Origin of the sequence: Halalkalicoccus paucihalophilus (assembly GCF_001593955.1) — an archaeon.
Lineage (GTDB): Archaea > Halobacteriota > Halobacteria > Halobacteriales > Halalkalicoccaceae > Halalkalicoccus > Halalkalicoccus paucihalophilus.
This window is the reverse complement of sequence record NZ_LTAZ01000004.1, coordinates 488,641-597,885: the sequence shown is the minus strand read 5'-3', so window position 1 is coordinate 597,885 and position 109,245 is coordinate 488,641. Positions and strand designations below refer to the sequence as shown.

The window sequence follows — 109,245 nt, the reverse complement described above, 5'->3', positions numbered from 1 at the left end:
TCCTGTTCGGCGGCGTGGGCGTCGCGTTCGCGGGTCTGAACTTGTGTGTCGTTGAAGTGTGGTGAGCCGTCGGAACTGGTCTCGTAGAGGGTCATCTCGCCGCTCGCCCGGTCGAAGCGCGCGCCGGCATCGGTACCGAGAACGACGAACCCGTTGTCGGTCGGGCGATTGGCCGCCCACGCGACTTCGAGCGAAACCGTCTGGCCGTCCGCACAACGGATGAAGGCGCTGACCGAGTCCTCCACGTCGAAGCGTTCGTGTCCGTCGTCCTCGCCCCACATCTGGAGGTAGGTGTAGTCCTCGCGGGTCCCGAACTCCGAACGGGCCACACCGGAAACCTCGCTGATCTCGGGGAAATCGAGCACGTAGAGCGCGAGGTCAAGCGCGTGGACGCCGATATCGATCAGCGCGCCTCCGCCCGCGATTTCGCGGGACGTGAACCACGAGCCGCGGCCGGGAATCCCGCGTCTGCGGACGTAGTTGGCCTCGACGTGCGAGAGATCGCCGAAACGGCCCCGATCGCGCTCGTTCGTGAGCACCTCGATCGCGGGAAGATAGCGGTTGTGAAACCCGACCATACAGAACGCATCGGAGGTCTGTGTGGCCGCCGCGATCCGCTCTGCGCTCTCGACGGAGTGAGCGAGCGGTTTTTCGAGCAGCACGTCCAGTCCCGATTCGAGCGCCGAGACCGCGTACTCCTCGTGGAACTTGTTGGGCGTGGTTACGATAATCGCGTCGGCGACCGAGTAGAGCTCCTCGTGGTCCTCGTAGGTCGGAACGCCGTAATCGCGCCCAAACCGATCGCGGGCCTCGGGGAGGACGTCCATCCCACCGGCGATCTCCGCACCGTAGCTCCGCAGACGGTCCGCGTGATAGCGACCGATATTCCCGAGGCCGACGACCCCGACTTTCACGTCTCGTGGATCATTCATTGGAGGAACTAGCGAAACTCATGGGATTACCCTTTCGTTCATACTCGTGTCGGGTGGTTCACGTATCGTTCGTCGTATGACTCTACTTCGTCAACACGAATCGTGTAGGTATTGTTATGCTGACGATAACCCCTCAGTCGGAGTCTCCGACGCCACGCTCGGGCGTACCCGATTCGGCGCTCGCGACGTCGATGAGGCCGTGACGCAGCGCGTCGCCCGTCTCGGCGTCGAACAGGTGGATCCGCGAGCGGTCGAGGATCACCGACACGTCCTCCTCGGCTTCGATCTGTGTGTCGGGATCGACGTTCATCAGCAACTGATCGTCGCTCGCCTCGCCGGCCGCGACGTCCATGCTTGTCTCGGTGTCGTTGCCGGTGACCAGATAAACGAACACCTCGTTCCCCATCGGTTCGAGGACGTCCGTCCGAGCGTTGATCAGTTCCGTCGCGTACTCGATCCCCTCGGCGGTACGTTCGAGATAGATGTCCTCGGGGCGGACACCGAGTACCACCCTGTCACCGGGGGCGATCCCATCGGTCGTCGAGGGGTCGAACTCGACGTGGAAGTTCTCGGCTTCGAGTCTGCCACCCGCCACCTCGGCCTCGACGAAGTTCATCGAGGGCGAACCGATGAAGCCCGCGACGAACTGGTTTGCCGGTTCGTTGTAACAGGTGAGCGGCGGTGCGATCTGCTGGAGTTTTCCGGCGTTGATGACCGCGATTCGGTCGCTCATGGTCATCGCTTCGGCCTGATCGTGCGTGACGTAGATGATCGTGGTGTCGAGACGCCGGTGGAGGCGCTGGAGCTCCGTGCGCATGTGGACGCGTAGCTTGGCGTCGAGGTTCGCGAGCGGCTCGTCCATCAGGAACACGTCGGGCTCCCGGACGAGCGCGCGGGCGATGGCGACGCGCTGGCGCTGACCGCCGGACATCTCCTCCGGCATCCGATCCATCATGCCGCCGAGTTGGACGATCTCGGCGGCCTCCTCGACCCGCCGGTCGATCTCGGATTTCTCGTAGTTACGGATCCGGAGACCGAAGCTGATGTTGTCATAGACGTCCATGTGGGGGAACAGCGCGATGTTCTGGAAGACCATCGCGATACCCCTGTCCTTCGGCGGGAGCTTCGTCACCTCCCGATCGCCGATGTAGATCTCGCCCTCGGTGGGGATCGTCAGCCCGGCGATCGTCTCCATCGTCGTCGACTTCCCACAACCGGAGGGACCGACGAAGGTGACGAACTCGCCGTCGCCGATGTCCAGGTTCATGTCGTCGACTGCCGTTACGTCCTCGTATCGTTTCGTGACTCCGTCGAGTGTGACTCGTGCCATGTATTACTCCTTGAGACCGCCTGCCGTAAGTCCGCTGACGATTTTCTCCTGTGCGACGACCACCAGAATCGCCATCGGTAAGACGGCGACGATCGAGGCGGCGGCCATCGCGTTGTACAGGGTCTGATACTGCCCCTGGAATCCGAGGATTCCCTGGAGAACCGGCGCCCAGTTCTGAGGCTGTCCGTCGGTCATCAGAAACGAGAAGAAGAACTCGTTGTAGACGCCGATGAACGTGAGCACGCCCGCGGTGGCCACACCGGGTGCCGAAAGCGGAATGATCACCCGGAACAGCGCGCCCAGCCGGGTGGTCCCCTCGACGCGGGCGGCGTCCTCCAACCCGTCGGGGATCTGGCTGTAGAACGTAGTGAGGATGAAGATCGCGAGCGGCATGAACAGCGCCGACATCGGGATGACCAGCGCGTAGGGCGTGTTGTAGAGGCTCCCGTTCGAGAGGACCGGTTCGAGGATATCGAAGTTCGTGTTGAACAGGTCGTTGAGCGGGATGAAAAACGCCGCCGGCGGGAAAAAGGATACCAGCAGGACGAGCAGCATGAGCGGGTTCTTCCCGGGGAACCTGAGGCGTCCGAAGACGTAGCCCGCGAGACTCGCCACCACGAGGACGAAGGCCGTCGTGACCGTCGCGATCACGAAGCTGTTGAACATATACCGGTGAAACGGCAGGATCTGGAAGATCTCGATGAACACGCCCGGATTGAACCCGTTGGGCGTGAACACGACGTTCTGAAGCTGCCCTTCCGGCGTGAGCGCGACCATAAACAGCCAGTAGAACGGGAACAGCGTCGTGACGAGGAAGAACACCGTCACGAGCCAGAACATCGGCCGGTAGGCCCGTCCGGGTTCGGAGATCGATCCCGAAACCCACCGCTGGAACGGGCCCGAATCGTCGCTCTGATCGCGTTCAGCCTGTGTCTGTGTCGTTTCGGTTTCTGTTGCCATCAGTAGACACCTCCCTCCTGACCTCTGAACTTGACGATGTAAATCGAGATGAAGACCCCGATGATCGCCGCCGTCATGAACGCCACCGCGGCCGCAGTTCCGTAGATGCGCGTCCCGCCGAACATCCCCTCGATGACCATACAGGTCATCGACGGAACGGTCGTACAGCCCGCTGTCGACTCGATCAGCCCGTAGACCCGCATCGCGTCCATCGTCCGGAACAGCATCGCGACCAACACCGCCGGCAACGCCAGCGGGAACGTGATCAGCTTGAAGCGCTGCCAAGTCGAAGCTCCCGAGACCTTCGCGACGTCGTAGAGGCTCCGGTCGACGCTCTGTAGACCGGCGAGGATGAGCAGCGCCATGAACGCCGATGTCTTCCAGACGTCGGCGATCAGGAGGATGAAAAACGAGTCCTGACTGCTCGCAAGCGGGGTGGCACTGAACAGGCCCAGAGCGTTCATCACGTCGGCGCCGAACCCGACGGTCGGCTGGAACATCAGGTAGAAGATCATCCCCTGAATGACGATCGGCACCGCCCACGGGATGATGACTGCGACCCGGACCCAGCGTCGCCCGCGGAAGTCCTTATCGAGTACGAGCGCCTGCCCGAACCCGATCAGCGTCGTGAAGATCACGTTCAGGATCGCGAACGAGAGCGTCACGAACAGCGCCTGCTGGAAGAAGCCGACGCCGAGTTCGAAGAACGGGAAACTCCCCGTGAGTTGGACGTCGAGGAACTGCCGGGCGAGCCGGGCGTCACCGGTCAGAATGCCGATGTAGTTCTCGAGGCCGACGAATCCGCCGAGCGTCTCTGCACCCCGAGTCTGATCCTCGAGGAGCGACATCCAGAACGTCGAGATCATCGGATAGAACGCGATGAGCGTGAGCAGCCCGAACGCGGGGATCAACAGCAGGTAGGCGTAGGCCGCCTCGCTCAGGTTCTCCATCCAGTCGACGACCGGTGCGAGCCGTCCGCGTTCGTGTCTTTCTGTCTCTGTCGACATCCTAGTTCCCCACGTCCTGTTCGCTTTCCTGCAGGCGGTTTTTCAGATCGGTCATCGCTTGCTCGGGGGTCTTCTCTTGAGTGTAGGCGCTTTGTACCTCGAGCGCGATCACCGCGCCCTGTTCGGCCCAGATGTCGGTCACCGGCCGTGGGATCGCGTTCTCTCCGAGCGTCTGGAACGTCTCGACGTACCGTCCGAGCGGTTCGATCTCTTGGATTTCCTGTGTTTCGAGCAGTTCGAGGTTCGGCGGGAACAGGCTCTGTTCCTCGAATAACACGACCTGTACGCTCTCTTGGGAGAACGCATCGAGTATCTGTGTCGCCTCGTCGATGCGCTCGCTTTCGGGATTGATCGCCAGGTTCCACCCGCCAAGCGCGGTGCAGGTTCCGCCTGTCCCCTCGTAATCGGCCTGCTGGGGCGTGACGCCGTAGGGAATCGGCATCACGCCGATGTCTTCCCCGAACGCGTCTTCGGTAGCCGTCTCGGCGATCGCGTACGGCCAGTTTCGGTGGGCGACGGCGTTTCCGTCCTGGAACGGGCCGAGCGAGGAGTCCTCGATCCACTGGACGATTGAGGTGGGACAGATCTGTTGGAAGCCCTCGAGGGCGTGGTCGTCCTCTTGACCGTACATGAACGTCCGCATCATGCGGATCGCGTCGAGCACCTGCTCCTCGTCGACGGTCACGGGGCGATCACCGGCCTCGAAGAGGTTGTCGATACCACCGAAATACGCCCCGCCCCAACTCGACATCGTCTCGTTGAACGTACAGCACGACAGCCCCTCGTAGGCCGCCCCCTGCGTCGTAAAACCGTACTCGACGCCGCTCTGTTCCTGGGTGTCCGCGACGATCTCGGAGAACTCCTGCCAGGACAGCGCGTTGGTGGCCCACTCGCTCGTGTCATAGCCCGCCTCCTCGACGAGATCCTTCCGATAGAGCATCACCGCGAAGTCGGGAAACAGCGGTAGGGCGTGGAGGTCCCCCGTCTGTGGGTGGCTCGCCGTCTCGACGGAGGTGTCCATGTACGTCTCCTGAATCCGACTTAGCACGTCGTTCGAGAGTCGCTCACTCAGGTTGAGCGTCTGCTCGCGGAGGATGAAAGGGATCGTCCACCCCGAGTCCATCATGAATATGTCCGGCGGGGCGCGACCCGCCTGAAGCGCCGACTGGATGTCCTGTCGCCGTTGTTCGGTGTTGTTCGATGCCGCCCGAACCACGAACTCGATGTCCTGGTCGAGCCCTGCATCCCAGAGTGCCTCCTGGATCACGTCCCGGGCGCTCTGGAATCGCGCATCAGCGTGTAGGACGACCGCGTCCTGATCGGCGCTCCCGAGACATCCCGCAAGTCCGAGCGAACCGGCCGTGACACCGGAGGCGCCGGCCGCCTTGACGAACGTTCGTCTCGATACCCCCGAACGCCGTTTCCTGTTTCGTTGCCCCATCTCTCGCGGAAAGACGGATCTTTCCTATTTAGTTGTTTGGGATACCGGTACTACGGCCGTTGTAAATCGTGTCGTCGCCGTCCCGTCACCGTATTAGCCGTCGTCGAATCGATACAACGCTTCGTTACACGTTGGACAGACGAGCACGGTCCCCGAGAGGTCCGCAGGGTCCCGGACGCCGCCACAGCATCGGTTCGGTTTCACCTCCTCGGTTCTCGTCTCACAGATCGGACACCGATCGAGGAAGCTCCGTAGCGCCCGGGCGGCCGCGATCCGGTCCCGGTGTGACATCGTGGGGACGTGTGTAGCGAGCGTCCCCTCGGCGGCGACCTCCGCTATCGTGACCGGTCGCGACACCCACGCCTCGCCGCCGTCCGGTCCCGTGAGAACGACGAGCGGACGGTCCGCATCGAGCAGTTCGACCTCCGTCTCGCGTGTCGCCGCCGCCGTCGCCTCGATGAGCCTCCCGGTCGGGAGCGTACGGAGTCGCTCCATCTCCCCGCGCCAGTCGTCGCCAAAACGCTCGTCGAGGTGGAGGCGCTCGCCCTCCGGTCGGATCACGCCCGCCTCGAGCAGCGTCGTGAGCGTTCGCTCGCCGAGGTCGTCGTCGGTGTCGTCCGGAGCGATCGACCCTGTCAGCGGGCGATCCGGTCCGCGCCCGAGTGCTCCCCTCATACGGGCGGTGAGAGCCGGGGTACGGGGAACGAGATAGCCACGGAGCCAGATCGCACCCGCGCCCGCGAGCAACAGTCCGAGTGAGAGCGGAAACGAGAGCACGGCAAGGACGAGACAACAGCCGAGTAGAACGACCGTGTTGAGAACGGTACAGGGCCAACAGCGGTTCCGTCCGGTGTACTCCGGTCGACGGAGGTCGGCGATCGAGGCCATTGACGGTCGTTGACACGGGGACGGTATCAGCGTTCCGTCGGGACGCTCAGAGATCCGACCGGGCGAATTCGGTCGACCGTGGCGCGTCCGTCGCGTAGACGTCGTCGAGTTGCTCGCTCAGCAGTCCCTTCAGTTTCGCGGGGTCGGGAACGTCCCGAAGCGTGATCTCGACCTCGCCGGTGCCCGCGCTCGTGATGATCACGTCGCCATAGGAGAGGGCCCGTTCGAGTACCGACTGGCTGAAGGAGGTGTTCTGGATCCGTTCATACCTGATCTGGGTCACGTCGCGCGAGATCAACCCCTCCTTATGGTAGACCTCCGCGGTCGTGATGACGTAGCCCGTCGAGATCCGTCGGTAGTGTGTCCACCCTATCACCGCGAGGCCGGCCGCGATCCCTGCGACGCCGACGATCGCGTACTCGCCCAACAGCACCGCCCCGGCCGCACCCGCGACGACCAGCAGCGCCCCCAGCGCGAACGCGCCGAGAGAGGGGACGAGACTCGGGTGACCGGCCCAGAGGACCTCCTCGCCGGGCCCGAGGTCGAGCCAGTCCGCACCGCCGAAGCGCGCCGGCAGCTCTCCCATACCCTCCGGTGGGACGCAGCGGCCAAGAGCGTTGTGCCCTACTCGATCGCCTCGATCGTGATCCGGGTCGCCTCGACCTCCTCGAGGGTCGCCCCCCAGCCGCCGACGCGGCGCTCGCCGTCGTCCGTATCGATCACGAGCGTCGCCTGTCCGGCGTAGGCGGCGATCGTCGAATCGACGTCGGTCCGCGTCGACTGGGTCGTATAGACACAGTCGACGATCCGGCCGGTGAACGAGCAGTCCTCGCCGGTGGCGGTCCACCGCCCCTCGACGCTCGCCAGCACGGTTCGACCGGCTGCGAGTTCGGGCTCGACCGCCCGCAGACACTCGCGGAGCCCAGCGTAGGTGATCGGCGGCTCGGTCGCTCGCCCCGAGTAGTAGACCTCCCAGACGTCCCACAGACAGAGGACGAAAAACCAGTGAAAGACGTAGGCGTGGGTCCGGTCGTCGATGATCACGCCGTACTCGTTGACCGACCCGGAGTGGGGGACGAAACACAGCTCCGAGCGATCGACGAGCACGACGAAGGGGGCCGGAAGCGGCCGATAGCGCGCCTCCGAACAGTACTCCGCGAGCGACTCCGGCGAGGGGAGGTCCTCGTGCTCGCCGTGGAGCGACAGCCGCACGTCGACGCCACGGTCGAGCGCTCCGGCGAGTGCGGGCGCGAGGTCCGCGAGCTCTCCGGTCGTCAGCGACGCCTGAATCCGGTCGGTCGCCCCCTCGATCGCCTCGCGGGCGTGGTCGAACACCGTCTCGAACCGACCGACGATCCGCGCCTCCCCGATCTCGGCGTGTGGCCGCTCGTATCGGTCCTCGACCTCCTCGCTCGCCCACGAGAACCGCTCGGCTCGCGAGGCGAGTGCCTCGGTGATTCGATCGAGGTCGCTTACGCGGGCGTGGAGCTGCTCCTGTTCGTAGGTCTCGACGTAGCCGGCGGCTTCCAGATCGCGCAACACGTCGTAGATCCGCGGATCGGGCACGTTACTGGTCTGTGCGATCGTTCGGGCCGACGCGGCACCGAGGTCCAACAGCGCGACGAACGCCGCCGCCTGATACGGCGAGAGACCGCCCTCCTCGAGGACGCTCTCGAGGTCATCGCTCGACATGGCTGAGGGTCGATGGCAGGGGGGATAAACGCACGGTTCGGCTCAGAGGTCGCCGGTCGCACGCGACCAGACCGGCGTTTTGGGTGCTTCGAGGCGCTCGATTTCCTCGTCGGTGAGCGAGACCGACACCGCCGCGGCGTTCTCCTCGAGGTGGTCGAGCGACCGGGGCCCGATGATCGGCGCGTCGACGACCTCCTTCTCTAAGAGCCACGCGAGGCTGACCTGTGCGGGCGAGGCGTCCTTCCGCTCGGCGATCTCGCGGAGTACGTCGAGCACCGCCCAGTTCTCCTCGGTGAAGCGCTCGCGGGTGTGGTCGTCGGTCGCTGCCCGCCCCTCCGCAGGCTCGGCGTCCCGGTCGTACTTCCCGGTGAGAAAGCCCCCGCCCAGCGGGCTCCACGGGATCACGCCGACCCCCTGATCCCGGCAGACGGGAAGGAGGTTCTCCTCCTCGTGGCGGTCGACGAGGCTGTATTCGGGCTGCATTGAGACGAACCGTTCGTGGCCGCCGAGGTCGCTCTCGTAGAGCGCCTTGGTGAACTGCCATCCCATCATCGTCGAGGCCCCGATATATCTCACGAGGCCTTCCTCGACGAGGTAGCTGAGCGCCGAGAGCGTCTCCTCGATGGGCGTGGAGTCGTCCCAGCGGTGGATCTGATAGAGGTCGATGTAGTCCGTGTTCAGTCGTTCTAAACTCGCTTCACACTGATCGATGATGTGTTTTCGCGAGAGCCCGCCCTGATTGGGGCCTTCGCCCATCTCGCCATATACCTTGGTAGCGATCACGAGCTCCGAGCGATCCCGGCCCTCGATCGCGCTGCCGACGATCTCCTCGCTCTCGCCACGGGAGTAGACGTTCGCGGTGTCCAGAAAGTTGATTCCCAGATCGAGCGCGCGGTCGATGACCTCCCGGCTCCGTTCCTCGTCGTCGATCATCCACGGCTGGTCGCTCCCGAAGTTCATACAGCCGAGACAGAGCTTCGAGACCTCCATGCCCGTCGAGCCGAGGGTGGTGTACTCCATCCCGTCGTCAGGGTCGTTCACGGTCCCAAATCGATACAGGCGAGCAAAAGACTGGCGACGGGCGACTAGCGCTGGGACTCCCGGAGGACGAGCGGCCCCATCGCGAGGGTCCGTTTCGCTGCGGTCGCCACCCGCGCGATGTAACTGATGAGCAACAGGAACGGGATCAGCGTGATCGTCAGCGCCGCACCGACGACGAGGGTCGTATCGCTCACGCCGAAGGTCGTATTCGGCAGCGAGAGCCCGCTGAAAAACCCGAGCATGCTCCCGGCGACCAGTAGTGCCGGCACCGCCGCATAGAGGATCATCTGTGAGAGGTCCATTAGCGCCCACTGGAAGTACAGCGTCTTGATGTGCTCGCGGGCCGGGCCGAACATCGACAGCGTCGACTTCAGGCCATCGAGGATCGCCATGTCCTCGTCGGTGAGGTCCTCTGGATGGTCGTTCGCGATGCGTTCGACCTGGAATATCTTGATGCCGTAGTTGTAGTTGAGCGCGGCGTTGAGCACCTCGAACGAGCCGAAACTCGCCCCCTCGAGCTCGTTGCGAACCTCCTCGGCGTTCTCTATCAGGCTCTCGGTGAACTCGTCGACCTCCGCCCGGAGTTCGTCGTTTCCGTTGTCGGCGATGGCGTCCCGTAGTATCTTGGCTCGTCTGTCGGTCGCGCTGATTATCTCACGGAGGAACGCCGAGGGATCCGCGGGAGCCGGCGAGTCGATCATCTCCTCGGTGTACTCGCGAAAGTCCATCGTGTTGCTCATTCGCTGTCGTTGATCGCCAAGCGGGCCGTTCTCCTGAGAGATCACGATTTGGCTGATCGTCACGACTAGCGTCGTCCCGGTGATGATCGCGCTGATCATCGTCGAGAACATGTAGCTGATCATGCTATCCGAATGGATCGTCGACTCGAAGTTCGGGATGAACAGCTCCCCGACTATGACGAAGCCGAGGAAAAAACCGACCGCCAGTAGGACCGTGATCAGCAGTCGATTGCCCCTCATCGTTGCCCAGAGCTTGATGCGGCTCTCGCTCGAGCGCGCCTGCATCGTATTGGCGGTGCCGATATCCGAATCGTGATCGGACTCGATGTCGACGTCGTCTTTCGGCTCGGCCTCGATGTCCGGTCCAGCGTCGGGGTCCGCGCTCATGTCGCTCCGTCGTCGACCGGACGCTTGAACACTAGATACTTCGTTCCGCCGCCGCCGGTGTACTCGATCGTTTCGACGAGTTCCCAGCCCTCCTCGCCGAGCGCGTTCAACTCCGCTTTCGGGTCGCTCGCCTCCCTTTTCGTCGCTTCTCGGGGCGGCCTGAGCGTCTCGTACTCCCACCGTACTCTGTCCTGACTCATCGCTCTACCGTATCGCCGTGCTCGAAAAGCAAGTATCCCTCCCTTGCGCGACGCCGGCGGACGGTCTACGAGTCCGGGACGCCGTCGCGCCCGACATGGATCTCGTGGGCCTCGATCCGTTCGAGCGCGGCGACCCGCCCGCCGACCGACACCTCCCCGTCCCCGGTGTCGATGGTCATCGTCGCGACTTCCTCGGTGTCCTCGAAGTCGACACCCGAGACCCGACCCCGAACCACGCGTGGCTCGCCGGTCTCGACGTCACGACCCTCGACGCTCGCGAAGAACTCGCCACCGAGTTCGCGGATGTCCTTGACACACCGGCGGATCGAGGCGTACTTCCGGGGGAAGGGGCGCCCGTCGCCGTTCTCTGCGAGCGTCTCGGCGGTGGTCCACAGCACGGTCCCGAAGAATCCCGAGACGAGAAAACCGAGCGCGGAGCGGTTGAAGATCACGCCGTAGCGATCGCGGTCGTCACGGATCGCGTCCTGGGTGGCATACACCGAGTAGACGCCGTCGGCCACGGCGATCACGGGTGTCGTGATCCCGCGTCGAGATCGCGCGACCGTCGAGACTTCTTTGTAGGGGAACTCCTCGGGTGCGGGCGCGGCGGCGGCGGGCGCCACGAGCAGTTCGATGCTGACGCCAGAGGAGAGCGCCTCGTGGAGTTCGTCCTCGAACCGTTCGAGGAGGTCGGGCGTCAGCGAGAGGATGAGTTCGTACTCGGCGGCCTCGATCACTTCGGCGAGGTTCCGCAGGATCGTCGAGCGGGATTTCACCAGCGAGACGGCTTCGGTCTCGCGGGCGGGGGCCGTATAGCGCGCCTCGAGTTCGTCGACCATCTCGTCGAGCGAGCCCCGGACCCGTCCGAACGCCTCGTCGGGATCGACCGCGATGATCTGCATCGGGCGGGTCTCCCGGAGTTCGACGAGCCCGCGATCCGAGAGGCTTCTGACCGTATCGTAGACGCGTGGCTGGGGGATGTCGGTTCGATCGGCGATCTCGCTGGCGGTGAGTTGACCGTGTTCGAGGACCGTGAGATAGGCGTCGATCTCGTACTCGCCGAGGTTGAACTGCTCGCCGACGGCTTCGAGCGTCGCGCGCAGATCGGGGCTGACCATAGCCCGCCTTGCCGCCGAGAGCATATTAGATATCCGGATTCGAGTAGCACGCCGTTTCGAAATCGAGTTACATGAACATCCGGTCGTCGGGCCGTTCGTGGGTCTCGGCGGCTTCGAGGCGTTCGGAGAGCTGGGCGTAGTGCTGGCGGACCTCGTCCGCGAACTCCTCGAGCGGTGCGGTGTCGAGATCGAGGTCGTAGACCAACTTCAGCGTCGAGAGCAGGCGCAGGGCCGCCTCGGCGTCGGGGACCTGCGTGTGGACGGGGGTGACGAACACGCCCACGCCGAGGTCGGTGTCCATCCCGCGCTCGACGAGGCTCGCATTCACGCCGTCGAGAAAGCCCATCCCCATCGGATCGATGTCGGTTTCCTTCAGTCGATCGCGATAGTAATCCTCGGTGGCGATGTAGAACGTGCGGTGGTCGTCCGGGCCGTGAGCCAGCGGGATCCCCGAGAGGACGGCGATCTCGTCGACCGTTCCCTCGGTCCATTCGAGGATCGCCCGACTGAACGAGTCGGCGGCCTGGACGGGAACGAACAGTTCGCCGACGAGAACGGTGATATCGAGGTCGGAGCGGGAGTACAGCCGCGTGTGGTGGCGTGGCCGGCCCTCGGTGAAGGGGGTGATCGATGGCAATGCCTCGGCGCTGATGTGGCCGGTGGGTTCGAGATCGAGCTGTGTCGTCAGGTAGTCGACGGCCGTCAGTCCCGCCAACCCGAACTGCGAGAGCCCAACGAGTAGGGTCGTACCCGTCTCGCCGGACTCGTGGGTGACGTGAAACGACGCATCGCCGGGATCCGAGGACATACTCGGGCTACGACGCTCGGTATCTTATGTGTTGGTGACCGGAGACGACAACCCTTTGGGCGGTCCTCGTGGAACTATAAACGATGCAGATCGAGCAACAGATCAGCGGGACGATCGAGGGCTTCCTCCAGTGGCTGGTGGGCTCGCTGACGGGTCGGTTGTTGCTCTCGCTTGCGGTGATCGTCGTCGGCTGGTATCTCTCGGGCGTCGCGGTCCGGATGCTCGGTCGGCCCGTCGCCCAGCGCTTCGAACGCCAGAGCCTCTCGCGGACGGTTCTGCGCGGGATCAAGATCGGGATCATCCTGTTTTCGGTCGCGATCGCCGCGGGGATCCTCGGCGTCGGCGTCGGCAACATCTTCCTCTCCGTGACGGTGATCTCGGCGGTGGTCGCCGTCATCCTCGCGCCCGTCATCGGCAACTACGTCGGCGGGCTGTTCGTCCTCGCGGATCAGCCCTACGAGATCGGCGACATGATCGAGATCGTCGATGTCCAACAGCAGGGGTTCATCGAGGACATCACCCTCCGATACACCAAAGTGCTCACCGAGGACAACTCCGTGCTCGTGATCCCGAACGCCACCATCCGCGAACGGGACGTGATCAACTACTCCGCCGAGGACGAACGCACCCGGATGACGCTCGACATGACCGTCACCTACGAGGGCGACCTCGCGGAGGCGCGTCGACTGATCGTACGCGCCGCCCGGCAGGCCGAGGGCGTCATCGCCGGCGGTCCGACCATCCGCGTGGGTAACGCCCGATATCCCGCCCGTCCGACCTGTCAGATCAGAGAGTACGCCGACCACGGGGTCGCGCTCAGGCTTCGCTACTGGGTTCGAAGCCCCTACTACGGGGCGAAGGTCCGTTCGGAGATCCAAGAACGGATCTGGAAGGAACTCGACGAGGCCGACGTCGGGATCCCCTACCCCCACACGCACGTCGTGTTCGACGAGACCAGCGGCGAGGCGCGCGTGGCGATGGAACCGATGGAAGAGGACGCGAGAACGGAGCGGTCGGATCCCGACCTCAGCCGCCAACCGTGATCACGGTACAGTCGAGGCGGTGTTTGAGGAACGACTCGATGTCCGGGTCGCGCACCAACCGGTTGACGAGGCGTTTCCACCGTGAGGCCTGTTTGTGGCCGATAACGACGATATCGGCGGCCTCGGCGGCGATTTCGTCGAGAATGGTCTCCTCGACCAAGAACCCCGAGCGGACCACGTATCGCACGTTGTTGAGCCTCCCGAACTCGGATTCGACCGCGCGTTTGAGCTCCGTCCGCGTGATCGGGTGTCCGTTCTGATAGAGGTTGACGTGTAACACGGTCAGGTTCGCGCCGTCCTCGTCTGCGACTTCGAGGGCCTTCTCGACGGTCCGTCTCGACCGGTCTGAGAGGGGATGGCGGACGGGAACGACGACGCGGGTCACACTCTACAGATCGCCCGGCAGCGGTGTCAACCTTTCCCTTTAGTTCGCCCCCGATGGAGGAATCCCCCGATGAACGAAGCGGGCGAGCGGTGTCAACAGCGTCGTTATCGACCCTGATTATCGATCGGCGTACCGCGCGATGGCCTCGCGCAGGGTCATAACGGTGATCTCGCGTTCGTCGACCCACGAGAGCGTCTCGCGGATGCGGTCCTCGGTGACCTCCTCTTTGAACGTGTGCGCGCCGAGGACGCCCAGCGCCCCGCGCTCGGCGATCTCGTCGAGGTCCCGTTTGACCGATTCGCGGTCCGTGTACTCGATGAAGTAGTCGCGTCGGGTCCGGTAGGGATCGAAACCCTCGGGATCGTTTACCCGTTTGCCGTGGCGGGCGTTGGCCACCCCCGAGTAGTACTCGCTGGCGAACTTCCGCGAGTAGTCGTCGAAGTTGTCGTAGGGCGCCAGCAGCGTCTCGACCTCGAAACCCATACCTTCGAGGGCGTGTTTCGAGTCACCCATCGCTTCACGGATCTTCTCGGCGGGATACCGGATGATCGTCTCGCCCGCCAGGCAGGCCTCCTCGATGGGCTCGTCGACCGCGATGTAGCCGCCGGTATCGTCGCTTCCATAATCGGCGACCGCCCGGGTGAACGTGTGCTCGTCGGAGGTGAGTTCGATGGTCTTGCCGCGGTGGTAGCCGTGGCGGATCTCCTCGGGGTAGATCCGCTCGGCACCCGGGGCGGCATCCTCAACGAGTTCGAACGTCCCGAGGGTGGTGTGCTCGCTGGTGTGCGAAGCGATCTCCCAGCCCGCATCCACTAGCTCCTCGAGGTGTTCGATATCCATACAGCCGCTCGATTGGTAGTCCTCGCGGCCGATCCATTCGCTGACGATCCCGACGGTCGCGGGCGCGTCGAACGTCCGATGAGCGGGCAACGCCTGGGTGTAGTCCTCCATCGGACCGTCGTCGTAGACGAACATCACTGCTCCCCCTTCAGGCAGGCCGGGAGGTTCCGTGGGTTCCTCGTGAGTCTCGTTATCGCTATCCGTTTCGTTCCCGTCGTTGGGATCGGTATCGCTGGTGTTCCCACCGGGTGTCTCGTCGGTCTCCGTCGAGAGGCTGCCGAGACAGCCCGAGAGCCCGGCGAGGGACGCTGCGCTCAGTCCGAGGAAGGCCCGTCTGGAGGGCGAGGGTTTCTCCATACGTGCTTTCGACAATACATCACCGTTATTGTCAATTTATTAATTCATGATACTAGTAGAGTGAATGTCAGATTCTACGATATTATTGTAGGAAGAAAATAAATGTAATTATCTGATAGACGAGAGTTCGGACCGTTTAGGATAACCCTCAAGCCGATCGCCACCGGAAGGAACGTATGGATCGACTGTCGGCCAGCGGAGAGACGCTGTACGTCGCGCGCGACGAGGCCGAGCGTGGCTCGGACGGCCCGTTTTATGTCGTTTACCGGACGACGAACCGCCGTGATCGATGGGGGTATCTCTGTGGGAACTGCGGGAGTCCGAACACGGCGATGGACACGATGGGCCGGATCGTCTGTAACGACTGCCCGAACCAGCGTAAACCGACCGAGTGGGATGCGGCCCACGAGTGAGGGTGAAGATTTATGAATGTGGTCGGCGTAGTGCCTCTTGGATGGGACCTGTTAACATACCCCCCGTCGAGCAGGCCCGATCGATCTTCAGCGAACTCGGCTACACGCTGTCGGGAGACGGCACCGAGTTCCGCGCCGAGCGCGAGTGGAAGGTCGTTCACGTAACCGCAACCGCCGACGAGAGTGAGGGATCGATTCCCGATCCCGACACCGATTCGCTTCGGTGTTTCGTCACGTATCGTGAGGCGGCCGAATCGCTCGTCCGTCGTCTCTCGGACCTCAAACCCGACTACGAGTGGGCCGTCATCTCCGTGACGGACGGCGCCGACTACGACGTACTCCACGCGCCGTCGATGCGCGCGTAGTGATCTATGACGGAACGTTGATATTCCTGACCCTCGTACTGCCCGTATTGTGACCGTACCGACGGGACCGATCGGCCGCCGCGCACTCCTTTCGGGCGCGGCCGGCGCGCTTACCGCGAGTGCCGGCTGTCTGAACCGGTTTCAGGCCTCCGTCGACCGAGACACGCCGGAGCAGGTCTCGGTGTCGATCATGACTCTTCCGGCCGACGAGGATCCCGTTCCCGTACGGATCTCCCATCACCTCGCCGAAACGTTCGCTGCCGCCGGTATCGACGTCGGCCTCCAGCCGGTGACGGCCGAAAAGCTCTGGCGGAACGTCCTCCTGAATCAGGATTTCGACCTCTACATCGGCCAGCACCCCGGCCACTACGACCCCGACTACCTCTACGGACTGTTGCACTCGCGCTTCAGCGAGGAGCCCGGCTGGCAGAACCCGTTCGGCTACGTGAATGTCCCCGGAATGGACGACCCGCTCGAAACCCAGCGTCGGGCAACCGACGGGACCCGAAGCGGGGCGCTCTCGGCCCTCGTGGAGGCGGTCCGTGAGGAAGCCCCGATAGCGGTCGTCGCCTACCCCGAGGAATCACGGGCCATCCGGACCGACCGGTACTTCGGGTGGGGCTATCGCTCGCTCGAATCCCCCCTCGGCTATCTCGGCCTCCAAGAACGAAACGCCGCCGGGCGCGGTTCGCGCGCGGCCGATACGCTCCGTCTCGGGACCATGAACCGGCGGGTTACTCACAACCTGAACCCGCTGGCCGTCGAATACCGCGATCGCTGGATCGTCACCGGGCTGCTCTACGACCCGATCGGCCGATACGTGGACGGGGGGATCGAACCGTGGCTCGCGGACAACTGGTCGTGGGGCGACGACCGCCTGCGGGTCCGACTGCGCGAAGGGCTCTCCTGGCACGACGGGCAGAACCTGACCACCGCCGACGTCGCCTTCACCTACCGACTGCTCCGGGATACGACCTACACCGACGAGAACCCCACCGTTCCGGCCCCGTGTTTCCGCGCCCGAAGCTTGCTCGTCGAGGCGGTGGAGGCCATTGACGATCGGACGCTCGAGTTCTCGATCGACGCCAGCCGCGAGGTCGGTCTCCGAGCGCTCACCGTCCCGGTCCTGCCGAGACACGTCTGGGAGGAGCGGACCGGCCTCACCTCGATCGCGGGCTTCGACCTCGACAACGTCACCGAGGCGCTCGTCGCCGACAACATGGACCCCGTCGGCTCGGGACCGCTCCGGTTCGAGGCGGCGACGCCGGACGCCCGCCTCGAACTCGTTCGCAACGACGAGCACTTCCTCGTCGACCTGTCGGACGGGTCGTTGCCGGCGTTCGCCGGCGGGCCACCGTACCAGCGGCTGGTCTTCGTCTACTCGCCCTCCGAGGCGAACATCGTCGAGGGGGTCCAAGCGGGCGACCTCGACGCCAGCGCGATCGCGCTGGCACCGACCGAGATCAGGCGAGCGGAGGAAGCAAGCGAGGTCGAACTCGCGACCGAACCGACGAGTGCGTACTACCACGTCGGGTTCAACGGGCGCAACGCACCGCTCTCGAACCCACGGTTCAGACGCGCGCTCTCGCGGCTGCTCGATAGGGAGTTCCTTCGGACCGAGGCGTTCGAGGGGCACGCGACCCCGGCGTTCAGTCCCATCGCGGTCGGTGGGCCGAGCGACGAGTGGCACTCGGGCCACGGGGCGGGTTTCGTCGGCGAGAACGGGACCGGAACCGTCGAACCGGAGGTGGCGCACGAACTCTTCCGCGAGGCAGGGTATATATACAACGAGGCCGGAGAACTGGTCGTGCGCTGAGGAATGGCCCTCGAACTGCTAACGGTACTGTTGTCGATCGTCGCGGTCGTGAGCGTCCTGCTCGTGCTCGGGACGATCCTCTGTATCGACCGGGGGCAATTGCGCGAACTCAGGGCCGATCTCAGAACGCGACTCCGGCTTGCAGCCCCCGCGATCGGGTTGCTGGTCGTCGTGCTGGTAATCAACAGCCTCACCCGCCGGACCGCCCAGCGCCTCTCGTGGCTGATCGGTTTCGAGATCACCGATCAGATCTACCGGCTCGAAGGGGCGTTCGTCGCGTGGGTACAGACGTTTCAGACGACGGAGTTGACCGTCTACTTCTCGGCGGTGTACGTCTACGGCTACGTCTTCTTGCTCGTTTTCCCGTTGCTCGCGTACTTCGCGCTCTCCGAGCAACGGTCGCTTCACGAGCTCACGGTCGCCTACACGGCGAACTACGCGATCGGGCTGGTCTGTTACCTGCTGTTCGTGGCCTACGGCCCGCGAAACCTCGGCATCGCAGAACAGTTCATGTACGACGTCTACCCCTCCTCACGCCTGCTCACGAGCGCGGTCAACACACCCACGAACGTCTTTCCCTCGCTACACACGTCGCTCTCGGTGACGGTATTGCTCTTCGCGTGGCGAACCCGAGAGGCCTACCCGCGTTGGCTCGCCATCGCCGCGGTACTGGCGACCAGCGTCGTGATCTCGACAATGTACCTCGGGATCCACTGGCTGACCGATGTGATCGCCGGCATCGGCCTCGCGAGCGCGAGCTACTGGATTGGCGTCCACGGGGCCGATCGCTGGCGCGAGTTAGTAACGGGAGCACTGCCGAGGATTACGACCACGTTTCGCTCGCGTCCCTGAGGTGCGACAACCCGCTCCGAGGACCGAATCTCCCCGCTTCGTCACCCATTTACCCCGTGACGAACCGACGGATATCCCGCTGTCGACCGGCTACTACGGAATTCCGTGTACTCCCCGATGAAGGAATCGGTCACGAACTCGAAGCCACCCGGTAGGCGTGCCCGAACCGCCTTCGACGCGGCCACCGGGCGCTGGTCGAGGCCGCCCTCACCGTCAACAGAGCCGACGAGGACGACACCTAGCGGGAGACGGCCCGAGAGTTAAGTGGATTCCGCGGGAAGGTACGGGTGCATATGGTATTCAAGAAGGTCACCCTGATCGGGACGAGCACCGAGAGCTTCGACGACGCCGCAGATGACGCGATCGCACGCGCCCAGAACACCCTCGAGAACGTCTACTGGGCGGAGGTCGAGGAGTTCGGCGTCGAACTCAAAAACGTCGACGAACCCGAGTATCAGGCAACCCTCGAAGTCGCCTTCGAAGTCGAGGGCTGAGCCACCGAGCCGATTTTTACGGTCGACGTTGAAGTACGCGACCCGCGAGGAGGTCACATGAGCGAACGCCAGGCCATTGAACGGGTCGGAGAGCCGAACACGAGCGCCTCGCTGACCGCCGAGTTTCGGGCGCTCGGGATTAGACCGGGCGAACCCCTGCTCGTCCACGCCTCGCTGAGTGCGCTCGGGTGGACCTGTGGCGGCCCGCAGGCGGTCTGTGACGCCCTCTACGAGGCTGTTGGCGAGGCGGGCACTGTCGTCGTGCCGACCCACACCGGCCAGTATACGAACCCGGCGGGCTGGTCCGAACCCCCGGTCCCCGAAGACTGGATCGAGACGGTCCGAGAGGAGCGACCGCCGTACCGACCCGCGGTCACGCCGACGCGTGGCGTGGGCACAGTTCCCGAGTGTCTCCGAAACTACCCGGACGCGATCCGCAGCCGACACCCGACGGTTTCCTTCGCGGCGTGCGGGAGCGAGGCACGGGCGATCATCGCCGACCACGGGTTCGATTACGGACTCGGCGAGGAATCACCGCTCGCACGGCTCTACGAACGAGACGGGAAAATCCTGCTTCTCGGCGTCGGCCACGAGAAAAACACCTCGCTTCATCTGGGTGAGTACCGGACCGCGGTCCCGAACGAAACCGTGAGAAACAGCGCGCCGGTGGTTCGAGACGGGAAACGAGTCGACGTCGAGTACGAGGACATCGAGACGAGGACGGACGATTTCGCGGACTGCGGGACCGACTTCGAACGAGAGGTCGGCCTCACGGCGGGAACGGTCGGCGCGGCGACGGCGAAGCTAATGGATCAGCGTGAGATGGTGGATTTCGCTACCGAGTGGTTCGAACAAAACAGGTAGCCCAGTAATGGGGAGCGGTGTGGTGGCCTCGCTTCGCGGCCGATAGCCGCGAAACGAACGGGAAAGGGCTGGGCTACTAAAGAGCAGCCGTCCGGTCGGACGGCTGCGTCAACTGGCGGGCCTGGAGGTCTTCGGAAATCTTCGATTTCCGGACGCCGAGAGACCGCTTCGCGGCCTCTCGTAGCGACATCAAAAGGGCGACCGAAGCCTGCCAAGGCTGAGAGAGGGCTTTCTTTAGGTGCGGAAGGACTCCCCACAGCCACACTCGGAAACGACGTTGGGGTTCTCGACGTGGAAGCCCGCACCCTGCAGGCCGGACTCGTAGTCGAGGACGCTCCCCTCGATGTAGCGCATGCTCGCGGGGTCGACGAACACGCGCAGGCCGTGGTGTTCGTAGACGGTGTCGTCCTCTTCGGGTTCGTCGTCGAATCGCATCCCATAGGAGAGGCCCGCACAGCCGCCCTGCTGGACGAACAGTCGCAGGCCCGCGATTCCGGTGTCCAATCCCTCGCCCTCGAGCAAGTCCAGTGCTTGCTCGGCGGCCGTCGGAGAGACCTGGATCTCCGGGTCCGTGCCGGTGGCGGTCTCGGTGCTCATGTTCTATCGTCTATCGCCGAGGTGGTTAACTGTGACGCCCAACCACGCTACCGCTCGAAGACCCGTTCGCGATCGTGGTTCAGTTCCTCGGGCTCGGTTTCGAGCAGTCGGTCGAGCCGCCGTTCGAACTCCTCGTCGCCGATCTCGCCGCGGGCGTAACGCTCCCGGAGGACGGAGAGTGGATCGTCGGGGATGGGTTCGGGGACCGCTCGCGACTCGGTTTCCTCGTTTCGGACCGTCTCGAGGAGAGTCGTCGATATCGGGTTCGCCCCGGTCTGCCACCAGTACCACGCCCCGAGGAGCATCACTAACGCGAGCAGCCACGGCGCTTCGAGGATCACCAAGGGTAGGACGATCACCAACAGGAGGATCGTCCCGAGGATGAGCAGTCCGTCCCTGTCCTCGCTGTCCATATTTCCCGATGTTAGTCCGGCAGTAAAAACGTTCGTTTACTCCCGGTGTCGGTCGCGTTCCTCCTCCGTTTCGGCCCGTTCGCTCACCCGGACGGCGACGCTCTCGGCGTGGCCTTCGAGTCCCTCGGCGCGCGCGAGGGTGTCGATTGTATCGGAAAGCGAGTCGAGGCCCTCGGGCGAGAGGCGTTGGACCGTACTCGCACGGAGGAACTGTTCGACCGAGAGCCCGCCGGTGACTTTCGCGAGCCCGTTGGTGGGGAGGACGTGGTTCGTGCCGCTGGCGTAATCGCCCGCGGCGACGGGCGTATGGGATCCGAGGAAGACGCTTCCCGCGCTATCGATCCGCGAGAGGATCGCTTCGTCCTCGTCGGCCTGGATCGAGAGGTGTTCTGCGGCGTACGCCTCGGCGAAGGAGATCGCCTCGCTCATCGAGCGGGCCGCGAAGACGCCGCTCGCGTCGTTGTCGAGCGCCCCGCGTATGGTTCCCTCACGGTCCCGTTCGGCGGCCCGCTCGTCGACCTCGCGGACGACCGCCTTCGCGACCTCCTCGTCGGTCACGACCGCCACGACGGAGGCGTTCTCGTCGTGCTCGGCCTGTGCGAGCAGGTCAGCGGCGACGAACTCCGAACTGGCCGTTCCGTCGGCGATCACGAGGATTTCACTTGGCCCCGCGAGGAAGTCGATCTCGCAGTCGTCCCGGATCTCGGCTTTGGCGGCCGTGACCCATTTGTTGCCGGGCCCGACGACCTTCCGGACCCGGGTGACCGACTCGGTGCCGTAGGCGAGCGCCCCGATCGCCTGTGCGCCCCCGACGCTGTAGACCTCGTCGGCGCCCGCGGCGTGGATCGCCGCCAGCGTCACCGGGTTGATCTCTTCAGCGGGCGGAGTCGCGACACAGACGGTTTCGACGCCCGCGACCTTCGCGGGGATCACGCCCATCAGCGCACTGGAGGGATAGGCCGCCGCCCCGCCGGGAACGTAGACGCCGATCCGTTCGATGGGACGGAACCGTCGCCCGAGTTCGCGACCCTCGTCGAACTCCTCGCGCCAGTCCTCGGGGAGTTGGCGCTCGTGAAATTCTCGAATGTTCTCGGCTGCGGTCTCGATCGCTTCGCGCGTCTCGGCATCGATCTTCCCGTGGGCGCGCTCGGCGGCGTCGGTGATCTCGAGGTTTCCCACGTCGACATCGTCGAACTCGCGACAGAACTCCCTGACCGCGACGTCGCCCTCCTCGCGGACGCGCTCTACGATCCCTCGGACGTCGCCTCGGACCGCCTCGATTCCGGCGTCGCGCTCGAACAGCGCGCGGCGGCGTTCGGGACCCAGATCGGCGATGGACTGGACGTTCATACCCCCACTTGCGTCCTGTCTCGAAAAGACGTTTCTATCGCGCTACGCCAACAACCCGGCCACGAGGACGAGCAGGAGAACGGCCGTCGCCGCCCCGCCGAACACGAGGACGAACGCCAGTACCGTCCCGAGCATCCCATCGTCGTAGAGGAACTCCTCTGCGATCCCGCGTATGTCCCCGACGAACCCGGTGAGTCGATCGGCCATAGTGGTTCACCTCCGAGTAGGTGCCGGTGGTTCATGAGTGAACCGATGGGACGACCGTCTCACGGCCGGTCGGCTCACGACGTGGAACTGTCGCCCGGAACACTAACGACCGGTCTCATCCCGAGGCGGCGTGCCGCGTCGACCGGGAAACCCTCGTGCCGGGCGGGTTGCGCTTCGCGCAACCGAACGACGAGCCGGCCAATGCCGGCGAGTACGTGGTTTCCTCGAAACCACGCGAACCGCAAACCGTACAGCGCGCTCGGCGGCTACGGAGCCCCCTTGCGTTTCGCGGTCCGAAGGACCGCGCATCTGTTGCACACCCGGGTTCGCCGTGCGATCATCGCTCCCGAGTGGGAGAACTCCGCCGGGGACTTGAGGTGTGCATCCCTCCTACGGGCGCGGGGCGATTAAGCCCTGTGTATCGGGCGGACGAAGACAGGTATTTGCTCGTCCGATCCATAGATCCGAACCCGAATGACCCTCCCCGACCGAGGTGCGTTCTCGCGTCGCGAGTACCTGAAGGGGCTCGTCGCCGTCGGCGGGACGGCCGCGCTCGCGGCCTGTCTCGACGAGGAATCGAGCGTCGATATCCCGACTGGCGATCCCGCGGCCGTCCCCGAGCGCCAGCACGCTTGGAACGCCGTCCTGTCGGGCGACAACGAAAACATCGCCCCCGCGCGTCATCACGTCCTCCTCTCGCTCACCCTCGCTCGCGATCCGACCGGAGACGACCGCGAGCGTTTCGAGCGCGCGCTCGAAACGCTCGAACGCGCCTACGAGTGGAGCCACGAGGGCCTGCTGTTCACCGTCGGCTACACCCCACGGTACTTCGAGCGAGTGGGGTGGAACGGCCTGCCCGAACCCACGGCGCTGACTGAGTTCGAGTCCCCCGAGTTCGAGGACGGCGACTGCCAGATCCACCTCGCGAGCGATCACTCGCAGGCAGTGCTCGCGGCTGAGGAGGCGCTATTGGGCGAAATCGAGACGATAAACGGCGTCGAGGTGGAGACGGACATCGGCGACCTCGTCGACTCCCGCGAACGGCTCACGGGTTTCGTCGGCCCCGGACTGCCCGCCGAACACCAAGACACGCCGGGCGTTCCTGACTCCGAACCGATCCACGAGGAGGCGCCCTTCTTCATGGGGTTTCGCTCCGGGTTCGAGGAGAGTCAAGCGAGCGAGGATCGCGTGACCATCGAGGACGGCCCCTTTGCAGGCGGCACTACCCGACACGTCGAATCGCTGTCGATCGATCTCCGCCAGTGGTACGAACAGGACTCGCAGTTCCAGCGGGTGGCGAAACTGTTCAGCCACGAACACGCGGCGGAGGGACTGGTCGGCGAGTATGGCGAGAAACTCGACGAGTCGAACGGACTCACCGCCGAGCGCATCGCGAACACGCTCGAGGACGCCCGCCAACACGGCGTGGTCGGACACGCCCAGAAGGCCGCCCGCGCCCGCGAGGACGGCGAGCCGCTCCTCCTGCGGCGCGACTTCAACACGACCGACGACGACCGCCCCGGTCTACACTTCCTCTCCGTACAGCGCGAGATCGAGGAGTTCGTCCGCGTGCGCGAGGCGATGGCCGGCGCGGATATCGCCGAGGACAGCGCCGTCGGCTCGATCACCAACAACGGCATCCTCCAGTATCTCACGGTTCGCCGTCGGGGCAACTACCTCCTCCCACCGCGCGAACTGCGGGCGTTTCCCGACCCGTAACCGTATCACAGTCGTGGGGTCGGGCCTACAGCGCGTACTCGGACTCACGGAACTGGACATACCGGCCGTCGCGAAAGCCGAATCGGGCCTTTCGGTACGCCAAGAGGAGTCTGGTCGCGCCCAGTCCCGCGCCGAACTTCCGGCGGAACATGTCGTAGCCACCGCTTTCGGCGAGCATCCGGTCGGCGACCCGGAAGGTCCGGTCCCAGTCGGCGGGCGTGTACGATTCGACCATCTCGGCCATCGAGACGTTGCGAAGGATCTCCTCGCCGATCCGACCCTTCCACGTGTCGTTGTAGCTCGTGAGATCGCCGATGGCGGCGAGCCGTCCAGCGATCTTGCCCGAACGGACGGCGACGTGATACCCGCCCTCGTGGAACGCCGAGGTCGTCCCCATCGCCCCGCCGACGACGGCGATCCCAGCCTTGGTAGGTGATTCGATCGGCCGGGTCGAGGAGATCGGGTAGGCCTCGGTTCCGCCGCGTTTTCCCCGGTCCTCGACCAGTGGGAAGTCCTCCTTGATGTCGTAGCGGTCGCCGTACTCGCGTTCGAGCAGCCGTCGGAGGTAGACCGCCCCCGAGGGCAGGCGTTCGTCGTCCGGTTCGAGCAGGGGATACGCCTCGGGGCTCTCGACGTCCGCGAGGTCCATTCCGATGGGCATGGTCAGGCCGACCCGGGCGACGGTGCCGTCGTTGGGAAAGACCCACGGGTAGGCGGTGCGGCCGGGGATGTGGCCCCACCAGAACTTCAAGAGATCGTCCTCGAAGACCTCCTCGGGGAACCGGCGGTGTTCCTGGTAGGCGATGTGGTTCGCGTGGGTACCCATGAGATCGCCGATCGATCGTTCAGGGATGAACTGATCGAGAACGGGGATGGTAACGTTTCGTTGGGGACCGTCCGCGAGCACGAGGTACTCGGCCTCGATTTCGGTGCCGTCGCCCAGCGTTAGGTGATGAGTGTGGCCCGACGAGAGGTCGGTCTCGACGTCCTTGACCGCCGTGCCGACGCGATACTCCGCGCCCGCGTCCTCGACGCGCTCGCGCAGCCAGTCGTCCATCCGGGGCCGGTCGAACGTGAACCCGAACTTCGAATACGAGGAGTCGATCCCGGTCGAGTACATCGTACAGCGCTCGGTCGGGCCGACGAACTCCGTTCCCTCGAGCTCCCTGAGGACGATCTCCTCTGGGATCTCTTCGAAGGGGATCCCCATGAGGTCGACCCAGTAATCCAGCATCCCGGCGGCGTCCGTCGAATCGGGGCCTAGCTCTTCGCGGTCTGCACGCGGGACGCCCTTCTCGACGACGAGGGTTCGCGCATTCCGCTTTGCGGCCTCCTCGGCGGCCGACATTCCGCCGGGGCCGCCGCCGACTATCGCAACGTCAACGCGCTCCATACACCGAACGTCTCTCGCATTCTCTTAAACCTCCTGAACCCATCGTGGACGAAAACGCATTTCGAACCGAAATACTGATCGTGGATTCCCCGAAGGACGTAGCATGTACGCGATTATTAACGGGGACGTTCGCACGCTCACCGAAGCGGGGACCATCGAGGGCGGAACCGTCCTCGTCGAAGCGGGCGAGATCACGGCCGTCGGGTCGGATATCGAGATCCCAGACGGCACGCGGAAGATCGACGCCGGCGGAAAGCCGGTAACACCCGGGCTGGTCGATGCCCACAGCCACGCCGGCGTCAGCGAGTGGGGCGAGCCGGAGGACTCGGATCACAACGAGGTTTCGGATCCCGTAACTCCCGAAGTCAACGTTCTCGACGGGTTTCACCCCGGCGACGAAGAGCTCTATTACGCCTGCGGGGGCGGCGTGACGACCGTCAGCGCGCGCATGGGCAGCGCGAACGTCGTCGGCGGAATCATCTGCTCGATGAAAACGCACGGGACGACCGCCGACTCGATGTTGGTCCGCGAGGACGGCATGAAGGCCGCATTCGGCGAGAATCCAAAGAGAATTCACGGAAAGGACCGGGATCGCGCGCCGGTCACCCGACCGGGCGTCGCGGCGACGCTCAGACAGGCGCTGATGAACGCCGAGGACTACATCGCTCGGCGGGACGCTGCCCACGAGAACGACGAGCCGTTCGAGCGCGATCTCGGCATGGAGAACCTCTCGCGAGTCATCGAGGGCGACCTCCCCCTGAGAGTCCACGCCCACCGCGCCGACGACATCATGACCGTCTTTCGGATCGTCGAGGAGTTCGGGATCGAGGACCTCTCGATCGAGCACGCGACCGAAGGGCATCTGATCGCCGAGGAGTTCGCCGAGCGGGGCGTGCCAGCCGTCGTCGGCCCGAGCCTCTACAGCGGCGCGAAGTACGAACTGTCGAACATCACCTTCGAAACCCCCGGAATCCTCCACGATGCCGGCGTAACGGTCGCGATCCAGACTGACGCGCCGGTCCTCCCGCAGAAACACCTCGACGTCTGTGTGGGTCTCGCGATCCGCGAGGGACTGCCCGAGGGGGCGGCGCTCGCGACCGTGACGAGAAACCCCGCCGAGATCCTCGGGATCGCGGACCGGGTCGGCACTCTCAAAGAAGGAACCGACGCGGACCTCGTGGTCTGGGACGGCGAGCCCTTCGAGATCTCGACGAGTCCCAAACACGTGTTCGTCGACGGCGAGCCCATCGGGGAGAGTTAAGTCCCGTCGGCGGGACCGACGAACCATGTCGAGCGAACCCATTCTGGTACTTCGGCGAGGCACCCACGGGATGCCCGTTTCCGACCTCGCAAACGAGATCCGAGAGCGACTGCCCGACCACGAGATCCAGGTCGCGACCACCCCCGAAGAGGAGCGCGAGCGGATCGCCGAGGCTCGGGTCGCCGTCGGCATGGGGATCGACGAGGAACTGCTCTCGCATGCCGAGACCCTCGACCTGTTCGCGTGTGCCTACGCCGGCACGGGCCACCTGCCGATGGACGCGCTCAAAGACGCTGGCGTCCGGGTGACCAACGCGGCCGGTGTCCACGGCCCCAACATCGCCGAAGGGGTGATCGGCTCGATCCTCGCCTTTTACCGGGACTTCTTCACGGGACGCGACCAGCAGGAATCCCACGAGTGGCGCCACTACCAGACCGACGAGTTCATGGGCGCGACCGTCACGGTCGTGGGGTTGGGTGCGATCGGCGGGGCCATCGTCGAGCGCCTCGCGGGCTTCGGCGTCGACACCATCGGGGTGCGCTACACCCCCGAGAAGGGCGGTCCGACGGACGAGGTGATCGGTTTCGACGAGGAGGACATCCACGGGGCGCTTTCGCGCACCGACGTCCTTGTGCTCGCCTGCCCGCTGACCGACACGACAGAGGGACTGATCGGCGAGGAGGAGTTCGTTACGCTCCCCGAGGACGCTCTTCTCGTGAATATCGCTCGGGGTCCGGTCGTCGAGACGGAGGCGCTCGTGGCCGCGATCCGGCGTAACAAGCTCCACGGGGCGGCCCTCGACGTGACCGACCCCGAACCCCTGCCGGAGGATCACCCGCTGTGGGACTTCGGGAACGTCCAGATCACGCCCCACAACGCCGGTCATACCCCGAGATACTACGAACGACTCGCGGATATCGTCGCCGAGAACGTCGAGCTGATCGACGCGGGTGAGGGAGAGTTGACGAATCAGGTCCTATAAGTAGCCTTCCTTCGCGAGAAGTTCGCCATTGAGCACGCTCGCGCCCGCCGCTCCGCGAAGCGTGTTGTGGGCCAGACAGTTGTACTGGATGCCCGTCTCGCTTTCGCGCAGGCCGCCCGCACAGATCTGCATCCCGTTTTCGCGCTCGCGATCCAGTCGGGGCTGGGGACGTTCTGGCTCCTCGAAGACCCGAATTAGCGGGTCGGGCGAACTGGGGAGATCGATTCCTTGGTAGGATTCCATCGCCTCAACGGCGTCCTCGACGGTCGCGCCCGCTTCGAACTCCGCCCAGACGTTTTCGAGGTGGCCGTCGAGCGTGGGGATCCGGTTGCAGGAGGCCGAGACGGTCGCGTCGTGGGCCGCCAGTTCCGCGCCGTCGAAGCTCCCCAGCAGCTTCTTCGATTCGCTTTCCATCTTCTCCTCTTCGCCGCCGATATGCGGGATGGCGTTGTCGATGATCTCCATCGAGGTGACGCCCGAGTAGCCCGCCCCCGAGACGGCCTGTAGGGTCGCGACGTGGACCCGTGAGAGGCCGAACTCGTCGAGCGCTTTCAGGGTGGGGACCATGGTGATCGTCGAGCAGTTGGGGTTTTTCACCATCGCGCCGTCCCAGCCCCGCGAGTCGCGCTGGACTTCGAGCAGTCCGAGGTGGTCGGCGTTGACCTCGGGGATGACGAGCGGAACGTCCTCGGCCATGCGCTGGTTCGAGGAGTTCGAGGAGACGACGTAGCCTGCCTCACAGAAATCGCTCTCGACCCGCTCGCCGACCGAGGAGGGCAGCGACGAGAACAGCAGATCGACGTCGGGAATCGCGTCGGGGTCGGTTTCGGCGACGGTGATCTCGGCGACGCTATCGGGAATCGGCGTGCTGATGCGCCATTTGGCGGCCTTTCGGTAGGGTTTGCCCGCGCTCTCTGAACTCGCAGTGAGCGCTTCGATCTCGAAATCGGGGTGGGGATCGAGCAGTTGGATGAGCCGCTGTCCGACAGCGCCGGTCGCACCGAGGACGCCAACAGTGTGAGTCATTAGCGAAGGTAGGGAACAGCGTGTTCAAAACGGTTTGGATCGGGGAGTTCGGATGTCGGTTACGGAACTGGTAAATGCTGTCGCGAGACGGACACAGCGGCTGCTCGGGCGAGTGGAACGTGTACGGACGAGAATCGGTCTACTGGGCCTGAGCCTGCTCGTGTTTCCGGGTGACGTAGCCCGCGATACGGTTGCGGACGCCCTTGGACTCGATGTTGGTGAGTTCGCGGACGCTGTTCTTGTTGTGCTCGAAGTCGCTGCCGAAGGCCTCCGGATAGCGCTCCAGCAGGAGCGTCCCCGTCTTCTTGACGTAGGCCGGTTTGATTGCCATGCCCGGGGCTACTCCCGTGTCGGCCTAAAAGGATTCGCTTCGGCGATTCCAGTCCGAGTACTCCGTCAGCCGCGAGAACGCCTCGCGATCCCGGTCGCTCCCACACCGCTCGACCACCGCCTCGAAATACGAGAGCCGATCGAGCAACTCGGCGGTGTCGTAGCTCTCGACCTCGAGACGCGACGCGGCGATCGTCGCCTCGATCACGGCGGCATGACCCCGCGAGGTCGTCGGCACCACTCGACATTCGATCCCCGACTCGATGGGTGTGAGTTCCCACTCCTCCCAGCGCGTGCTCCCGGACTCGTCCGTACCGATTCGTTCGGCCTCGACGTGTACCCACGCGTCCGCCGAGGGGAGGACCCACTCGTCGCGCTCGTAGATCGAACAGGCCGCCTCGACGAAGTCGACCGGGTCTCGGGTGAACTGGACGTAGCCGCCTCCCTGACGGTGGAAATTTCGTCGGGTTCTCGTATTGCCCCACGTGCGGGCGGTGACCGGTTCGGTGGGGAAGAGTCCGAGCGCCGCGAGGTTCCACCGGTCGTTCGGGCCAAGCGTAGCGACGACCGACTCGGTGACGCCCGCGAGGTCGACGGGCCACTCGCTACCGGTCCCGTTTTCGCCACCCTCACGGCTCACACCTCGACACCCCGTTCGAGCGCGATGAAGAGGCCAGCGGCGACGATATCGGCGGTGGTTCCGGGGTTGATCCTCCGCTCGACGAACTCCGCGGCGAGCGCCGAGAGCGCCTCGCGGTTTCCGAGCGCGGCGGCGACCCGGTCGCTGGCCTCCTTCGCGACCTCCACACCGTGTTTCTTCGCCACCAGCGTATCGGGACGGTCGGCCAGCGCCTCGCAGAAGGTCGTCGCCGCCCGGTCCGAAAGCGGGCCCGAAAGCTCCGCGATCCGGTCGGCCGCCCGAAACGAGCGCTCGAACCCGCCGGCCCACTCGCGGGCCACGTCGTCGGCGTCCTCGCCGAGCGCCATGACGTCGTGGAGGGTGAGGTCGCGTTCCTCAAGGGCGGGGATCGCCTCCGACCCGCGTCGTACGTCGAGGTCGTCCCACTCGTCGGGCGGGTCCGAGACGAACACCGAGCAGTGCTCGAACGCGCGATAGAAGGCCGCGGCGTCCTCCACGGTGGTGTTTCGGGCGACGCGCTCCGTGCCTGCGGCCGAGAGGTCGCCATCGCTCGCGGCCCCCACCAGCGGGACGAGCAACAGGAGCGCGCCGAACTGCGTGTTCTCCCCGTGGATAGCGGCCATCCCCTCGACGGCGCGCTCGAACGCCTCGCCAACGGGCCCGGACTCGGCCGCGCGCAGGCCCGCACCGGCGCCGACCGCGCTCGCGAGGAACTGCTCGTAGCGCAGATCGGGCAGATCCCGCTCGCGGTCGACGTTTCCCGGCTTGGGCGTCCCCGAGACCTCGAGCAAGAGGGCCAACTGGGCGTTCTCGGCTGGTCTCACGGGCTCGCCTCACGTTCCGTCCACGCGTCGACCGCCTTTCTCACCCGCGCGAGCACGCGCGGGTCGTCGCTGGGCCGCCCGACGCTGACCGCGTCGGCGCCGTACGCGAGGTACTCCCGGACGCTTTCCCGATCCCTGACCTCGTTGTTGGCGATCACGAACAGGTCGCTCGCCCCCCGGATCTCCCGAATGACGGGCTCGGAGTCCATCGCGTCGACGTGGATGATTCGAGCGCCAGCGCCCTCGACCGCCCGTGCGGTCTCGGCGAGGGCCACACCCGGGACCTCTGCCCGCACCTTCACACTCACCCGCGCGCCCGTTTCGGACGCCGCGCGGACCTGCTCACAAAGCCGGTCGGTATCCCGAAGGAGCGTCTCGCCACAGCCGACCTCGCGAAGCTCGTCCTGCCGGCAGTGAGCGTTGATCTCGGGGATCGCGCCGTGATCGCGACAGACCGCCGCCGCCTCGCGAACCGGCCCCGGCGAGGTGCTCCGGACGTTGAACCCGGTCACGATGGCGAGATCAGACAGCGCCGCGAGCTGGTCGTCAACGAATTCGAGCGGCCTCGCGGGGAGGAACTCCTCGCGGTCCCGGGCGACGAGTCGCCGGGCGGCCTCGCGCGAGGGGGCGTCGAGCGCGATTCCGCCAAGGATCGCACAGTCGACGTACTCGCCCGCCGCCCGCGCCCACACAGCGTCCGACTGGCCGCTCAGGCTCGCGGCGACGAGCCTCATGGGAGCTCCTCCGTCGGAGCATAGCTCCGGCGTGGTCGCGTCCGTTCGCTTGCGCTCTCTCATGCGACCGCCCCCAGCGCCTCGTCGACCGCCCGTGTGACGCGCGCGGCGTCCTCGGGCGAGTCCATCGCCGTATCGGTACGAACTACTGGTCGATCGAGTTCGGTATCGTCGTCCGAGTCCAGCACGAACGCGTCGGCGAAGGGATAGGCCTCCGCGACGCCCGCCGTGCTCGGCTCGTGGCCGGTCGCGGCCATCAGGTCGCCCGCCGGCCCCGAGAACACGCGGTCCTCGACGAACGGAGAGACCGCCACGACCGGCGTCTCGGCGAGCGCCCGCTCGACCCCCTCGACCGCCCGAATCGGGCCGACGCTGGTGACCGGGTTCGAGGGGCCGACAACCACGGGATCCGAAAGCGCCTCCCGTACTGCCTCCGTCGCGCTCGCCTCGCCGCGGAACTCCACGCCCTCGATGATCGGCTCGCCCCGACGCCCGACCCAGAACTCCTGGAAGTGCATCGGGCCGCTGGGCGTGTGGATCAGCGTCGCGAGTGGGTCGTCGCTCATCGGGACGAGGCCGAGTTCGAGCCCGAAAGCCCCCGCGAGGGTGCGCGTGACCGCCGTAAGGGAGTGGCCCTCGTCGAGCAGGCTCGTCCGGGTGATGTGCACGGCACGATCGCGATCCCCGATCGTCATGAACTCCGCAACGCCCGAAAACCGCCGCCAGCGCGCGATCTCGCGCCCGCTCGTCTGGCGTTCGTCGGGGAGGTAGCGCGGACCACCCTCCAACCCGGCGTCTTCGGCGAGTTCGAAGAGGAAGTCGTCGGTTTCGTGGGTGTCCCCGTCGATCCCCCACCACGTCTCAGTATCGAGGACGCCGCCGCGCTCGAACAGCACGGTATCGACATCCGGCGAGACGAACAGCCCCCCGAGTTCGACGTCGTCGCCGGTGTTGGCGACCACCGTCGTCTCCGTGGGATCGAAGACCGTATCGGCCCCCGAGAGGAGTTTCGGCGTTCCGGTCCCCCCGGAGAGGAACGTGACCATACGCGGGGTAGGCGGGGGCGCGGACTTAAGCGCTCGCTCTCGATTGAACGGGGCCTGCGCGAGCAACCTCGACGCTTTAGGTGCCGGTAGTGGTATCATCGCTTATGACAGACGTACCCGACATCGAACTGGTCGAAACCGACGAGGAGTACGTCCACGTCCGGTTTCGGGACCCCGACCGGTACGAGGAGATCCGGACCCCCGACTGGGCGAAGGAGCCCGCCGAATCCGTCTCGGAGGGGAGCGAGGTTCGCACCGGGAAGATCGAAGGGAGCGACGATTGGGAGGTTACCTCAGTGCTGATCGAGAAACACGTCGGCGAGGAGAAGGCCAGAGAGCAGGCCCGCGAGATCGTCGCGAAGATCGAGTCGTAGTGAGACGAAGCGACTTAGGGTCCCGCCGCGAGTACCCGCCATATGGCCGACGGGGACGGTGCCGACCGGGACGACGCGGGGAGCGGAGCCGACGACGGATCCGAAACGCTCGGTTCGCTCGCTCGGATCGCTCCCGCGGCTGTCGCTGTAGCCCTCGGGATCGTCTGGATCGCTCGGCTGGCGGCCGGCGGCCCGACGCTCGGCGGCGGACTCCTGTTCGAGGTGCTCCCGCCGCTCGCGTTGCTCTACTTCGGACTGACCGTCCTTCGTGCCGATCGGTGAAACCGACACGCCGGTAGCGCCCCGAACGCGGGCGATAGAAACACAACGGCTATCACCCCGGCGTGATTCGCATCGCCCATATGTCTGCTAGCAGTTCCCAAGGATCGTTACAGCGGCTCGGACAGTCGGTCGCGAACTGGTCGGAACGCTGGGTTCCGAGCCCCTTTATCTTCGCGATCGGCCTCACCCTGATCGCCTACGTCGCGGCGCTCGCCTTCACCTCGGATGGCCCGCTCGCGAACGTCATCAACTGGTACGACGGGTTCTGGACGCTGTTGGAGTTCGCGATGCAGATGGTGCTCATTCTCGTCACCGGCTACGCGGTCGCCGACTCCCGGCAGGTCAGCAGCCTGTTGAACCGGATCGCCTCGATACCCGAGAGTGGCTCGCAGGCGGCCGCGCTCGTCGCGGCCGTCGCGATGGCCGCCGGCTACTTCCACTGGGGGGTCGGGCTGATCGTCGGTGCGATCTTCGCGGTCTTCGTCGCCCGCGCAGGGCTCGAACGCGGGATGACGTTTCACTACCCACTTTTGTGTGCAGCCGGCTACACCAGCCAGGTGATCTGGCACGTCGGCCCCTCGACCAGCGCCGGGTTGCTCTCGGCGACCGAGGGCCACGTCTTCGAGGACGTCATCGGGGTCGTCCCCCTCTCCGAGAGCGTCTTCACCCTGTATGCGTTCGGGCTCGCGGTCATGGTGTTTCTCACCGTCGTCCCGCTCATGTACTTTCTCGCACCCGAGGAGGACCACGCCGTAGGAATCGAGGCGTACGCGCCCGAACTGCTCGATGGACCCGAATCCGATCGACCCGCAGCGACCGACGGCGGCGAGACGGTCGCTCGGACGCCCTCCGAACGGCTCAACGAGAGCCGAGTGATCGCCTACCTCGTCGGGACGGGGATGCTCGTTTACGTCGTTCAGCACTTCGCGACGGCGGGTATCGGCGAGGCCCTCGATCTGAACGTCTTCAACTTCGCGTTCATCGCGGTCGGACTCTTCCTCTACGGCACGCCGACGGCCTACATGGGGGCGATCCGGAACGCTACCGAGAGCTCAGCGGGCATCATCCTGCAGTTTCCCTTCTACGCCGGGATCCTCGGGATCATCGCGAACTCCGGCCTCTCCGATCTGATCGCGTCGGTCCTCCTCGATGTCGCCACGCCGGCGACGTTCCCGGTGGTGGCGTGGCTCCTCGGCGGCGTCATGAACATCTTCGTCCCCAGCGGCGGCGGCGAGTGGGGGATTATCGGCGGGATCGTCGGCGAGACCGCGATCGAACTCGGGGTCGAACCCGGACAGGCGATCATCGCCTACGGCGCCGGCGACATGTGGACCAATATGTTTCAGCCGTTCTGGGCCATCCCACTTTTGGGCATCACCAAGGTCGACGCACGGGACATCCTCGGATACACCCTGATCGTCATGGTCGCGCTCGCGCCCGTGATCGCCGTTGGACTCTACTTCCTGCCCTACTGACCCCGTCTCCGTCCCCTGTCACCGATGGTCAGTATTAAGCGACGACCACTCCTCGTTTCGTGAATGATCCACGACGAACCGCTCGCGGCGACCGTCACGTCGCTACGAACCGGCGAAACGGAGCCATCGACGTACCTCAACTCGCTCGAGGGACGAGTCGACCGCGTCGAACCCGAGATAGAAGCACTGCTCGACGAACCCGCTCGGTGGGATCGGCTGGGGCGCGAGGCGAGCGCGCTCGAAGCGCGCTTTCCCGACCCGGCGACCAGACCACCGCTGTACGGCGTTCCGGTCGGGGTGAAGGACATCTTCAACGTCGAGGGGTTCCCGACGGAAGCGGGCTCGACGGTCCCACCGGAGACGGTGACCGGCCCCGAGGCCGCAAGCGTGCGCGCGCTGCGGGATGCCGGTGCACTCGTACTGGGAAAGACCGTCACGACCGAGTTCGCCTACTTCGAGCCCGGCCCGACGCGCAACCCCCACGACACCGACCACACCCCCGGCGGATCGAGCAGCGGGTCGGCCGCGGCCGTCGCCGCCGGTCTCTGCCCGCTGGCGCTTGGCTCTCAGACGATCGGCTCGGTGATCCGTCCGGCCGCCTTTTGCGGGATCGTCGGGCTGAAGCCGACCTACGGGCGGATCCCCATCGGTGGCGTGCTTCCCGTCGCACCCTCCGTGGATCACGTCGGATTCTTCACGCAGGACGTCGCGGGCGCTCGGCTGGCCGCGAGCGTCCTCTACGAGCACTGGCGGCCCGAGAGTTCCCAGACGGTCGGCAAACCGACGCTGGGAGTGCCCGAGGGATCGTATCTCGAACAAACCGAAAGCAAAGCCCGCGAGGCCTTCGACGAGCAGGTCACTCGCCTCGAAGGGGCGGGCTACGAGGTCCGACGGGTGGATCCGGTAGGGGATATCGACGCGATCAACGCCCGCCATCAGCGCCTGGTGGCCGCCGAGACCGCCCTCTCGCACAGCGAACGCTTCGCCGAGTACGGGGATCGGTACGCCGAGGCGACCGCCGAGTTGATCCACGAGGGTCACGCGGTCGGCGTCGGTGATCTGTGCGAAGCGCGGACCGGACGGGGCGACCTCCGCGAGACCGTCGAGCGGACGATGAGCGAGGAGGGGGTCGACGTCTGGATCAGTCCGGGCGCACCGGGACCTGCCCCCGAAGGGATCGATACCACCGGGGATCCGGTGATGAACCTCCCGTGGACTCACAGCGGGCAACCCGCAATGGCCCTTCCCGCTGGCGAACTGGATGGCCTCCCGCTCGGCCTGCAGTGTGTCGCACGCTACGGCGAGGACGAGTCCCTCCTGAGCTGGGCCGACGGGATCGCGAGCGCGCTGTAGCCGTCGACCGGCGGTTTAAGCCCGACGACGACCCAGATCGGGTATGAAGACGATCAAGGACAGCGTTCACGACCACATCGAGGTCGGCGGGGTCGCCCGTGCGCTGCTGGACACCCCCCCGGTCCAGCGCCTGCGCCACATCAAACAGCTCGGAACCGTCTCCCTGGTGTATCCCTCCGCGAACCACACCCGGTTCGAGCATTCTCTGGGAGTGTATCACCTCGCCTGCGAGGCGCTCTCGCATATGAGGATCGAGGGCCGGGCCGCCGAACGGATTCGGGCCGCCGCGATCCTCCACGACGTCGGCCACGGCCCCTACAGCCACAACGTCGAGGACGTCATCGAGCGCCACACCGGCAAGTACCACGAGGACGTCGAGGGCGTGTTCGCCGACTCGGCGATCCCGGGGATCCTCCGAGAACACGACCTCGATCCCGACCGGGTGGCCGGGCTCATCCACGGCGAGGGCCAGTACGGCGGGCTGGTCTCGGGCGAACTCGACGTCGACCGGATGGACTATTTGGTGAGGGACGCCCACCACACCGGCGTGCCCTACGGCACGATCGACCACGGCCGACTCGTCCGAGAATTGCGGTTCGTCGACGGGGAACTCGTACTGGGCGAGGGCAACGTCCAGAGCGCCGAGAGCCTGCTGGTCGCCCGCGCGCTGATGAATCCCACCGTCTACAGCCACCATGTCGCCCGGATCGGCAAGTCGATGCTGCGGCGAGGGGCAGAACGCCTGATCGCGGCGGGGACGGTTCCCGAGACCCTCCGGAGGATGGACGACCACGACCTGCTGGTGGCGCTGCGAACCACCGAGAGTACGGCGCCGCTCGCCCGTCGGCTCGCCCACCGGGACCTGTTCAAGCGGGCGGTGTGGGCCGAGATGCGCGACGTCCCAAACGATCTGCTCGAACTCCCCCACGAGCGGATCGCGGAGTACGAGGAGACGATCGCCGACCGGGCGGGCGTCGACGCCGACGCGGTGGTCCTCGACGTGCCAGGGTATCCGAAGATGACCGAATCGAGCACCCGCGTCGTGGTTGGCGGGGAGATCCGCCGGCTGGACGAGCAGTCGCCGCTCGTGCGGACCCTGCGCCAGTCCCAGCTCAACCAGTGGCGACTCGGGGTGTACGCACCCGCAGACGACGCCGAACGGGTGGGTCACGCCACCGAAGCAGTACTGGGACTCGATACTGATGGAACGCTGATCAGCGATATGCGACCCGGCCTGCACACGACGCTGGATCGCTTCGGTGCGGGCGGGACCGAATAGCCGGGTTCAAATCCCGCGACCGTCAGGATCCCGTATGATCATCGAAGGGACCGTCCTCGGAGGTCCTGACTTTGCGCCGGTCGAGGGACGGGTCGTCTGCGAGGACGGGCGAATCACCGCAATCGAGGAGGAGCGGGTCGAGAGCGACCTGATCGTCGCGCCGGCGTTCGTCAACGCCCACACCCACATCGGGGATTCCATCGCCAAGGAAGCGGGACGGGGACTCACCTTGGAGGAACTCGTCGCCCCGCCAGACGGGCTGAAACACCGCCTACTCCGCGAGAGCGACCGCGGGGAGATGGTAGAGGCCATCAGGCGATCGATCCGGTTCATGCGCTCGGGCGGCGTGACGGCCTTCATGGACTTCCGCGAGGGCGGCGCCGACGGCGTTTCGGTCCTTCGGGAAGCGGCCGACGGACTTCCGGTGGATGCCTTCGCGATGGGGCGGGACGAACTGGCGGCCCTGGAGGTCGGCGACGGCTACGGCGCCAGCGGCGCCGCCGACGCGAATTTCGAACGCGAGCGCGAGGCTGCCCGCGAGGCGGGCAAGCCCTTCGGGATCCACGCCGGCGAGAACCGCACCGACGACATCGTGCCCGCGCTGGACCTCGAACCCGATTACCTCGTCCACATGGTCAACGCAAGCGAGGAGCACCTGGATCGCGTCGAGCGCGAGGGGATTCCCGTGGTGGGCTGTCCACGCGCCAACCTGGTCACGAACGTGGGCCTGCCACCCATCGAGGAGCTAGCGGGGCGAACGACCGTCGCGCTCGGCACGGACAACGTCATGCTCAACAGCCCCTCGATGTTCCGCGAGATGGAGTTCGCCGCCAAGTTCACCGATCTCGACGCGCCGGCAGTGTTGCGGATGGCGACCCGCGCGGGCGCGGAGATCGCGGGAATCGACGCCGGCACCATCGAGGAGGGCCGTGAGGCGCGCCTGCTCGTGCTCGACGGTGATTCGGACAACCTTTCCGGGGTTCGGGATCCGGTGCGGGCGGTCGTGCGCCGGGCAGGAATGGCGGACGTCAGCGAGGTGATCCACCCGGCGCAACACAGTTAAGGTCGGTGTGCGAACAGGGAGCACATGTACGACAGGGTTCTCGTTCCGACGGACGGGTCGGCCGGCGTCGAGCGCGCCATCGAACAGGCCGTAGCGCTCGCGGAGGTCCACGGGGCGACGATCCACGCCGTCTTCGTCGTCAACACCGCGAGCTTCGCGAGCCTCCCGATGGAGACCTCCTGGGAGGGCGTCAGCGACATGCTCCGAGAGGACGGCGAGACGGCGCTCGAACGCGTCCGGGAGATCGCCGCGGGACGGGGTGTTCCGGTCGAGACCGCCCTCATCGAGGGGACGCCCTCGAAGGAGGTCGTCCGCTACGCCGAGGAGGAGGGCTGTGACCTGATCGTCATGGGAACTCACGGCCGGGGTGGAATCGACCGCATACTGTTGGGAAGTGTCGCGGAACGCGTCGTCCGGGGTTCGCCGGTACCCGTCCTCACCGTCCGCGTCCGAGAAAAGGACCTCGAATAGCTCCGACCGCTTGACCGACCGCTCAGACCGGCCGGAGGTGCTCACAGTCCCCGGCGTGCACCCGGACCTCGCCCTCATCGGTTTCGATCACCAGCCTGCCGGGCGACTCGATGTCGAGGGCCTCGCCGACGACAGCCCCTCGGGAGGTCTCGACGCGCACCCGCTGGCCGAGCGTGATCGCGTGCTCGCGCCACCCGTCGAGGATCGCGTCAGGATCCCCTTTCAGGGTATCGAACTCCTCTATGACCCGCTGAACGAAGGCGCGCCGGTCGATGTCTCCCACCTGTTCGCGGACGCTGGTCGCGCCCTGGGGCAGGTCCTCGCTATCGACGTTGGCGTTGACGCCGATCCCACAGACGACCCACGAGACGCGGTCAGCCTCGCCCTCCATCTCGGTGAGGATCCCGACGAGTTTCTCGCCCGTGAACTCTAGGAGGATGTCGTTGGGCCACTTGATCCCCGCATCGACGCCCGCCTCGCGCAGCGCGCGGGTCGTCGCGACCGCGGCGGCGAGGGTGAGCAGGGGCGCCTCCATCGGCGCCATCTCGGGTCGGAGGACGACGCTCAGGTAGACGCCGCCGGACGGAGCGTTCCACGCCCGGTCGAGACGGCCCCGCCCGGCGGTCTGTTCGTTCGCGAGGACGACGACATCGGCGTCGCCAGCCTTCGCCAACTCCCGTGCGCGGGCGTTCGTGCTCGCGATGGCGTCGTGGTATTCGATCCGGTAGGGCGCCTCCAAGCCGTACTCGACGGCCGGACCACAGAAGTCGGGGACCGAGACGACCCGGTAGCCCGGTTCGCCGCTCTCGATCCCGAAACCGGCCTCGCGCAGTTCCTCGATCCGTTTCCAGACCGCAGTTCGCGAAACGCCCAGTTCGTCGGCGAGGTCGGGACCCGAAACCGGCCCGGTCGCCAGCGCGTCGAGGACCGCCTTCCGGCTCGTCATTCAGTCGATGACGACGAGCGTATCGCCCATGTCGACGCTCTCACCCTCGCCGACGAGCACCTGCGCGACGATCCCGCCCGAGGAGGCGACCACGTCGTTCTCCATTTTCATCGCTTCGAGCACGCAGAGGACGTCGCCGCTTTCGACCTCGTCGCCCTCCTCGACCTCGACCGAGAGGATGGTCCCTTGCATCTCGGCGGTGACCTCCTCGCCCTCAGCGGTGACCTCCTCGGCCCCCGCGTCGCTTCCCCCGGCCGGCTGGGGAGGCTGAGCGCCGCCGCCACCACCGCCCCCGCTTGCGACGGGCGCGCCGCGTTCTTCGAGATCGACCGCGAAGCGCTTGCCGTTGACTTCGACGGTGAACTCCCGGTGGACGACGTTCTCCTCGTCGCTTTCGCCGTCGGTTTCGCTGCCCCACTGTTTCTGTGCCTCCTCGATCCGGCTTCGGTCCATCTCGTCGTCGAGGTACTTCGTGGTGTGGGTCCCCTCGACGAACCGCTTATCCGAGAGCATCAGCCGGTGGAACGGGATCACCGTCACGACCCCCTCGATGTCGTATTCCCGGAGCGCGCGCAGGCTCCGGCTGATACACTCCTCGCGGTCGCTCGCGTGGACGATCAGCTTCCCGATCATCGAGTCGTAGTCGGTGACGATCGAGTCTCCCTGCCTGAGCGCGTCGTCCATGCGCACGCCGATCCCGCCCGGCGGGTCGTAGGTCGCCAGTTTCCCGCCGGTCGAGGGCGCGAACTCCTTGGCGGCGTTCTCGGCGTTGATCCGGAACTCCATGGCGTGGCCGTCGATCCCCACGTCGTCCTGCGCGAAGCCGATCTCCTCGCCGGCGGCGACCCGGAGCTGCCACTTGACGATGTCGATGCCCGTAATCTCCTCGGTGACGGTGTGTTCGACCTGGATTCGGGTGTTGACTTCGAGGAAGTAGAAGTTCGTCTCCGAGCCGAGGAGTTCGCCCGCCTCGCGCTCTACGTCCTCCTCGACGAGGAACTCGACGGTGCCGGCGTTAGTGTACTCGGCGGCACTCACCCCGCGGCGCGCGGCCTCCCCGATCTTCTCCCTGAGTTCGTTCGTCAGCGCCGGTGAGGGGCCTTCCTCGATGACCTTCTGGTGGCGGCGCTGGAGCGAGCAGTCACGCTCGCCGAGATGGCGAACGTTGCCGACGTGATCCGCGAGGATCTGGACCTCGATGTGGCGCGGGTTCTCGAGAAACCGCTCGATGTAAACCGAGTCGTTGTCGAAGTACGCCTCGCCCTCGCGTTTCGCACTTTGAAGCTGGTCTTCGGCTTCGTCGGGATCGTGGACGATCTTCATCCCGCGCCCGCCGCCGCCGCCCTCGGCCTTGATCGCGACGGGATAGCCGTGTTCGTCGCCGAACTCCCTGACCTCCTCGGGGTCGGTGACGGGGTCGGTCGTCCCGGGGACGATCGGCACGCCTGCCTCCTGCATGATCCGGCGGGCGTTGGTCTTCTCGCCGAGCTGTTCCATCGCGTGGCTCGTGGGCCCGATCCACGTGATGCCGTCCGCCTCCTCGACTTTCTCGGCGAATTCGGCGTTCTCGGCGAGGAAGCCGTAGCCCGGGTGGATCGCGTCGGCGTCGGCCTTCCGCGCGGCCTCTATCACCGCCTCGTGATCCAGATACGAGTCGGCCGCCCGTGCCGGCCCGATGTTGTACGCCTCGTCGGCGTACCGGACGTGACCCGAGTCCGTATCGGCCTCGCTGTAGACGGCGACCGTACTGACGTTCAGTTCCTCGCACGCACGCATGACGCGAACGGCGATCTCACCCCGATTCGCGACTAAGACTTTCCTAAACATTGTTGAACTATCTCCGAGTGGATTACCTCATTCTGTCGGTTCGGCCCGCTGCCGCCCATCGGTCGGTCGGCGCGCCGTTCGGTACCCGGACCCTCCGTCCGCTCAACCCCTCGATCCGGCCCGCGAACGTCCAGCGTTCGCCCTCCCAGGTCGGTTCGTGCTCGCCCCCGGTGGCCGCTTCCTGAGCGCGCAGGTGCGAGCCGATCGCCGCAGCGATCGCCGCGGCCTCGTCCTCGCTGGCGCTCTCGGGGATCGCAAGCGTGGCGTCGCCGTCGAGGCCGGGGTCGTCCTCGCTCATAGCGGGATGTTGCCGTGCTTTTTGTCCGGCCCCGACTCGCGTTTCGAACGCAGCAGTTCGAGGTCGTCGACGAGTCGCGAGCGGGTATCGGCGGGCTCGATCACGTCGTCGACGAACCCGCGATCAGCCGCCGTATAGGGGTTCGCGAACTCCTCTCTGTACTCGTCGATCAGCTCTTGGCGCCGTTTCTCGGTGTCCTCCGCCTCTTCGAGTTCCTGTCGGTAGAGGATGTTCACCGCGCCCTGTGGCCCCATCACCGCGATCTCGCTCGTGGGCCAGGCGTAGTTGACATCGGCCCCCAGATGTTTCGAGGCCATCACGCAGTAGGCTCCTCCATACGCCTTGCGGGTGATCACCGTCATCAACGGAACGGTGGCCTCCGAGTACGCGTACAGTAGTTTCGCGCCGTGGCGGATGATCCCCCGATGCTCTTGATCCGTACCGGGCATGTAGCCGGGAACGTCGACGAAGGTGAGGATCGGGATGTTGAAGGCATCACAAAAGCGGACGAACCGCGAGCCCTTCATGCTCGAATCCACGGTGAGCGTCCCGGCGTTCGCCCGTGGTTGGTTCGCGACCACGCCCACCGAATGGCCGTCGAGCCTCGAAAAGCCGACGACGATGTTCTTCGCGAACTCGGGGGCGACCTCGAAGAAGGCCCCCTCGTCGGTGATCCCGTCGATTACGTCGACCATGTCGTAGGGCTTCTGCGGGCTCTCGGGAACGATCCCGTTGAGTTCCTCGTCCCGGCGGTCGGGGTCGTCCCACGGTTCCACCCTCGGGGGGTCCTCGACGTTGTTCTGGGGAACGTAGGAGAGCAGGCGCTTGATGTCGTCGAGGGCGGCCTTCTCGGACTCAGCGGCGAACTGCGCGACGCCCGTCTTGTTCGCGTGGGTGCGCGCGCCGCCGAGTTCCTCCTGGGTGACCTCCTCGCCGGTGACCGTCTCGATCACGCCCGGGCCGGTGATGTACATGTGGCTCGTGTCCTTGACCATGAAGATGAAGTCGGTGATCGACGGGGAGTAGACCGCCCCGCCCGCACACGGCCCCATAATCCCGGAGATCTGCGGGACGACGCCGCTCGCTTTCTGGTTCCGGTGGAAGATCTCCGTGAAACCGGCGAGCGAAACGACACCCTCCTGGATGCGCGCGCCCGCGGAATCGTTCAGCCCGACGATGGGCGCGCCGACCTCCATGGCGGTGTCCATCACCTTGCAGATCTTCTCGGCGAACACCTCACCCAGCGAGCCTCCGAACACCGTAAAATCGTGGGCGAAGACGAACGTCTTTCTGCCGTTGACGTCGCCGTAGCCCGTCACGACGCCGTCGCCCAGGATCTTGCGTTCCTCCATGCCGAAGTTGTGGTTCCGGTGGGTTCGAAGCTGGTCGAACTCGTGGAAGGTCCCCTCGTCGAGGAAGTACTCGATGCGCTCTCTGGCGGTCATCTTGCCCTTCCCGTGTTGGGATTCGATCCGGTCCTCGCCGCCGCCGAATTCGGCTTCCGCCTTCAGATCGCGGAGTTCCTCGATCTCGTCGTCGTTGGTCACGGCCACCACCATCCGTCACGATTCAGCATACGCCAACCCATTACGGACGCCGACAAAAACGTTCCGCAGGTCGATCGAGTGCGTCCATCGCGAGAACGCCGCCGAGCCCGAACCGTTCGGGATCGCTTCCGGACCGACCTATTGGAGCGGTCCGGGGACGATGTAGTAGCCCGTATCGGGCGTGAGAAACAGGTCGTTGAAGTTGAGCGCGACGATGAGGAGGACGACGAGGAGGACGAACGTCCGGAGCATCCACAGCCACGTCGTCCCGGCGCTCGTCAGGTTCGATCCCCGACGGAGTTCAGCGACCGCCTCGTCGCCCATGATCCAGCCGACGAACACGACGACTGCGAGCACCGCGATCGGCAGGAAGAAGGTGACGCCGATCCCGTCGAACCAGTCGAGCCACGCGGTATCGAGCGCCGAGGGGATTCCAAGCAGGAATCCGGCGAGTCCGAGACCGATAGCGGCCGGCGCGCGCGATATTCCGAAGGTGTCGACGGCGTAGGCGACGACGGCTTCGAGCAGGCTGATCGCAGAAGACAGCGCCGCGATGAAGACGACGGCGAAGAAGACGACCCCGATGAGTTGCCCGAGAAGCCCACCGCCGGGCAGTTCGGCGAGCGCCGTCGGAATCGCGATGAAGACGGCACCGGCACCACCCTCGCCCGGCGGAACGCCCTGTGCGAACAAAAGCGGCAGGACGACCAGCCCCGCGAGCACCCCCACGAAGGTGTTCGTGACCGCGATGGCGAGACCGTCCGCAAAGAGGCTGTCGTCACGGCCGAGGTACGACGCGTACGTAATCATCACGGAAAAACCGAGTGAGAGCGAAAAGAGCGCCTGACCGAACGCCGCCGGAAGGATCGACTGCCAGTTCTCGGCGACCACACCGAAATCCGGCGAGAGGAAGAAGGCGTAGCCCTCGCCCGCGCCGGGGAGCGTGGCCGCAAAACCCGCGAGCACGAGCAACAGGACGACGATGCTCGGAACCATGAACTTCGTGGCGAGTTCGATCCCGCGTTCGATCCCGAAGGCGACGATGCCGATGGTGACCGCGATGAAGATTGCGTGGGTGAGGATCGCGGGAAGACCGGCCGAGACAGCGCCGAAGTAGCTCTCGGGGGCCGCGAGCGCGTTGCCGGTGACGCTGCCGGCTACGTACCGGGTGACCCAGCCGCCGACGACGCTGTAGTACGACAGCGTCCAGAACGACGCGAGGATACCGATCGCGCCGACGAACCGCCAACTCGGGCGATCGAGGGTGCGAAACGCCTTGACGGCGTCGACGTTTGCCCGTCGTCCGATCGCGAACTCCGCGAGGATCACCGGGATGCCGATCAACAACACCGCCGCGAGGTAGACGACCAGAAAGGCCGCCCCGCCGTTTGCCGAGGTCTGGAACGGGAACCGCCAGATGTTGCCCAGACCGACCGCGCTGCCGACGGCGGCCAGGATGAACCCCGTCCTGGTCGCCCACGTCTCTCGTTGTGACATGGGGCCATCATTCGCACCCCTGGTTATAAACCCACCGATACATGAAAGCAAATGACATGATTTCTTCCCACTCAGAAGCGAATCGAATCGCCGTCAAGCGGAGGAATGTGATCCGAAGACGCTCGTGGGCGGCCCAAACACTCCGGGAAAGCGAGGGGATCAGGCCTCGCCGTAGACCGGGATCGCCGCGCCGCTCGTGGGTTCCGTCGCGTCGCTACAGAGGACGAGAAACACCTCGGCGATGGCGGCGGGGTTGACCCATTCGTCTTTGGGATCCATCATCTCGCGGTTCGCGGGCGTGTCGATCACGCTCGGCATGACGCAGTTGGCGCGCACGGTCCCTTTGTTCTCCGCCGCGAGCGTCTCGGTCAGGAGCCTGATTCCGGCTTTGGACATCCGGTAGGGCCCGTCGCCCTTGCCGCCTTCGAGGGAGGCACGGGCCGACACCGAGACGATCGCACCCTCGGTCTCTCTGAGGTGTGAGAGGGCGTGTTTCGAGGCGAGGAAGGCGCTCTTACAGTTCACGTTCATCAGCATCTCGAACTCGCTCACGTCCGTCTCGTCGATCGGTTGGCCGCCCGCCCACGTGCCGGCGACGTTCGCCAGATAGTCGAGACGGCCCGCCGAGTCGACGACGGCCTCCACGACGCGCTCGACGTCGGCCTCGTCGGTGAGGTCCCCACGATGGAACTCGGCGAGGTCGGGATCGAGCAGCGAGTCCTCGCTTTCGACGTCGATCACGTCGGTTGCGTGGACGCTCGCGCCCGCGGCGTCGAACGCCTCACAGACCGCACTGCCGAGCGCGCCACACGCGCCGGTCACCAGTACCGCTCGCCCGTCGAAGTCGAATGTCACGGACATGTCGCCCGATTCGACGGCCACCTCGATAAAGCCGACCGGTGAGCCCAGAGGTCAAACGCCCGATTCGGCGAATCCCGGGATCTGACCTGTTCGACGGCCGATACCGGCGGACGAACGACAAGCTACTTGCCGGTCGCCCTCGATGGGCGAGTATGACGCAGACCTCGCACTCCGTCACACCGGGAGGGATAGGGGAGGACGAGAAGGGCCCGGTGACGGTGTTGCTCCGTGGACCCTCCGAGGAGACGTGGGGACCGATCTGGGACCAGCGGGACCCGCGGGCGATGAACGTGCTCGCGATCACGACTCGCCTCGACCCGCTTGAGTGGGTCGACGCCTGCGAGCAGCAGCTCGGCGAACTGCCGGTCAAGACCGGGGCGATCCGGATCGGGACGCCGATCGATCCGGCGACGCCCGAGCGGCCGACCCACGAGACGGTCGACCTCCCGCTGACGGCGGTCGAGCGCCCGAGCGATCTCGCCGAACTCTACACCGCGATCAACCTGTACATCACCGAGTGGCTCCACACCGACCAGCAGACGGTGATCTGGCTCGAATCGCTGACGCCGGTGATCGAACACGTCGGTGCCAAGCGTACGATCTCCTTTATCGAGGCGCTCACCGAACGCCTCCGCATGACAGGTGCGGTCGCCTACGCGCGAGTCGACCCGCGGGATCACGACGACCACACGCTCTCGCTGATCGGGAACGCGTTCGATCGGGTCGTCGAGACCGAAGGGAAGGCGGCGATCACCGCCGATTCACGAGAGGAGCGGGTGTTGCGGGCGTTGCGAACGGCGGGCGAACTCTCGGTCGAGACGATCGCCGGGCGGGTCGCCGCGAGCGAGAACGCCCACCATCCCGAGGGTCGCGACCTCGCGAACGCGCGACTCGTCGAGATCGACCTCTATCACGCGTGGCTACCGAAGATGGCCGATTCCGGCCTGATAGACGTCGACTGGGAGGCGCGGATCGTCGAACTCGCGGTCGAACCGACGCGCGTCGACGCGCTTCTCGCCTGGAGGGACAGACGCGAGGACTAGGCCCATGTCACAGGATGACCCCATCGGCCGATCGGACGACGACTGTGAGGGACGCAGCGTCTATGAGACGCACCACCCGCCCGCGTCCGATACCTCGCCAGTCGTCTCCGTCGCCGCGGCCATCGCCGCCGCGCGGGACACGGCCCCGATGGATCTGGTTCCGCCGCTGGAATCGGTCATCGACACCGACTCGCTTCGGTCGCAGTTCGAGGAACCGGCCGACGACCTCTTTTCGTTCCGGTATAAGGACTGTCTGATCGAGATCGACGACACCGGCGGGATCGTCGTCGAGACCGATCGTCCACGCCGACCGAAACGCGACGTCCCGGACCGGATTCGCCGGCTCGTCATGGACCGGTACATCCCGGGAACCGGAACCGAACAGACCGAACGCCGACAGGCGATACTCGCCGCCTACACCTACCTCAGAAACCAAGGCAGCGCCCGCCGGAGCGACTTCATCCGCGAGGTCTATCCCTGTTATCCGGGCGAGTACGCGATCCCCGAGGGCGGCTGGTGGGAGACCGTCGTCAAGCCCGGGCTGAGTGCCTGTCCCGACGTCGCGAAGGGCAACGCGATGTGGTACTACGTCGGCGACTGAGGGGAGTCTCGCTTGATCGCCGAGAGCCGACGGGGAGTCCGCTACGGCTCGATCACCAGTTTTCCGAGGAAGCTCTCGTTCATCACCGCACGCTGGGCCTCGCCTGCCTCCTCCACGGGGTAACTCCGCTCGACGCGGATCGCCAACTCCTCGCGCTCCATGAGCCGGGCGATCCGTTCGAGGCGGGCCGAGAGGTCGGGTGTGTTGAACATGCTCATGAGCTGCACGCGTAGTTCCTTCGCGCGGGCGGCGGGCACGTTCTCCCAGCCCGCTTGCGGTTGCGTGTTCCCGATCCCGACGATCCGCGCGCCCTGTTGGGCGACCGCCGCGTCGAAGTCGAGGTACTCGTCAAGACGGTGATCGAGGATCACCGCGGGTTCGTACTCTCCGACGGCTTCTTCGAGGTCCTCGTCCCGGTAGTCGAAGACGGCGTCCGCACCGAAGTCTCTCAGGTCGTCGTGATAGTCGGGCGAGGCGGTGGTCACGACCTCCGCACCGGTCGCCGCGGCGAGGCCGACGGCGGCGTGGCCCACCCCGCCGGAACCGCCGTGGATCAGGCAGGTCTCGGCGGGTTCGAGTTCCGCGTGATCGATCAGCGCGCGCCACGCGGTGACGGCGGCCACGCCTGCCCCGCCGCCGCCGGCGAAGTCGACGTTCTCGGGCAGATGGGCGACCCTGTCGGTCGGGACGAGCACGTACTCGGCGTAGGTGCCCTGATGATCCCTGCCGAGGCCGGTGCCGAAGACTCGATCGCCGGCCTCGAAGCCGGGCGTCCAGTCGCCCGCCCCCTCGACGACGCCCGCGAAATCCGACCCGGGCGTCATCGGCAGTTCGTAGGGCTCGTAGGATCCCTCCCGGAAGTAGGTGTCGACGGGGTTAACCCCCGCGGCCGCGACCCGCACGAGCAGTTCGTGCCCGCCCGGTTCGGGTCGGTCCACGTCGTCTACAGTCAGTACCTCGGGGCCGCCGTGCTCGTGGTATCGTACCGCACGCATACGGGGGAGTCGCGCTCGGACGACAAAACCCTACTCCTCAGTCCGTCAGCCCGTAGCCCCGTGCGAACATGGCGATATCGAGCGCGACCACGCCGATCGTCAGCCCCGAGAGCACCGCGAGCGCGGTGTTCGGGTCGACGTCGGAGTAGCCCAGAAAGCCATATCTGACGCCGTTGACCATGTAGACCATCGGGTTCAACAGCGAGACCGTTCTCCAGAGCGACGGCAGGATCTCGAGCGAGTAGAAGACGCCGCCGAAGAAGACCAATGGTCGAAGAATGAACTGGTTCATCACCGTGAGGTGGTCGAAGTCCTTCGCCACCAACCCGCCGACGACCCCGAGGGCGGCAAACAGCAGCGAGACGACGAGCATGAACGCGACGAGGTAGAACGGCTGTTCGACCCCCACGGGAGTGAAAAACGCGCCGATGACCGCGATGATGACCCCGACGACGATCCCTCTCGACGCACTGGAGAGGACGTAGGCGAGCACCATCTCGGTATAGGACAGCGGCGAGGTGATCGTCTCGTGGATGTACTCGTTCCACCGGCCGTGGAAGATCGAAAACGAGGCGTTCTCGAAGGCGTTCGAGATCGCCCCCAGAACCACGAGTCCGGGCAGGAGAAACAGGATGTAGGAAAAGCCCTGGATCTCCTGGATGCGCGTCCCGAGGATGACGCCGAACACCGAGAAATAGAGCACGTTCGTGATCATCGGCGGGAGGAACGTGTTCCAAGGCCGCCGGACGAACCGCTGGACCTCGCGTTCGAGCAGCGTATAGAACCGGGCCGAAACCGGGTTTTCGACCATCAGCGGGCCTCCCCCGCGAGACGGGCGGGTTCGTCGGCCGTGCCGTCCTCGCCGGTGCCGTCACCGTCGGGCTCGTCACTCCCGCGTTGGCCTTCGGTGAGTTCGACGAAAATCTCTTCGAGTGATGTACGCGAGATGTCGATGTCGGTGATCTCGTGGCCCCTGTCTTCGAGCGCGTTGAGCAGTCGCGGGGCGACCCGTCCGCCGCTGCCCGCCACCCGGACGGCCAGCCGATCGTCCTCCAGTCGGGTGTCCTCGACTTCCGAGAGCCCGTCGAGAGGCGGCGCGCTCGCCGGTGGATCGCGCAGTTCGACGGTGATGGTATCACTGCCCCGCTCGGTGAGTTCCTCGGGTGTGGCGACCGTCACCTTCCGGCCCGAATCCATGATCGCGACCCGGTCACAGAGGCGTTCAGCCTCCTCGATGTAGTGGGTCGTCAGCAGGATCGTCGTCCCCTCGTCGTTCAGCCGGTTGATCACCTCCCAGAGGTCGTGGCGGAGTTGGACGTCGACGCCCGCGGTCGGTTCGTCCAGAATGAGGAGGTTCGGCTCGGTTACGATCGCCCGTGCGAGGAGCAGGCGGCGTTTCATCCCGCCCGAGAGCCAGTCGAAACGGGTGTTTCGCTTGTCGTAGATCCCGACGAGCTTGAGCGCCTCGTCGGCCCGGCGCTCGCGTTCGGCCTCGCTCACGCCGTGATAGCCCGCCTTGTGCATCAGTACTTCGCGGATCGGGAAGAACCGGTCGACGTTGAACTCCTGTGGGGCCAGTCCGATGCTGTCGCGCACCTCGCGGTACTCGTCCTCAACGTCGTTGCCGAAGACCGTCACCTCGCCGCCGGTCTTTCGCACGAGTCCGACGAGCGTGTTGATAAAGGTCGTTTTGCCCGCACCGTTCGGCCCGAGGAGGCCGAAGAACTCCCCCTGTTCGACCGAGAGATTCAGACCGTCGAGCGCCCGGACGTCGCCGTAGTCCTTCTCGAGATCCGTTGCGTCTATCGCCAATGTCATTGTCGGACGGACGTGCTCGCGACGATAAAGCGCGACGGATGCGGAAGCCTACTCGAGATAGCCCAGATCCGTCAGTCGGTCCTCGACGTTTCCGTCGGTGGTCGTCCCTCGCACTCCCTTCCTCCGGTCGGGGTAGGCCATCTCGTCGGTCGGCGCGACCAGCGAAAGGGGGTCGCCGTCCATCCGGTCGCTTCTGGGCACGCCGAGCGCCGAGAGGACCGTCGGCGCGATATCGAGGAGGTGTGCCCCCGAGAGGTCCGCATCGGCGTCGATCCCCGGCCCGCTCGCCATCACGACGCCTTCGAGTTTATGGTTCCACGGCTCGGACGGGGGGACGAAGAGGTCCTCACGGAGTTGGGCCGAGAGGAAGTAGTTCCAATCGTTGGGCACGGTCATGACGTCGACGGCCCGATCGACGTTCGGCCCCTCGAAGTACTCTTCGACGCGCGCGACGTCCTCGAAGACCGGTTCGCCGTCCGGGGCTTCGACGCCCGACAGGAGCTCGATCAGTTCCTCGCGGAGGTCCTCGTACTCCTCGGGGGAGACGCCACCCTCCGGATCGCGCCCCTTGAGGTTGATCCGAACGCCCGTCTCGACGCGCGAGCGCATGTACGCCCGCGATCGGGTGAAGTCGACCTGTTCGTCCGACGCCTTGACGATCCCTGCCGGCGCGTAGCGCTTCGCGAGGTCGGCGAGCCCGACGGTTTCGAGGGCGCGACCGATCCGGCGGGTGGTGAGCCCGAAGTTCGCAGCGGTCGCGACCCCGCGTTCGAGCATCGTCGGCTGGCGTTCAGTGGTCTCCTCGCCCTTCCTGAGCGACTGCTCGCGCATCGTCTGCCAGGAGGGCATCCCCGCGGCGTTACGGGTCGTCTCGATGTAGCCGTGATCCCTGAGGAACGTGTTCAGCCGGAACTCCCATCCCTCGTACTTCCCGAGGCCATGATCGCTCACGAGAAGGGCGACGTTCGGGTCGGTGGCCTTGAGGATGCGATCGATCTCGCGGTCGACCGCCTCGTAGATCTCCGCGACGAGTTCCTCCTCGTAGCCGTACTGGTGAAAGACCGTGTCCGTGACCTGAAACTGGACGAATCCGAAGTCAGGCTCGAACTGCTCGACGAGATAGAGAAAGGCGTCGCTTCGCATCCCGACCGACTCGACGTACTCCTCGAAGGCCTCGGCCTCGCCGCCCGGCGTCGGGTACACCGTGTACTCGCCGATCGCCTCGCGAACCTCCTTCAAGATCCCCTTGGGATGGGAGGGCGGGTTCTCGGGGGCTGTAAAGCCCGGTATCACTGCGCCGTCGATTTCGCTAGGCGGGTAGGTCATCGGGACGTTGACGACGACGCTTCGGCGGTCGTGATGGTCGAGGAGCTCCCACAGCGAGTGTTCGTCGACGGCGTTCGCGTTCGCCACGCCCCAGTCGTAACCGTCGTATGTCAGGAAATCGAAAACGCCATGTTTGCCGGGGTTCGTCCCGGTGTACAGCGAGGGCCACGCGCTCGCTGTCCAGGGCGGTATCTGCGATTCGAGCGTCCCGCTCGGGCCGCTTTCCCAGATCGACTGGATCGTCGGCACCCGATCTGCTTCGAACAACGGTTCGAGTATCCCCTCGCTACAGGCGTCGATACCGATCAGCAGCGTATCGACGTTCCCACCACGGTCCAGTGACATTGCAACCGGGGTGCTCTACGCACGGTTCCCGCCTTATTATAGATCTGCTAACTGTCATATTAGTTGACGTGAACGCCTCGTTAGCGGATCGATAACATACGAATGGAGATGTGTTATACCCGGTTTCAATCACCGGATCATTCACTAGCTATCCGATTAACGTATACGATAATCGGTTCGGTACGGTGAGAAACCGCACGGGCATTTCGACGGATGACACGTCGGATAGCGTGGCATCCTGTCGGTGGGATGGACTGTGAGCTCTTTGCCCGGAGAGGACCTACGAGACGTATGGAAGAAGACGATCGATTCGACCCCGAGACACACGACGCACGGGAGGTCGCGGCGAAGGCCGGAGCGGAACCGACGGAGTTCCTCTCGTTGCTTCCCCATTACTACCGGGGAGAGGTGGGACAGATGTCGAAGCGTCTGGATCGCCTCGACCTGACGACCGACTGGGCCATCGCCGTCATCGCCGCCGTCCTCTCGCTGTCGTTCGCCTCGGTGGACAGCCCGCCATACTTCCTGTTGATCGGCATGTTCGCCCTATCGGTCTTTCTCGTCTTCGACATCAGACGCTATCGTTCGACGCCACGCGATCCCGGGTTCGGATGATCGAGGAGAACGTCTTCGCCAACGCGTTCAACCCCGAGAGTTCGATCCGGCGGGAGTGGCGGACCGAACTCGCCGACGACCTGCGCAATCCCACGTTGAAGGTCTCGACACGGGAGGCGATAACGCGGCGGTTGCGGCGCGTCTACTTCCTGTTGTTGAGCGTGTTACTTCTGGCGTGGCTGTTTCGGATCAGCCTGTTCGTTCCGGGCGAGCGGTGGGTCGAAACCGCGGCGATGCCGGGCGTGCCGGGAACGGTCGTGGTCGGGGTAGTCGTGCTGTACTACGTCGTCGCCCTCGTACTGACGGCGTGGCCGTCCTCCCGGCAGGCCAAAGGCGAATACCACGGCGTAGAGGCCGGCGATTGGAAGGACGACGAGTGATCTCGTGGTGAGCCTTCGCGACCGCTTTCGGTACTACTAACTCGCCGTACGCAGGAGTTCCGTTCGAGTCACCAATGAAGCTTCACGAGTATCAGGCGAAGTCGGTGTTCGCCGACGCGGGCATCCCGACGCCCGACTCGCAGCTCGCAGAAAGCACGGAGGAGGTGCTTTCTGCGGCCGAGTCGATCGGGTATCCGGTCGCCGTCAAAGCGCAAGTACACGTCGGCGGTCGCGGGAAGGCCGGCGGGATCAAACTCGTCGAGAACGACGAGGAGGCCCGCGAGGCCGCAGACGCCATCCTCGGGATGGACCTCAAGGGCTACACCGTCGGGCGTGTCCTCGTCGAGGGGGCCGTCGATTTCGTCGACGAACTCTACGTCGGCGTGACGATGGATCGTGGCGAGGGAAAGCCCGTCGCGATGGTTTCGGAGAAGGGTGGAGTGGACATCGAGTCGGTCGCAGAAGAGGACCCCGAGGCGATCGCCCGCGAATACATCGACCCCGCCTTCGGCCTCCAGCCGTATCAGGCCCGCCGCGCGGTCTACGACGCCGGGATCGACCGCGAGGTCGCCGGCGACGTTTCGAGCGTGCTCACGACGCTCTTTTCGCTGTGGGACGACCGGGACGCCAGCGACACGGAGATCAACCCGCTGATGGTAACCAGTAGTGGGGAGGTCGTCGCCGCCGACGCCGTGATGAACATCGACGAGGACGCGCTGTTTCGCCAGCCAGAACTCGCCGAGATGGAGGAGGACTCATACGAGGACGACCTCGAACGCAAGGCCGGCGAGTACGGCTTCGATTACGTTCGACTCGACGGCGACGTCGGCATCATCGGCAACGGCGCGGGCCTCGTGATGACGACGCTCGATCTGGTCGATCATTATGGTGGTGAGCCCGCGAACTTCCTCGACGTCGGCGGCGGCGCGAAGGCCGACCGGATTGCGAACGCGCTGGACATGGTCTTCTCCGACGAGAACGTCGAGTCGGTCGTGTTCAACATCTTCGGCGGCATCACCCGCGGGGACGAGGTCGCGAAGGGGATCAACAACGCCTTAGAGCAGTTCGACGAGATCCCCAAACCGGTCGTCGTCCGGCTGGCGGGGACGAACGCCGAGGAGGGTATGGAGATCCTGAACGCGGACCTCGTGCAGGTCGAACAGACCTTGGAAGAAGCGGTTCAGCGTGCCGTCGAGAACGCACAGGAGGCAAGCCAATGAGCATTCTAGTCGACGACGACACCCGCGTGGTCGTACAGGGCATCACCGGTGGCGAGGGGAAGTTCCACACCGAACAGATGATGGAGTACGGCACGAACGTTGTCGCGGGCGCGGTGCCCGGACGCGGCGGTCAAGAAGTGGCTGGCGTGCCGGTCTACGACACCGTCAGCCAAGCCGTGCGCGAGGAGGACGCGGACGCTTCCGTGATCTTCGTGCCTCCCGCGTTCGCCGCGGACGCCATCTTCGAGTCCCTGGATTCGGACCTCGACCTCGCGGTCGCCATCACCGAAGGGATCCCGACCCAGGACATGGCGAAGGTGAACAAACGGCTCTCGGAGGTCGACACCCACCTCGTCGGGCCGAACTGCCCCGGTCTAATCACCCCCGGCGAGGCCAAGTTAGGAATTCTGCCCGGCAACATCTTCTCGTCGGGTAACGTCGGGCTCGTCTCCCGATCAGGTACCCTGACCTACCAGGTCGTCGACAACCTCACCAACCGCGGACTCGGTCAGACGACCGCGGTGGGAATCGGGGGCGATCCGATCATCGGGACCTCCTTCGTCGACGCGCTCTCGCTGTTCGAGGACGATCCCGAAACCGATGCGGTCGTCATGTGCGGCGAGATCGGCGGCGAGGACGAAGAACAGGCCGCACAGTTCATCGCCGAGAACATGGACACGCCGGTCGCAGGGTTCATCGCCGGGCGCACGGCCCCACCCGGAAAGCGGATGGGTCACGCCGGCGCGATCGTCTCCGGTAGCGGGACCGGTACCGCAGAATCGAAGATCGACGCGCTCAACGACGCGGGCGTCCCCGTTGGCGACACCCCCGAAGAGGTCGCCGACAGCGTCGAGGAGCTGCTGTAACTCAGACGCGTTTTTTCGGGGCTGTGAGTCGAGCGACGTCGCGTTCGAGGACGGTCGCGTATTCGAGGCGCAGATCGCGGGCACCGGCCGCGTCGACGTATCGTTGGCCGTCGATCCGCGGCGAGATCGGATCGTAGCTCGAGACGTTCAGTGTCATCCGCTCGAGATACGAGCGGACGCGATCAGAATCGAGGCCCTCCTGGATCGCGGCGTCTGCGTACTCGCGGAGCGCGTCGAACTCGGGAAGCGTGATGGCGTCCTCGGCGACGAACCCATCTTCGCCCTCGATGCTGACGTCGACGCGGCTCGCCCGGTCCATGATCGGGTATAGCTCACCGGCGAGCCGGAGGATCTCGCTCGGGAGCGCGGCGTCCGGTGAGCGCCACTCGACGGTCGGGTAGCTCTTTCGCAACCGGACCGGCGTCCAGATCGAGTCGTCGGGAGAGAAGTTCGCCTCGAAGCGTTCCTCGTCGACGCCGGCTTCCATCGCCGCCCGCTTGAACTCCGCGTATCGCCGTTCGAGCCGGTCGTTCCACCCGGCGACACAGTCGGCATAGTCCCACAACTGGCCGTGATCGGGAAACGTCGCGTACCCCTTCTTTCGATAGATGTAGGGACGCGCACCCGCGGCGACCCGACGGCCCTTGTAGTACGGCGAGGAGTTCATCAGCGCGAGGGCGGGGTCGAGCGCGATGAGCGTGTTCAACTGGTCGACGACGCGCCGTTTCTCGAAGTGGATGTGGGTTCCGGCACAGTGTTTCGCGTAGTCGAAGTCCTCGCCGAGGACGCGTCGCTGGATGCGGGCGCGCTCCTCGGGGAACTGGTCGATCTCGCCGGCGTTGATCGGCGTTCCGAGCGGGACGAGCGCTTTTCCCCGTGCTTTCGCTTCGCGCAGGACCTCGTCCAACCGCTCGACGAATTCCTCGCGCAGTTCGTCGACCGATTCACAGGGGGTCGTCTTGATTTCGAAGAGGCAATCGACGAACTCCTCTTCGACCTGTGGGGAGATCTCCGCCAGATCCTCGGGATCGGTCAACGCCCCGTTCCGGTCGATCACCCAGTACTCCACTTCGATGCTCGTTTTCATTTGGTGTAGCTCGCTCCGTCTCCGTAGTTCCGTCCCCGTCCATCAGTGGCGGTACCGTTCGAAAAACCGCCGTACGATGGACCGAGGACCTCGTTCGATAGCGGCGGTCTGTCCAGTAGTTGGCTAGCCCAGAGTATGAGACAGACCCACGCACCTGCAAGGTCGTTATAAGCTCGGGGACGAGGGACGGACTAAATGGGTGGCAAAAACACACTCTCTAGATATTTTCACACTATGATCTCGTAAGAAATGATATAGTGGATTAGCTACGGCTGTTTTCGACGTTGTATCCACTTTTCGAGTGGGTCTAATCGCAGTACGTACCGTTCGTTCGAAACGCTGTCCGATTCGACCCCGATCGGACCTACAGCACGCTTGCCAGTTCGTCGAGCGAAACAGTCCTCGCATCCACGTCGATCCCGTGTGACTCCTTGAACCCGTGTCCGGTGAGGATCGTCACGACCCGTTCGCCCGAACCGATCTCGTCACGTTCGACGAGTCGTTCGAGACCGGCGTACGCGACTGCAGAGGAGGCCTCGACGCGAAAGCCCCCCTCGCGGGCGAGTCGTTGCTGGGCGGCGCGGGTGGCCCCATCCGGCACCGACACCGCTCCCCCTCCGGTGTCTCGCAGTGCCGCGAGCGCCCGGTTTCCGCCGGGGGGATCGGCGTTGGCGATGGAGTAGGCGACCGTCTCGCCGCCCTCGATGGCGCGGACCTCCTTTTCGTCCGCCTCGAACGCCCGGACGATGGGGTCACAGGCCGCCGCCTGCGCCGCGTACAGTCGGGGGAACTCCTCCAGCAGTCCGGCGGTGCGGAGTTCGTGGAGGGCCTTCCAGATCCCGCCCAGTTGGCCGCCGCTCGAAACGGGAAGCACGATCGCGTCGGGGGTTTCGGGCGAGAAGGCCTCACAGATCTCGAGGGCGACTGTCTTCTGGCCCGCCACCCGCAGGGGCGTATCCGAGTTGACGAACTCGACCTCCTCGATTCCCAGCGACACCTCGTAGAGGCGGCCGTAGTCGCCCTCGATCCGCAGGATTTCGGGGTCGTAGTGCGCGATATGAGAGAGGCGTTCATCGGGGATGTCGGCCGGAACACAGACGACACACTCGAGGCCGGCACCGGTGGCGTTGGCGGCAGTGCTCATCGCCATGTTGCCGTGGGAAACCGTGCCAATTCGCTCGACCCCGCGATCGAGCGCCGACGCAACCCCGACCGCGCTGCCGCGGTCCTTGAAACTGCCCGTCGGGTTCTGCCCCTCGTCTTTCAGAAACGATTGGACGCCGCCGACGTCGAGTCGGGGCGTTCGCACCAGCGGCGTGCCGCCCGCGGCCGCCCCGACGCCCGAGGGCGGGTCGACGGGAAGCAGGTCCGTGTAGCGCCACATCCCCGGATTCCGACCCGTGGGCCACTCGAACGCCTCCGGATCCGTCTCGACCCAGAGCGGCTCACCGCACCGACAGCGCTTTCGATCGGCGAGGTCGGCCGAACGTCCACAGTCGTAACACCGGACGGATGGCATACCACACGAATGGAGACGAGCGAAAAGAGCCTGCCGATCAGAGGTAGGCGGCGTCCCAGCGGGTGGCTTTGCGGGTGTTCCCACACTCGTTGCAGACGATCCGACCCGAGGCGTCCATCGCGTTGTCGAAGCTCTCACAGGCCGAGCAGAACCAGCCGTACCGGCTCTTGAGGTCCTCGTCGAGATACGAGACGTGAAACGCACCCTTCGACCCGACCGACGCCTCCCGGTAGGCGACGTAGAGCGTGGTCCCGTCCTCGTTCTCGTGGGGTTCGACCGCGCGGCGGTACTGCTCGCCCTCGGGGATGTCGACCCAGACGTTCTCGGTGTACTCCTCGCCGGCGATCTCCTGGGTGTGGGTGTAGGCCGACTCGAACCCGCGGCGTTCGTAAAAGTCGTTTCCGGCCTTGTTCTCCGCGAAGACGAACCCCTTGAACCGGTCGATCCCCTCGTCCTCGAAGCGCTCGCGGACGTGGTCGTACAGCCGCGAGCCGTAGCCCTCGCCGCGGTGGTCGGGATCGACGTGCAGCCAGTGGATCTCGCCGACGCGCTCGGGGAACTCGACGAGGTAGCACTGGGCGAACGCGACGATCTCCCCGTCGACTTCGAGGACCGGAATGTAGACGTCGTCGGCCTCGTCCGAGATCAGCTCCTCGAGGCGTCCCTCGCCGTACCACTGGCCCACGGCGTCGTCGATCGTCCCCTCCTCGAGGAAGTGCGCGTAGGACGTCTGTAGTGACTTGCGTGCGACCTCGCGGACGGCCTCCACGTCCGTCCGTTTCGCCTCTCTGATATCCATACTTCGATTGTGGGGGCTCGCTACTAAACTGTTGTTCTGCGAGCTAGCGAGACTCCTGGCCGTGCGCCCGGGAACGGGCCGCCGTCTGCATGAGTTCGCTGTTGTACGCGCTGGCGGTGTCGCCGTCGCGATCACAGACGATGACCCCCGCCGTCGAGGCGGTGATCTCGGCGAACTCCTCGAGGGCGCGGTCGGCGGCTCGCTGGGCGCTCTCGCCGTCCTCCAACCGATCGACCGCGAGCCGTGAGAGTGTCACGCGCGCGATGTCCTCGCCCGCGCCCGTCGCGCTCGCGCCTCCTGCGGGCGTGCAGTAAAACCCGCTTCCGATCTGGGGAACGTCCCCGACCCGACCCGCGAGCGCGAGCCAGCGCCCGCCCGTCGAGGTCGCCGCCGCGACGTCCTCACCGTCGCTCGCGACCGCACCCACCGTATCGTGATCCATCGGATCACGCCCCCTTTCCCGTCCATCCGGGTCCGCGGCGGTCTCGCCGAACCGGTCTTCGATCCACGCGAGTTGCTCGCGTGGCCCGCCTTCGGGCGACTCCAGCGTCTTCCACCGCTCGCGCGTGCGCGTAGACCACAGGTTCCCTTCGACATCGATCCCGTAGTCGGCGGCGAAGTCGACCGCGTGAACGCCCGACAGCAGGACGTGAGGGGTCTCCTCCATCACCGCGCGGGCGACATCGACCGCGTGGGCTACGCCCGGCATCGAGCAGGCCGCACCCGCCTCCCGCTGACCGGTCATGATCCCCGCGTCGGTCCTGCTGATCCCGTCGCTCTGGACCGCACTGCCGGTTCCGGCGTTGAATCGCGGGGAGTCCTCCAGCACGCGAATCGCGCTACAGACCGCGTCGACCGCCGTCGTCGACTCTTCCCCCGCTCGCGCGGCCTCGTCGAGAACCGATTGCCTCGCTTCGGGCTCTTCGGGGCTGTGTCCCGCTCCGCCGTGAACGATGACGTCCATACCTCGGAATCCGACCCGGTTCGCTTAATGCTACCTCCCGACAGACGAATCAAAATATATATGTAATTGAGACATGTAGAGGGTAGTGAATGTGGGGCGCCGACGATCAACTCGGCGCAGTCAGACGGTTACTCCCGGGTAAGCGCGACCGATTACCGATATGTTCGCTGATTTATATATGTGTTCCTCGGCCAGCTATGGGTGTACTCGGAGCCCACCAATGAACTCCCAAACCCTCGATCCCACGTCCACCGCACAGTTCGGCACGCCCACCGACGCCGAAGGCTACGATATCGACACGGACTCGTTCGGCGAGGCCGACGAACGCAGCCTCGCCGCGTTCATGTCCGAACAGACCTGTCTCGGTTTCATCTACCACGACCGCCGGGAGTACGAGGCCGCCGTCGAGGCGTTCTTCGAGGTCGATCGCCACCAGTTCGCCCACCTCACCGACGAGGAGGCCCGCGAGGCTGCCCGTGCGCTGACGGACGCCTTCTGGGCGAAAGACGAGGTCGAGGAGGGCATTATCGACGGCGCGGACGTCGACCCCGAACTCGATGACGCCGACTGGAGTTCCGTCGAGGACGCGCTGGCCCGCCGTGCGGAGATCGTCGGTATGGACGGGGAATACGCGCCCAAGACCACCGAGGCGTGGCGGAACCACAAGACTGGCGGGGATTACTGGACGCCCACGATGGCAGCCCAGCGCCACGAGATCGCCGCGGCGATCGGCTCCTATCAGGAAAAGCCCAAGTACGGGCAGTCGGGCTACGGCCACCTCACGACCCGGTATCTGACCGGCCTCGAACTCCACGACATGCACACCGAGCGCCACTGGAAGGAGGCCGCCGAGGTAATGGCCACGTACTACGCCGAGATCCTCGGCGCACAGGAGGCCGACCGATGAGCACGACCGACCGGACGTTCGACGACGCGATCCTCGAGGCCAAAGCGCTGCTCGAAGGCCACGAGGCCGCCGAATACGAGGCGCTCAAGCCGAGCGCGAAGGCGAACTACCAGGAAGCGATGGAGTTCCTCTCCCGACTCGAATCGTCGGTCGAGACTGACGGCGGCGAAGAGACCGAAGACGACGTCGATATCGATCTCGACTGTGAGCTCGAATCGACGATGGGTGACGACGGGACGATAGTGGGTCCTTTCGGGGGTCACGACGTCGTCGTCTACGATCCCTCCGGTGGCACCGGCCAATGGATCTCGATGACGTACGACGCGACGGTATCGCTCGAGGAACTGCGCTGAACTGATAGCCGACCGATCGCTTCGGACACGGAATACGCAGGCCTTTTACCGCCGTTCGCCGACCGTCTAAGTGATATGAGCTACGACAAGGTCGAAGTCCCAGAGGAGGGAGAGGCCATCGAGTTCGATGGTGAGGAGCTTTCGGTCCCCAACACACCCGTCATCCCGATCATCTACGGCGACGGCATCGGCGTCGACGTCGCCCCCGCCGCCCAGATAGTATTGGAAGCCGCCGCCAACGCCACCGGCCGCGACATCGCCTGGATGCGCGTCTACGCCGGCGAGGCCGCCAACGAACGCTACGGCGAGGGCGAACACCTCCCCAACGAAACCGTCGAGGCCTTCGAGCAGTTCCACGTCGGCATCAAGGGCCCGCTGACCACCCCCGTCGGTGCGGGCTTCCGCAGCCTCAACGTCGCTCTGCGCAAGAAACTCGACCTCTACGCGAACGTCCGGCCCACCTACCATCTCAACGGCGTTCCCTCGCCCGTCTCGCACCCCGAGCAGATGGACATGGTCTCGTTCCGCGAGAACACCGAGGACGTCTACGCCGGCATCGAGTGGGAAGCCGGCACCGACGAGGCCGAAGAAGTCCGTGAGTTCGTCGAAGAGGAGATGGGTTTCGACTCGACCATCCACGACGGCCCGGTCGGCATCGGTATCAAGCCCATCAGCGAGTTCGGCACCAAACGCCTCGTCCGGCGCGCGATCGACTACGCGCTCGAAAACGACCGCGATTCCGTGACCCTGGTCCACAAGGGCAACATCATGAAGTTCACCGAGGGCGCCTTCCGCGACTGGGGCTACGAGGTCGCAGAGGAGGAGTACGGCGAGGAAGTCATCACCGAGGATACCCTCTGGGAGGAACGCGACGGCGAGGCACCCGAGGACGCGGTGGTCGTCAACGACCGCATTGCCGATAACATGCTCCAGCAGATCCTGACGCGCACCGACGAGTACGACATCCTCGCGTTGCCGAACCTGAACGGCGACTACCTCTCGGACGCGTGTGGCGCCCAGATCGGCGGGCTGGGCATCGCGCCGGGTGCGAACTTCGGCGAGGGTCGCTGTCTCGCCGAACCCGTTCACGGGAGCGCCCCGAAGTACGCCGGTCAGGACAAAGTCAACCCGACGGCGATGATCCTCTCGGGACGCTTGATGCTCGAGTATCTGGGCTGGGACGAGGCGGCGGATCTCGTCCGCGACGCCGTCGAGCAGACCATCGAGTCGGGGACCGTGACCTACGACCTCGAACGCCAGATCGAGGGCGGCGAGAAGGTCGCGACCAGCGAGTTCGCCGACGCGATCGTCGAGAACATTGAGGAACTGGCGTAGCCAGTTCCGCAAGCAATCAGACGCCTTCTGCGTCTGATCACATCGAAGAGTTGGTGTAGACAACTGTTCGCACTCTCACGGCATCGCCGTGGGAACAAACTGGCGTAACCAGTTTCTCTGGCCCCCGAGAGAAGCTCGAGAACAGTTCTCAGTCCGCCGTCATCAGTTCCCTGTCGGCGACGCTCGCCACGAACGTTTTCAGCCTCCCGTTGAACTTCTCGGGTTCCTCCCAGAACGGGCTGTGTCCACTCTCCGCAAACGTTACGAGTTCGGAGTCGGGGATCTGCTCGTGCATCCACTCGCCCAACGGTCCGGGAAAGACCGCGCTGTGCTCGCCGTAGCAGAGCAGCGTCGGAACCGTGATCGTCGGGAGGAATTCCCTGAAGTCCCGCGGAACCATGTCGTTCAACATCGCCGTCGCGACCGAGGTCGGCGTTAGCATCGTCCGGGCGTAGATCTCGGCGAGGCGCTCCTCGGAGCGGGGCTCGGCGAAGAAGGCCTGGATGATCGGCTTGACTGCCTCGGAGCGGTTGGCCTCGATACCACCGACCAACCCGGCGAGCGCCTCCTCGGAGAACTCGCCCATAAGCGGGAACTCCCAGCCGTCATCGGAGTAGAACTTCGGGGTTTGGTCGATCAGGCCGATCGCTCGAACCCGTTCGTCACCTATCTCATCGAGGTACGTCATGACGATCGGCACGCCCATCGACCAGCCGACGAGCGTCGCGTCATCCAGATCGAGCGACTCCATGAGGAATTCGAGATCCGCCGCGTAGCCCGAGAGGGTGTGGCCGTCGTCGGTCTTCCCCGAGAGCCCGTGGCCTCTGAGGTCGTAGGTGACGAGGTGGTGATCCATCGCGAGCACGTCGGCGTTCTTCTGCCACCAGAATTCGGAGTCACCCGTCCAGCCGTGGACGAGTACGATCGTCCCGCCCTCGCCGCGTTCGTTGTAGTACAGTGATACCCCATCCGGTGTCTCGATATGAGCCATACTATTATAATGATAGATAATTAGAAATACGTTTTCGTCTTTTCGTCGGAATATCCGGTATTGGATGTATGCAACGCCCGGCTAGGAACTCCGAGGCGGACCGGGTTAGCTCGCCACGTCTTCGATCTCGTCGCGGATCTCCTCGACGTCCTCGAACGATTCGGCCTTCGAACCGAGCACGTCGACACAGACCTCGACCAGTTCGTCCTCGCCGAACGCAACTAATCCCTCGGCGATCATGACCGCCGCACGGGTCCCGACGTGGAGTTCGAGGCGATCGCGGAGGTCACGAACGATATCGACGACTTCCTCGATGGTGTCCTCGTCGAGGTCGTCGATCCGTGCGGCAACGATCTCGATTTCGGTGTCGCGCTCGTAGTAGTCGAGGTGGACGCCGATGAACCGGTCGAGCAGTGCGTCCTGCGGGCGGTGGACGCCGGCATACTCCGTCGAGTTCGAGGTGAAAATGGCGCGAAACTCGGGATCGACCTCGACGATCCGTTTCTCGCCACGTTGGCCGGGTCGGTCGAGAACGCCCTCCTCGAACACCGAGAGGAGTACGTTGTGGGCGGCGGGTTTCGTTCTGGAGAACTCGTTGTAGACGAGCGTCGCGCCGTTTTGCACCGCGACCGAGAGCGGGTTGTCGACCCACCGGTCCCGGATGATCGACTTCTTCTTCATCACGCCCCGGACGAAGTTGTCCCGCTCTTTGTACTGGGCTTTGCCGGCGTGTTCGCCGACCAGCGATCCGGTGTCGATCAGCTCGTCGCCGTTGACCCAGACGACGGGCTGGTCGCGGGCGGCCGCGATCGACAGCGCGAGGGCGGTCTTCCCACAGCCGGTCGGCCCGACGATGTGGACCGGCCGGGGCACATCGAGCCAGTTGCGCACGCGATCCTGTATCGACTCGATCTCGTCGGTCTCGACGAACGAGCCGCCGATCGCCTCCTCGACGTTCGTCGGCGCGAACGTCGCGCCGTCCTCCCCATGCTCCCGTACGAACCGTTCGAGTTGGCGTTCTTCTTTGTCCATGGCTGTGTTCTCGACCATCCCCGCTGATGAACGTGTGGATCGACACTCGGCCAGTGACGGGAAAAAGGGCTGTGCTTGCGTCACTCGGCCCAGTCGGGGTTCGCCCGCGGCGGGCTGAAGATATCGACGCCCCGGACGACGGTCTCGCCACGATTCTCCGCGCCGTGGACCTCCTCGCCCGTGAGGACGTACGACTCCCCGGCACTGACCGTCTGCTCGCCGTCTTCCAACAGAAAGGTCAATTCGCCTTCGTAGACGAACCCCGTCTGTTCGTGGCGGTGGTCGTGTCGCGGCACCGTCGCGCCGGGTTCGAACTCGAAGTGCTGGACGCTCATCTCCTCGCCCGCAGCGAGCTGTGCGAGGTGGACATTCTCGACCGCTTCGGTCGTCTCCGCGAGTGGTACACGCTCCATGCTACCGCCTCTCCCCCGAGGCGCTTATAGGCGAGGATTCAACATCGGTCTCGCCCAATCGGGGGTATGTACGCCGTCGTCGGCTGTACCGACTGTAGCGCCCTCTGGATCATCGAGGGTCGTCAGGAGACGGTTCGGTGTCGTGGCTGCGGGAAGACCCACCAGTACGGGAAACTGAAGAAGTTCGTCGAGACCGAGGACGCCGACCACGCCCGCGAGGTACGCGCCTCGATGCTCGCGAGCAGAAGCGGCCACGCCGACGCCTTCGCCGCGGTCGATTCCTTTTCGGACCTCGACTCGCAGGTCGAACGGGATGTCGTGACGGACGAGGAGCTCTTGGAAGGTGCGGGAATCGACGGCGAAGCGGCCGCCAGCGCGGGCGAGACGAGCGCCGGAGCCGGTTCGAACTCTCGTAAAGAAGTCGTCCTCGCGGCGGTTGAAGAGAGTGAGGAGCCGACGGCCGGAGCGATCACGGCCTACGCGAGCGAGCGGGGCGTTCCTGAGAGCTACGTCGAACGCGCGCTCGAAAAACTGGTGCGAGCCGGCGAACTCAGCGAATCGGGCGGTCGCTACCGCCGTCTCTAGAGCGCCTGCCAGATCGAAAGCAGCGTCGCGACGATCGACAGCACGATCTTGATAATGCGAAGCTGTACCACTGTCAGCTCCGGACAGCGCGGGCGCTGTTCGTGATCGCGTTCGGTCATGGTGGGGTACCCGCGGGTGCTCGCCCGACGGGTACGCTCGTTGGATTCAGTCCTGAAGGGGATAATTCCGATCCGTCCGCACAGTGGAAGTGAAACTGGTCGGCCAATCGATTTATTAGTTATCTACAGACAGTTCCTGTATGTCGTCGGAACCGGTCGAATGGCGGACCGACGCCGCCAGTTCGCGGGGGCTGCGCGCGCTCGTCTACGTCGTGGTCGGGCTGTTCGGCGGCGGCATGCTGCTCGTTTTCTGTGGCGTGGCGTTTTTCGGCGTCTCGCTCGCTCTCGGCGGCGAATACACGTATCTCGCCTACGTCGCGTTGCTCGCGTTGATCGGGGGTCCGCTCTCACTGCTCTACCTCCTGCCGATGCTTACCGACCGCGACCAGCGCCCGCCGCTCGCGGCGCTGATCGCCGACGAGGCGATCGCCGAGCGCTACGCCGCGGCGTTCACCCGGAGGCGGCTGCTCGGGGCCGTAATCGGGGGCGCGCTCGTGATTCTCGTGGCGCTCTCGTTGAATCCGCGGGCCCTGTTCGTGCTGGTCGTCGGGGCGCTGTTCTTGCTCCCGCTCGCCTCGGGCGTGGTCTCGTGGGGCCAGGTTAACCCCGAAGAGAGGACCCTCACCCACCGATACCGGACGATCTCGCTCCCGCGGGTCGATCGCCTCCGGCGGGTCGACGTTGGGGGCGTCTCGCTGTGCTGGCTCTCCTACCGGCCGGGCGCCGGCGACGTGACCAGTCCGCGGCTGCTCGCGGCCAGTCCCGAAGCCGCCGACGCCACCGAGCGGGTGCTCGCTACGGTCGATACTGAGACGGGCGAGGAGTACGAACCGGACCGGGCGGTACAGCTCGCGCTCGGCTTCCTCGCGCTGTGTTTCCTCGGTCTCGCCGGGGCAGTGTTCCTCGCTGAACCCGGCACTGGAGGTGATCCTGTCCTCGAGTGGTACATCGTCGGCGGGTTCGGCTTCTTCGGCGCGATGCTCGCGCTCGCGGCCGTCTTCTCGGGTTAGCGCCCGAGTTCCTCGTGGGCACTGGAGAGATGTCGGGAGGCCAGCGCCGCGAGCAGCGAGAGTTCGCCCGCGAGCGCACCCGTGGCAATGACCTCCGCGAGCGCGTCGGCGTTCGACCCGGCGGGATCGCCCCCGCCACGCAGGCCGAGCACGTCGAGCGCCTCTGCTTGGGTGGGCAGTTTCGTTCCGCCGCCGACGGTCCCCACTTCGAGACTGGCGATCGAGAGGCTCGCGTAGAGCGAATCCTCGCGGGCCTCAGCGGTCGTGATCGCGTTCGCGCCCTCGACGACCTGCGCGGCGTCCTGTCCCGTCGCGAGGAAGGCCGCCGCGATGGTGTTGGCGGCATGGGCGTTGAATCCTAAACTTCCGGCCTTCGCGCTCCCGATCAGGTTCTTGCGGGTGTTGGCCTCCGCGATCGCCTCGGGCGTCGTGTGGAGGCGCTCCTCGACGACTTCCCGGGGAATCGTCACGTCGGCGGTGACGCTCCTGCCGCGGCCCTCGATCGAGTTGATCGCGGCGGGTTTCTTATCGGTACAGAGGTTGCCCGAGAGCGCGACCAGCGAGGCAGTAGTGGCGTCCTCGATCAGGTCGCAGGCGGCCTGTGTCGCGATCGTCACCATGTTCATCCCCATCGCGTCCTTCGAGTCGAAGCGAAAGCGGAGGAAGACGTTGTCGCCGACGACGTACGGCGTGACCTCCAGTAACTCGCCGTGGCTCGTCGTTTCCTCGGCCTCCTCGCGCAGTTCCTCGACGTTTTCCTCGACCCACTCGACGACCTCCGCTGCTTCGGCGATCCCCGACACCCGGAAGACGGGCGCGCGGGTCATCCCCGATTTCGTGACGCGGGCCGCGGCGCCGCCCGAGGTCCGAATGACCGAACAGCCGCGGTTGACCGAGGCGATCAGCGCTCCCTCGGTGGTCGCGAGCGGCAGGTAAAAGTCGCCCTCGGCCGCGCCGCCCTCCCCGTCCTCGTTGATCGGGATCGGGCCGACGACCCCCATCGGGAGCTGTGCGCCCCCGATCATGTTTTCGATGTTCGGTTCGGCGTCGCTCGCTGCGAAGGAGAAATCGCCGATCGTATCGAGGGCGGCGTCGGTTTCGACTTCGATCAGTTCCCGGCGGGCGGCGGCGGCCGTCTCGGGGTCGGCGTGGTCTTCGAGTTCGTGCAGGCGCAGGTCGCCCTCGCGAACGCGCGCCGCGAGGTCGGCTGAATCGGTCATACCGGCACCTCGTAACCCGGCGGCCTAAGAATGCCGGTCCCGGGCGGATTCCCAACGGCTTTGGTCGCCGCCGCGTCTCTCAGACTATGACGCGTGCTGCGGATCTGATACTGCGAAACGCCGAGATCCACACCCTCGCGGATCCCGATAGGGTCCACGAGGCGCTCGCGGTCCGCGATGGCCGGATCGTCCGGATCGGGAAGACCTACGAGATCGACTTTCTCGAGGGCGTCGAGACTCACGTGATCGACTGCGAGGGCCGGGTCGTCCTCCCGGGATTCGTCGACGCCCACACCCACATGGAGACGCTCGGCCGGTATCTCGTCCACGCCGACCTCTCGGGGGCGAGCGGGCCCGAGGAGTGTATCGAACGCCTCCGCGAGTCGGACGATAACGGCGGAGAGAACGAAGGCTGGGTCCTCGGCTTCGGCTACGACGAGAGCGGGTGGCGGGACTCGGAGTACCTCACCAGCGAGGACCTCGACCGGGTGAGCGACGAGCGGCCGGTTGCGGCCTTCCGCGAGGACATGCACGTCGCCTCGCTCAACACCGTGGCGCGCGAGCGATACGAAGGGGAAATGCCCGAAGCGGACGTACAGGGCGACGGCGTGATCGTCGAGGCGGCGGTCGACACGATCTACGAGGCCATCAAACCCGATCCAGACGAGACCCGCGCGCTCCTCGTCGCCGCCCAGGAGTTCGCCAACGCCCGCGGGGTGACAAGCGTCCACGACATGGTTCGTAACTCCCACGCGCCGCGGGTCTACCGCGAACTCGATTCCGAGGGAACGCTCTCGATTCGGGTGCGAATCAACTACTGGAGCGACCACTTCGAGGCGGTCTCGGAGGCCGGCCTGCGGACCAACCACGGCAGCGAGTTCGTCGAAACCGGCGCGATCAAGACCTACACCGACGGGAGCTTCGGTGGCCGGACCGCAAAACTCACGGAGCCCTACGCAGGCAGCGACGACGAGACCGGCCAGTGGGTCGTCACGCTCGACGAACTGAGGGGGCTGGTCGGACGCGCTGACGAGGAGGGTTTTCAGCTCTCGGCACACGCCATCGGCGACGCCGCGATCGAGGAGGTTCTCGACACCTTCGAAACCACCACCGACCCCGGCGGGGCGCGTCACCGAATCGAACACGCAGAACTCCTCTCCGAGAGCGCGATCGAACGCTTTGCCGACTCGGGGGTCGTCGCGAGCGTCCAGCCGAACTTCCTCAAGTGGGCCGGCGAAAACGGGCTGTACGCCGACCGGCTCGGGGACGAACGCCGATCGCAGACGAACCGCTACCGGGACCTGCTGGATGCCGGTGCGAACCTCGCCTTCGGCAGCGACTGCATGCCGCTCGATCCCCTGTTGGGGATCCACCACGCGGTCAACGCGCCCGCGCCGGACCAGCGGCTTTCCATTACGGAGGCGCTCCGGGCCTACACGTCGGGAGCGGCCTACGCCGGTTTCGACGAGGAACGGTTGGGAACGGTCGAAGCGGGCAAGGTGGCTGATCTGGTCGTCCTCTCGGAATCGCCGTGGGAATCCCTGAATGCGATCCGGGAGATAGACGTCGTGATGACGCTGGTGGACGGCGAGGTCGTCTACGACGCAAGGGACTGAACTGCGAGCGCGCCGGGCTATCGCACCAACAGCGACTCGCCGGTCATCGCTTTCGGGGGGGCGATCCCGATTCGCTCCAAGAGAGTCGGCGCGAGGTCACAGAGCGACCCTCCCTCGCGGACGCGATACCCCCCGTCCGATCCATCGGGGTCGAGATAGACCAGCGGCACGGGGTTGTAGGTGTGGGCGGTGTGGGGGTGTTCTTCAGTACCCATGTCGTCGGCGTTGCCGTGATCCGCCGTGACCAGCACGTGAGCACCGTGTTCGGCGAGGGTTTCGAGGAGGCGATCGAGTTGGGCGTCGACCGCCTCGACCGCGTCGACGGCCGCCTCGAAATCACCCGTGTGACCGACCATGTCCGGGTTCGCGTAGTTGAGCACCACGACGTCGGGTTCCTCGCTCTCGACGATCGAGATCGCGTTGTCGGTGAGTTCCGGGGCGCTCATCTGGGGCTGGAGGTCGTAGGTCGGGACGTCGGGGCTCGAGACGATCTCCCGGATCTCGCCGTCGAACTCCACCTCCCGGCCGCCGTTCAGGAAGTAGGTGACGTGGGCGTACTTCTCGGACTCGGCGGTTCGCAGTTGCGTCTTCCCGTGGTCAGCGAGCACCTCACCGAGGGTGTCTGTGGGCTGATCCGGCGGAAAGGCGACGGGCACGTCGAAGGTCTTGTCGTACTGGGTCATCGCCACCAGATGCACGTCGGGTGCGGGGGTATCGGTGTCCCACTCCGGTCGGATGTCCTGCAACATTCGCGTGAGCTGACGGCCCCTGTCGCCCCGGAAGTTGAAGAAGATCGCGCTATCTCCGTCCTCGATCGGAGGACGGCCGTCCACCAGTGTCGGATCGACGAACTCGTCGGTCTCGCCGCGTTCGTAGGCGGCCTCAACGGCCGCGGCGCCCGAGGAGGCGGTGTGTGCGGCCTCGCGGTTGACCATCGCGTCGTAGGCCTTTCTGGTGCGCTCCCAGTTGGTGTCCCGGTCCATCGCGTAGTACCTGCCGGAAACGGTCGCGACCTCGCCCGTGCCGTTCTCCCCGATGACCTCCTCCAGTTCACGGAGGTAGCCCGCGCCGCTTTTCGGGTCCGTGTCCCGGCCGTCGGTGAAGGCGTGGGTGACCGCCTCCACCTCGCGGTCGGCGGCCCACTCGATCAGCGCGTGGAGGTGTTTCTGGTCCGAGTGGACACCGCCGGCGCTGACCAACCCCATGAAGTGGACCCGACCGCCCGTCCGTTCGACGTGGCCAAATGCCCCGTTGAGCGCCTCGTTTACGCGGAAGGACCCATCAGAAACGGCGTCGTTGATCCGGGTGTAGGCCTGCTTGACGACCCGTCCCGCCCCGATGTTGAGGTGGCCCACCTCGCTGTTTCCCATCTGGCCCTCCGGCAGACCGACGCGCCGGCCAGTCACGTCGAGCTGGCCGAACGCGCCCGCCTCGCGGATCCGGTCGAAGGTGGGGGTTTCGGCGCTCGAAACGGCGTTCCGGCCGCCGTCGTCTCCCTGCTCACGTAGTCCCCAACCGTCCAGAACGATGAGTGCGCCGTCCATACCGAACGGGAGAGTCGCCGCCGGTAACTACCCTTCGCTACTCGCTCAGGTCCGATCGCGCTCGCCGTCGTTCAGCACCGCTCGGCGCTCCCTGTCGGCCCGGGCCTCCTCGAGGGAGTCGTTCGAGACGAGGCGATCGACCCGGCGTTCGAACTCGCGTTCGTCGATCTCGCCGTCGACGTATTGGCGTTTCAGCTCCGCAAGGGTCCGCTCGGCGCGCTCCTCGGGGGTTGGTTCGGGTGGCGCGAGCGAGTCGGACAGTCCGAGCGACCCCAGTAAAGGGACCTCCCGCTCGGCCCGACTCGCAACCGACGCCAGTCGCTCGTGTTTCGGGACCGACGCGGGCCGCACCAGCGACCAACTGAACCACGTCCCCGAGAGGACCACAAGGGTGAGCAAGACGGCCACGACCGGGAGATACGGGATCGTCATATCGATGAGGAGTCCGACGATCGGGGTCCCCGTCATCATCGCGGAGTAGACGACGAGCCCGACGTAGCCCAGGACGACGGCCAGCAGGCTGCTGGATACGAGCAACACCATCAGAGAGATCCCGAGACCGAGCTTGCTGAGCCAGCCCATCTTCCACGGAGTACGGCCGCTGTACTCGTATATTCCACGGTTCGACGACTGCATCGTGGCTGATCGGAGCGTTTTTTCCGTCCCCGAAAGAGGCTTTCCCATGACCCTGGATCCGGTCCACTTCGATGGGATCGCCGCGCTGGCCCGCCAGGTCGGCCGCGAGGTCGACGACGCCTCCCATCAGCAGTTCGCCGAAACGGTCTGGGAGGAGTTCCTCGACCCGCTCGAAGTCGACGGTCGACGGGTGCTCGAACCGATCGACCGGCAGTTCAGGGCGCGCGTCGCCATCGAGGACGCCGCGCTCTGTGATCGGCCCTTTCCGAAGAGCTACGGCCTCGATTCGGGGACGATCAACCCCACCACGTACAAAAACGGCGTCGTGATGGACGTCGCCCACGCCGCGATGGGCTGTGTGCCGACCGATATAGAGTGTCACCGCTCCCGTACCGTGGTTATCGGGCTGCATATCGACGACGACGCACGTACCCTCGATGAGGACTGGGTGATCTACGACGAGGGCTACAGCCGCCGTCGGATCCTCCTGCTGCGCGATATCGACCGGCGGCGCTACACCGAGGCGACCGTCCACGCATTGTCGCTCTATCTGGCCGAGAGCGAACACGCGCTCGCCAACGCGGAGGGGATCGACGACCTGCTCGTCCTCGACGGGCCGCTCTATCCCAAGGGACTGTTGAGCTGGCGCGATCGAGCGCCGGAACTCGCCGAGCAACTCGAAGAGGAGACCCCTCGGCAGGTGGTCGCGAGCTACGCCCGACTCGTCGAGGGGTTCCTCGACCGCGGCGTCCCCCTCGTCGGGTTCGTCAAGAACCCCGCCGCAAAGCGGATCACGAACGCCGTCTCACGGGAGACGCCCGCGCCGTGGACCGACGACGCCGCGCTGTTCGTCCGCCTGCTCGAACAGCGCGACGGTGACGACCGTGTCCGCGACGAACTCACCTACACCAACTGGTTCGTCTCCAGAGGTGGTACTGATAGAACGTTCGCCAAAGACGGCGACGCCCTCGGGCTGGACCTCGGTCGGTCCGCGGCCGACTACGAGGTGACCTTCTTCGCGATCTACGATCCCCGCGACGACGTTCTCTATACCGTCGAAGCACCGTACGGCGCCACGAAAGACGAGCAGACACGCGAAGCGCTCCGAACCCAGATGCTCGCCGAAGTAGCCAGTCAGCGCGGCCCGCCCGAGGCGGTCGCGAAGGCCGACGAACTGGCCCGCATCAGCGCCCGCGAGAAGGAGTCGCTGCGCCGGATGATCGAGGGCGAACTCGACACCGAACGCTCGCGAACCTACGACGACTTGCGGTGGGGCGGCGAGGAGGCGTTCTTCTAGCCGCTCACGCCACACCGGTACCGTGTCAGCTATCGGCGATCGTTGGAAGAGTTAATAGCGTTCTAGTCGTTCGGTTATCATGTCGGATTTGATTTCGGTGGTACAGATCGAGTCGGCCATCATCTCCTTCCCGAACGCGTTCCGCCACGAGCCGATTACCTCGAGGAGTACGACGTGGGCAAGTACGTCTTCGACGTGGTCGTGGTCCCCGATGGGCCGTTCGTCGGCGGGACGGTCGCGGACGCGACCGAGGCGTTCGGTCCCGAGGTCGACGTCGTCGAGATCGTCCGGGACGGGGGGCGATCGGTCGCCCCGCGCCAAGAAGAGCGACTGCTCGAAGACGACGTGCTGGTCGTCCGCTCGGACCGCGAGGCGATCGCGACGCTCGGGGCCGTCGCCGGACTCGAATTCGCCGGTCATCCGACGGCGGCGGAGTTCCCCGCCGACGAGGAGGGCGTCGTCACGGAACTGGTCGTCTCGTTCGACTCGTCGCTCGTCGGCGAGCGCCTCGATCCCGAGCGGATCCGAGCGGAGTTCGACGCGGCCGTCCTCGGACTGCGAAGCCGGGGCGAACTCCTCGGCGAGCGCATCGTCGGCACTCGACTGGTCGTCGGCGACACCCTGTTGGTACAAACCACCTCGGAGGCGCTCGATCGCCTCGTACGCGATCGGGACGTGATCGTAGCCCGCCAACCACCCCGTACCGACTACCGAACCGAGAAGGCCCCGATCGCCGTCGCCATCATGGTCGGCGTCGTCGCGGTCGCCGCCCTCGAGATCTATCCGATCCTCATTACCGCGCTCGCGGGAGTCGTTGCGATGATCGTTACCGGCGTTCTGAAGCCGACCGAACTGTACGACAGCGTCGAGTGGAACATCGTCTTCCTGCTGGCCGGCGTCATCCCGCTCGGAATCGCTCTCGAGGAGTCCGGCGCGGCGGCGTTTCTCGCGGTACTGGTCGTCCAAGCGGCAGGAACGCTCCCGCTGATCGCCGTGCTCTGGCTGTTTTACATCGCAACGGGACTCATCACTGAGGTCGTCAGCAACAACGCGAGCGTCGTCCTGATGATTCCGGTCGCGGCGGCCTCTGCCGCACAGATCGGCGCGAACCCGTTCGCGTTCGTCCTCGCGGTGACCTTCGCCGCCTCGACGGCGTTTCTCGGCCCGATCGGCTACCAGACCAACCTCTTCGTCTACGGCCCCGGCGGCTATCGCTTCGGCGATTACTTCCGGATCGGCGCGCCGCTGCAGTTGCTGTTGTCGCTCGTTACCGTCGGCGGAATCGTACTCCTCTGAGGCGTCTAGTCGACCCGGATTCGGCAAACGCCGGTGTCAGGCCTATATCTCCGCACCCGGTTCGGCCTTCTCGATCTCGATCTCCACGTCCGCGGGGGGGATCCCGATCCGGGCGAACTGCGTGCGGACGTGTTCTTCGGCAGCGCCGACGGCCTGTTGGCGGGTATCGAACCCGCGGGGCATGGGCGATTCGAAGGCGACGTTCATCGAGCGGCCGTCGACCTCCATCTCCGAGCCGCCGCTTTCGACCTCGTAGAACTCGTCGCAGACCCAGACGTACGGGGCGTCTTCGTCGGGTGCGCCCCGGAAAGTGGGTGCGCGCTCGCCACGCTCGAAGAGCGTCCCGGTCAGCGTCGTGCCGTGCGCGCTACCCCGAATGAGAAGCATACGTCCTCTACCCTGCGAGCGGGCAAAAGCCCGTTGGCGGTGAGAAACGTTTTACTTCCACCGCCCGATGGCCGATTCATGTCCGACCTCGGTGATTTCACGCCCTCCTCTTCGCCCTCCACTACCGACGCCGATCCCGAGACGGATCGCTTCGAAGACAGCGCCATCTCCGCTGCGGGACACGATTCGGGGATCGGAACGATCCCCGCCTCACAAGGACTGAAGATCGCCGAGGACGGCGACGACACGGAAATCCGGGCCTCGATCACCGCCGGTAATCGATCGGCCGTCCGGTTGGGAAAGTACCTCCTGCTTTCGTATCCCGACGACGAGAAACTGTTCTGTCGGATCACTGGATTGGAGTACGTCCAAGAGTTTCACACCGACGACGCGAGCGAGATCCACGTCCGGCGGGCGATGCGAAACGGCGAGGTCGAGGAGCGCGATTACAAGTTCCTCGCGACGCTCGAACCGATCGCCGTTCTCTACGGCGACGGGGACGAGTTGAAACGCCGGATGGCCGACCGAGTCCCGAAACCCGAGACGACGGTCAGAGAGGCGACCGACACCGACGAGATCAAGACGGGTCTGAAGATGCCCGAAGACGGCGTCTTTCTGGGCCATCTGGCGGTCGGCGGCGAGAAAGTCCGGACGGCGGCCGAACCGCCCACGATCGACTATCGCCTGAAGGACGACTACGGGGCGGGCGATCCGCTCGTCTTCCGCCACACGCTGGTCGCCGGTGGTACCGGATCGGGAAAGACCCACGGGGCAAAGAACATCCTCCGACAGTACCTCGGCTCCGCGAGGGGCTACGAACTCGACGACGGACGAGCGATCTCGCCCGCGGTCGTCCAGTTCGACCCGCAAGACGAGTACGCCCAGATGCACGACGACAATCCCGCCATAGAACGCGAGGACGAGCGCGCCTTCGAGCGCGAGGGGATCGCCCACGGCGGGCACAGTGATACGAAAGCGTTCGTCCCGAAAGTCGGTTCCTCGACGTACAGCAGCGGCGATCACCGCGCCGAGTGCGTCGAGTTCACCATCCCCTTCTCGATGGTCCGGGGGAACAAGTGGCTCGTCGCCGGGAGCGACCTGAACGACAACCAGTACAACGCACTGACCTACCTGCTCGACCGCTTCTTCAAACAACACGGCGATTCGGGATCCTACCGGGAGTTCAAGGCGTTTCTCGACGACCCCGCACTGCGCGAGGAACTCGACGAGAGCGGGCGCGTCCACGAGGCGACGTTCGACGCGGTCAAACGCCGTGCGCTCGGCTTCGACAGCGTTTTCGACCAAAGCGCCCCGCCGATCACCGACCTCGTCTCCGAGTTCGTCCGTCCGGGCGGCCTCTCGGTGGTCCCGACCTACCACATCAATGACTCGCGGGCAACGGAGGTCGTCGTTCTCGCGCTCGCGAGCCTGCTGGTCGACCAGAAACTCTCGAACGACCCCGAGTTCGACCGGATCAAAGAGACGCCGCTCGTACTCGGGATGGACGAGGCACACAACTTCCTCAGCGGTGCCGACAGCGCTCAGGGTGGAAAGGTCATCGGGAAGTTCGCCGAAGCCGTGAAACAGGGCCGCAAGGAACGGCTCGGACTGTTCCTCATCACACAGGACCCACAGGACATCGCCGACGCCGTTTTCAAGCAGATCAACACCAAACTCGTCCTCAATCTCGGCGACGCCGAGGCCATTTCGGCGGTGAACATTCCGGCGAACCTCGCGGGGAAAGTGCCCTATATGGAAAAAGGACAGATGGTCGTTTACTCGCCGGACAACTCCGAACCCGTCGAACTGATCGGGCTTTCGAAGTGTCTCACTAAACACGATTAGGCGTAGGCTATAATTGGCGGGGCGGTGATGATCCCCGTATGGCTCATCAGGTTCTCGTCCCGATCGACGGCTCGCCACAGGCACAGGAGGCACTGGAATACGCAATGCGTGAGCTCCCCCACGCGGCGTTCACGGTACTCACCGTTCTCAACCCTGCGGAGATGAGTGCCGGAGGAACCGAGATGGGGATGGCCTCGTACGCCGATCAATGGATGGAGATCGAAAAGGAGCGTGCCGACGAACGGTTCGATCAGGCGCGCGCGCTCGCGGACGAATACGGGGTCACACTCGACGCTGAAACCGTACTCGGGCCGACAGCCCGTGGGATCGTCGACTACGCCGAGGATCACGACATCGACCAGATCGTCATGGGGAGTCACGGTCGCGACGGCGTCTCGCGAATCCTCCTCGGAAGCGTTGCCGAAACCGTCGTTCGGCGATCCCCCTGTCCCGTGACTGTCGTTCGATGACGGCCCGGACTGACGCTCACCGTCCGTTTTTCGACTAGCTGCAGGCCTACAGAACCGTTTGCCGTTAGTTGACCGCTCGCTCCTGAACGACGACTGTACGGTTTTTACCCGTCGAAACCCTTCCCATGAGGTATGGTACGACTCGATACCACGACCGTCGGTAGCGGGTTCATCGGTGTGGGTCTCGCTCACCTCCTCGCACCGCGGGTCCTGCTCGCGACCGCCCGGTACGCCTACCGTCGACTGTTGGCCGCCGACTTCGATGTGAACGAACGGACGGAACGGCGTGTCCGAGCGATCGGTTTGGTGATGCTCGCTCTCGGAACGATCGTAGCTACGGCCAACCGGTCGGTATCCGTTGTAATAGATAGGACATAAAATACGAAAATGGTTCTTAGAATAGTATAAACTATATGATCTATTCTCACCCCGTCGTGAAACGTCCGTATGTGTCGCCTAGCAGCGTGAAATGACTGAAAATCATGTTAAAACTCACGCCATTATATATAGTAATCTAACATATAGTTGAACAGACACGAGGTGTCACTCGATGTCAATACCCTCCATCCACACTGACAGCACGTCCACTCGCACGGACGCAGAACAGCCCTCCGATCAGTCGGATCGATTCGTCGTTTCGACGCTCTCCCGCCCGATCGAGGCGATCGCCTTCTGGAGTGCCATCGCGCTCCCGTTTTTATACCTCCCCTTACTGGTCAGTGGACTCGGCTCGACAGCCCAGCTCACCGCCTTCCTCGCGCTACTCGCGATTCACGCCGCTGCGATCGTCTGTGGTCACCGATACAACCGCGACTGAGCCGTGATTGCTCGTCGGTGACTACGAACCGTTCGATCGGGAATAACTCGCCTGTTCTCCAATCCGGCCCTTCCGGCGTTTCCGAACGGGTTTCAATACGGACCCGAAGAGTCGTGATCAAGGACATCGATCGTCGTGGAGATGACACGCCACCGAGTGCGTGCGGTTCTCGACGACGAGCGGGTCCGGGATCCGTATCACGATCCGTTGTTCCCCACGGCGGGTTACCGGGTGGGAACGTTCGTCTCAGGAGTGTCGTGCGTGACGTCGAGAAACGCGTCCTCAAGGCTGCGCTGTTCGCCGGTTTCGGCCCGCCGTTTCAGTTCCTCGGGGGCCCCCTCCGCGACGAGACGCCCCTCGTGAATCACGCCCACTGAGTCGGCGAGTTCGTCGACGACGGGGAGAATGTGTGTCGAGAGGAAGATCGTCATCTCGCGGGCGGCGAGTTCCGCGATGGTGTCGCGCATGGTCCGGGCGGCCCGCGGGTCGAGCCCCGTCGTCGGCTCGTCGAGAAAGACGACACGGGGATGGTGGATCACCGCCTGCATGATGCCGAGTTTCTTTCGCATCCCCGTCGAGTACGAGTCGATCCGTTTGTCCGCGTCCTCGAGGAGGTCGAAGCGATCGAACAGGTCGGTCATCCGTTCGTGGGTCTCGGCCTCGGGGAGGTCCCGGAGACCGGCGATGTAGGTCAGTTGCTCGCGCCCCGTCAACTCGTCGTACAGCGGCGGTTCGTCGGGGAGATAACCGATGTGTGGGGTGACGGTGTCGCGGTCCTCGATGGACGCGCCGGCGACGCGCGCGGTGCCACTGGTGGGTCGAGTCAGGGTCGTGAGCATCCGCATCGTGGTCGTCTTTCCCGCGCCGTTCGGCCCCAGAAAACCGTAGACGGTTCCCGGATCGATCGAGACCGAGAGATCGTTCACGGCGACCTCTTCATCGTAGCGCTTGCTCAGCCCCTCGGTTTCGATTGCGGGAGACATAGAGTCGTGTTACCGGCAGCAGTGTATATATTTTCCTACTAACTCAGTCTGAACTGATCGAACAGGATCGTGTTCGATTCTCACTCATAGGCAGGTACTATAACCCTCGTGATCGGTCACAGCCGGTCGGTTATCGCGGCCCGCATCGCGGGGAGTTCGGCGGCGAGTTGCCGGCGCTTGATCAGACAGAACCCGACGAAGATGACGAGAAACCCACCGATCGTCGTGGCATCGATCGACTCGGCGAGCAACAGCCAGCCCGCGACGGCGGCGACGACGGGAACGACGTAGGAGACGAGGTTGATCTCGATCGGTCCCAGCCGTTCGAGCAGGTCGAAATAGAGGAGAAAGCCGATCGCACTCGAGACGACCGCGAGATAGGCGAGCGCGAGGACCGCCTCGGCGGTCCACTCGATCGCCGCGAACGACTCGCTCGCCAGTAGAACGGAAAGGGTATGCATCAACAGCGCACCGAGCGCCATCGACCACCCCTCTAGTGTCTCGATCGGGAGTTCGGCCTCGCTTCGCCTGAGCAACACGCTGCCGAGCGCGAAGGCGGTCGCCGCTGCGAGGATCAGGCCGGTGGCGATCACGTCCGCCGAGAGGATGTTTTCGGGATCGGGTCGCGAGAGAATCACGACGCCGAGGAGTCCGAGCGCCATCCCGAGGAGACCGGCCGGTGTGAGGCGTTCGCTCGGCAGCCAGATCCGCGCGAAGGCGGTGGTCAGCACCGGCGAGAGGCTGACGACCACGGCCGCCATCGCGCTGGTCACGCTCTGCTGGCCGATGAACAACAGCGCGTGATAGGCGGCGATGAGCAGGACGCCGCCGATGACGACGAGACCCCATTCGCCACCGGTCCGAGGGACCGGGCGATCGGTCACGATAGCCGCATACGCGAGCATGAAGACTGCCGCGAGGTCGTAGCGCAGCGCCGCAAACAGTACGGGTGGGAAGTACTCGAGGCCGCCTCTGATGGCGACGAAGGCCGTCCCCCAGAAGACCGACAACAGGAGAAACAGAACGGGAGTTCGGTACCTGCTCACGCTCGAACTGTCGCGGCGACCGTCTTGAAGGAATCGGCTCCGGGCCACGCTTATATAGGATCACCATCATACCCATAGTATGGCCGCCTATGGCCGCCGGTCCCTCCGAGATCGATTCGATAGCGCCCCGACTCCCCACGTCGCCCATCCACCACGAACCCATCACCGCGACTTCTACGTCGCGACCGATGGGTCCTATCACCTCCACGACCATCGGGCGGGAATGGGAGTCGTCATCGAGACACGGGACGGAAGGCGAGTCGCCCGTTTCGCTCTCCCCACCACCGCAACCGACAACAACGTCGCCGAGTACCAGGCGCTTCACTTCGGGCTCGACGTGCTCGCCGCGCGCGCCCCCCGTACCGCCCGCGTCGGCGTCCTCACCGATCACGACTCGCTTGCGACCAACGTCAACGCCACGGCACTGGCCACGCGTGACGGCTGGTACCCCGGCGAGATCCGTATCCCGCCTGCGGGACAGAACCACTGGCGGGGTATCCGCGCTCGAATCGCCGGTTTCGAAGAACTGCGTGCAGCGGTGATCGACGGAACCGAAAACCCCGCCCATCCGCTCGCGAACTCGCCCGAGGAATACGCCCACGTCAACCGTGAACCGGCACGGTGTCTCCGACCCGAGACGCCCCCCGCGAGGGGCGGGCCGGGCGTCCCGCCGCCGTCACGGGCCGACCGCCACGCGAGCGACTAGTCGAGCGGGAGGATCGCCGGCCGTTCGAGTTCGAGCCCGTTCATCGAGACCGACCCGGTCGGCCACTCGCCGGTACTCGTCAGAACCTCCGGGTCGTTCTCGGTCACTAACACCGTATCCTCGCTTTTCGCACCCTGTACGGTGGGGTTCCACGCATAAGCCATCGGCAGCGTCACCTCCCCGCCGTGCCACGGGGTCGCGATCCATTCCCGCCCTCGATAGCCGGCGGCTCCGCCTTGGTGGTGGCGCTGCCACTCGCGCGGATAGCTCACGTCCCGATACGCCTTCTGGATCGCTCCGAAGACCTCCCGCGCTTGGCCGCCCGCTTGCCCCACCCTTTTGGTGGCCGCGATCGCCGCCGTCTCCACCTTCGTCGCGGCCTCGTGGCGCGATTCGAGCCAGTCGGGGGCGTTAAACGCCACGGTACGGGTACAGCTCGCATACAGACCGTCCCGGCGGGCGGTCACGGAGACGAGCGCGTACTTCCCTAACTTCTTCGTTGTCGGCGTGTAGTGGCGGTACTCGCGGGCGCGCTTCGCGCCGCCGACGAGCGCGACGGGCGAGTCGATTCCCCGGTCGGCGAGCCTTCCCTGAAGATCCGCGGCGACCTCCCGTTCGGTGTCGGTCGGTTCGAGTCCCCGACAGACTCCCTCGACGACTTCGGCCGTCTCGCGACCGAGATCACGATACCGCCCGATGTCGTCCTCAGTCAGCGGGTAGCGGAGCGACGAAATATCGACGTGTCGCAGGCCGGGTACTCGAAAGTCGGCAGCCGCCCGCCCGTCGGTGTAGGACGCGACGGCATCGGCGAGCGAACCGACGTACCAGTCGTAGGTGAGGACGCGCTCGTCCGAGAGTTCCTCCTCAGCGAGTCGAGCTGCCTCGATGTTGTCGGTGATCACTGTCACCTCGTGGCCGTCGTAGCCCGCGGCGGCAACGCCGATTTTGCCCGCGCGGTCGACGACGTTGTCTCCACCGGTGAGCCATGCGAAGTTTTCCGGTTGGGCGAGCCAGATCGAATCGAGGTCGTGGCGCATCCGGTAGGCGTCGAGTCGAGTCCGTTTCATATCCGCCACTCTCTCCGAGGGAGTACAAAACTGCCGGGGACGGAGCGGTTGAACAGACCTATGTGCGGCCGGACCCGAACGTCGGTATTGGCATGCAACCGACCCTGATTCGCGGGACGAGGCGATGAGTCGCTCACGACTACGCGGACTGTTGCTCTCGACGGCGGTACTCACCTACCTCCTCCTCCTGATCGGGATCTACACCGCCGCATCGGGTGCGGGACTGACCTGTGCGGGCCGGTGGCCGCTGTGTGACGGCGCGGTCTTCGGGCTGTTTCCCGCTAACTGGCCGAGCTTCATCGAGTGGTTCCACCGACTGATCGCGATGATCGCCGGATTCGTCGTGATCGGTGCGACCTACGGGACCTGGCGCTGGCAGGACGACCGCCGGATCAAACTGGCGATGACGACCGCTCTCGTGCTCTACCCGCTGCAGGCGCTGTTAGGGGCCGGAACGGTGCTCGACTACTCGTTGTTCTACCTCACCGCCCACTTCCTCACCGCGATCGTGATCTTCGGATCGATCACCGTGGCGACGCTGTGGTATCTCCCGGAGGTGGCGAGCCTCGCGCGGATCCGCTATGCGCTGTTCGTGGTCGTGGGACTGTTCCCGGTGCTCATCGCGTTGTCACCGGGTACGCTGGTGGCCCACACCGCGGCCGTACAGGCGATCTACTACGCGGTCGGCCTCGCGATGTTCGCGACACTGCTCGCCGTCGCGATCTGGTCGAGCCTGCTCGGATCGACGATCCCACGCCTCGTGCGGGTGCGTCTACTCGCGGGCGTCGGGTCGGCGTTTCTCGCGGCTCAACTGTTGTTGGGTCGGTACGTCTATACTGACCTGATCCAGCTGCTCGATACCACGGCGATGGCGACGGTCTTTGTGATCGCGGTCGCTGCGGTGTGGCTCACCTACCGGATCGGACCCGCTACTGCCGGCCCGCAGGCTCAGTAGTAGTACAGGTCGAAGGGGTTCTCACAGCCAGTACAGTTCTCGACGATGCCTTTCAGGCGGTCGGCTGACGTCACGGTCGGTTCCGTGGCGGCCGCTGTCACGGAACCACAGTGGGGACAGGTAACGTGGAGGGTTTCGGAGACCATGGGACTACACAATACAATGTGATTACATATAACTACGACGGTCCTAACGAACGGGTAGAGTCACATGAAGTCGCCGAGTCCCGACTGGGACTCGTCGGCGTCCGTCCCTTCGTCGCCGTTGCTTTCGTCGGTGTCGACCTCGCTGTCGTCGTTCTCTCCGGGCTGGTCGGGCCCGAGGGGCTCGTTCCGGCCCTCTTCGCTCCCACCGTTCGACCGCCGTGCGCCCTCGAAGGCGCCCTCGGAACCCTCGACGGCGGCCTCCTCGCGCAGTCGCTGGGCGTCCGCGACGATCCCTTGGATTTTGTTAGTGTCCTTCCCACTGCCGGTCACGAAGGAGACGTGGTCGGCGTCCAGTTCGTACCGGGCGGTCATGGCTACGGTTAGCTCACGGTTTTTGCAGTGATGGGTCATCGCCGCGAGATAGGGCAGGACCTCCCGACGTGCGCTCGACATACTCATCCCCCCCGACTCGGCGATCTTCCGGGCGACGTAGTCCCGGCGGTCGCGCGCACCCCGCGAACTACCGAGCTTGCGCCAGTAGCTCGGCGGGCCGTAGCGGGTCCACCCGCCTTTGGGCTCCCGACGTGCGGCGGCGACCCCGGCGGTCATGTTGTCGCCCGCGTAGCGCCAGTACGAATAGTTCTGCGTCGCACGCACGCGCCCGAGCCATTGGTCGGCCCGCGCGAGGGAAGCGTAGGCGTCGGCGAGTTCCGCTCCCGAAAAGTCCTTGGGAACGTTGTCCTCGATCCAGTTGATCAGGTCGTCGGGCGTCTCGTCGACGTCGTAGGAGGCATACAACGCCTCCTGAGCGCTTGCGGTCTTGATCACCTCGTCGAGGAGGTCGAAGATCCCCTTCGTTCGGTCGCGCTCGCCGGTGACGACCGCCTCCTCGGTCAGTCGATCCTCTGTCTCGGCGATCGCCTGCAGGTCGTTGATCGCCGAACGTAGGTCGCCATCGGTGTTCTCGGCGATCGCCTCTAGGGCCTCGGCCTCGAACTCGATACCTTCCTGACGGCAGATGTCCCGCAGCACGGGAACGATCGAACGCTTCGAGACGTCGCGGAACTCGACGGTCTCGCAGTTGTTGCGCAGGCTCTGGGACATGTCGTAGAACTCGTTTGCGATCAGCACGACCGGTTGGCTCGCCGACTTGATCACGTCGGTGACCGCCCGCGAACCCCCGTAGTCCACGTTGCCGTGGAAGTTGTCGGCCTCGTCGAGGATCACGAGTCGACGACCCGCACCCCCTTCGGTCAGGGTACCACTTTGGGCGGCCTCGCCGGCGATCCGTTTGACGATGTCGGCCTTGCGCTGGTCCGAGGCGTTGAGTTCGATCGTCGGCCAGTCGAAGTCGTTCGCGAGCGCGTGGGCCGCGGAGGTCTTGCCGACGCCGGGACTCCCGTGGAGGATGACCGCTTTGCGGTGGTCCTCCCAGTTCTCGGCCCACTCGCGGAGGGCGTCTCGGGCCTTGTCGTTGCCCCGTACCTCCGACAGCGTCGAGGGGCGGTACGTCTCGGTCCAGTCGGCCATTGTCGAAGGGAGGTGTGTGATGCGTTTAGTGGTTGCGAACTTCCGGACGAATCCGGCAGAACGCCTTTATGGCCCGTCCGGATAGCCGAAGGCGATGGTAACCGTCGTTCCGATAGCGCTCGCGCTCGTCGCCGCACTGATCGCTGTCGAACTGCTCTCACAGCGTGCGCTCAAACGCTACGGCGAGGGGCTGGGCAGTATGCCGACCGTCGTTCTGGAGGAATTCCCCGGCATCAGTCCCGAACTACTGAGGAAGTACACCAGTTTCGACCCGGAGCTCGGATGGGTTCCACAACCCGACCAGCAAAAACAGAAGGACACCGGCGACCACCTCCCCGGCGAGGAGGTCGAAAGCGTCGTCACCTACTCCACCGACGAGTACGGCAGTCGGGTCTGTCCCGCGGCCGACCGCGAGGAGGGCCGCGGTGCGGTCTCGACCTACGGCGACTCGTACTGTTTCTGCCGGGAGGTCGACGACGAGGACACCTTCCAGAACCATTTCGCACGGACGATCGATTCGCACGTCGCTAACTACGGCGGCGGGAACTACGGGCTCGATCAGGCACTGCTTCGGATGAAACGCCAGTACCCCGAGGACCCCACCGACCACGTCTGTATGGTCGTCACCGCTTCCTCGATCGCCCGGATCCTCTCGGTATGGAAACACTACCAGGAGTTCGGAAACGTGCTGGCCGTGAAACCGCGATACGAGCTCCGGGACGGTGAACTCGAACTCGTCGAGAGTCCCGTCGACGAGAAGGAGGACCTCCTCGCTCTCGAAGCGCGCGCCGACTTTCTGCGCACTCACGACGACCACTACGAGAACTGGTTCAAGCCCCATCTGGCAGGCTTCCCGTACGCCACCGACTTCCTCGACGACCCCGACCAGGTCAAGTACGCGCTCTACGCGGCGGGGATGGACCTCGAAAGCGAGTACGGGATCTCGATCCCGGGGATCGACTTCGGGGCCCGACAGGCGGCGACGACCCTCAGGCTCGAACAGTCCCGGGTGCGCTACCACGAGCGGCTGTTCGACCTGAAGGCCGACCTCTTCGACGCTCTGATCGGCGAGTTCGTCGACTACGCGAACGAACACGACTTCACCCCGACCTTCGTGATGGTCCAGCAACTGCGCTATGCGACCTACGAGGCCGACCACGGCCCGATCTACGGCGATCTCATGGACCACCTCGACGAGCGCTACCCGGAACTGGAGACGATCGACATGGCCGAGCACCTCTCGGGAGACCCCGAATCACTATACGTCCAGCGCGGCGAGGGCGGCCACTACAGTCCCGAGACCAACGAGCAGATCGCTGAGGTACTCGAATCGCGCCTGATCGATTGATCGGGCACCGGACTACGTTTGGCGTCCTGTTTTTCCGACGACAGCAGCGATCAACCCTCGTTCTTCTGGCCGGACGTCTCCTCGATCTCCAGTACCCAGCCCTGTATGTCACGCATGGGCTCGGCCTCCGAGAAGAGGCTCGGATACCACGCGTTGTCGTCGATAGAGTTCCTGACCGTCTCCCACTCGTCGTCGTCCACTTCCCGGATCCGTCCGTGTGCGATCACGCTCCGCCAGGCGTGTTTCGACTCGACATCGGAGACCGTGAAACTGGCCCGCTCGGTCGCCGCGGCGAACGCCTCCTTTCTGCTCTCCTCGCCGACCTGGAGGAAGACGAAGTAGAGCCGTTCTTCCCCGTCGTAGCCGAATGACACCGGCACGCCGTAGGCCTCCCCGTTGTTCGCGAGCGACAACACCCCGATCCCCTGTTCGTGGAGAAACGCTTCGATCTCTTCCCTGTCCATCCCCGTCCCCGTAATCTCGCCGAACGATTCCGTTGTCATCCCCCGTGAGGTTCGTGAGCAAACGGCATAAACACACCCGACCGCCTTCACATCGTGCATCCGAGCGGGCCGTCGTCACCCGATCAGTGACCGTTTGGATCGTTGGGAAGCCGTCCCGATACGCCCTCCCCGCCCTTCAGTACCGCCGTCGGTTCGCGAAGCAGCGAGACGTCTTCCAATGGATTGCCCTCGACGACGAGCAGGTCGGCGAACTTCCCGGGTTCGAGGACCCCCACGTCGAGGCCGACCACGTCGGCGGCGCTCGCGGTCATCGCCGTGATCGCTTCTTCGGGGGCCATTCCGTGTTCGACCATGAAGGAGATTTCTGTACTATTTGTTCCGTGGTAGTTGAAGGGCGTCCCGACGTCCGTACCGCCCGCAATGGTTACGCCGGCCTCGTAGGCCCGTTTGAACGAATCGATGTGTCGTTCGTAGACGCCTCCGGTCTTTCGCGAACTCTCCTCGGTCGCCTGCTCGGTGTTGCGCGCGATCCGGTAGGGGGCCGACAGGGTGGGGACGAGCGTCACGTCGTTCGTTACCAGCAGGTCGATCGCCTCCTCGTCCATGAACGTGCCGTGTTCGACCGTGTCGACGCCCGCCGCCGCCGCGGCCTTGATCCCCTCGGCGCCGTGGGCGTGGGTCGCCACGTGGACCCCACGACGGTGGGCCTCGTCGATCAGTGCCTCTAGTTCCTCGTGGGTGAAGGCGAGCGTTTCGGGGTCGGTTCCGGGAGTAGTGACCCCGCCGGTGGCCATGAACTTGATGAAGCCCGCACCCCGCTTGACCTGCTCGCGGACCGCCTTGCGACACTCCGTCGGGCCGTCGACCTCCCGGCCGAGGTGGTGGCCGTGCCCGCCCGTGATCGTGATCGAGCGGCAGTTCGCGAGGGTACGGGGTCCGGGGATCTCACCGCGATCGATCGCCCCTTTGAGGACGACGTCAAGATCTCGCGCACCCATCGCGCGCACGCTCGTCACGCCCGATTCGAGGGTCGTCCGGGCGTTTTTCACCTCCGTCAGTGTGAGTTCGGCGTCGCTTTGCCCGACGACGTCCTCGACGGTCGCCTGCCCCGACAGCGAGAAGTGAACGTGGGCATCGACCAATCCGGGCAGTATCGTGTGGTCCGACAGCGAGATCACCGGTTCGTCGCCCTGTGGGTCGGCGTCGCCGACCGCCTCGATCCGCCCCGACTCGGGGTCGAATCGGATCGCGCCGTCCGTCGCTACCTCCTCGCGCCCGTCGAACAGGCGCGCGTCCCGCAGAATCATTACCGGAGTTTATCGGCCGAAGGGCTTGAATGGCACGAACCGCTCGCCCGGTACCGGGATGCGATGTCCTTCGACGATCGAGTCCCGTAGTTCGTATCGCCGGTACTGGTTTATCCTACAGCTCTCGCGCGACCATCTCTCCCCACGGTTCGAAGCCGTAGCGGTCGTAAAACGCCTGCGCACGGGCGTTTTCGGGGTCCACGTCGAGAACGAGTCGATCCAATGGGAGGTCCTGATCGCGCGCGAGCGTACATGCCGCATCCATCAGGTCGTCGGCGATACCCGTTCCCCGGTGTTCGGGTGCGACGTAGAGTTCGTTCAGCACCGCGGCGTCCCAGACCATCGCCAGCCGTTCGGGGAGGACGAAGGCGTAGCCCACGAGGTCGTTCCCCGCAGCGACGGTCACACACCGGGGGTCGTCGGCGACACAGCGCCCGACCCACGCGAGATACCGCTCGCGATACGCGGGGGTGAGTTTCGCCTCGTAGGTCGCCGCCTTCTCCTCGCCACCCGTCCCGGCCCCGAGATCCGTCTCGAAGGCTTCCTTGAGTTCCCAGAGTGCGTCGTCATCGGCGGGTTCGTAGGGTCGAAGGTCCATGCGGGCGGTTCGTCGGGAGGGTGCTTCGAACTGTCGTTAGTCCTCGCTCAGGTACTCGGCGGTTCCGGACGTCGTGGGTGCGCGCTGTTCGTCGACGATGCGCCGGAAGACGACCATCCCGCTCGCCACCAGCAACACGAACTGCTCGCCGGTCAGGGCCACCGGGAAGCGCCGCCTCCCGTCGGCCCGCACCGTGTCGAAGCCCGTCCCGTAGTGGGTGTCGGCGGTGGTCCCGAGTTCGATGACGCGAACGAAGTCGACGGTGAACCCGTTGTCGTGCCAGAGCACAACGTCGCCCGAGAGCATGTAAAAGCGGTCGTACAGCGGCCAGAACGCGTTGATACCGGAGCCGAACGAATCGAGGAGGAGGTGGGCAAGCGTTATGGAGACGATGGCGACCCAAGCGACATGAACGCCGTAGTCGTTCCAGCGTTCGCGGACGTACGACGTCTCGCGGAGATAGACGTCCCAGACGAGCAGGGCGGTGAGGAGGACGGGAAACAACAGCGTGTGTAACGCCGCCCGGTGTGCGCCGGGAATGACGAACCCGACGAACACATCGAGGTCAGGGACGCCCGCGGCCACCATAACGAGGAGAATCGATCGGATGTCGAAGTGGTTCGCGAGAAGTACCGCACCTATCAGTCCCCCGAGGGCGATATGGACAGTCACTGGTGGCATGGGACACAGTAACACGTAACTCTATATGAGTCTGGTTGCTAGTGGAGGGGTACGGACCGATCCACTGGAGTACCGACAGCTATGAGTAGGTGATAGACGATCGTCGAAGGGGATGTTCGTCTCGTCTACACGCCGATCCGGGGGGAAACGATGAGTTCGCGTTCGCCACGCGAAGAGCTCGCCGAGAAGGTCGCCGGCGAGATCACGCTCAGCGAGGATCCCGGAGCCACCCTACGGAAGTGGCGGACCGATTTCACGGTCTCTCAGACCGAACTCGCAGAGGAGCTCTCGATCTCCTCGTCGGTGATCAGCGACTACGAGAGCGGTCGCCGGAAGAGCCCGGGAATCGCGGTCGTCCGGCGGATGGTCACCGCGCTGTTGGACATCGACGAACGACGCGGCGGCGACCGGATCCGTCAGTATGCCCGCGTGATCTCCGCGGGGTTCGAAAGCGACATCGTACAGGACCTCCGGGAGTATCCCACGACGATCCCCTTGGAGCGCTTTTACGACGCGATCGGGGCCACCGAGATCGTCGAGGGCACCTCGGATCGGATCAGCGGCCACACCGTGATCGACAGCATCGAGGCGATCACCCGGCTCTCGAGCGAGGAGTTCTATCGGCTCTACGGTCAGAGTACGAACCGTGCGCTGGTGTTTACCGGCGTCACCCGTGGGGAATCTCCACTAGTAGCGATGCGGGTGGTCAACCCGACGCCGAACGCGGTCGTCCTTCACGGGCTCTCGGAGAGGGATCTCTGGGAACACGCCCCGGACCTCGCTCGGATCGACGGTTTCTCGCTTGCGGTCTGTGATACGGACCTCGAGACGACCCTGGAGCGACTGCGGGAACTTTCTACGTGACGAGGTAGTACGGATCCGCGAGGATCTTCGGGGTGAGGACCTTGCGGATGTCGCGTGCACGAAACGCGAACACCTGCAGCCCGTTCAGATCGTAGCTGTCGAGGACGCCCGCGCGTTCGAGGTCCTTGCGGATCTTCGCCCGGTTCCACGTCATCCGCATCGTGTACTCGTGCGAGCGGTGGGTGATCGGCTCGTAGGTTCCGTCCTCGCGGTAGATCACGCCCTCGTACTCGACGGTCTCGATGTAGGGAACGCTCAGCCGGCTCTCGAGGTAGTGAATGTGCGAGGAACGCAGCCAGTCGGTACCGACGTTCAGATATTGGACGTTCTCCCGATCGAGCTTCTCGAAACAGCCGCCGGGCGCCCACGTGTCGTCGTGTCGGCAGTCGTCGAACCGATAGGGTCCCCGGACCAGAATCGAGTTAGTCGGGTCGTCCGTTCGGTACTCACAGTCGTTCAAGAACAGTCGCGAGAACGCTCCGAACTTCGGCACCGAGTACTGCTTGTGGTAGATCCCCCCGTCGATCGACCGGAACGCGGGCGTAAACCCCGGATTGAGGATCGACTCGAAGCGCTCGTCGAGTCGCCCCAGCAGGAACTCGTAGGGGTCGTGATCGAACGCCCGGCTGATGTCGCGTAGCCCGACGTGGACGAAGACGGCGTCGCTCCGGTAAGAATCGAGGATCCGATCAAACGTCGCCTCGGAGACGGCGCCGACCTCGTAATCGCGTCGCTTGCGCTGGAGGGCCATCGTGGCCCGGTTGTGGAGCGTTCGACCGCGATGATAGCCCTCCGTCGCGGCTTGAATCGCCGCCTCGATTCGTGAGTCTCCCCGCCGAGTTGTCATCGGTAGTTCCATGGTCCCCCTCCTTGTAGTGTTGCTAATCCAACTAATCAATGTATCGTATATCACAATATAAATACGTTCTATCGGACCTGTTCCGGAACCGGTCGTCTCTGCCCTGATTGCTATTAGAACATATAGGATTTTTTCAGATACAATAAAGGTTCAGTCGTTCTCACAGTCGATGATGAGGGGGCACGATACCGATGGGAAGTGAGACGGCCCGAGACGAATCCGGAGGCGATCGGTTCGCCGACGTTGCGATCTCCCGACGACGGTTCGTACAGTTGTCGGCAGCGACGGCCGGCGCGCTCGCGTTTCCGGGCAGCGCCCACAGCGATTACACCTCCGAGAAGACCGGCGATCGCTACGAGTTCGTTCGAAACCACACCAGCGAGGACTACGAGATCCCGACGCTGATCCGAGTGACCGACGAGTCGGGACTCGGCGCGCTCGCAGACCTCGACGGGATCAGGACCTACCGCGAGACACGGACGCCCGAACCCGCGGCCTACGGCCGACTCGACGAGGAGGCGGTCTCGACGGTACTCGATGTCGAGGCCGTCTCGACACTGGAGTTCTCGTCGGGGGCGAACCCGTTCTGGAAGCTCGGCGAGTACCCCGAGGGAGTGTTTCCCGATCCGTCGGAGGCCGTCGGCTACATCGGGTTCGAGGAGACCGAAGCCGGCCTCTCGTCGCTCGCTGACCGACACCCCGACCGGCTGAACCTCGTCTCAATCGGCGAGAGCCCCGGCCATCGCGACCTGTTCGAGGGCGAGAGCGACCCGAAGGACCTCTGGGTCGCCGAACTCACGACCGACGTCGGGGACGGGGGGGCCTTCGAGGAGAAGGAAAAGCTCGTCTACAGCCTCTCGATCCACGGCGACGAGCGGGTCGGCGTCGAGGCGGGCAACCGGTTCATCGAGCGCGTCCTCGCCGGCGAGGAGCCCGACGTCGAGGCGCTCCTCGAGGAGGTCGTCCTCGTGTTCCTGTATGCGAACCCCGACGGCTGGGTGGCCCGCGAGCCCCGGTACTCGGACCAGGGCGAGGCCTTCGAGCGCGTGAACGCGACCGGGGTCGACCCCAACCGCCAGTACCCGACGGCGGGCCGGATCGACCCCGCCCACTACCCCGCCGACCCCGACGGCGCGGACCTCATCGACGACTCCTCGGGGATCGACGAGGGGGTCCCCCAACGGGTCGCCGAACACACCCCCGATTCGCTCGCGATCGCCCACCACATGCGCGGTTACGAGAACGTCGAACTGTTCTGTGACCTCCACGGGATGAACTGGTCGGAGGAGTTCGTCGTCTCGCTCGTCGCGAACGGACAGTTCGATCACCGAGCGCTCGCGGAGATGGACCGGCTCAACCACGCCATCGGCACGGGGATCGAAGAGGAGATCGGGTCGCTCGAGGAGAACATCGAGGCGATCTCGCTCGGGCCCGAACGCTACGATCCCGTCCGCGAGGAGGGCGGGGACCTCCCCGATGCGGAGGCGATGGTGCCCGAGTCGCTGTACGACTTCGGGACCGTCTACGACACCCTCGGTTACAGTACGACGGGCGCGTTGACGGATTGGGCCGCCCAGTCCGAGGCGGTCGGCGGCCTCGGCGCGAAGTCGATCGCCCTCGAGATGGCGTTTTCGAACACCATTTCCCCGATGAAACCGGAGTACCTCCCCGAACTCATGGCGGTGCAGGCCGGCGCGTACCTCGGCACGCTCCGGGCGATGAGCCGCGAGGCTCCCAATCTGTCGGCCCCCGAGGTCTCCGGCGAGCGCTCGACGGCGGTCGTGACGACCGACTCGCTGACCCGCTCGTCGGACACGCTCCCGTTCGTCGGAGCGGAATCGGAGAGGACCCGCACGACCGCCGAGATCGACGCGAACGGGGTCGGAACGATCCCGCTCACGGTCTCGCCGCCGACCGACGAGATCTCGGTCCACGTTCGGACCACCGGGTCCGAACCGATCCACGCGACGCTCTCGGACCCCGACGGGGCCGAACGACGGTCGTTCGACGGCGCGGGCGGCGGATCGAAACGCGAGGCCGGATGGACGATCGCCGACCCCGCCGTCGGTCGGTGGCACGTCACCGTCGAGAACCCCCGATCCGCGAGCACCGAGGTCGCCGTACTGGTCGATGCGGTCGTCTCCGATACGAGCGACGGCGCGCCCGACCCGCGGGACGTACTGGGCTACGAACAGCGCCTCTACGACTCGACGCCCCTCGCGTACTTCGAGAGCTACGCCGAGTTCACGGAGGGAAGTGTCGAGTTCGTCTCGCCAGCGGAGGTCGAAGCGGGGGTGCTCGTCGAGAACGACGGGCCCGTCTACGACAACGTCGTCCTGATCCACGACGCGATCGAAGCGACCGACGCGATCGACGAGTATATCGAGGCCGGGGGCACCCTCGTGCTCACCGATTCGGGGGTGAGTCTGCTCTGTGATCTGCACGCCGCGTCGGTCGCTCCGATCGACTCCCGTGCCGTTTCGACCGCGACACACGAGCTCGCCGCGCTCGACGAACACAGGGCGGGTTCCCACGCCCTGTTGGAGAACACACGCGAGATCGAACGCGAACTCTGGACCCTCGCGCCGAAGGGCTACGCCAACTCCGGGGACGCACCCACTACGACGGTCGTCCCCGAGGTCTTCGAGGCTGTCGGCGGGTCGATCGCCGCGACTATCGGCGGGGACGTCGCCGTCGGTTCGATCGGAAACGTCCACGTGATCGGAAGCCTGCTTCCCCCGAGCAGTCAGGCCCACCTCCACCCGTTCGGCCTGCTCGATCACAGCGTCTCGCTGCTCGGTCACACGATCCTCTCGAACGCGCTCGGCTACAAGATCGACCGGGGCGAGAACGAGCCCCTGTTCTGACGGTCTACTCGACGAAGCGGTACTTGCGCTCGCCCATCCGGCCCCAGCCGTCGAAGACGAACTCCGATTCGGGGGCGGTGAACTCCTCGATCTCGCCGTCACCGTCGCTCTCGATGTCGTGGTTGTGGACGTCGTGGACCCGCTCGTACTCATCGTAATCGAGGTCGTATCGGCGCTCGATCCCCTCGTCGATCGTGAGATCCGCGATCTTCTCCTCCCACCCGGGCTGGACGGTCTCGGCGTGGATCTCGGCCTGTGCACCGCTGCCGTACGAACCCACGAGCAGGCGCTCGCCGGCCAATTCACGTCCCTCCTCGAAGGCGGTCTTGAGCGCGCTCGCACGCGCGAGATGAACCGACCCCGTGTACCAGTTGCCGACCTCCCGTGAGATCGTGAGCGTTGGGTCGACGACCCGTGCGTACCACTCCTGGTAGGCGTCGGTCCGCTTCAGGCCGTCCATGTACTCCCGGAGCGCCTCCTCGAAGTCCCCCTCGGAATCGAACGCCTCCTCCCTCGGTTGGCGGCCGATCTCGCCGGCCAGATCGTCCTCCATCGAGGTGTCGCGGATCATGTGCCGGTAGCCGAACAGGGCGGCCTTCCGAACCATCCCCGGGAACGGGGTGTGAAACGGGATGTACGCGAAGTCGTCGGTGTGGGTGCGCCCGGCGACGCCCTCGAAGTCCTCCAGAGCCTCGCGCATCCGCGCGAGATAGACCTGCACCGAGCGCTTGCCGTCCACGCTCGGGAACTGCTGGTTGGGCTTGAGGAAGTCCGTCTCGTCGGCGCTGCCGTAGCCCTGCTCGGTCGAGAGGCTGACGAGGTCGGGGTCCTCGGAGATGAGCATCGCGACCGCGCCAGCGCCCTGCGTGGCTTCGCCGGGGTCGTTTCGCGCGTAGAGTGCGGTGTCGGTCGCGATCACGAGCGCCGACCGGCCTCTGTTGCGTCCGGATTTGATCCAGTTGTACGCGTCGTCGATCGATTGGGTCCCGGCGAGGCAGGCGAACTTGCGCTCGCCCTTGTTGGCGTGGCTGAATTTGCCCTCGTACACCCTCTCGAGACAGCCCGCGATGTAGGTAGAAACGGGTTTGGAGTTGTCGAAGGAGCTCTCGGTGGCGACGTCGATCCGGCCGATGTCCTCGGGGGTAAGCCCCTCGTGTTCCATCAACCGGTGGGCGGCGTTCGCGCCCATCGTGACGATGTCCTCGTAGGTGTCGGGAAACGAACTCGCGTTCAGACCGAGGCCCTTGGTGTATTTCTCGGGATCCTCGCCCTTCGCCGGCGCGAACGTGTTCGGCAGGTCGAGTTTCAGCTTCCCGGTCCAGATCTCGATGGCGTCGATACCGACGTCTGTCATGTGTCGTAACTATCGTGCGGATTATATGGGTCTGTCGACTATCGATTCGACGATCGACGAAATCCGGGCCGAACGCGGTCGCGTGACGAGCGGAGACGATACGCGTGTCTCGAATAGGGGGTAGAAACGGGAACTCAGTCCTCCTCGTCTTCCTCCTCGATGACCTCGGGGTCGCGGATCGCGCTCTGGAGGCTGTCGAGGCCGTTGACCCATTCGGCGACGAAGCCGTACTCGATCTCCTCGCCGATGCTCACGTCGAGGTCCTCGCCGTCGACGATCCGAGTGCCGGCCTGCGCGCAGTAGCCGAGCGCCGCATCGAAGTCCTCTTCGGCCTCGGCGTCGGCCGCGGCGCGGACGTACTCCTCGATGCTGGCCTCCTCGCTCGCACCCCGCATCATGTACTCCTCGGCGGCAGCGAACACGCAGACAAGGCTCGTCTGGACGCCGTCAATCAGGAACGCGGTCTCCTCGTTTTCGACCTCGACGTCCGAGAGGACGATCTCGCGCACGTCGGCGAGTTCCTCGATGGCCTCCTCCTCATCGAGGTCGCCCTCCTCGTAGGCACCGATGATCTTCGCGATGGCGATGGCGGCGTCGTCCTGCAGGTTCAGGAGGAGGCGCGCCGAGTCCTCGTCCTCGGGATCGATCTCCTCGTCTTTCAGCCGGTCGATCCAGTTCTGCCACCGTTCCTCAGAGTAGAACGCTTCTGGCGGGGTGCTCATACCGGACGGTGTCGACCCGCGTTCAAAGCCCTTTCTCTACTCGGCGCGAACGGTCGCCTCGCTTCCGACCGCCTCCCGTCCGACCGGCCACTAAACCCGATTATAAAATATGCAGGAATCCATACCCTTATGCCGGTGTTCTCCTACGTGACTGACGCAATGGTACAGAGTAACGTCCCACAACCGACGGCCGAGCGCCAGCGGGAGCTGGCGAGTACCCTCGGTGTGGGCGGGCCGACGACCGGCGAGCGGCTGACGGTCGATCGGCTCCGCGAAGAGATCGACGCCGACCCCGACGACTCGTTCGTCTCGATGGGCGAGGCGATCAGAAACGACCTCTCGGGGCGGCTCGACGCCGACCTGCTGGCCGCAGCGCTCCCGGAGATAGTGGCGCAGGTCGGACGGGTCCCCGAGGTACGCGAGGCGGGTATCCCGGGCGGGAAGACGGGTCCCGAAGCGCTGTATCGGGGTCTCGTCGAACCGGCGTGGCGGGTGTATCACCACCTCGAAGACGTCGGTTTCTTCGAGAGTGTCGAGGCGAACCTGCCGGCGTTTACGCCCGAGCACATCGCGGGGACGGCCCGCGAACTGGTTCGGGCCGAACCGCTTTCGACGACGCTCGAGGAGTGTGGGTTCGACGAGCGCGAGCGGATGGTGCTGATGATGAACGTCGCGAACAACGACACGCGCCTCTCGCGGTGGACCCCGACGCGGGAGATCCCCGAGGGCGTGGAGTTCGAGGTCGAATACGTCCCGCCGCTCCAGCAGCGCGCGATGGGCGGGGCGTTGTTGTGGGTTCAGGCGCTCGATGAGCACCTCTGGCGCAAGGAGATCCTGATAACGGACGCCATTCTCGACGACGTCCGCTGGGACACGAAAGCGATGCTGGGCGGGCTCTATCTGATGGCGCTGGCCGCTCACGACATCGCGGCGGGCGCGGACGGTTCGCTCACCGACGCCCAACTGACGGCGGCGCTGACTGCGGGGACGGCGGTAACGATCGTCAATCAGGAGGAACTCATGCAGGACGCCTTCTGGATCACCGAGGAGAAACGCAAACCGAGCGAGGCGAGCGGGCGGGAGGAGGAACTACCATGGCAATAGAGGACGACAAAGCAATCAAGGCCGCAAGCGACACGATCGTCGAGGAAACGGAATTGGGCTATCAGGTGTTCAACGCACCCGACGAGGCCGTTCTCCATCAGACCGACACCGACCGGATCCCTAGATACGACGTCACTCAGGAGATGCTCGACGAGTCGGGTGAGGACGAAGAGAGCTGGTTGATGTTCAGTAAGAACTACGAGGCGCATCGCTACACACCCTGTGATACCATCACGAAGGACAATGTAGGAGAACTCGAACTCGAGTACACGATGGAGATCGGGGCCAACTCCAGCATGGAGGGCTCGCCCGTAATCGTCCCCGGCGATCCCCCCGTGATGTACCAGACCAACGGACCGAGCCACGTGAAGGCAATCGACCCGCGGGAGGGGGACGTCCTCTGGAGCTATACGTTCCCCGCGCCCGAGGACGCGGTGCTCTGTTGTGACGACAACAACCGCGGCGTCGCCGTCTGGAAGGACAAGATCTACATGACGACGCTGGACTCGGGTGTCCAAGCGCTGAACCGCTACACCGGCGAGGAGGAGTGGTACGCGAGCACCGCCGACCACGCGGAGGGGTACTCGGCGACGTGGGCCCCGATCGTCTGGAAGGGAATGCTCTTTACGGGCAGTGCCGGCGGCGAGTTCGGTGTCCGCGGGTTCCACTGTGCGTACAACGCCGAGACCGGCGAGGAGCTCTGGCGGATCAACAACTGCCCCGAGGAGGAGTACGTCGGCGACAGCATCGAGCAATCGGGCGGCACCAACTGGATGACCGCGACGTTCGACCCCGAACGCGAACTGCTGTACTACAACGTCGGCAATCCGAGCCCGGACTTCAACGGCACCGTTCGTCCGGGGCCGAACAAGAACACCTGTTCGACGCTGTGTGTCGATCCCCACAGCGGCGAGGTCCAGTGGGCCCACCAGGAGTCGGCCCACGACATCTGGGACTACGACTCGGCCAGCCAGCGGATGATCATCCGCGATCTGGATATCGACCACCTCGATTATTCGGGGGATGTCGTCTACAACGGCGGCAAAACGTCGTGGACCTACACGATGGAGCCCGAAACCGGCAAGCTCCTCGTGCGCGGCCAGCCGATGACCCAACAGATCAACATGATGACGATGGTCCCGCACGTCGAAGAGGAGCGCGACTACGTGATGATGCCGGGCCTTCTGGGCGGGAACGACTGGCAGCCACCGACCTACTGCCGCGAGACGGGGCTCGCCTATCACAAGACGCTCAACACACCCCACGAGATCTACTGGCGAAACGAGGAGTACAGGCCCGGCGAGAAGTTCTGGGGCGGGATCGTCGAGGTCGAACCCGACGAGGAGGTGGTTCCCGACGACTACAACGGCCACATCAGCGCGATCGTGGCGGTCGATCCCGCGACGGGCAAAGTCGAGTGGCGCGACTGGATTGACAGCGATCGGTACCTCTGGGGCGGGACGATGTCGACCGCTTCCGGACTCCTCTTCGCCGGGACGCAGAACGGCGACATGATCGCCTACGACGCCGCAAACGGCGAGCGCCTCTGGGAGTACGACCTCGGCGACAAGGCCGTCTCGGGCGACCCCGTCAGCTGGTACGATCCGGGCACCGAAAAGCAGTACGTCGCGATCCAAGTCGGCGGCAGCGGCTTCGTCGGGCGCGGGCCACGGGGGGATCAACTCGCCGTGTTCTCGCTTTCGGCGTGAACCGCTCGGCTCCCGGTTCGGTCGATCCGAGCGAGTCCACCCGCCGATGACCGACCGGGTCTCGCTCGAAGCCGCCGTCCGGAACGAGCCCGAGGGGTTCGAGGATCGGATCGACGAGATCCACGAGCGGCTGGCGTCCGCGGACCCCCACGCCAGCGCGGACGCCGGCAGGACGTTCCGTTCGGTCGCGGAGGAACGCCCCGCGCTGCTCGAAACACATCGGGGAACGCTCGTCGACCTCCTGTCGGCGGACAACGGCTCGCTCCGGCTCTCGGGTGCACTCGGGCTCGCCGGGCTCGCGAACCCGTCCCCGGAGACCGTCACGGAGGCGGTCCCGGAACTGGTCGCCCTCCTCGAGCGGACCGACGCACCCGCGGTCCAGATGGCGATCCTCCGGGCGCTCTCGCGGACCGGGGAGCGCGCGCCCGAGGCGGTCGCGGTGGCCGATGGGGCGATCGCCGACCTGCTCCGGACGGCGACGCCGCGGATCAGGCTGGCGGTCCTCACCGTCTTCGCGACCGTGCCGATCCGGGTGCCGACGGCGTTTCCGGCGACCGTTAACGCGGCTGAGGACGCGCTTGCGGACGACTCTCGGCAGGTCAGACGGTGTGGTGCCGCACTGCTCGCGCTGATCGCGAGGAGCGATCCCGCCGCGCTCTCGTCAGTCGCCGACGTCCGCGATCGGGTCGAGACGCTCCGGACCCGCCAGACGGCCCAGACGTGGCACGCCGACGACACCCTCGAGCGAGCCGCCCGCACCCTGCGGGCGATCGATACCCGCCGGTAGTACTCGAGTTAACCCCTGTTCCGGGCGATATCGCGGGCGTAAGGCATGTGAATCGCGTTGAACACGATCTGGAGGTCGTCACTGACGGGGGCACAGACGCAGGTCAGGCGCATGTTCCGTTCCTCGACCTCCTCGTCTTCGAGAAACAGGTTCATGTCCATCTCGGCCTCGCCGTCCTTCAGGACGCCGACACACATCGAACAGGTCGCCGACCGGCACTGAAACGGCCACTTGAGGCCCGCCTGGTCTGCGGCCCGAAGGAGCGACTCGTCGCGTTCGACCTCCATCACGCCGTAGTCGCGCTCGTCGAGGCCGGCGTCCGCGGCCTTCTCGAAGAGGTCCTCGTCCTCTATGTTCCAGTCGTTGCGCTCGATCGCGCGGTAGTTCAGGTACTCGACGGTCGACGGCGGGAGGTCCTCGTCGACGACCGTTTCGGCCTTCGACCTGACCGCGGGCAGCTCGATATCCATCCAGTGCGTGAACACGACCCACGGCCATGTATCTGTATCGATCGTTCGGGTTACGAGCGACCGGTTTACGACCGGCTCACGACCGCTCTGCGAGGGTCCCGACCGTATCGATCCCGTAGATGTCCTCCGGCGTCTCGACGTGTGCACTGTGCATCGCCCCCTCGAACCCCTCCTCGCGGAGCCAGTTCACCCGCCGGGGGACAGTTTTGGGCCCCATCACCGCTCCTGGACGTTGGGGATCGTCGATGAAGTCCGTCTCCATCATGAACGGCTCGTCCCCCTCTGCGGCGCGCCGGAGTTCGTCCTTATCACAGATGACGCTCGGGGTCGGACCCTTCAGGCGGCCGTTCGCGTAGTGTTTGACGACCCGATGGGCGGACAAGCCGCGCTCCTCGGCCCAGTCCGCGATCTCGGTGAGGTCCTCGCTGCCCTCCGTGTGGAGTTGGACCGCACAGTCGTTCTCGGCCCCGAGCGCGAGGGCGTGTTTGAGCACGTCGTTCGAGGCCTTCCAGACGGCGTCGCTCACCTCGTAGTGTGGACGACCCGATTTGAGGCCGAGTGCCGCCCCGTCGGCGACGTATTCCGCGGCCAGATCCAGCCCCGCACGCATGATCCCGCCCGCCTCCGCGGGGCTGTGGCCCGCGTCGGTGAGCTGTGAAATCAGCCCCGGATGCACTCCGAGAACAGGCCACGCCCTCCCCGAAAGGACGTCGGTGGCCTCGGCGACGGCCCCCAGCGTCGTCTCGAAGATGTGTTCGAAATCCGCGCCCGCGTCGGGCAGATCCCCGAGGTGCCACGAGGGTTTGTTGACGACGAGCAAGTGGGTGCCGCCCGACCGGGAGAAGTCCTTGACGGCCTCGATCCCCCGGCCGTGGTCGGGATCGAGATGCAGGTGGTTGTCGAGGATCGGCTCCATACTGGTGCTTCTCGCGCGCACTCGAAAGGGCTACGTTACGTCGCCGTCGAGCAGGATGGCCTCCTGTGCGGCGTTGCGCAGTGCGTCCGAGCGGCCGTAGGTGCCGGGCGCGACCGCGACGGTGTGAATACCCCGCTTGGCCGCTTTTTCGAGGACGGGCTTGAAGTCGGTGTCCCGCGAGACGACCATCAGGGTGTCGATCGCGTCGGTGTAGACCAGTTCGGTGGCGTCGATCGCGAGTTTCACGTCGACATCGCCGCTGGTGATGATCACCTCGTAGCCACGGGCTTCGGCGGCCTGAATCAGCCCGGGCGTGGCGTGTTCGTCGAGGTAGAGCCGCGTCGCGACGAGGGTCCCGGCGTCGTCGCCGACGGCCCGCACGTCGTCTAGATCGACGTCGAACTCGTCTCTGAGGACGTTCGGTCCGTCGACGAGCAGTCCGACCCGCCGCCCCTCCGAGCGCCCGCTTCGGAGCCGTCTCACGACCCTCCGGAAACCCCCGATCATGCGTGTTCCACTGTGGAGGCCACCCAAAACCGTATCGAAGTTCCGACGGCGGGACGGGGCCGAAGGGAAACCCTTAGCCCCTCGCGTGTGAGGTGTGAGGTATGTCGGATCGAAAACCGCCGCTGTACGCCATTCACGAGGAGCGGGGCGCGACGTTTACCCCCTTCGGCGGGTGGGCGATGCCCGTCGAGTTCGATTCCATTCGAGCGGAACACGAGGCCGTCCGCGAGTCGGCCGGGATCTTCGACGTCTCGCATATGGGCGAGATCTCCGTTTCGGGACCGGACGCCGCTGCCCTGCTTCAGGGCCTGACCACCAACGATGTCGAGTCTCTCTCGGTAGGACGGGCCCAGTACTCGACGATCACGAACGAGGAGGGTGTCATCCTCGACGACACTGTGATCTACCGGCTCGCAGAGGAGGAGTTCCTGTTCATCCCGAACGCGGGCCACGACGGGCAGATGGAGGAGCGCTGGGTCGATCACCGCGAGGAATGGGACCTCAACTGCGAGGTGGAGAACCGTACGGAGGACTGGGCGATGTTCGCGGTCCAGGGGCCCGACGCCGAGGACTTCGTCGCCGACGCGGCGGGCGAGGACCTGCGGGGTCTCGGGCGGTTCTCGATCACCGAGGCCGAGATCGCGGGTGCGGACTGTCTGCTCGCTCGAACGGGGTATACGGGCGAGGACGGCTACGAAGCGCTCGTTCCGTGGGATTCTGCCGAAGAGGTCTGGAACGAGTTCGACTGCCAGCCCTGCGGGCTGGGCGCCCGGGACACCCTCCGGATCGAGGCCGGGTTCCTCCTGTCGGGACAGGACTTCCACCCCGAGGAAAGCCCCAGAAATCCCTACGAGGCCCGGATCGGCTTCACCGTCGATCTCGACACCGAGTTCGTGGGCCGGGACGCGCTCGCACGCGTGAACGAGGACGGACCCGACGAACTGTTCGTCGGGGTTCGCCTCGAAGAGCGGGGAATCCCGCGTCACGGCTACGAGATCCGGGTCGAGGGGGAGGCGATCGGCGAGGTCACGAGCGGGACGATGAGTCCTACGCTGGGCGAGCCCATCGGGTTGGGCTACGTTCCCACCGAATACGCCGAAGAGGGGCGCGAGGTCGCGGTGCGGATCCGCGGGTCGGACAAAAGGGCAAGGATTGAAGCCCCCGGCTTCCTCGGTGATAGGTAATGAGCTTCGAGATACCCGACGACCTGTACTACCTCGAATCGCACGAGTGGATCGATCCCGATACTGGTAGGATAGGAATCAGCGAGTTCGCACAGGACGAACTCGGCGACGTGGTCTTCGTCGAACTCCCCGACGAGGGCGAGGAACTCGAACAGGAGACCGAGTTCGGCGTCGTCGAATCGATCAAGGCCGTCTCGGACCTGTATTCGCCCGCGAGCGGCACCGTGACCGCGGTCAACGAGGCGCTGTTCGACCGGCCGGAACTCGTCAACGACGACCCCTTCGGCGAGGGCTGGATGCTCGAACTCGATATCGACAGCGACCTCGACGGACTGCTTTCGGCCGACGAGTACGCGGATCAGATCGAGTAGCGAAACCCCGCCGTTCATGTACTCGTACCCGTAAGAGCCGCCATGAACCGGCGGACAGACGCCACGCTTTTCAGGAGTTATGACAGCACGGAATAGCCACGGGAGCCCCTTCGCACCGCACACAACCGAGGAGACGACCGCGATGCTCGAGGCGGTCGGCGCCGAGAGCGTCGAGGAACTGTTCGACATTCCCGAATCCGTGCGCTTCGACGGCGAGTTCGGGATCGACTCGACAGGGGAGCGCGAACTCCGCGCGGAGATGCGCACCCTGCTGGGGAGAAACGACGACCTGACGGAGTTCCTCGGACGCGGGCACTACGACCACTACGTCCCGTCGCTCGTGGACCACCTCGCGGACCGCTCGGAGTTCCTCACGAGCTACACGCAGTACCAGCCCGAGATCACGCAGGGCTTCCTCCAAGTCCTCTTCGAGTACCAGTCGATGCTCGTCGAACTCACGGGGCTGGAGATCGCCAACTGCTCGATGTACGACGCCGCGACGGCGCTCGGCGAGGCGGCAGCGCTCGCCGACAGGGTGAGGGGGACGAGCGGTTCTCAGGTGCTGGTTCCCGAGTTGATGCGAGAGGAACGCCGCTCCGTGCTCGAGAACTACACGGAGGGCGCGGGACTGACCGTCGAGACCTACCCACACGACGACGCGAACGCCGACGTGGAGGCGCTTTCCGAGGTCGCCGGCGAGGAGACGGTGATGGTCTACGCCGAGAGCCCGACGGTTCGGGGTACCATCGAAGAGAGGTTAGAGGAGGTCGCCGACCTCGCCCATGCACACGACGCGCTGTTCGTGCTGGGATCGGATCCGGTGGCGCTCTCGGTGCTCGAAAAACCCGCGACGATCGGTGCGGACGTGGTAATCGGGGACGCCGCGACCCTCGGATTGGGAACGAGCTACGGGATGGGTCTCGGCCTTTTCGCCACCCGCGAGGAGTTCGTCCGGCAGGTCCCCGGACGGCTGGTCGGCGCGAGTACCGACGCTGCGGGCGAGCGGACCTACACGCTCACCCTCCAGACGCGCGAACAGCACATCCGCCGGGAGCGCGCGACCTCGAACATCTGCACCAATCAGGCGTGGGTGGCGCTGCGAACCGCGATCCACGCGGCCTCGCTCGGCCCCTCGGGGCTCGTAGAGCTCGCTCGCGAATGCCTCGAAGCGCCCGTCGATCTCGCTCGGCGGCTCGACGACATCGTCGGGGTGAAGGCTCCGGTCCACGACCGTCATCACTTCCGGGAGTTCGTGGTTCGGACCGACCAGCCCGCACAGGCGGTCCGAGAGACGCTCGAGGAGTACGGCTTCGCGGTCCACGCGATCGACGAGCATCTGATCCAGGTCTGTGTGACCGAGACGAACAGGGAGAAAACGGACGCGCTGGTCACCGCGTTCAGGGAGGCAGCACGATGACGCTCGAGTACACGCAAGCACGCTGGAATTCCGACGACGAGGGCTACGAGCCGCATCTCGCCGAGAAAAACGAGACGAGCGTCGATACCGACGACGTCCCGCTTCCCGACGGTCTGAAACGCGACGAGTTGACCCTTCCCGAACTCTCCGAACCCGAACTGGCCCGCCACTACACCCGACTCAGCCAGATGAACTACGGGGTCGAGTCGGGTCCCTATCCGCTGGGGAGCTGTACGATGAAGTACAACCCGAAGTTCACCGAGGACGTCGCTGCCCACCCCGCGGCGGGGGTCCACCCGGATCGCTCGCCCGAAAGCGTTCAGGGCACGCTCGAACTGCTCGCGCGCCTCGAAAACCAACTCGCTCGGATCGGCGGAATGGACGCGGTGACGCTCCAGCCGCCCGCCGGCGCGGCCGGTGAGTTCGTCGGCATCCTGATCGCGAAGGCGTATCACGAATCCCGGGACGACGAGCGAACCGAGGTCGTGATCCCCGACGCCGCCCACGGCACGAACTTTGCGAGCGCGGCGATGGGCGGCTACGACGTGGTCGAACTGCCCTCGGGCGACGATGGACGGGTGAATATCGACGCCCTCGAAGCCGCCCTCTCCAAGGAGACGGCGGCGCTCATGCTCACGAATCCCAACACGCTGGGGCTGTTCGAGCGCGACATCGAGGAGATCGCGGAAATGGTCCACGAGGTCGGTGGGCTGCTGTATTACGACGGGGCGAACCTGAACGCGCTGCTCGGACGGGCGCGTCCGGGCGACATGGGCTTCGACGTGATGCACTACAACGTCCACAAGACGTTCGCGACGCCCCACGGCGGGGGCGGTCCGGGTGCGGGTCCGGTCGGCGTCAGCGAGGAGCTCGCGGAGTTCCTGCCGAGTCCCCACGTCAGAGCGTCAGACGGCGGCTACGAGCTCTTCGAACCCGAGAGATCGATCGGGAAGGTCCACGGCTTCATGGGCAATTGGCTCGTGTTGATCAAAGCCTACGCTTACATCGCCCGGCTGGGCGACGAGGGGCTCGCCGACGCGAGCGCGAAGGCCGTTCTCAACGCGAACTACCTCGCGAGTCAGATCGAGTACGAGGTCCCCTACGGGCCGTTCCACCACGAGTTCGTCGCGAGCGCGGGCGAGCAGGACGCCGCCGACGTGGCCAAACGGATGCTCGATTACGGCGTCCATCCCCCCACCACCAAATGGCCCGAACTCGTGGGCGAGGCGCTGATGACCGAGCCCACCGAGATCGAGAACCGCCGCTCACTGGATCAGCTCGCCGAAGCGTTCGACGCCGTCGCAAGCGAGGAGCGAGAGACGATCGAAACCGCCCCCGAACGAACCACCGCAAAACGGATCGACCAGACCGAGGCGGCCCGAAACCTCCGGCTCTCGTGGCAGTCCTTCGACGACGGTTCATAACTCCGAGCGAATTTCGAGGGGGATCGTAGCAACTCTTACTATCTTCACCCTCTTCGATTAATACATGACCGTCGTCAGCGTCTCGATGCCCGAAGAACTGCTGAACAGGATCGACGAGTTCGCGGACGACCACGGCTACACCGGCCGCAGCGAGGTCGTTCGGGAGGCCTCGCGGAACCTGCTGGGCGAGTTTCAGGATCGCGAACTCGAGGGTCACGAACTGATGGGCGTCGTGACCGTGCTGTTCGACTACGAGACGACGAGCGTCGAGGAGCGCATGATGCGCCTGCGCCACGAACACGAGTCGCTCGTTGCTTCGAACTTCCACAGTCACGTCGGCGATCACTACTGTATGGAACTGTTCGTCCTCGAGGGCGATCTGGAGGCCATCTCGCAGTTCGTCGGGAAGATCCGGGCGACCGGGGACGTCCTCACCGTCGATTACTCGGTGATCCCAGTCGACGACTTCGCCGCGACGCTCTCGAAGTAGGCGGTTCAGTCGTCGTCGGGCGTGTCGCCGGTCGCCCCACGCCCCGACGCCGGAGCGGGACGGTCGGCTTTACGCCCCTCCCAGTCGAAGCGCCGCTGGAAGTACAGTGCGACGTGGACGAGCGCGAGCAACACCGGCACCTCGATGAGCGGGCCGACGACGGTCGCGAAGGCGACACCCGAACCCACGCCGAAGACCGCGACGGCGGTACTCGCTGCTATCCGACCACAACAGCTATATTAGCAGACAATTATATTAGAATACGATAATATGAATGGGACGAACCGGCTTCAGGAGAACGCGGGATCGACGACGGGTGAGGAGGGGGCCTGTTGTACCCCGGCACGGCGGCCGGACGCCACAGCCGTCGAGACGGACGTGCGCCTGCTCTCGACGCTCGCGAACGAGACGCGCTACGAGGCCCTGCTGGTGCTTGCGGACTCGGAGGAAGAACTCTGTGCCTGTGAGATCGAGGGCGCGCTTCCCGTGAGCCAGAGCGCGATCAGTCAGGCGTTGAGTGCGCTCTACGCTGCTGGACTCGTCGAGCGTCGAAAGGACGGTCGGTGGCGGTACTACCGCACGAGCGAGCGCGCACGGACGCTGCTCGCGACGCTCGATGCCGTCCGGGAGGATCGACGATGACCGACGGACTCGACCCGGCCGAGCAGCGCGTGGCCGTCCGCGAACGGTACACGGCGATCGCCACTGCAGGGAGCGACGGTGACGGCTGCTGTGATCCGGACTCGGGGGGCTCGTGTTGTGACTCGCCCGCCTCCACAAGCGAACAGTTGGGCTACTCCACAGCGGAGATCGAGGCGGTCGCGGGCGACGCGAACCTCGGTCTGGGGTGTGGGAACCCGACGGCGATCGCGGCGTTGCGGCCCGGCGAGACCGTCCTCGATCTGGGTTCGGGCGGCGGGTTCGACTGCTTCCTGGCCGGCCAGCGGGTCGGCCCCGAGGGGAGCGTCATCGGCGTCGACATGACCCCCGAGATGGTCGAGAAGGCCCGGGAAAACGCTGAGGAGAACGACGCCGAGAACGTGAGCTTCCGCCTCGGCGAGATCGAACACCTGCCGGTCGCAGACGACAGCGTCGACGTAATCATCTCGAACTGCGTGATCAACCTCTCGGCGGACAAGCCGCGGGTGTTCGAGGAGGCCCGTCGCGTCCTGCGGTCGGGCGGGCGACTGACCGTCTCGGACGTGGTGCGCACGGCCGAGATCCCCGAGGACCTGCGGGCCGACCCCGAGAGCGTCTCGGCCTGCGTCACGGGGGCCGCGACGATCCGGGAACTCGAAGCGATGCTCGCGGCGGCGGGCTTCGAGGACGTCGAGATCGAGCCAAAGGACGACAGCGAGGAGTTCATCCGGGAGTGGTCGGACGAGCGCGACCCGAGCGAATACGTCGTCTCGGCGACGATCGAGGCCCGAAAGCCGTAGCCGCGGCTCGCAACCGAGCGTGCCGTCGGGTCGCCGGCCCGGCTATTGCTTGGCTTCGACCTCGGCGAAGTACTCGTCGAACAGCGCCTCCACCCGGCTCGCGATCTCGTCGCGGATGGCCCGCACCTCCTCGGGGTCCTTCCCGTCCGGGTCAGGGAGGTCCCAGTCGCACACGTCGGTCTCGGCGTCGAGATCGAGCGTCGAACAGCCCATCGTCGCGACGACGTCACAGGACTCGAGTTCCTCGGTCGAGACCTCTCGAGGCACGCGACCGGAGAGGTCGACATCGAGTTCACGCATCGTCTCGATCACCTCCTCGTGGATCGCCTCGGCCGGGTACGTGCCGCCGGTGATAATACTGACGTCCTCGCCCAGCCCGCGCCGGTCGCGCTCGCGTTCGGCGAACGCGGCGGACATCTGGCTACGGCCGGCGTTCTGGACACAGACGAAGCCGAACTGCACCGGAGAACTTTGGCTCATGGAGTGTGCGACGCTATCGATCGGCTTCACCGTTGCTATGAAAACTATATATCGCTATAGATCCCCCGCGGTGCCGATATCGGTAGTACACCCTCCGGGAGAATCGAAGGGATCTCCGCGAACCACCGACGCTCAGGCCTGACTGGAGTCGATACCGTTGATCCGGACGAACCCGTAGTCACACTCGGGACAGTGCCATTTCACCTTCTCGCCCAGATGGAGCGTCGTGCTCGCCGCCCGGTAGAACGTCCGCTCGGTCTCACACTCCGGGCAGTCGTGGTCGAGTTCCTGCATACCGGCTTTCGTACGTGACCGTGCTTAACCGTGGTGATTCGACACCCTGCTCGTCAGTTCGCGACCGAGACGGGCGTCGGAAGCGAGTGCCGATAACACGTCCGGTCGGCCGCCCGCAGGACGATACGGTCCTCGCCGTCGTCGGATTCGAGGTCGATCTTCGGCTCGCTTTCGGCCGGGAGTCGGACCTTGCAGACGTGTTTGTACGGTGCCTCCGAGCCGTCGGATCCGTCCAGAGTGCGGCTGTCGAGCGCACGCCCGGAATCCCGTTCTCGGAGTTCGACCCGATACGTTTTCCCCTGCTTTTCGATCTCGATGACCACCGGCCGTTTCGTCATGGATAATCGTTCCCGACGGCGGATTATAAAGGTAATCTGAGATGTCGTCGCGTGACACGCGCCGTGTGGTAGCGGTCCTGACGGCCGGTCATCGGGATGTCGGTAAGTCGGTCGTAGCCGGATGGATCAGTCTCCGATCGAGGTCCGGGGACTGACGCTGCCGGTCTGGTGATAGACGCCGTAGACGAGTACACAGCCCGCGAGCAGCGGCACGACCGCACACGCGGCGTAGACCGGCGAGAAGCCGATCGATTCGACCAGCGGCAGCGAGACCATCGGCCCGAGACCGCCGCCGACGTCCCCGAGGACGTTGTTCGTGCCCATCGCTCGGCCCGTCCGCTCGTCGGGCGTCAAATCAGCGAGGAGGGCGATCAGCGGGCCGCTGGTGCCGCCCTGTCCCGCGCCGATGAAGACACAGGCGAGGACCAGTCCGCCGACCGACTCCGCGACGGTGAGCAGGAGGAATCCGACGAAGGAGACCGCGAGGAAGGCACACAGGACGGGCACGCGCATGCCCAGACGGTCGCTTACGACCCCGCCGCCGAGCATCAACACCGACGCCGAGAGGACGGTGATCGCCATGAGCACGCCCGAGGTGGCCTGCGGGCCGTAGCCCAATACGGAGAAGTCGTTGGCGGCCAGAAAGAGCACGAGCGTCGAGAAGAGCGCGCCGAGGTACGCGAAGTAGAGCCCGAAGTTGACGAGGCCCACTGTGAGCGCGGGAACGGTCGTCTCGATCTCCCAGGGCTTGATCGCCGTCTTCGCCTCGCTGACGTGGGTTTCGGGGACGGTCGCGTACGCGAGTACGCCCGCGACGAGGGCGAACGCCGCCGCGAGCGCGAAGGCCGTCGGGATCGAGAACAGTTCGCTCACGACCCCGCCCAGCACGAGGCCGGCGGGGAAGCCGAGCGTCATCCCGCCCCGGACGACGCCCATGTTGGTCCCCCGCGAGGCGCCGGTGCTGACGTCGGCGGCGATGGTGTAGGCCGTCGCGAAGACGAGCGCGCTGCCGATCCCCCAGATCACGCGCGCGAGCAGGAACCACGCCTCGGGGTACGGGGAGACCATCGCGACGATATACCCCAGCGTGGCGACCGCCTCGACGAACAGCCCCGCGATGAAGGGCCTGCGGGTGCCGATCCGGTCGACGAGCGCGCCCGCGGGGGTGTTCGCTATCGTGCGGGTAAAGCGGTTCGCGCTCAGGATGACGCCCACGAGAAACGGCGAGATTCCCAGTACGGTGCCCAGATTGGGGAGGATCGGGAAGACGACGCCGCCGCCGAAGCCGACGAAGAAGGTGCTGAAAATGACCGCGAGGACGACCGCGCGCGCACGGTTCACGCCGTACACGGCCTCCGCGTGCGCGATGAACGGGCGAGACGCATGACGGGCCGTAGCCCGCTCGCGCGCTTAGGGGTTGTCGCTCCGGCACCGACTGCCGGGAGACGCCGGGAGCTAAGTAGCCGTCCGCCGTCGATGGGGTATGAAGATCTACACGGGTCGCGGCGACGAAGGAATGACCGACCTGCAGAACATGGATCGGGTCGCGAAGACGGACCCGCGGATCGAGGCCTACGGAACGGTCGACGAGGCGAACGC

The 109,245-nt window shown here is 65.3% G+C and carries 115 protein-coding genes and 3 pseudogenes (2 of these 118 cut by a window edge); 50 read left to right on the top strand and 68 right to left on the bottom strand.

Going from position 1 to position 109,245, the window contains the following annotated elements; all coding sequences use genetic code 11:
* The 13 genes from HAPAU_RS08240 to HAPAU_RS08180 all read right to left on the bottom strand — a co-directional run.
* Nucleotides 1-932, bottom strand: the 5' portion of a protein-coding gene (locus HAPAU_RS08240) for a Gfo/Idh/MocA family protein (protein ID WP_066381474.1). The gene continues 154 nt to the left of window position 1, outside the view; 932 of the gene's 1,086 nt are visible here — the first part of the coding sequence; the start codon lies at nucleotides 930-932; its stop codon lies off the left edge, out of view.
* Nucleotides 933-1,065: 133 nt separating this feature from the next.
* Nucleotides 1,066-2,262, bottom strand: a complete 1,197-nt coding sequence (locus HAPAU_RS08235; protein ID WP_066381473.1) for an ABC transporter ATP-binding protein — start codon at nucleotides 2,260-2,262, stop codon at nucleotides 1,066-1,068.
* Between the two features lie 3 nt (nucleotides 2,263-2,265).
* Entirely contained in the window at nucleotides 2,266-3,222 is a 957-nt protein-coding gene (locus HAPAU_RS08230) for a carbohydrate ABC transporter permease (protein WP_066381471.1), read from the bottom strand.
* Entirely contained in the window at nucleotides 3,222-4,229 is a 1,008-nt protein-coding gene (locus HAPAU_RS08225; RefSeq protein WP_066381468.1) for a carbohydrate ABC transporter permease, read from the bottom strand. The genes HAPAU_RS08230 and HAPAU_RS08225 overlap by 1 nt, the downstream gene beginning before the upstream one ends.
* 1 nt (nucleotide 4,230) lies before the next feature.
* Nucleotides 4,231-5,670 (bottom strand): substrate-binding domain-containing protein, encoded by a 1,440-nt coding sequence (locus HAPAU_RS08220; protein ID WP_066381466.1) that lies wholly within the window; start codon nucleotides 5,668-5,670, stop codon nucleotides 4,231-4,233.
* A gap of 93 nt (nucleotides 5,671-5,763) precedes the next feature.
* Entirely contained in the window at nucleotides 5,764-6,558 is a 795-nt protein-coding gene (locus tag HAPAU_RS08215; RefSeq protein ID WP_066381464.1) for a hypothetical protein, read from the bottom strand.
* A 46-nt stretch (nucleotides 6,559-6,604) separates the two neighbouring features.
* A complete protein-coding gene (locus HAPAU_RS08210) occupies nucleotides 6,605-7,144 on the bottom strand; it encodes a PH domain-containing protein (RefSeq protein ID WP_066381462.1) in 540 nt (179 codons plus the stop codon).
* Between the two features lie 38 nt (nucleotides 7,145-7,182).
* Complete coding sequence (locus HAPAU_RS08205) at nucleotides 7,183-8,250, bottom strand: TrmB family transcriptional regulator (RefSeq protein WP_066381460.1); 1,068 nt, start codon at nucleotides 8,248-8,250, stop codon at nucleotides 7,183-7,185.
* A 42-nt stretch (nucleotides 8,251-8,292) separates the two neighbouring features.
* The gene (locus HAPAU_RS08200; RefSeq protein WP_066381458.1) at nucleotides 8,293-9,270 is read right to left on the bottom strand and encodes an aldo/keto reductase; all 978 of its coding nucleotides are present in this window, start codon (nucleotides 9,268-9,270) and stop codon (nucleotides 8,293-8,295) included.
* A 65-nt stretch (nucleotides 9,271-9,335) separates the two neighbouring features.
* Nucleotides 9,336-10,418, bottom strand: coding sequence for a hypothetical protein (locus tag HAPAU_RS08195; protein WP_066381456.1), 1,083 nt, complete (start codon nucleotides 10,416-10,418; stop codon nucleotides 9,336-9,338).
* Nucleotides 10,415-10,618, bottom strand: a complete 204-nt coding sequence (locus tag HAPAU_RS08190; protein ID WP_066381454.1) for a DUF4177 domain-containing protein — start codon at nucleotides 10,616-10,618, stop codon at nucleotides 10,415-10,417. The genes HAPAU_RS08195 and HAPAU_RS08190 overlap by 4 nt, the downstream gene beginning before the upstream one ends.
* A 65-nt stretch (nucleotides 10,619-10,683) precedes the next feature.
* Nucleotides 10,684-11,736: an HTH-type sugar sensing transcriptional regulator TrmB gene (gene trmB, locus HAPAU_RS08185; protein ID WP_066381452.1), complete on the bottom strand. Its 1,053-nt coding sequence runs from the start codon at nucleotides 11,734-11,736 to the stop codon at nucleotides 10,684-10,686.
* Nucleotides 11,737-11,803: 67 nt separating this feature from the next.
* Nucleotides 11,804-12,544 (bottom strand): proteasome assembly chaperone family protein, encoded by a 741-nt coding sequence (locus HAPAU_RS08180; RefSeq protein WP_066381450.1) that lies wholly within the window; start codon nucleotides 12,542-12,544, stop codon nucleotides 11,804-11,806.
* Between the two features lie 83 nt (nucleotides 12,545-12,627).
* On the opposite strand from HAPAU_RS08180, the gene HAPAU_RS08175 reads away from it, so the two are divergent.
* Nucleotides 12,628-13,587, top strand: a complete 960-nt coding sequence (locus tag HAPAU_RS08175; protein WP_066381448.1) for a mechanosensitive ion channel family protein — start codon at nucleotides 12,628-12,630, stop codon at nucleotides 13,585-13,587.
* On the opposite strand, the gene HAPAU_RS08170 is transcribed toward HAPAU_RS08175, so the two are convergent.
* Both HAPAU_RS08170 and HAPAU_RS08165 read right to left on the bottom strand, forming a co-directional pair.
* The gene (locus HAPAU_RS08170; protein WP_066381446.1) at nucleotides 13,571-13,972 is read right to left on the bottom strand and encodes a universal stress protein; all 402 of its coding nucleotides are present in this window, start codon (nucleotides 13,970-13,972) and stop codon (nucleotides 13,571-13,573) included. The two genes, HAPAU_RS08175 and HAPAU_RS08170, sit on opposite strands and share 17 nt — an antisense overlap.
* A gap of 117 nt (nucleotides 13,973-14,089) precedes the next feature.
* Nucleotides 14,090-15,169, bottom strand: a complete 1,080-nt coding sequence (locus tag HAPAU_RS08165) for a polysaccharide deacetylase family protein (RefSeq protein WP_066381444.1) — start codon at nucleotides 15,167-15,169, stop codon at nucleotides 14,090-14,092.
* Nucleotides 15,170-15,345: 176 nt separating this feature from the next.
* Between HAPAU_RS08165 and HAPAU_RS08160 the strand changes: the two genes are divergently transcribed.
* From HAPAU_RS08160 to HAPAU_RS08135, 6 genes are all read left to right on the top strand, one after another.
* Nucleotides 15,346-15,582: a DUF5816 domain-containing protein gene (locus tag HAPAU_RS08160; protein WP_066381442.1), complete on the top strand. Its 237-nt coding sequence runs from the start codon at nucleotides 15,346-15,348 to the stop codon at nucleotides 15,580-15,582.
* A 41-nt stretch (nucleotides 15,583-15,623) separates the two neighbouring features.
* A complete protein-coding gene (locus tag HAPAU_RS08155) occupies nucleotides 15,624-15,947 on the top strand; it encodes a DUF7116 family protein (protein ID WP_066381440.1) in 324 nt (107 codons plus the stop codon).
* A 49-nt stretch (nucleotides 15,948-15,996) separates the two neighbouring features.
* Entirely contained in the window at nucleotides 15,997-17,763 is a 1,767-nt protein-coding gene (locus tag HAPAU_RS08150; RefSeq protein WP_066381438.1) for an ABC transporter substrate-binding protein, read from the top strand.
* Nucleotides 17,764-17,766: 3 nt separating this feature from the next.
* Nucleotides 17,767-18,615 carry a phosphatase PAP2 family protein gene (locus tag HAPAU_RS08145; protein WP_066381434.1) on the top strand — a complete coding sequence of 283 codons (849 nt, stop codon included), beginning with the start codon at nucleotides 17,767-17,769 and terminating at the stop codon, nucleotides 18,613-18,615.
* Between the two features lie 293 nt (nucleotides 18,616-18,908).
* Nucleotides 18,909-19,109 (top strand): dodecin, encoded by a 201-nt coding sequence (locus HAPAU_RS08140; RefSeq protein WP_066381432.1) that lies wholly within the window; start codon nucleotides 18,909-18,911, stop codon nucleotides 19,107-19,109.
* Nucleotides 19,110-19,166: 57 nt separating this feature from the next.
* On the top strand, nucleotides 19,167-19,973 hold the full coding sequence (locus HAPAU_RS08135; RefSeq protein ID WP_066381430.1) for an aminoglycoside N(3)-acetyltransferase: 807 nt from the start codon (nucleotides 19,167-19,169) through the stop codon (nucleotides 19,971-19,973).
* A 234-nt stretch (nucleotides 19,974-20,207) separates the two neighbouring features.
* On the opposite strand, the gene HAPAU_RS08130 is transcribed toward HAPAU_RS08135, so the two are convergent.
* Genes HAPAU_RS08130 through HAPAU_RS21620 form a run of 4 tightly spaced genes read right to left on the bottom strand, consistent with a single transcriptional unit; the run spans nucleotide 20,208 to nucleotide 22,540 of the window.
* Nucleotides 20,208-20,570, bottom strand: coding sequence for a HesB/IscA family protein (locus HAPAU_RS08130; protein WP_066381428.1), 363 nt, complete (start codon nucleotides 20,568-20,570; stop codon nucleotides 20,208-20,210).
* Between the two features lie 47 nt (nucleotides 20,571-20,617).
* Nucleotides 20,618-20,983 (bottom strand): SHOCT domain-containing protein, encoded by a 366-nt coding sequence (locus HAPAU_RS08125; protein ID WP_066381426.1) that lies wholly within the window; start codon nucleotides 20,981-20,983, stop codon nucleotides 20,618-20,620.
* A 36-nt stretch (nucleotides 20,984-21,019) separates the two neighbouring features.
* Nucleotides 21,020-22,333 carry a histidinol dehydrogenase gene (hisD, locus tag HAPAU_RS08120; protein ID WP_066381424.1) on the bottom strand — a complete coding sequence of 438 codons (1,314 nt, stop codon included), beginning with the start codon at nucleotides 22,331-22,333 and terminating at the stop codon, nucleotides 21,020-21,022.
* Nucleotides 22,334-22,375: 42 nt separating this feature from the next.
* On the bottom strand, nucleotides 22,376-22,540 hold the full coding sequence (locus tag HAPAU_RS21620; protein WP_169802633.1) for a hypothetical protein: 165 nt from the start codon (nucleotides 22,538-22,540) through the stop codon (nucleotides 22,376-22,378).
* A 474-nt stretch (nucleotides 22,541-23,014) separates the two neighbouring features.
* On the opposite strand from HAPAU_RS21620, the gene HAPAU_RS08115 reads away from it, so the two are divergent.
* Nucleotides 23,015-24,259, top strand: coding sequence for a twin-arginine translocation signal domain-containing protein (locus HAPAU_RS08115; RefSeq protein WP_066381422.1), 1,245 nt, complete (start codon nucleotides 23,015-23,017; stop codon nucleotides 24,257-24,259).
* Nucleotides 24,260-24,284: 25 nt separating this feature from the next.
* Here HAPAU_RS08115 and HAPAU_RS08110 read toward each other — a convergent pair whose 3' ends face one another.
* The gene (locus HAPAU_RS08110; protein ID WP_066381421.1) at nucleotides 24,285-25,652 is read right to left on the bottom strand and encodes an NAD(P)/FAD-dependent oxidoreductase; all 1,368 of its coding nucleotides are present in this window, start codon (nucleotides 25,650-25,652) and stop codon (nucleotides 24,285-24,287) included.
* A 103-nt stretch (nucleotides 25,653-25,755) separates the two neighbouring features.
* On the opposite strand from HAPAU_RS08110, the gene HAPAU_RS08105 reads away from it, so the two are divergent.
* The gene (locus HAPAU_RS08105; protein ID WP_066381419.1) at nucleotides 25,756-26,913 is read left to right on the top strand and encodes an amidohydrolase; all 1,158 of its coding nucleotides are present in this window, start codon (nucleotides 25,756-25,758) and stop codon (nucleotides 26,911-26,913) included.
* Between the two features lie 25 nt (nucleotides 26,914-26,938).
* Complete coding sequence (locus HAPAU_RS08100) at nucleotides 26,939-27,895, top strand: D-2-hydroxyacid dehydrogenase (protein ID WP_066381417.1); 957 nt, start codon at nucleotides 26,939-26,941, stop codon at nucleotides 27,893-27,895.
* Here HAPAU_RS08100 and asd read toward each other — a convergent pair.
* The 6 genes from asd to cofD form a co-directional block, all read right to left on the bottom strand.
* Entirely contained in the window at nucleotides 27,890-28,921 is a 1,032-nt protein-coding gene (asd, locus tag HAPAU_RS08095; protein ID WP_066381415.1) for an aspartate-semialdehyde dehydrogenase, read from the bottom strand. The two genes, HAPAU_RS08100 and asd, sit on opposite strands and share 6 nt — an antisense overlap.
* A gap of 139 nt (nucleotides 28,922-29,060) precedes the next feature.
* Nucleotides 29,061-29,252: a 30S ribosomal protein S17e gene (locus tag HAPAU_RS08090; RefSeq protein ID WP_066381412.1), complete on the bottom strand. Its 192-nt coding sequence runs from the start codon at nucleotides 29,250-29,252 to the stop codon at nucleotides 29,061-29,063.
* A 24-nt stretch (nucleotides 29,253-29,276) separates the two neighbouring features.
* Nucleotides 29,277-29,891 (bottom strand): DUF447 domain-containing protein, encoded by a 615-nt coding sequence (locus HAPAU_RS08085; RefSeq protein ID WP_066381411.1) that lies wholly within the window; start codon nucleotides 29,889-29,891, stop codon nucleotides 29,277-29,279.
* The gene (locus HAPAU_RS08080) at nucleotides 29,888-30,715 is read right to left on the bottom strand and encodes a triphosphoribosyl-dephospho-CoA synthase (protein WP_066381410.1); all 828 of its coding nucleotides are present in this window, start codon (nucleotides 30,713-30,715) and stop codon (nucleotides 29,888-29,890) included. Before HAPAU_RS08080 ends, HAPAU_RS08085 begins: the two co-directional genes overlap by 4 nt.
* The gene (locus tag HAPAU_RS08075) at nucleotides 30,712-31,449 is read right to left on the bottom strand and encodes a tRNA-dihydrouridine synthase (RefSeq protein WP_066381409.1); all 738 of its coding nucleotides are present in this window, start codon (nucleotides 31,447-31,449) and stop codon (nucleotides 30,712-30,714) included. The genes HAPAU_RS08080 and HAPAU_RS08075 overlap by 4 nt, the downstream gene beginning before the upstream one ends.
* A gap of 59 nt (nucleotides 31,450-31,508) precedes the next feature.
* Nucleotides 31,509-32,495: a 2-phospho-L-lactate transferase gene (gene cofD, locus HAPAU_RS08070; RefSeq protein WP_066381408.1), complete on the bottom strand. Its 987-nt coding sequence runs from the start codon at nucleotides 32,493-32,495 to the stop codon at nucleotides 31,509-31,511.
* Between the two features lie 104 nt (nucleotides 32,496-32,599).
* On the opposite strand from cofD, the gene HAPAU_RS08065 reads away from it, so the two are divergent.
* The 7 genes from HAPAU_RS08065 (at nucleotide 32,600) to HAPAU_RS08035 (ending at nucleotide 38,792) form a co-directional block, all read left to right on the top strand.
* Nucleotides 32,600-32,869, top strand: coding sequence for a hypothetical protein (locus tag HAPAU_RS08065; RefSeq protein WP_066381406.1), 270 nt, complete (start codon nucleotides 32,600-32,602; stop codon nucleotides 32,867-32,869).
* 42 nt (nucleotides 32,870-32,911) lie between these two features.
* Nucleotides 32,912-33,151 (top strand): hypothetical protein, encoded by a 240-nt coding sequence (locus HAPAU_RS08060; RefSeq protein ID WP_066381404.1) that lies wholly within the window; start codon nucleotides 32,912-32,914, stop codon nucleotides 33,149-33,151.
* 80 nt (nucleotides 33,152-33,231) lie between these two features.
* A complete protein-coding gene (locus HAPAU_RS08055) occupies nucleotides 33,232-34,626 on the top strand; it encodes a short-chain fatty acid transporter (RefSeq protein ID WP_066381403.1) in 1,395 nt (464 codons plus the stop codon).
* Between the two features lie 63 nt (nucleotides 34,627-34,689).
* The gene (locus HAPAU_RS08050) at nucleotides 34,690-35,979 is read left to right on the top strand and encodes an amidase (RefSeq protein ID WP_066381400.1); all 1,290 of its coding nucleotides are present in this window, start codon (nucleotides 34,690-34,692) and stop codon (nucleotides 35,977-35,979) included.
* 43 nt (nucleotides 35,980-36,022) lie between these two features.
* Nucleotides 36,023-37,258 (top strand): HD domain-containing protein, encoded by a 1,236-nt coding sequence (locus HAPAU_RS08045; RefSeq protein ID WP_066381398.1) that lies wholly within the window; start codon nucleotides 36,023-36,025, stop codon nucleotides 37,256-37,258.
* A gap of 34 nt (nucleotides 37,259-37,292) precedes the next feature.
* Nucleotides 37,293-38,321 carry an amidohydrolase family protein gene (locus HAPAU_RS08040; protein WP_066381396.1) on the top strand — a complete coding sequence of 343 codons (1,029 nt, stop codon included), beginning with the start codon at nucleotides 37,293-37,295 and terminating at the stop codon, nucleotides 38,319-38,321.
* A gap of 24 nt (nucleotides 38,322-38,345) precedes the next feature.
* Nucleotides 38,346-38,792, top strand: a complete 447-nt coding sequence (locus HAPAU_RS08035) for a universal stress protein (protein ID WP_066381395.1) — start codon at nucleotides 38,346-38,348, stop codon at nucleotides 38,790-38,792.
* A 22-nt stretch (nucleotides 38,793-38,814) separates the two neighbouring features.
* On the opposite strand, the gene HAPAU_RS08030 is transcribed toward HAPAU_RS08035, so the two are convergent.
* The 6 genes from HAPAU_RS08030 to HAPAU_RS08005 form a co-directional block, all read right to left on the bottom strand.
* Nucleotides 38,815-39,738, bottom strand: coding sequence for a biotin--[acetyl-CoA-carboxylase] ligase (locus HAPAU_RS08030; protein ID WP_066381393.1), 924 nt, complete (start codon nucleotides 39,736-39,738; stop codon nucleotides 38,815-38,817).
* Nucleotides 39,739-41,565 carry an acetyl-CoA carboxylase biotin carboxylase subunit gene (locus HAPAU_RS08025; protein ID WP_066381391.1) on the bottom strand — a complete coding sequence of 609 codons (1,827 nt, stop codon included), beginning with the start codon at nucleotides 41,563-41,565 and terminating at the stop codon, nucleotides 39,739-39,741.
* 22 nt (nucleotides 41,566-41,587) lie between these two features.
* A complete protein-coding gene (locus tag HAPAU_RS08020) occupies nucleotides 41,588-41,863 on the bottom strand; it encodes an acc operon protein (protein ID WP_066381389.1) in 276 nt (91 codons plus the stop codon).
* On the bottom strand, nucleotides 41,860-43,422 hold the full coding sequence (locus tag HAPAU_RS08015; RefSeq protein ID WP_066381387.1) for an acyl-CoA carboxylase subunit beta: 1,563 nt from the start codon (nucleotides 43,420-43,422) through the stop codon (nucleotides 41,860-41,862). Before HAPAU_RS08015 ends, HAPAU_RS08020 begins: the two co-directional genes overlap by 4 nt.
* Nucleotides 43,423-43,548: 126 nt before the next feature.
* Nucleotides 43,549-44,907, bottom strand: coding sequence for a sodium-dependent transporter (locus tag HAPAU_RS08010; RefSeq protein WP_066381385.1), 1,359 nt, complete (start codon nucleotides 44,905-44,907; stop codon nucleotides 43,549-43,551).
* 159 nt (nucleotides 44,908-45,066) lie between these two features.
* On the bottom strand, nucleotides 45,067-45,768 hold the full coding sequence (locus HAPAU_RS08005) for an SDR family NAD(P)-dependent oxidoreductase (RefSeq protein WP_066381973.1): 702 nt from the start codon (nucleotides 45,766-45,768) through the stop codon (nucleotides 45,067-45,069).
* Between the two features lie 152 nt (nucleotides 45,769-45,920).
* On the opposite strand from HAPAU_RS08005, the gene HAPAU_RS08000 reads away from it, so the two are divergent.
* Together HAPAU_RS08000 and HAPAU_RS07995 are read left to right on the top strand one after the other, a co-directional pair.
* Entirely contained in the window at nucleotides 45,921-46,811 is an 891-nt protein-coding gene (locus tag HAPAU_RS08000; RefSeq protein ID WP_066381383.1) for a DUF7504 family protein, read from the top strand.
* Between the two features lie 4 nt (nucleotides 46,812-46,815).
* Nucleotides 46,816-47,412 carry a HalOD1 output domain-containing protein gene (locus HAPAU_RS07995; protein WP_066381380.1) on the top strand — a complete coding sequence of 199 codons (597 nt, stop codon included), beginning with the start codon at nucleotides 46,816-46,818 and terminating at the stop codon, nucleotides 47,410-47,412.
* 41 nt (nucleotides 47,413-47,453) lie between these two features.
* Here HAPAU_RS07995 and HAPAU_RS07990 read toward each other — a convergent pair whose 3' ends face one another.
* The 4 genes from HAPAU_RS07990 to HAPAU_RS07975 are packed head-to-tail and all read right to left on the bottom strand — an operon-like array spanning nucleotide 47,454 to nucleotide 51,896.
* Entirely contained in the window at nucleotides 47,454-48,407 is a 954-nt protein-coding gene (locus tag HAPAU_RS07990) for an NADPH:quinone reductase (RefSeq protein WP_066381378.1), read from the bottom strand.
* 37 nt (nucleotides 48,408-48,444) lie between these two features.
* Complete coding sequence (locus HAPAU_RS07985) at nucleotides 48,445-49,218, bottom strand: ABC transporter permease (protein WP_066381377.1); 774 nt, start codon at nucleotides 49,216-49,218, stop codon at nucleotides 48,445-48,447.
* The gene (locus HAPAU_RS07980; protein ID WP_066381375.1) at nucleotides 49,218-50,225 is read right to left on the bottom strand and encodes an ABC transporter ATP-binding protein; all 1,008 of its coding nucleotides are present in this window, start codon (nucleotides 50,223-50,225) and stop codon (nucleotides 49,218-49,220) included. The genes HAPAU_RS07985 and HAPAU_RS07980 overlap by 1 nt, the downstream gene beginning before the upstream one ends.
* 48 nt (nucleotides 50,226-50,273) lie before the next feature.
* Nucleotides 50,274-51,896: an alkaline phosphatase family protein gene (locus HAPAU_RS07975; RefSeq protein WP_211263541.1), complete on the bottom strand. Its 1,623-nt coding sequence runs from the start codon at nucleotides 51,894-51,896 to the stop codon at nucleotides 50,274-50,276.
* A gap of 291 nt (nucleotides 51,897-52,187) precedes the next feature.
* Here HAPAU_RS07975 and HAPAU_RS22880 point away from each other — a divergent pair.
* The 3 genes and pseudogenes from HAPAU_RS22880 to sucD all read left to right on the top strand — a co-directional run bounded on the left by HAPAU_RS22880 (nucleotide 52,188) and on the right by sucD (nucleotide 54,977).
* Nucleotides 52,188-52,891: pseudogene (locus tag HAPAU_RS22880) on the top strand (DUF2270 domain-containing protein).
* A gap of 74 nt (nucleotides 52,892-52,965) precedes the next feature.
* Nucleotides 52,966-54,111, top strand: a complete 1,146-nt coding sequence (gene sucC, locus HAPAU_RS07965) for an ADP-forming succinate--CoA ligase subunit beta (RefSeq protein WP_066381374.1) — start codon at nucleotides 52,966-52,968, stop codon at nucleotides 54,109-54,111.
* Nucleotides 54,108-54,977 (top strand): succinate--CoA ligase subunit alpha, encoded by an 870-nt coding sequence (gene sucD, locus HAPAU_RS07960; protein ID WP_066381372.1) that lies wholly within the window; start codon nucleotides 54,108-54,110, stop codon nucleotides 54,975-54,977. The genes sucC and sucD overlap by 4 nt, the downstream gene beginning before the upstream one ends.
* Nucleotide 54,978: 1 nt before the next feature.
* On the opposite strand, the gene HAPAU_RS07955 is transcribed toward sucD, so the two are convergent.
* From HAPAU_RS07955 to HAPAU_RS07940, 4 genes are all read right to left on the bottom strand, one after another.
* Complete coding sequence (locus HAPAU_RS07955; RefSeq protein WP_066381370.1) at nucleotides 54,979-56,064, bottom strand: glutamate-cysteine ligase family protein; 1,086 nt, start codon at nucleotides 56,062-56,064, stop codon at nucleotides 54,979-54,981.
* Nucleotides 56,065-56,428: 364 nt separating this feature from the next.
* Nucleotides 56,429-57,583, bottom strand: coding sequence for a threonine synthase (locus HAPAU_RS07950; protein WP_066381368.1), 1,155 nt, complete (start codon nucleotides 57,581-57,583; stop codon nucleotides 56,429-56,431).
* A gap of 37 nt (nucleotides 57,584-57,620) precedes the next feature.
* Nucleotides 57,621-58,382, bottom strand: a complete 762-nt coding sequence (locus HAPAU_RS07945) for a GNAT family N-acetyltransferase (RefSeq protein WP_066381367.1) — start codon at nucleotides 58,380-58,382, stop codon at nucleotides 57,621-57,623.
* A gap of 43 nt (nucleotides 58,383-58,425) precedes the next feature.
* Nucleotides 58,426-59,346 carry an isoaspartyl peptidase/L-asparaginase gene (locus HAPAU_RS07940; protein ID WP_066381366.1) on the bottom strand — a complete coding sequence of 307 codons (921 nt, stop codon included), beginning with the start codon at nucleotides 59,344-59,346 and terminating at the stop codon, nucleotides 58,426-58,428.
* Between the two features lie 220 nt (nucleotides 59,347-59,566).
* On the opposite strand from HAPAU_RS07940, the gene HAPAU_RS07935 reads away from it, so the two are divergent.
* From HAPAU_RS07935 to icd, 3 genes are all read left to right on the top strand, one after another.
* On the top strand, nucleotides 59,567-60,253 hold the full coding sequence (locus tag HAPAU_RS07935) for a hypothetical protein (RefSeq protein ID WP_066381364.1): 687 nt from the start codon (nucleotides 59,567-59,569) through the stop codon (nucleotides 60,251-60,253).
* Nucleotides 60,250-60,606, top strand: a complete 357-nt coding sequence (locus HAPAU_RS07930; RefSeq protein ID WP_066381362.1) for a hypothetical protein — start codon at nucleotides 60,250-60,252, stop codon at nucleotides 60,604-60,606. The genes HAPAU_RS07935 and HAPAU_RS07930 overlap by 4 nt, the downstream gene beginning before the upstream one ends.
* Before the next feature lie 75 nt (nucleotides 60,607-60,681).
* On the top strand, nucleotides 60,682-61,941 hold the full coding sequence (gene icd / locus HAPAU_RS07925; protein WP_066381357.1) for an isocitrate dehydrogenase (NADP(+)): 1,260 nt from the start codon (nucleotides 60,682-60,684) through the stop codon (nucleotides 61,939-61,941).
* A gap of 148 nt (nucleotides 61,942-62,089) precedes the next feature.
* On the opposite strand, the gene HAPAU_RS07920 is transcribed toward icd, so the two are convergent.
* The 3 genes from HAPAU_RS07920 to HAPAU_RS07910 form a co-directional block, all read right to left on the bottom strand.
* Nucleotides 62,090-62,932, bottom strand: a complete 843-nt coding sequence (locus HAPAU_RS07920) for an alpha/beta fold hydrolase (protein WP_066381355.1) — start codon at nucleotides 62,930-62,932, stop codon at nucleotides 62,090-62,092.
* Nucleotides 62,933-63,037: 105 nt separating this feature from the next.
* Nucleotides 63,038-63,964, bottom strand: coding sequence for a gas vesicle protein GvpN (gene gvpN, locus HAPAU_RS07915; RefSeq protein ID WP_245634054.1), 927 nt, complete (start codon nucleotides 63,962-63,964; stop codon nucleotides 63,038-63,040).
* Between the two features lie 80 nt (nucleotides 63,965-64,044).
* Complete coding sequence (locus tag HAPAU_RS07910; RefSeq protein WP_066381351.1) at nucleotides 64,045-64,377, bottom strand: cupin domain-containing protein; 333 nt, start codon at nucleotides 64,375-64,377, stop codon at nucleotides 64,045-64,047.
* Between the two features lie 66 nt (nucleotides 64,378-64,443).
* Between HAPAU_RS07910 and HAPAU_RS07905 the strand changes: the two genes are divergently transcribed.
* Complete coding sequence (locus HAPAU_RS07905) at nucleotides 64,444-64,962, top strand: DUF5817 domain-containing protein (RefSeq protein WP_066381349.1); 519 nt, start codon at nucleotides 64,444-64,446, stop codon at nucleotides 64,960-64,962.
* Here HAPAU_RS07905 and HAPAU_RS22765 read toward each other — a convergent pair.
* Nucleotides 64,959-65,081, bottom strand: coding sequence for a hypothetical protein (locus tag HAPAU_RS22765; RefSeq protein ID WP_281177875.1), 123 nt, complete (start codon nucleotides 65,079-65,081; stop codon nucleotides 64,959-64,961). The two genes, HAPAU_RS07905 and HAPAU_RS22765, sit on opposite strands and share 4 nt — an antisense overlap.
* Before the next feature lie 140 nt (nucleotides 65,082-65,221).
* Between HAPAU_RS22765 and HAPAU_RS07900 the strand changes: the two genes are divergently transcribed.
* Nucleotides 65,222-66,091, top strand: coding sequence for a hypothetical protein (locus tag HAPAU_RS07900; protein ID WP_066381347.1), 870 nt, complete (start codon nucleotides 65,222-65,224; stop codon nucleotides 66,089-66,091).
* On the opposite strand, the gene hmgA is transcribed toward HAPAU_RS07900, so the two are convergent.
* Nucleotides 66,088-67,311, bottom strand: coding sequence for a hydroxymethylglutaryl-CoA reductase (NADPH) (gene hmgA / locus HAPAU_RS07895; RefSeq protein WP_066381345.1), 1,224 nt, complete (start codon nucleotides 67,309-67,311; stop codon nucleotides 66,088-66,090). The two genes, HAPAU_RS07900 and hmgA, sit on opposite strands and share 4 nt — an antisense overlap.
* Before the next feature lie 86 nt (nucleotides 67,312-67,397).
* Between hmgA and HAPAU_RS07890 the strand changes: the two genes are divergently transcribed.
* Entirely contained in the window at nucleotides 67,398-68,927 is a 1,530-nt protein-coding gene (locus tag HAPAU_RS07890) for an amidohydrolase (protein ID WP_066381344.1), read from the top strand.
* 17 nt (nucleotides 68,928-68,944) lie between these two features.
* On the opposite strand, the gene gpmI is transcribed toward HAPAU_RS07890, so the two are convergent.
* Entirely contained in the window at nucleotides 68,945-70,471 is a 1,527-nt protein-coding gene (gpmI, locus tag HAPAU_RS07885; protein WP_066381342.1) for a 2,3-bisphosphoglycerate-independent phosphoglycerate mutase, read from the bottom strand.
* Nucleotides 70,472-70,516: 45 nt separating this feature from the next.
* The gene (locus HAPAU_RS07880; RefSeq protein ID WP_368085878.1) at nucleotides 70,517-71,107 is read right to left on the bottom strand and encodes an SHOCT domain-containing protein; all 591 of its coding nucleotides are present in this window, start codon (nucleotides 71,105-71,107) and stop codon (nucleotides 70,517-70,519) included.
* Between the two features lie 46 nt (nucleotides 71,108-71,153).
* Between HAPAU_RS07880 and HAPAU_RS07875 the strand changes: the two genes are divergently transcribed.
* Together HAPAU_RS07875 and HAPAU_RS07870 are read left to right on the top strand one after the other, a co-directional pair.
* Nucleotides 71,154-72,404 carry a DNA double-strand break repair nuclease NurA gene (locus tag HAPAU_RS07875; protein WP_066381340.1) on the top strand — a complete coding sequence of 417 codons (1,251 nt, stop codon included), beginning with the start codon at nucleotides 71,154-71,156 and terminating at the stop codon, nucleotides 72,402-72,404.
* 111 nt (nucleotides 72,405-72,515) lie between these two features.
* A pseudogene (locus tag HAPAU_RS07870) lies at nucleotides 72,516-73,700 on the top strand (SLC13 family permease); the annotation flags it as partial.
* A gap of 42 nt (nucleotides 73,701-73,742) precedes the next feature.
* Here HAPAU_RS07870 and HAPAU_RS07865 read toward each other — a convergent pair.
* Nucleotides 73,743-74,087 carry a DUF7113 family protein gene (locus HAPAU_RS07865; RefSeq protein WP_066381339.1) on the bottom strand — a complete coding sequence of 115 codons (345 nt, stop codon included), beginning with the start codon at nucleotides 74,085-74,087 and terminating at the stop codon, nucleotides 73,743-73,745.
* 78 nt (nucleotides 74,088-74,165) lie between these two features.
* Here HAPAU_RS07865 and HAPAU_RS07860 point away from each other — a divergent pair, with 78 nt between their 5' ends.
* From HAPAU_RS07860 to HAPAU_RS07845, 4 genes are all read left to right on the top strand, one after another.
* The gene (locus HAPAU_RS07860; RefSeq protein ID WP_066381338.1) at nucleotides 74,166-75,932 is read left to right on the top strand and encodes an ATP-binding protein; all 1,767 of its coding nucleotides are present in this window, start codon (nucleotides 74,166-74,168) and stop codon (nucleotides 75,930-75,932) included.
* A gap of 38 nt (nucleotides 75,933-75,970) precedes the next feature.
* The gene (locus tag HAPAU_RS07855) at nucleotides 75,971-76,402 is read left to right on the top strand and encodes a universal stress protein (RefSeq protein WP_066381337.1); all 432 of its coding nucleotides are present in this window, start codon (nucleotides 75,971-75,973) and stop codon (nucleotides 76,400-76,402) included.
* Between the two features lie 132 nt (nucleotides 76,403-76,534).
* Nucleotides 76,535-76,780: a hypothetical protein gene (locus HAPAU_RS07850; RefSeq protein WP_066381336.1), complete on the top strand. Its 246-nt coding sequence runs from the start codon at nucleotides 76,535-76,537 to the stop codon at nucleotides 76,778-76,780.
* 172 nt (nucleotides 76,781-76,952) lie between these two features.
* Complete coding sequence (locus tag HAPAU_RS07845) at nucleotides 76,953-77,219, top strand: hypothetical protein (protein WP_066381335.1); 267 nt, start codon at nucleotides 76,953-76,955, stop codon at nucleotides 77,217-77,219.
* A 224-nt stretch (nucleotides 77,220-77,443) separates the two neighbouring features.
* Here the strand turns inward: HAPAU_RS07845 and HAPAU_RS07840 are convergent, their stop codons facing one another.
* Both HAPAU_RS07840 and HAPAU_RS07835 read right to left on the bottom strand, forming a co-directional pair.
* Entirely contained in the window at nucleotides 77,444-78,202 is a 759-nt protein-coding gene (locus HAPAU_RS07840) for an ABC transporter ATP-binding protein (RefSeq protein ID WP_066381329.1), read from the bottom strand.
* A gap of 116 nt (nucleotides 78,203-78,318) precedes the next feature.
* Nucleotides 78,319-79,248, bottom strand: coding sequence for a DMT family transporter (locus HAPAU_RS07835; RefSeq protein WP_066381327.1), 930 nt, complete (start codon nucleotides 79,246-79,248; stop codon nucleotides 78,319-78,321).
* Nucleotides 79,249-79,327: 79 nt separating this feature from the next.
* Between HAPAU_RS07835 and HAPAU_RS07830 the strand changes: the two genes are divergently transcribed.
* Nucleotides 79,328-79,954 (top strand): reverse transcriptase-like protein, encoded by a 627-nt coding sequence (locus HAPAU_RS07830; protein ID WP_066381325.1) that lies wholly within the window; start codon nucleotides 79,328-79,330, stop codon nucleotides 79,952-79,954.
* Here the strand turns inward: HAPAU_RS07830 and HAPAU_RS07825 are convergent.
* Nucleotides 79,951-81,021, bottom strand: a complete 1,071-nt coding sequence (locus HAPAU_RS07825) for a M24 family metallopeptidase (protein WP_066381323.1) — start codon at nucleotides 81,019-81,021, stop codon at nucleotides 79,951-79,953. The genes HAPAU_RS07830 and HAPAU_RS07825 overlap by 4 nt on opposite strands.
* Nucleotides 81,022-81,145: 124 nt before the next feature.
* Between HAPAU_RS07825 and HAPAU_RS07820 the strand changes: the two genes are divergently transcribed.
* Nucleotides 81,146-81,976, top strand: a complete 831-nt coding sequence (locus tag HAPAU_RS07820) for a COX15/CtaA family protein (protein ID WP_066381321.1) — start codon at nucleotides 81,146-81,148, stop codon at nucleotides 81,974-81,976.
* Here HAPAU_RS07820 and HAPAU_RS20890 read toward each other — a convergent pair.
* Entirely contained in the window at nucleotides 81,970-82,122 is a 153-nt protein-coding gene (locus HAPAU_RS20890; RefSeq protein ID WP_157078434.1) for a hypothetical protein, read from the bottom strand. The genes HAPAU_RS07820 and HAPAU_RS20890 overlap by 7 nt on opposite strands.
* Before the next feature lie 60 nt (nucleotides 82,123-82,182).
* Nucleotides 82,183-83,652, bottom strand: coding sequence for a replication factor C large subunit (locus HAPAU_RS07815; protein ID WP_066381320.1), 1,470 nt, complete (start codon nucleotides 83,650-83,652; stop codon nucleotides 82,183-82,185).
* 94 nt (nucleotides 83,653-83,746) lie between these two features.
* Between HAPAU_RS07815 and HAPAU_RS07810 the strand changes: the two genes are divergently transcribed.
* Nucleotides 83,747-85,000: a hypothetical protein gene (locus HAPAU_RS07810; RefSeq protein WP_066381318.1), complete on the top strand. Its 1,254-nt coding sequence runs from the start codon at nucleotides 83,747-83,749 to the stop codon at nucleotides 84,998-85,000.
* 50 nt (nucleotides 85,001-85,050) lie between these two features.
* Here the strand turns inward: HAPAU_RS07810 and HAPAU_RS07805 are convergent, their stop codons facing one another.
* The 4 genes from HAPAU_RS07805 to HAPAU_RS07790 all read right to left on the bottom strand — a co-directional run bounded on the left by HAPAU_RS07805 (nucleotide 85,051) and on the right by HAPAU_RS07790 (nucleotide 88,050).
* Complete coding sequence (locus tag HAPAU_RS07805; RefSeq protein WP_066381316.1) at nucleotides 85,051-85,503, bottom strand: pyridoxamine 5'-phosphate oxidase family protein; 453 nt, start codon at nucleotides 85,501-85,503, stop codon at nucleotides 85,051-85,053.
* 83 nt (nucleotides 85,504-85,586) lie between these two features.
* Complete coding sequence (locus tag HAPAU_RS07800) at nucleotides 85,587-86,771, bottom strand: metal-dependent hydrolase family protein (protein WP_066381314.1); 1,185 nt, start codon at nucleotides 86,769-86,771, stop codon at nucleotides 85,587-85,589.
* Nucleotides 86,772-86,886: 115 nt separating this feature from the next.
* Entirely contained in the window at nucleotides 86,887-87,369 is a 483-nt protein-coding gene (locus HAPAU_RS07795; protein WP_066381311.1) for a GNAT family N-acetyltransferase, read from the bottom strand.
* Between the two features lie 36 nt (nucleotides 87,370-87,405).
* Nucleotides 87,406-88,050 (bottom strand): metal-dependent hydrolase, encoded by a 645-nt coding sequence (locus tag HAPAU_RS07790; protein ID WP_066381309.1) that lies wholly within the window; start codon nucleotides 88,048-88,050, stop codon nucleotides 87,406-87,408.
* 150 nt (nucleotides 88,051-88,200) lie between these two features.
* Here HAPAU_RS07790 and HAPAU_RS07785 point away from each other — a divergent pair, with 150 nt between their 5' ends.
* A complete protein-coding gene (locus HAPAU_RS07785) occupies nucleotides 88,201-88,914 on the top strand; it encodes a helix-turn-helix domain-containing protein (RefSeq protein ID WP_066381308.1) in 714 nt (237 codons plus the stop codon).
* Here the strand turns inward: HAPAU_RS07785 and HAPAU_RS07780 are convergent.
* Nucleotides 88,907-89,761, bottom strand: a complete 855-nt coding sequence (locus HAPAU_RS07780) for an AAC(3) family N-acetyltransferase (protein ID WP_245634053.1) — start codon at nucleotides 89,759-89,761, stop codon at nucleotides 88,907-88,909. The two genes, HAPAU_RS07785 and HAPAU_RS07780, sit on opposite strands and share 8 nt — an antisense overlap.
* 203 nt (nucleotides 89,762-89,964) lie before the next feature.
* On the opposite strand from HAPAU_RS07780, the gene HAPAU_RS07775 reads away from it, so the two are divergent.
* Nucleotides 89,965-92,640, top strand: coding sequence for a M14 family zinc carboxypeptidase (locus tag HAPAU_RS07775; protein ID WP_084383681.1), 2,676 nt, complete (start codon nucleotides 89,965-89,967; stop codon nucleotides 92,638-92,640).
* Between the two features lie 4 nt (nucleotides 92,641-92,644).
* Here the strand turns inward: HAPAU_RS07775 and hmgB are convergent, their stop codons facing one another.
* Nucleotides 92,645-93,994, bottom strand: a complete 1,350-nt coding sequence (gene hmgB / locus HAPAU_RS07770) for a hydroxymethylglutaryl-CoA synthase (protein ID WP_066381304.1) — start codon at nucleotides 93,992-93,994, stop codon at nucleotides 92,645-92,647.
* Between the two features lie 134 nt (nucleotides 93,995-94,128).
* The gene (locus tag HAPAU_RS07765) at nucleotides 94,129-94,716 is read right to left on the bottom strand and encodes a DUF2150 family protein (protein WP_066381302.1); all 588 of its coding nucleotides are present in this window, start codon (nucleotides 94,714-94,716) and stop codon (nucleotides 94,129-94,131) included.
* A gap of 159 nt (nucleotides 94,717-94,875) precedes the next feature.
* Here HAPAU_RS07765 and HAPAU_RS07760 point away from each other — a divergent pair, with 159 nt between their 5' ends.
* Genes HAPAU_RS07760 through HAPAU_RS07750 form a run of 3 tightly spaced genes read left to right on the top strand, consistent with a single transcriptional unit; the run spans nucleotide 94,876 to nucleotide 98,316 of the window.
* The gene (locus HAPAU_RS07760; protein WP_066381963.1) at nucleotides 94,876-95,820 is read left to right on the top strand and encodes a hypothetical protein; all 945 of its coding nucleotides are present in this window, start codon (nucleotides 94,876-94,878) and stop codon (nucleotides 95,818-95,820) included.
* Complete coding sequence (locus HAPAU_RS07755; RefSeq protein WP_066381300.1) at nucleotides 95,811-97,529, top strand: pyrroloquinoline quinone-dependent dehydrogenase; 1,719 nt, start codon at nucleotides 95,811-95,813, stop codon at nucleotides 97,527-97,529. The genes HAPAU_RS07760 and HAPAU_RS07755 overlap by 10 nt, the downstream gene beginning before the upstream one ends.
* Nucleotides 97,530-97,575: 46 nt before the next feature.
* The gene (locus HAPAU_RS07750; RefSeq protein ID WP_066381298.1) at nucleotides 97,576-98,316 is read left to right on the top strand and encodes a HEAT repeat domain-containing protein; all 741 of its coding nucleotides are present in this window, start codon (nucleotides 97,576-97,578) and stop codon (nucleotides 98,314-98,316) included.
* Nucleotides 98,317-98,324: 8 nt separating this feature from the next.
* On the opposite strand, the gene fer is transcribed toward HAPAU_RS07750, so the two are convergent.
* The 3 genes from fer to HAPAU_RS07735 all read right to left on the bottom strand — a co-directional run bounded on the left by fer (nucleotide 98,325) and on the right by HAPAU_RS07735 (nucleotide 100,209).
* On the bottom strand, nucleotides 98,325-98,786 hold the full coding sequence (fer, locus tag HAPAU_RS07745; protein WP_066381961.1) for a ferredoxin Fer: 462 nt from the start codon (nucleotides 98,784-98,786) through the stop codon (nucleotides 98,325-98,327).
* A gap of 76 nt (nucleotides 98,787-98,862) precedes the next feature.
* Nucleotides 98,863-99,702, bottom strand: coding sequence for a TatD family hydrolase (locus HAPAU_RS07740; RefSeq protein WP_066381296.1), 840 nt, complete (start codon nucleotides 99,700-99,702; stop codon nucleotides 98,863-98,865).
* A 30-nt stretch (nucleotides 99,703-99,732) separates the two neighbouring features.
* Complete coding sequence (locus HAPAU_RS07735) at nucleotides 99,733-100,209, bottom strand: NYN domain-containing protein (RefSeq protein ID WP_066381294.1); 477 nt, start codon at nucleotides 100,207-100,209, stop codon at nucleotides 99,733-99,735.
* Between the two features lie 101 nt (nucleotides 100,210-100,310).
* Here HAPAU_RS07735 and gcvT point away from each other — a divergent pair, with 101 nt between their 5' ends.
* The 5 genes from gcvT (at nucleotide 100,311) to nikR (ending at nucleotide 105,095) form a co-directional block, all read left to right on the top strand.
* Nucleotides 100,311-101,393, top strand: a complete 1,083-nt coding sequence (gcvT, locus tag HAPAU_RS07730) for a glycine cleavage system aminomethyltransferase GcvT (RefSeq protein ID WP_066381290.1) — start codon at nucleotides 100,311-100,313, stop codon at nucleotides 101,391-101,393.
* Nucleotides 101,393-101,764, top strand: coding sequence for a glycine cleavage system protein GcvH (gene gcvH, locus HAPAU_RS07725; RefSeq protein WP_066381289.1), 372 nt, complete (start codon nucleotides 101,393-101,395; stop codon nucleotides 101,762-101,764). The genes gcvT and gcvH overlap by 1 nt, the downstream gene beginning before the upstream one ends.
* Before the next feature lie 79 nt (nucleotides 101,765-101,843).
* A complete protein-coding gene (gene gcvPA, locus HAPAU_RS07720) occupies nucleotides 101,844-103,181 on the top strand; it encodes an aminomethyl-transferring glycine dehydrogenase subunit GcvPA (protein ID WP_066381287.1) in 1,338 nt (445 codons plus the stop codon).
* Nucleotides 103,178-104,605 carry an aminomethyl-transferring glycine dehydrogenase subunit GcvPB gene (gcvPB, locus tag HAPAU_RS07715; protein ID WP_066381285.1) on the top strand — a complete coding sequence of 476 codons (1,428 nt, stop codon included), beginning with the start codon at nucleotides 103,178-103,180 and terminating at the stop codon, nucleotides 104,603-104,605. Before gcvPA ends, gcvPB begins: the two co-directional genes overlap by 4 nt.
* A 64-nt stretch (nucleotides 104,606-104,669) precedes the next feature.
* Nucleotides 104,670-105,095, top strand: a complete 426-nt coding sequence (gene nikR, locus HAPAU_RS07710) for a nickel-responsive transcriptional regulator NikR (RefSeq protein WP_066381283.1) — start codon at nucleotides 104,670-104,672, stop codon at nucleotides 105,093-105,095.
* Between the two features lie 5 nt (nucleotides 105,096-105,100).
* Here the strand turns inward: nikR and HAPAU_RS07705 are convergent.
* Nucleotides 105,101-105,316, bottom strand: a pseudogene (locus HAPAU_RS07705) (ACR3 family arsenite efflux transporter); the annotation flags it as partial.
* Between the two features lie 49 nt (nucleotides 105,317-105,365).
* Here HAPAU_RS07705 and HAPAU_RS07700 point away from each other — a divergent pair.
* Both HAPAU_RS07700 and HAPAU_RS07695 read left to right on the top strand, forming a co-directional pair.
* On the top strand, nucleotides 105,366-105,737 hold the full coding sequence (locus tag HAPAU_RS07700) for an ArsR/SmtB family transcription factor (protein WP_066381279.1): 372 nt from the start codon (nucleotides 105,366-105,368) through the stop codon (nucleotides 105,735-105,737).
* Nucleotides 105,734-106,534, top strand: coding sequence for an arsenite methyltransferase (locus HAPAU_RS07695; RefSeq protein ID WP_066381277.1), 801 nt, complete (start codon nucleotides 105,734-105,736; stop codon nucleotides 106,532-106,534). Before HAPAU_RS07700 ends, HAPAU_RS07695 begins: the two co-directional genes overlap by 4 nt.
* Nucleotides 106,535-106,576: 42 nt before the next feature.
* On the opposite strand, the gene HAPAU_RS07690 is transcribed toward HAPAU_RS07695, so the two are convergent.
* From HAPAU_RS07690 to HAPAU_RS07680, 4 genes are all read right to left on the bottom strand, one after another.
* Nucleotides 106,577-107,014, bottom strand: coding sequence for a low molecular weight phosphatase family protein (locus HAPAU_RS07690; RefSeq protein ID WP_066381273.1), 438 nt, complete (start codon nucleotides 107,012-107,014; stop codon nucleotides 106,577-106,579).
* Nucleotides 107,015-107,146: 132 nt separating this feature from the next.
* On the bottom strand, nucleotides 107,147-107,308 hold the full coding sequence (locus HAPAU_RS21615; protein WP_169802632.1) for a DUF7838 family putative zinc beta-ribbon protein: 162 nt from the start codon (nucleotides 107,306-107,308) through the stop codon (nucleotides 107,147-107,149).
* 53 nt (nucleotides 107,309-107,361) lie between these two features.
* Nucleotides 107,362-107,646 (bottom strand): hypothetical protein, encoded by a 285-nt coding sequence (locus HAPAU_RS07685; RefSeq protein ID WP_066381271.1) that lies wholly within the window; start codon nucleotides 107,644-107,646, stop codon nucleotides 107,362-107,364.
* Nucleotides 107,647-107,772: 126 nt separating this feature from the next.
* Nucleotides 107,773-108,987 (bottom strand): MFS transporter, encoded by a 1,215-nt coding sequence (locus HAPAU_RS07680; RefSeq protein ID WP_084383688.1) that lies wholly within the window; start codon nucleotides 108,985-108,987, stop codon nucleotides 107,773-107,775.
* Nucleotides 108,988-109,129: 142 nt separating this feature from the next.
* Here HAPAU_RS07680 and HAPAU_RS07675 point away from each other — a divergent pair, with 142 nt between their 5' ends.
* On the top strand, nucleotides 109,130-109,245 hold the beginning of the coding sequence (locus HAPAU_RS07675) for a cob(I)yrinic acid a,c-diamide adenosyltransferase (RefSeq protein WP_066381266.1). 418 nt of this gene lie beyond the right edge of the window; only the first 116 of its 534 coding nucleotides appear in the window; it begins with the start codon at nucleotides 109,130-109,132; its stop codon lies beyond the right edge, outside the window.

Bases quoted from the DNA above. Each gene is read 5' to 3' on its own strand.
- HAPAU_RS08235 (WP_066381473.1), bottom strand. From the start codon at position 2,262: ATGGCACGAGTCACACTCGACGGAGTCACGAAACGATACGAGGACGTA.
- HAPAU_RS08230 (WP_066381471.1), bottom strand. From the start codon at position 3,222: ATGGCAACAGAAACCGAAACGACACAGACACAGGCTGAACGCGATCAG.
- HAPAU_RS08225 (WP_066381468.1), bottom strand. From the start codon at position 4,229: ATGTCGACAGAGACAGAAAGACACGAACGCGGACGGCTCGCACCGGTC.
- HAPAU_RS08220 (WP_066381466.1), bottom strand. From the start codon at position 5,670: ATGGGGCAACGAAACAGGAAACGGCGTTCGGGGGTATCGAGACGAACG.
- HAPAU_RS08215 (WP_066381464.1), bottom strand. From the start codon at position 6,558: ATGGCCTCGATCGCCGACCTCCGTCGACCGGAGTACACCGGACGGAAC.
- HAPAU_RS08210 (WP_066381462.1), bottom strand. From the start codon at position 7,144: ATGGGAGAGCTGCCGGCGCGCTTCGGCGGTGCGGACTGGCTCGACCTC.
- HAPAU_RS08205 (WP_066381460.1), bottom strand. From the start codon at position 8,250: ATGTCGAGCGATGACCTCGAGAGCGTCCTCGAGGAGGGCGGTCTCTCG.
- HAPAU_RS08200 (WP_066381458.1), bottom strand. From the start codon at position 9,270: ATGGAGTACACCACCCTCGGCTCGACGGGCATGGAGGTCTCGAAGCTC.
- HAPAU_RS08195 (WP_066381456.1), bottom strand. From the start codon at position 10,418: ATGAGCGCGGACCCCGACGCTGGACCGGACATCGAGGCCGAGCCGAAA.
- HAPAU_RS08190 (WP_066381454.1), bottom strand. From the start codon at position 10,618: ATGAGTCAGGACAGAGTACGGTGGGAGTACGAGACGCTCAGGCCGCCC.
- trmB (WP_066381452.1), bottom strand. From the start codon at position 11,736: ATGGTCAGCCCCGATCTGCGCGCGACGCTCGAAGCCGTCGGCGAGCAG.
- HAPAU_RS08180 (WP_066381450.1), bottom strand. From the start codon at position 12,544: ATGTCCTCGGATCCCGGCGATGCGTCGTTTCACGTCACCCACGAGTCC.
- HAPAU_RS08175 (WP_066381448.1), top strand. From the start codon at position 12,628: ATGCAGATCGAGCAACAGATCAGCGGGACGATCGAGGGCTTCCTCCAG.
- HAPAU_RS08165 (WP_066381444.1), bottom strand. From the start codon at position 15,169: ATGGAGAAACCCTCGCCCTCCAGACGGGCCTTCCTCGGACTGAGCGCA.
- HAPAU_RS08160 (WP_066381442.1), top strand. From the start codon at position 15,346: ATGGATCGACTGTCGGCCAGCGGAGAGACGCTGTACGTCGCGCGCGAC.
- HAPAU_RS08155 (WP_066381440.1), top strand. From the start codon at position 15,624: ATGGGACCTGTTAACATACCCCCCGTCGAGCAGGCCCGATCGATCTTC.
- HAPAU_RS08145 (WP_066381434.1), top strand. From the start codon at position 17,767: ATGGCCCTCGAACTGCTAACGGTACTGTTGTCGATCGTCGCGGTCGTG.
- HAPAU_RS08140 (WP_066381432.1), top strand. From the start codon at position 18,909: ATGGTATTCAAGAAGGTCACCCTGATCGGGACGAGCACCGAGAGCTTC.
- HAPAU_RS08135 (WP_066381430.1), top strand. From the start codon at position 19,167: ATGAGCGAACGCCAGGCCATTGAACGGGTCGGAGAGCCGAACACGAGC.
- HAPAU_RS08130 (WP_066381428.1), bottom strand. From the start codon at position 20,570: ATGAGCACCGAGACCGCCACCGGCACGGACCCGGAGATCCAGGTCTCT.
- HAPAU_RS08125 (WP_066381426.1), bottom strand. From the start codon at position 20,983: ATGGACAGCGAGGACAGGGACGGACTGCTCATCCTCGGGACGATCCTC.
- hisD (WP_066381424.1), bottom strand. From the start codon at position 22,333: ATGAACGTCCAGTCCATCGCCGATCTGGGTCCCGAACGCCGCCGCGCG.
- HAPAU_RS21620 (WP_169802633.1), bottom strand. From the start codon at position 22,540: ATGGCCGATCGACTCACCGGGTTCGTCGGGGACATACGCGGGATCGCA.
- HAPAU_RS08115 (WP_066381422.1), top strand. From the start codon at position 23,015: ATGACCCTCCCCGACCGAGGTGCGTTCTCGCGTCGCGAGTACCTGAAG.
- HAPAU_RS08110 (WP_066381421.1), bottom strand. From the start codon at position 25,652: ATGGAGCGCGTTGACGTTGCGATAGTCGGCGGCGGCCCCGGCGGAATG.
- HAPAU_RS08105 (WP_066381419.1), top strand. From the start codon at position 25,756: ATGTACGCGATTATTAACGGGGACGTTCGCACGCTCACCGAAGCGGGG.
- HAPAU_RS08100 (WP_066381417.1), top strand. From the start codon at position 26,939: ATGTCGAGCGAACCCATTCTGGTACTTCGGCGAGGCACCCACGGGATG.
- asd (WP_066381415.1), bottom strand. From the start codon at position 28,921: ATGACTCACACTGTTGGCGTCCTCGGTGCGACCGGCGCTGTCGGACAG.
- HAPAU_RS08090 (WP_066381412.1), bottom strand. From the start codon at position 29,252: ATGGCAATCAAACCGGCCTACGTCAAGAAGACGGGGACGCTCCTGCTG.
- HAPAU_RS08075 (WP_066381409.1), bottom strand. From the start codon at position 31,449: ATGAGGCTCGTCGCCGCGAGCCTGAGCGGCCAGTCGGACGCTGTGTGG.
- cofD (WP_066381408.1), bottom strand. From the start codon at position 32,495: ATGGTCACGTTCCTCTCCGGGGGGACCGGAACGCCGAAACTCCTCTCG.
- HAPAU_RS08065 (WP_066381406.1), top strand. From the start codon at position 32,600: ATGACAGACGTACCCGACATCGAACTGGTCGAAACCGACGAGGAGTAC.
- HAPAU_RS08060 (WP_066381404.1), top strand. From the start codon at position 32,912: ATGGCCGACGGGGACGGTGCCGACCGGGACGACGCGGGGAGCGGAGCC.
- HAPAU_RS08055 (WP_066381403.1), top strand. From the start codon at position 33,232: ATGTCTGCTAGCAGTTCCCAAGGATCGTTACAGCGGCTCGGACAGTCG.
- HAPAU_RS08050 (WP_066381400.1), top strand. From the start codon at position 34,690: ATGATCCACGACGAACCGCTCGCGGCGACCGTCACGTCGCTACGAACC.
- HAPAU_RS08045 (WP_066381398.1), top strand. From the start codon at position 36,023: ATGAAGACGATCAAGGACAGCGTTCACGACCACATCGAGGTCGGCGGG.
- HAPAU_RS08040 (WP_066381396.1), top strand. From the start codon at position 37,293: ATGATCATCGAAGGGACCGTCCTCGGAGGTCCTGACTTTGCGCCGGTC.
- HAPAU_RS08035 (WP_066381395.1), top strand. From the start codon at position 38,346: ATGTACGACAGGGTTCTCGTTCCGACGGACGGGTCGGCCGGCGTCGAG.
- HAPAU_RS08030 (WP_066381393.1), bottom strand. From the start codon at position 39,738: ATGACGAGCCGGAAGGCGGTCCTCGACGCGCTGGCGACCGGGCCGGTT.
- HAPAU_RS08025 (WP_066381391.1), bottom strand. From the start codon at position 41,565: ATGTTTAGGAAAGTCTTAGTCGCGAATCGGGGTGAGATCGCCGTTCGC.
- HAPAU_RS08020 (WP_066381389.1), bottom strand. From the start codon at position 41,863: ATGAGCGAGGACGACCCCGGCCTCGACGGCGACGCCACGCTTGCGATC.
- HAPAU_RS08015 (WP_066381387.1), bottom strand. From the start codon at position 43,422: ATGGTGGTGGCCGTGACCAACGACGACGAGATCGAGGAACTCCGCGAT.
- HAPAU_RS08010 (WP_066381385.1), bottom strand. From the start codon at position 44,907: ATGTCACAACGAGAGACGTGGGCGACCAGGACGGGGTTCATCCTGGCC.
- HAPAU_RS08005 (WP_066381973.1), bottom strand. From the start codon at position 45,768: ATGTCCGTGACATTCGACTTCGACGGGCGAGCGGTACTGGTGACCGGC.
- HAPAU_RS08000 (WP_066381383.1), top strand. From the start codon at position 45,921: ATGACGCAGACCTCGCACTCCGTCACACCGGGAGGGATAGGGGAGGAC.
- HAPAU_RS07995 (WP_066381380.1), top strand. From the start codon at position 46,816: ATGTCACAGGATGACCCCATCGGCCGATCGGACGACGACTGTGAGGGA.
- HAPAU_RS07990 (WP_066381378.1), bottom strand. From the start codon at position 48,407: ATGCGTGCGGTACGATACCACGAGCACGGCGGCCCCGAGGTACTGACT.
- HAPAU_RS07985 (WP_066381377.1), bottom strand. From the start codon at position 49,218: ATGGTCGAAAACCCGGTTTCGGCCCGGTTCTATACGCTGCTCGAACGC.
- HAPAU_RS07980 (WP_066381375.1), bottom strand. From the start codon at position 50,225: ATGACATTGGCGATAGACGCAACGGATCTCGAGAAGGACTACGGCGAC.
- HAPAU_RS07975 (WP_211263541.1), bottom strand. From the start codon at position 51,896: ATGTCACTGGACCGTGGTGGGAACGTCGATACGCTGCTGATCGGTATC.
- sucC (WP_066381374.1), top strand. From the start codon at position 52,966: ATGAAGCTTCACGAGTATCAGGCGAAGTCGGTGTTCGCCGACGCGGGC.
- sucD (WP_066381372.1), top strand. From the start codon at position 54,108: ATGAGCATTCTAGTCGACGACGACACCCGCGTGGTCGTACAGGGCATC.
- HAPAU_RS07955 (WP_066381370.1), bottom strand. From the start codon at position 56,064: ATGAAAACGAGCATCGAAGTGGAGTACTGGGTGATCGACCGGAACGGG.
- HAPAU_RS07950 (WP_066381368.1), bottom strand. From the start codon at position 57,583: ATGCCATCCGTCCGGTGTTACGACTGTGGACGTTCGGCCGACCTCGCC.
- HAPAU_RS07945 (WP_066381367.1), bottom strand. From the start codon at position 58,382: ATGGATATCAGAGAGGCGAAACGGACGGACGTGGAGGCCGTCCGCGAG.
- HAPAU_RS07940 (WP_066381366.1), bottom strand. From the start codon at position 59,346: ATGGACGTCATCGTTCACGGCGGAGCGGGACACAGCCCCGAAGAGCCC.
- HAPAU_RS07935 (WP_066381364.1), top strand. From the start codon at position 59,567: ATGAACTCCCAAACCCTCGATCCCACGTCCACCGCACAGTTCGGCACG.
- HAPAU_RS07930 (WP_066381362.1), top strand. From the start codon at position 60,250: ATGAGCACGACCGACCGGACGTTCGACGACGCGATCCTCGAGGCCAAA.
- icd (WP_066381357.1), top strand. From the start codon at position 60,682: ATGAGCTACGACAAGGTCGAAGTCCCAGAGGAGGGAGAGGCCATCGAG.
- HAPAU_RS07920 (WP_066381355.1), bottom strand. From the start codon at position 62,932: ATGGCTCATATCGAGACACCGGATGGGGTATCACTGTACTACAACGAA.
- gvpN (WP_245634054.1), bottom strand. From the start codon at position 63,964: ATGGACAAAGAAGAACGCCAACTCGAACGGTTCGTACGGGAGCATGGG.
- HAPAU_RS07910 (WP_066381351.1), bottom strand. From the start codon at position 64,377: ATGGAGCGTGTACCACTCGCGGAGACGACCGAAGCGGTCGAGAATGTC.
- HAPAU_RS07905 (WP_066381349.1), top strand. From the start codon at position 64,444: ATGTACGCCGTCGTCGGCTGTACCGACTGTAGCGCCCTCTGGATCATC.
- HAPAU_RS22765 (WP_281177875.1), bottom strand. From the start codon at position 65,081: ATGACCGAACGCGATCACGAACAGCGCCCGCGCTGTCCGGAGCTGACA.
- HAPAU_RS07900 (WP_066381347.1), top strand. From the start codon at position 65,222: ATGTCGTCGGAACCGGTCGAATGGCGGACCGACGCCGCCAGTTCGCGG.
- hmgA (WP_066381345.1), bottom strand. From the start codon at position 67,311: ATGACCGATTCAGCCGACCTCGCGGCGCGCGTTCGCGAGGGCGACCTG.
- HAPAU_RS07890 (WP_066381344.1), top strand. From the start codon at position 67,398: ATGACGCGTGCTGCGGATCTGATACTGCGAAACGCCGAGATCCACACC.
- gpmI (WP_066381342.1), bottom strand. From the start codon at position 70,471: ATGGACGGCGCACTCATCGTTCTGGACGGTTGGGGACTACGTGAGCAG.
- HAPAU_RS07880 (WP_368085878.1), bottom strand. From the start codon at position 71,107: ATGCAGTCGTCGAACCGTGGAATATACGAGTACAGCGGCCGTACTCCG.
- HAPAU_RS07875 (WP_066381340.1), top strand. From the start codon at position 71,154: ATGACCCTGGATCCGGTCCACTTCGATGGGATCGCCGCGCTGGCCCGC.
- HAPAU_RS07865 (WP_066381339.1), bottom strand. From the start codon at position 74,087: ATGCTTCTCATTCGGGGTAGCGCGCACGGCACGACGCTGACCGGGACG.
- HAPAU_RS07860 (WP_066381338.1), top strand. From the start codon at position 74,166: ATGTCCGACCTCGGTGATTTCACGCCCTCCTCTTCGCCCTCCACTACC.
- HAPAU_RS07855 (WP_066381337.1), top strand. From the start codon at position 75,971: ATGGCTCATCAGGTTCTCGTCCCGATCGACGGCTCGCCACAGGCACAG.
- HAPAU_RS07850 (WP_066381336.1), top strand. From the start codon at position 76,535: ATGGTACGACTCGATACCACGACCGTCGGTAGCGGGTTCATCGGTGTG.
- HAPAU_RS07845 (WP_066381335.1), top strand. From the start codon at position 76,953: ATGTCAATACCCTCCATCCACACTGACAGCACGTCCACTCGCACGGAC.
- HAPAU_RS07840 (WP_066381329.1), bottom strand. From the start codon at position 78,202: ATGTCTCCCGCAATCGAAACCGAGGGGCTGAGCAAGCGCTACGATGAA.
- HAPAU_RS07830 (WP_066381325.1), top strand. From the start codon at position 79,328: ATGGCCGCCTATGGCCGCCGGTCCCTCCGAGATCGATTCGATAGCGCC.
- HAPAU_RS07825 (WP_066381323.1), bottom strand. From the start codon at position 81,021: ATGAAACGGACTCGACTCGACGCCTACCGGATGCGCCACGACCTCGAT.
- HAPAU_RS07820 (WP_066381321.1), top strand. From the start codon at position 81,146: ATGAGTCGCTCACGACTACGCGGACTGTTGCTCTCGACGGCGGTACTC.
- HAPAU_RS20890 (WP_157078434.1), bottom strand. From the start codon at position 82,122: ATGGTCTCCGAAACCCTCCACGTTACCTGTCCCCACTGTGGTTCCGTG.
- HAPAU_RS07815 (WP_066381320.1), bottom strand. From the start codon at position 83,652: ATGGCCGACTGGACCGAGACGTACCGCCCCTCGACGCTGTCGGAGGTA.
- HAPAU_RS07810 (WP_066381318.1), top strand. From the start codon at position 83,747: ATGGTAACCGTCGTTCCGATAGCGCTCGCGCTCGTCGCCGCACTGATC.
- HAPAU_RS07805 (WP_066381316.1), bottom strand. From the start codon at position 85,503: ATGACAACGGAATCGTTCGGCGAGATTACGGGGACGGGGATGGACAGG.
- HAPAU_RS07800 (WP_066381314.1), bottom strand. From the start codon at position 86,771: ATGATTCTGCGGGACGCGCGCCTGTTCGACGGGCGCGAGGAGGTAGCG.
- HAPAU_RS07795 (WP_066381311.1), bottom strand. From the start codon at position 87,369: ATGGACCTTCGACCCTACGAACCCGCCGATGACGACGCACTCTGGGAA.
- HAPAU_RS07790 (WP_066381309.1), bottom strand. From the start codon at position 88,050: ATGCCACCAGTGACTGTCCATATCGCCCTCGGGGGACTGATAGGTGCG.
- HAPAU_RS07785 (WP_066381308.1), top strand. From the start codon at position 88,201: ATGAGTTCGCGTTCGCCACGCGAAGAGCTCGCCGAGAAGGTCGCCGGC.
- HAPAU_RS07780 (WP_245634053.1), bottom strand. From the start codon at position 89,761: ATGACAACTCGGCGGGGAGACTCACGAATCGAGGCGGCGATTCAAGCC.
- HAPAU_RS07775 (WP_084383681.1), top strand. From the start codon at position 89,965: ATGGGAAGTGAGACGGCCCGAGACGAATCCGGAGGCGATCGGTTCGCC.
- hmgB (WP_066381304.1), bottom strand. From the start codon at position 93,994: ATGACAGACGTCGGTATCGACGCCATCGAGATCTGGACCGGGAAGCTG.
- HAPAU_RS07765 (WP_066381302.1), bottom strand. From the start codon at position 94,716: ATGAGCACCCCGCCAGAAGCGTTCTACTCTGAGGAACGGTGGCAGAAC.
- HAPAU_RS07760 (WP_066381963.1), top strand. From the start codon at position 94,876: ATGGTACAGAGTAACGTCCCACAACCGACGGCCGAGCGCCAGCGGGAG.
- HAPAU_RS07755 (WP_066381300.1), top strand. From the start codon at position 95,811: ATGGCAATAGAGGACGACAAAGCAATCAAGGCCGCAAGCGACACGATC.
- HAPAU_RS07750 (WP_066381298.1), top strand. From the start codon at position 97,576: ATGACCGACCGGGTCTCGCTCGAAGCCGCCGTCCGGAACGAGCCCGAG.
- fer (WP_066381961.1), bottom strand. From the start codon at position 98,786: ATGGATATCGAGCTGCCCGCGGTCAGGTCGAAGGCCGAAACGGTCGTC.
- HAPAU_RS07740 (WP_066381296.1), bottom strand. From the start codon at position 99,702: ATGGAGCCGATCCTCGACAACCACCTGCATCTCGATCCCGACCACGGC.
- HAPAU_RS07735 (WP_066381294.1), bottom strand. From the start codon at position 100,209: ATGATCGGGGGTTTCCGGAGGGTCGTGAGACGGCTCCGAAGCGGGCGC.
- gcvT (WP_066381290.1), top strand. From the start codon at position 100,311: ATGTCGGATCGAAAACCGCCGCTGTACGCCATTCACGAGGAGCGGGGC.
- gcvH (WP_066381289.1), top strand. From the start codon at position 101,393: ATGAGCTTCGAGATACCCGACGACCTGTACTACCTCGAATCGCACGAG.
- gcvPA (WP_066381287.1), top strand. From the start codon at position 101,844: ATGACAGCACGGAATAGCCACGGGAGCCCCTTCGCACCGCACACAACC.
- gcvPB (WP_066381285.1), top strand. From the start codon at position 103,178: ATGACGCTCGAGTACACGCAAGCACGCTGGAATTCCGACGACGAGGGC.
- nikR (WP_066381283.1), top strand. From the start codon at position 104,670: ATGACCGTCGTCAGCGTCTCGATGCCCGAAGAACTGCTGAACAGGATC.
- HAPAU_RS07700 (WP_066381279.1), top strand. From the start codon at position 105,366: ATGAATGGGACGAACCGGCTTCAGGAGAACGCGGGATCGACGACGGGT.
- HAPAU_RS07695 (WP_066381277.1), top strand. From the start codon at position 105,734: ATGACCGACGGACTCGACCCGGCCGAGCAGCGCGTGGCCGTCCGCGAA.
- HAPAU_RS07690 (WP_066381273.1), bottom strand. From the start codon at position 107,014: ATGAGCCAAAGTTCTCCGGTGCAGTTCGGCTTCGTCTGTGTCCAGAAC.
- HAPAU_RS21615 (WP_169802632.1), bottom strand. From the start codon at position 107,308: ATGCAGGAACTCGACCACGACTGCCCGGAGTGTGAGACCGAGCGGACG.
- HAPAU_RS07685 (WP_066381271.1), bottom strand. From the start codon at position 107,646: ATGACGAAACGGCCGGTGGTCATCGAGATCGAAAAGCAGGGGAAAACG.